The 113,600-nt window shown below is 69.7% G+C and carries 103 protein-coding genes (1 of these 103 only partly in view); 53 read left to right on the top strand and 50 right to left on the bottom strand.

Annotated elements, in window-relative coordinates; genetic code table 11:
- Together ACH49X_RS19015 and ACH49X_RS19010 are read right to left on the bottom strand one after the other, a co-directional pair.
- Positions 1-100 carry the 5' end (the start) of a hypothetical protein gene (locus ACH49X_RS19015; RefSeq protein WP_357208781.1) on the bottom strand. It extends 1,202 nt beyond the left edge of the window, so 100 of the gene's 1,302 nt are visible here — the first part of the coding sequence; the start codon lies at positions 98-100; its stop codon lies off the left edge, out of view.
- Between the two features lie 359 nt (positions 101-459).
- Positions 460-1,077 carry a TetR/AcrR family transcriptional regulator gene (locus tag ACH49X_RS19010; RefSeq protein ID WP_195079032.1) on the bottom strand — a complete coding sequence of 206 codons (618 nt, stop codon included), beginning with the start codon at positions 1,075-1,077 and terminating at the stop codon, positions 460-462.
- Positions 1,078-1,110: 33 nt separating this feature from the next.
- On the opposite strand from ACH49X_RS19010, the gene ACH49X_RS19005 reads away from it, so the two are divergent.
- The 4 genes from ACH49X_RS19005 to ACH49X_RS18990 all read left to right on the top strand — a co-directional run bounded on the left by ACH49X_RS19005 (position 1,111) and on the right by ACH49X_RS18990 (position 5,603).
- Complete coding sequence (locus ACH49X_RS19005) at positions 1,111-2,217, top strand: hypothetical protein (protein ID WP_357208780.1); 1,107 nt, start codon at positions 1,111-1,113, stop codon at positions 2,215-2,217.
- A gap of 702 nt (positions 2,218-2,919) precedes the next feature.
- Entirely contained in the window at positions 2,920-3,849 is a 930-nt protein-coding gene (locus tag ACH49X_RS19000) for a CorA family divalent cation transporter (protein WP_195079033.1), read from the top strand.
- Positions 3,850-3,989: 140 nt separating this feature from the next.
- Complete coding sequence (locus ACH49X_RS18995) at positions 3,990-4,358, top strand: nuclear transport factor 2 family protein (RefSeq protein ID WP_195079034.1); 369 nt, start codon at positions 3,990-3,992, stop codon at positions 4,356-4,358.
- Positions 4,359-4,700: 342 nt separating this feature from the next.
- Entirely contained in the window at positions 4,701-5,603 is a 903-nt protein-coding gene (locus ACH49X_RS18990) for a trypsin-like peptidase domain-containing protein (RefSeq protein ID WP_357103572.1), read from the top strand.
- A gap of 6 nt (positions 5,604-5,609) precedes the next feature.
- Here the strand turns inward: ACH49X_RS18990 and ACH49X_RS18985 are convergent, their stop codons facing one another.
- Positions 5,610-6,296: a TVP38/TMEM64 family protein gene (locus ACH49X_RS18985; RefSeq protein WP_195079035.1), complete on the bottom strand. Its 687-nt coding sequence runs from the start codon at positions 6,294-6,296 to the stop codon at positions 5,610-5,612.
- A gap of 180 nt (positions 6,297-6,476) precedes the next feature.
- Here ACH49X_RS18985 and ACH49X_RS18980 point away from each other — a divergent pair, with 180 nt between their 5' ends.
- The 3 genes from ACH49X_RS18980 to meaB are packed head-to-tail and all read left to right on the top strand — an operon-like array spanning position 6,477 to position 11,652.
- The gene (locus tag ACH49X_RS18980; protein ID WP_357208778.1) at positions 6,477-8,333 is read left to right on the top strand and encodes a methylmalonyl-CoA mutase family protein; all 1,857 of its coding nucleotides are present in this window, start codon (positions 6,477-6,479) and stop codon (positions 8,331-8,333) included.
- Positions 8,333-10,612: a methylmalonyl-CoA mutase gene (gene scpA / locus ACH49X_RS18975; RefSeq protein ID WP_195079037.1), complete on the top strand. Its 2,280-nt coding sequence runs from the start codon at positions 8,333-8,335 to the stop codon at positions 10,610-10,612. The genes ACH49X_RS18980 and scpA overlap by 1 nt, the downstream gene beginning before the upstream one ends.
- A complete protein-coding gene (gene meaB / locus ACH49X_RS18970; RefSeq protein ID WP_357103417.1) occupies positions 10,609-11,652 on the top strand; it encodes a methylmalonyl Co-A mutase-associated GTPase MeaB in 1,044 nt (347 codons plus the stop codon). The genes scpA and meaB overlap by 4 nt, the downstream gene beginning before the upstream one ends.
- A 140-nt stretch (positions 11,653-11,792) precedes the next feature.
- On the opposite strand, the gene ACH49X_RS18965 is transcribed toward meaB, so the two are convergent.
- The 3 genes from ACH49X_RS18965 to ACH49X_RS18955 form a co-directional block, all read right to left on the bottom strand.
- Positions 11,793-12,260 carry a tetratricopeptide repeat protein gene (locus ACH49X_RS18965; RefSeq protein ID WP_195079039.1) on the bottom strand — a complete coding sequence of 156 codons (468 nt, stop codon included), beginning with the start codon at positions 12,258-12,260 and terminating at the stop codon, positions 11,793-11,795.
- Between the two features lie 153 nt (positions 12,261-12,413).
- A complete protein-coding gene (locus ACH49X_RS18960) occupies positions 12,414-13,298 on the bottom strand; it encodes an amidohydrolase family protein (RefSeq protein ID WP_195079040.1) in 885 nt (294 codons plus the stop codon).
- Positions 13,295-14,347: a nucleoside hydrolase gene (locus ACH49X_RS18955; RefSeq protein WP_195079041.1), complete on the bottom strand. Its 1,053-nt coding sequence runs from the start codon at positions 14,345-14,347 to the stop codon at positions 13,295-13,297. The genes ACH49X_RS18960 and ACH49X_RS18955 overlap by 4 nt, the downstream gene beginning before the upstream one ends.
- A 117-nt stretch (positions 14,348-14,464) precedes the next feature.
- Here ACH49X_RS18955 and ACH49X_RS18950 point away from each other — a divergent pair, with 117 nt between their 5' ends.
- The gene (locus ACH49X_RS18950; protein ID WP_195079042.1) at positions 14,465-15,040 is read left to right on the top strand and encodes a TetR/AcrR family transcriptional regulator; all 576 of its coding nucleotides are present in this window, start codon (positions 14,465-14,467) and stop codon (positions 15,038-15,040) included.
- A gap of 46 nt (positions 15,041-15,086) precedes the next feature.
- Here ACH49X_RS18950 and ACH49X_RS18945 read toward each other — a convergent pair whose 3' ends face one another.
- Positions 15,087-16,427, bottom strand: coding sequence for a CoA transferase (locus ACH49X_RS18945; protein ID WP_195079043.1), 1,341 nt, complete (start codon positions 16,425-16,427; stop codon positions 15,087-15,089).
- Positions 16,428-16,993: 566 nt separating this feature from the next.
- Here ACH49X_RS18945 and ACH49X_RS18940 point away from each other — a divergent pair.
- Together ACH49X_RS18940 and ACH49X_RS18935 are read left to right on the top strand one after the other, a co-directional pair.
- Positions 16,994-17,536, top strand: a complete 543-nt coding sequence (locus ACH49X_RS18940; RefSeq protein WP_357208775.1) for a hypothetical protein — start codon at positions 16,994-16,996, stop codon at positions 17,534-17,536.
- 449 nt (positions 17,537-17,985) lie between these two features.
- Positions 17,986-18,744 carry a thioesterase II family protein gene (locus ACH49X_RS18935; RefSeq protein ID WP_195079045.1) on the top strand — a complete coding sequence of 253 codons (759 nt, stop codon included), beginning with the start codon at positions 17,986-17,988 and terminating at the stop codon, positions 18,742-18,744.
- 10 nt (positions 18,745-18,754) lie between these two features.
- On the opposite strand, the gene ACH49X_RS18930 is transcribed toward ACH49X_RS18935, so the two are convergent.
- The 3 genes from ACH49X_RS18930 to ACH49X_RS18920 all read right to left on the bottom strand — a co-directional run bounded on the left by ACH49X_RS18930 (position 18,755) and on the right by ACH49X_RS18920 (position 21,649).
- Positions 18,755-19,141, bottom strand: coding sequence for a DUF2784 domain-containing protein (locus tag ACH49X_RS18930; protein ID WP_195079046.1), 387 nt, complete (start codon positions 19,139-19,141; stop codon positions 18,755-18,757).
- A gap of 46 nt (positions 19,142-19,187) precedes the next feature.
- Positions 19,188-20,618 carry an SDR family NAD(P)-dependent oxidoreductase gene (locus tag ACH49X_RS18925; RefSeq protein WP_357208773.1) on the bottom strand — a complete coding sequence of 477 codons (1,431 nt, stop codon included), beginning with the start codon at positions 20,616-20,618 and terminating at the stop codon, positions 19,188-19,190.
- A gap of 98 nt (positions 20,619-20,716) precedes the next feature.
- Complete coding sequence (locus ACH49X_RS18920) at positions 20,717-21,649, bottom strand: alpha/beta fold hydrolase (RefSeq protein WP_195079048.1); 933 nt, start codon at positions 21,647-21,649, stop codon at positions 20,717-20,719.
- 340 nt (positions 21,650-21,989) lie between these two features.
- Between ACH49X_RS18920 and ACH49X_RS18915 the strand changes: the two genes are divergently transcribed.
- The 3 genes from ACH49X_RS18915 to ACH49X_RS18905 all read left to right on the top strand — a co-directional run bounded on the left by ACH49X_RS18915 (position 21,990) and on the right by ACH49X_RS18905 (position 24,995).
- Entirely contained in the window at positions 21,990-23,135 is a 1,146-nt protein-coding gene (locus tag ACH49X_RS18915; protein ID WP_195079049.1) for an acyl-CoA dehydrogenase family protein, read from the top strand.
- Positions 23,119-23,781: a TetR/AcrR family transcriptional regulator gene (locus tag ACH49X_RS18910; protein ID WP_195079050.1), complete on the top strand. Its 663-nt coding sequence runs from the start codon at positions 23,119-23,121 to the stop codon at positions 23,779-23,781. Before ACH49X_RS18915 ends, ACH49X_RS18910 begins: the two co-directional genes overlap by 17 nt.
- 461 nt (positions 23,782-24,242) lie before the next feature.
- Entirely contained in the window at positions 24,243-24,995 is a 753-nt protein-coding gene (locus tag ACH49X_RS18905; RefSeq protein WP_357103393.1) for a DUF4190 domain-containing protein, read from the top strand.
- A gap of 6 nt (positions 24,996-25,001) precedes the next feature.
- Here the strand turns inward: ACH49X_RS18905 and ligD are convergent, their stop codons facing one another.
- From ligD to ACH49X_RS18880, 5 genes are all read right to left on the bottom strand, one after another.
- Positions 25,002-26,003 carry a non-homologous end-joining DNA ligase gene (gene ligD, locus ACH49X_RS18900; protein ID WP_357208772.1) on the bottom strand — a complete coding sequence of 334 codons (1,002 nt, stop codon included), beginning with the start codon at positions 26,001-26,003 and terminating at the stop codon, positions 25,002-25,004.
- Complete coding sequence (locus tag ACH49X_RS18895; RefSeq protein WP_195079053.1) at positions 26,000-27,085, bottom strand: ATP-dependent DNA ligase; 1,086 nt, start codon at positions 27,083-27,085, stop codon at positions 26,000-26,002. The genes ligD and ACH49X_RS18895 overlap by 4 nt, the downstream gene beginning before the upstream one ends.
- A 120-nt stretch (positions 27,086-27,205) precedes the next feature.
- On the bottom strand, positions 27,206-27,607 hold the full coding sequence (locus tag ACH49X_RS18890; protein WP_357208823.1) for a cold shock domain-containing protein: 402 nt from the start codon (positions 27,605-27,607) through the stop codon (positions 27,206-27,208).
- Positions 27,608-27,639: 32 nt separating this feature from the next.
- Entirely contained in the window at positions 27,640-28,740 is a 1,101-nt protein-coding gene (locus ACH49X_RS18885; protein WP_357208771.1) for an SPFH domain-containing protein, read from the bottom strand.
- A 19-nt stretch (positions 28,741-28,759) separates the two neighbouring features.
- Positions 28,760-28,993 carry a hypothetical protein gene (locus ACH49X_RS18880; protein WP_357208769.1) on the bottom strand — a complete coding sequence of 78 codons (234 nt, stop codon included), beginning with the start codon at positions 28,991-28,993 and terminating at the stop codon, positions 28,760-28,762.
- Positions 28,994-29,114: 121 nt separating this feature from the next.
- Here ACH49X_RS18880 and ACH49X_RS18875 point away from each other — a divergent pair, with 121 nt between their 5' ends.
- The gene (locus ACH49X_RS18875) at positions 29,115-32,177 is read left to right on the top strand and encodes a tetratricopeptide repeat protein (RefSeq protein ID WP_195079055.1); all 3,063 of its coding nucleotides are present in this window, start codon (positions 29,115-29,117) and stop codon (positions 32,175-32,177) included.
- Here ACH49X_RS18875 and ACH49X_RS18870 read toward each other — a convergent pair.
- From ACH49X_RS18870 to ACH49X_RS18850, 5 genes are all read right to left on the bottom strand, one after another.
- The gene (locus ACH49X_RS18870) at positions 32,165-32,794 is read right to left on the bottom strand and encodes a TetR/AcrR family transcriptional regulator (RefSeq protein WP_357208767.1); all 630 of its coding nucleotides are present in this window, start codon (positions 32,792-32,794) and stop codon (positions 32,165-32,167) included. The two genes, ACH49X_RS18875 and ACH49X_RS18870, sit on opposite strands and share 13 nt — an antisense overlap.
- 115 nt (positions 32,795-32,909) lie before the next feature.
- Positions 32,910-34,235, bottom strand: coding sequence for a pyridoxal-phosphate dependent enzyme (locus ACH49X_RS18865; protein ID WP_357208765.1), 1,326 nt, complete (start codon positions 34,233-34,235; stop codon positions 32,910-32,912).
- Complete coding sequence (locus ACH49X_RS18860; RefSeq protein WP_357208763.1) at positions 34,235-35,731, bottom strand: decarboxylase; 1,497 nt, start codon at positions 35,729-35,731, stop codon at positions 34,235-34,237. Before ACH49X_RS18860 ends, ACH49X_RS18865 begins: the two co-directional genes overlap by 1 nt.
- Positions 35,728-37,014 carry a heavy-metal-associated domain-containing protein gene (locus ACH49X_RS18855; protein ID WP_195079059.1) on the bottom strand — a complete coding sequence of 429 codons (1,287 nt, stop codon included), beginning with the start codon at positions 37,012-37,014 and terminating at the stop codon, positions 35,728-35,730. The genes ACH49X_RS18860 and ACH49X_RS18855 overlap by 4 nt, the downstream gene beginning before the upstream one ends.
- Complete coding sequence (locus tag ACH49X_RS18850; RefSeq protein WP_357208761.1) at positions 37,011-38,276, bottom strand: aminotransferase class V-fold PLP-dependent enzyme; 1,266 nt, start codon at positions 38,274-38,276, stop codon at positions 37,011-37,013. The genes ACH49X_RS18855 and ACH49X_RS18850 overlap by 4 nt, the downstream gene beginning before the upstream one ends.
- A gap of 138 nt (positions 38,277-38,414) precedes the next feature.
- On the opposite strand from ACH49X_RS18850, the gene ACH49X_RS18845 reads away from it, so the two are divergent.
- Complete coding sequence (locus ACH49X_RS18845) at positions 38,415-38,846, top strand: pyridoxamine 5'-phosphate oxidase family protein (RefSeq protein WP_357208759.1); 432 nt, start codon at positions 38,415-38,417, stop codon at positions 38,844-38,846.
- Here ACH49X_RS18845 and ACH49X_RS18840 read toward each other — a convergent pair.
- The 4 genes from ACH49X_RS18840 to ACH49X_RS18825 all read right to left on the bottom strand — a co-directional run bounded on the left by ACH49X_RS18840 (position 38,843) and on the right by ACH49X_RS18825 (position 42,049).
- Positions 38,843-39,277 (bottom strand): CBS domain-containing protein, encoded by a 435-nt coding sequence (locus ACH49X_RS18840; protein WP_357103373.1) that lies wholly within the window; start codon positions 39,275-39,277, stop codon positions 38,843-38,845. The genes ACH49X_RS18845 and ACH49X_RS18840 overlap by 4 nt on opposite strands.
- A gap of 102 nt (positions 39,278-39,379) precedes the next feature.
- Complete coding sequence (locus tag ACH49X_RS18835) at positions 39,380-40,642, bottom strand: helix-turn-helix domain-containing protein (RefSeq protein ID WP_357103370.1); 1,263 nt, start codon at positions 40,640-40,642, stop codon at positions 39,380-39,382.
- 149 nt (positions 40,643-40,791) lie between these two features.
- The gene (locus ACH49X_RS18830; protein WP_195079064.1) at positions 40,792-41,028 is read right to left on the bottom strand and encodes a hypothetical protein; all 237 of its coding nucleotides are present in this window, start codon (positions 41,026-41,028) and stop codon (positions 40,792-40,794) included.
- A gap of 223 nt (positions 41,029-41,251) precedes the next feature.
- A complete protein-coding gene (locus ACH49X_RS18825) occupies positions 41,252-42,049 on the bottom strand; it encodes an SAM-dependent methyltransferase (protein ID WP_357103367.1) in 798 nt (265 codons plus the stop codon).
- A gap of 325 nt (positions 42,050-42,374) precedes the next feature.
- On the opposite strand from ACH49X_RS18825, the gene ACH49X_RS18820 reads away from it, so the two are divergent.
- The gene (locus ACH49X_RS18820) at positions 42,375-42,596 is read left to right on the top strand and encodes a DUF397 domain-containing protein (RefSeq protein WP_039797917.1); all 222 of its coding nucleotides are present in this window, start codon (positions 42,375-42,377) and stop codon (positions 42,594-42,596) included.
- 90 nt (positions 42,597-42,686) lie between these two features.
- Entirely contained in the window at positions 42,687-43,574 is an 888-nt protein-coding gene (locus ACH49X_RS18815; RefSeq protein ID WP_357208758.1) for a helix-turn-helix transcriptional regulator, read from the top strand.
- Between the two features lie 101 nt (positions 43,575-43,675).
- On the opposite strand, the gene ACH49X_RS18810 is transcribed toward ACH49X_RS18815, so the two are convergent.
- The 4 genes from ACH49X_RS18810 to ACH49X_RS18795 all read right to left on the bottom strand — a co-directional run bounded on the left by ACH49X_RS18810 (position 43,676) and on the right by ACH49X_RS18795 (position 45,777).
- On the bottom strand, positions 43,676-43,903 hold the full coding sequence (locus ACH49X_RS18810; protein ID WP_323124094.1) for a hypothetical protein: 228 nt from the start codon (positions 43,901-43,903) through the stop codon (positions 43,676-43,678).
- A 297-nt stretch (positions 43,904-44,200) separates the two neighbouring features.
- Positions 44,201-44,503: a putative quinol monooxygenase gene (locus tag ACH49X_RS18805; protein WP_043690427.1), complete on the bottom strand. Its 303-nt coding sequence runs from the start codon at positions 44,501-44,503 to the stop codon at positions 44,201-44,203.
- 64 nt (positions 44,504-44,567) lie between these two features.
- The gene (locus ACH49X_RS18800) at positions 44,568-45,227 is read right to left on the bottom strand and encodes an SDR family oxidoreductase (RefSeq protein ID WP_195079068.1); all 660 of its coding nucleotides are present in this window, start codon (positions 45,225-45,227) and stop codon (positions 44,568-44,570) included.
- A 34-nt stretch (positions 45,228-45,261) separates the two neighbouring features.
- Positions 45,262-45,777, bottom strand: a complete 516-nt coding sequence (locus ACH49X_RS18795; protein WP_323124093.1) for a DUF2599 domain-containing protein — start codon at positions 45,775-45,777, stop codon at positions 45,262-45,264.
- Positions 45,778-45,942: 165 nt separating this feature from the next.
- Between ACH49X_RS18795 and ACH49X_RS18790 the strand changes: the two genes are divergently transcribed.
- Entirely contained in the window at positions 45,943-47,052 is a 1,110-nt protein-coding gene (locus ACH49X_RS18790; RefSeq protein WP_357205873.1) for a lipase family protein, read from the top strand.
- Between the two features lie 10 nt (positions 47,053-47,062).
- Here the strand turns inward: ACH49X_RS18790 and ACH49X_RS18785 are convergent, their stop codons facing one another.
- Positions 47,063-47,305, bottom strand: coding sequence for a hypothetical protein (locus ACH49X_RS18785; RefSeq protein WP_357205871.1), 243 nt, complete (start codon positions 47,303-47,305; stop codon positions 47,063-47,065).
- Between the two features lie 343 nt (positions 47,306-47,648).
- On the opposite strand from ACH49X_RS18785, the gene ACH49X_RS18780 reads away from it, so the two are divergent.
- The 7 genes from ACH49X_RS18780 (at position 47,649) to ACH49X_RS18750 (ending at position 55,388) form a co-directional block, all read left to right on the top strand.
- Positions 47,649-48,824, top strand: coding sequence for a lipase family protein (locus tag ACH49X_RS18780; protein ID WP_195079070.1), 1,176 nt, complete (start codon positions 47,649-47,651; stop codon positions 48,822-48,824).
- A 234-nt stretch (positions 48,825-49,058) separates the two neighbouring features.
- Positions 49,059-50,432, top strand: a complete 1,374-nt coding sequence (locus tag ACH49X_RS18775) for a lipase family protein (protein ID WP_195079071.1) — start codon at positions 49,059-49,061, stop codon at positions 50,430-50,432.
- A gap of 175 nt (positions 50,433-50,607) precedes the next feature.
- Complete coding sequence (locus ACH49X_RS18770; protein ID WP_195079072.1) at positions 50,608-51,672, top strand: fused (3R)-hydroxyacyl-ACP dehydratase subunits HadA/HadB; 1,065 nt, start codon at positions 50,608-50,610, stop codon at positions 51,670-51,672.
- A 343-nt stretch (positions 51,673-52,015) separates the two neighbouring features.
- Positions 52,016-52,960 carry a helix-turn-helix transcriptional regulator gene (locus ACH49X_RS18765; RefSeq protein WP_323124091.1) on the top strand — a complete coding sequence of 315 codons (945 nt, stop codon included), beginning with the start codon at positions 52,016-52,018 and terminating at the stop codon, positions 52,958-52,960.
- Positions 52,961-53,061: 101 nt separating this feature from the next.
- Complete coding sequence (locus ACH49X_RS18760; RefSeq protein ID WP_195079073.1) at positions 53,062-54,012, top strand: helix-turn-helix transcriptional regulator; 951 nt, start codon at positions 53,062-53,064, stop codon at positions 54,010-54,012.
- 153 nt (positions 54,013-54,165) lie between these two features.
- On the top strand, positions 54,166-54,825 hold the full coding sequence (locus tag ACH49X_RS18755; protein ID WP_195079074.1) for a TetR/AcrR family transcriptional regulator: 660 nt from the start codon (positions 54,166-54,168) through the stop codon (positions 54,823-54,825).
- Positions 54,807-55,388: a hypothetical protein gene (locus ACH49X_RS18750; protein ID WP_195079075.1), complete on the top strand. Its 582-nt coding sequence runs from the start codon at positions 54,807-54,809 to the stop codon at positions 55,386-55,388. Before ACH49X_RS18755 ends, ACH49X_RS18750 begins: the two co-directional genes overlap by 19 nt.
- A 216-nt stretch (positions 55,389-55,604) precedes the next feature.
- Here ACH49X_RS18750 and ACH49X_RS18745 read toward each other — a convergent pair whose 3' ends face one another.
- Positions 55,605-57,155, bottom strand: a complete 1,551-nt coding sequence (locus ACH49X_RS18745; protein ID WP_195079076.1) for an acyl-CoA carboxylase subunit beta — start codon at positions 57,153-57,155, stop codon at positions 55,605-55,607.
- A gap of 566 nt (positions 57,156-57,721) precedes the next feature.
- Here ACH49X_RS18745 and ACH49X_RS18740 point away from each other — a divergent pair.
- The 4 genes from ACH49X_RS18740 to ACH49X_RS18725 are packed head-to-tail and all read left to right on the top strand — an operon-like array spanning position 57,722 to position 61,774.
- Positions 57,722-58,666 carry a transcriptional regulator gene (locus ACH49X_RS18740; protein WP_323124090.1) on the top strand — a complete coding sequence of 315 codons (945 nt, stop codon included), beginning with the start codon at positions 57,722-57,724 and terminating at the stop codon, positions 58,664-58,666.
- A gap of 57 nt (positions 58,667-58,723) precedes the next feature.
- Positions 58,724-59,674 (top strand): acyl-ACP desaturase, encoded by a 951-nt coding sequence (locus ACH49X_RS18735; RefSeq protein ID WP_195079078.1) that lies wholly within the window; start codon positions 58,724-58,726, stop codon positions 59,672-59,674.
- A gap of 8 nt (positions 59,675-59,682) precedes the next feature.
- Complete coding sequence (locus ACH49X_RS18730; protein ID WP_323124089.1) at positions 59,683-60,699, top strand: alpha/beta hydrolase family protein; 1,017 nt, start codon at positions 59,683-59,685, stop codon at positions 60,697-60,699.
- Between the two features lie 40 nt (positions 60,700-60,739).
- Positions 60,740-61,774: an LLM class flavin-dependent oxidoreductase gene (locus ACH49X_RS18725; RefSeq protein ID WP_195079080.1), complete on the top strand. Its 1,035-nt coding sequence runs from the start codon at positions 60,740-60,742 to the stop codon at positions 61,772-61,774.
- 21 nt (positions 61,775-61,795) lie between these two features.
- Here ACH49X_RS18725 and ACH49X_RS18720 read toward each other — a convergent pair whose 3' ends face one another.
- Together ACH49X_RS18720 and ACH49X_RS18715 are read right to left on the bottom strand one after the other, a co-directional pair.
- Positions 61,796-62,833, bottom strand: coding sequence for a fused (3R)-hydroxyacyl-ACP dehydratase subunits HadA/HadB (locus tag ACH49X_RS18720; RefSeq protein ID WP_195079081.1), 1,038 nt, complete (start codon positions 62,831-62,833; stop codon positions 61,796-61,798).
- Positions 62,834-62,874: 41 nt separating this feature from the next.
- Positions 62,875-63,480, bottom strand: coding sequence for a YdcF family protein (locus ACH49X_RS18715; RefSeq protein ID WP_323124088.1), 606 nt, complete (start codon positions 63,478-63,480; stop codon positions 62,875-62,877).
- 637 nt (positions 63,481-64,117) lie between these two features.
- On the opposite strand from ACH49X_RS18715, the gene ACH49X_RS18710 reads away from it, so the two are divergent.
- The 4 genes from ACH49X_RS18710 to ACH49X_RS18695 are packed head-to-tail and all read left to right on the top strand — an operon-like array spanning position 64,118 to position 68,242.
- Entirely contained in the window at positions 64,118-65,428 is a 1,311-nt protein-coding gene (locus ACH49X_RS18710) for an extracellular solute-binding protein (protein ID WP_195079082.1), read from the top strand.
- 3 nt (positions 65,429-65,431) lie between these two features.
- Positions 65,432-66,277: a sugar ABC transporter permease gene (locus ACH49X_RS18705; protein ID WP_323124087.1), complete on the top strand. Its 846-nt coding sequence runs from the start codon at positions 65,432-65,434 to the stop codon at positions 66,275-66,277.
- Positions 66,274-67,140: a carbohydrate ABC transporter permease gene (locus tag ACH49X_RS18700; RefSeq protein WP_195079083.1), complete on the top strand. Its 867-nt coding sequence runs from the start codon at positions 66,274-66,276 to the stop codon at positions 67,138-67,140. Before ACH49X_RS18705 ends, ACH49X_RS18700 begins: the two co-directional genes overlap by 4 nt.
- A gap of 13 nt (positions 67,141-67,153) precedes the next feature.
- Positions 67,154-68,242 carry an ABC transporter ATP-binding protein gene (locus ACH49X_RS18695; RefSeq protein ID WP_195079084.1) on the top strand — a complete coding sequence of 363 codons (1,089 nt, stop codon included), beginning with the start codon at positions 67,154-67,156 and terminating at the stop codon, positions 68,240-68,242.
- 67 nt (positions 68,243-68,309) lie between these two features.
- Here the strand turns inward: ACH49X_RS18695 and ACH49X_RS18690 are convergent, their stop codons facing one another.
- Together ACH49X_RS18690 and ACH49X_RS18685 are read right to left on the bottom strand one after the other, a co-directional pair.
- Complete coding sequence (locus ACH49X_RS18690; RefSeq protein WP_195079085.1) at positions 68,310-69,188, bottom strand: oxygenase MpaB family protein; 879 nt, start codon at positions 69,186-69,188, stop codon at positions 68,310-68,312.
- A gap of 40 nt (positions 69,189-69,228) precedes the next feature.
- A complete protein-coding gene (locus tag ACH49X_RS18685; protein WP_195079086.1) occupies positions 69,229-70,074 on the bottom strand; it encodes an oxygenase MpaB family protein in 846 nt (281 codons plus the stop codon).
- A 465-nt stretch (positions 70,075-70,539) separates the two neighbouring features.
- On the opposite strand from ACH49X_RS18685, the gene ACH49X_RS18680 reads away from it, so the two are divergent.
- The 4 genes from ACH49X_RS18680 (at position 70,540) to ACH49X_RS18665 (ending at position 75,883) form a co-directional block, all read left to right on the top strand.
- Positions 70,540-71,184, top strand: a complete 645-nt coding sequence (locus tag ACH49X_RS18680) for a dihydrofolate reductase family protein (RefSeq protein ID WP_195079087.1) — start codon at positions 70,540-70,542, stop codon at positions 71,182-71,184.
- A gap of 262 nt (positions 71,185-71,446) precedes the next feature.
- Positions 71,447-72,457 carry an alpha/beta hydrolase gene (locus ACH49X_RS18675; protein WP_397070414.1) on the top strand — a complete coding sequence of 337 codons (1,011 nt, stop codon included), beginning with the start codon at positions 71,447-71,449 and terminating at the stop codon, positions 72,455-72,457.
- A gap of 187 nt (positions 72,458-72,644) precedes the next feature.
- Positions 72,645-73,481: an aminoglycoside adenylyltransferase domain-containing protein gene (locus ACH49X_RS18670; protein ID WP_357205866.1), complete on the top strand. Its 837-nt coding sequence runs from the start codon at positions 72,645-72,647 to the stop codon at positions 73,479-73,481.
- Positions 73,482-73,849: 368 nt separating this feature from the next.
- On the top strand, positions 73,850-75,883 hold the full coding sequence (locus tag ACH49X_RS18665; RefSeq protein WP_397070336.1) for a TerD family protein: 2,034 nt from the start codon (positions 73,850-73,852) through the stop codon (positions 75,881-75,883).
- A 15-nt stretch (positions 75,884-75,898) separates the two neighbouring features.
- On the opposite strand, the gene ACH49X_RS18660 is transcribed toward ACH49X_RS18665, so the two are convergent.
- Positions 75,899-77,629, bottom strand: a complete 1,731-nt coding sequence (locus ACH49X_RS18660; RefSeq protein ID WP_357205860.1) for a DUF3556 domain-containing protein — start codon at positions 77,627-77,629, stop codon at positions 75,899-75,901.
- Between the two features lie 134 nt (positions 77,630-77,763).
- Between ACH49X_RS18660 and ACH49X_RS18655 the strand changes: the two genes are divergently transcribed.
- From ACH49X_RS18655 to ACH49X_RS18625, 7 genes are all read left to right on the top strand, one after another.
- On the top strand, positions 77,764-78,462 hold the full coding sequence (locus tag ACH49X_RS18655; protein ID WP_195079091.1) for a CoA pyrophosphatase: 699 nt from the start codon (positions 77,764-77,766) through the stop codon (positions 78,460-78,462).
- A 132-nt stretch (positions 78,463-78,594) separates the two neighbouring features.
- Positions 78,595-79,125, top strand: a complete 531-nt coding sequence (locus ACH49X_RS18650) for a biotin transporter BioY (protein WP_397070333.1) — start codon at positions 78,595-78,597, stop codon at positions 79,123-79,125.
- Positions 79,118-80,239 (top strand): class I adenylate-forming enzyme family protein, encoded by a 1,122-nt coding sequence (locus tag ACH49X_RS18645; RefSeq protein WP_195079093.1) that lies wholly within the window; start codon positions 79,118-79,120, stop codon positions 80,237-80,239. Before ACH49X_RS18650 ends, ACH49X_RS18645 begins: the two co-directional genes overlap by 8 nt.
- On the top strand, positions 80,236-81,363 hold the full coding sequence (locus tag ACH49X_RS18640) for an acetyl-CoA C-acyltransferase (protein WP_195079094.1): 1,128 nt from the start codon (positions 80,236-80,238) through the stop codon (positions 81,361-81,363). The genes ACH49X_RS18645 and ACH49X_RS18640 overlap by 4 nt, the downstream gene beginning before the upstream one ends.
- Positions 81,360-82,040: an energy-coupling factor ABC transporter ATP-binding protein gene (locus tag ACH49X_RS18635; protein ID WP_195079095.1), complete on the top strand. Its 681-nt coding sequence runs from the start codon at positions 81,360-81,362 to the stop codon at positions 82,038-82,040. Before ACH49X_RS18640 ends, ACH49X_RS18635 begins: the two co-directional genes overlap by 4 nt.
- Positions 82,037-82,639 carry an energy-coupling factor transporter transmembrane protein EcfT gene (locus ACH49X_RS18630; RefSeq protein ID WP_357103326.1) on the top strand — a complete coding sequence of 201 codons (603 nt, stop codon included), beginning with the start codon at positions 82,037-82,039 and terminating at the stop codon, positions 82,637-82,639. The genes ACH49X_RS18635 and ACH49X_RS18630 overlap by 4 nt, the downstream gene beginning before the upstream one ends.
- Positions 82,632-84,038 carry an AMP-binding protein gene (locus tag ACH49X_RS18625; protein ID WP_195079097.1) on the top strand — a complete coding sequence of 469 codons (1,407 nt, stop codon included), beginning with the start codon at positions 82,632-82,634 and terminating at the stop codon, positions 84,036-84,038. Before ACH49X_RS18630 ends, ACH49X_RS18625 begins: the two co-directional genes overlap by 8 nt.
- A 34-nt stretch (positions 84,039-84,072) precedes the next feature.
- On the opposite strand, the gene ACH49X_RS18620 is transcribed toward ACH49X_RS18625, so the two are convergent.
- The 3 genes from ACH49X_RS18620 to ACH49X_RS18610 all read right to left on the bottom strand — a co-directional run bounded on the left by ACH49X_RS18620 (position 84,073) and on the right by ACH49X_RS18610 (position 88,298).
- Complete coding sequence (locus ACH49X_RS18620) at positions 84,073-85,416, bottom strand: DUF5933 domain-containing protein (RefSeq protein ID WP_357103320.1); 1,344 nt, start codon at positions 85,414-85,416, stop codon at positions 84,073-84,075.
- Positions 85,417-85,565: 149 nt separating this feature from the next.
- Positions 85,566-86,933, bottom strand: coding sequence for an amidase family protein (locus tag ACH49X_RS18615; protein WP_357205852.1), 1,368 nt, complete (start codon positions 86,931-86,933; stop codon positions 85,566-85,568).
- A 144-nt stretch (positions 86,934-87,077) separates the two neighbouring features.
- Positions 87,078-88,298, bottom strand: coding sequence for a CdaR family transcriptional regulator (locus tag ACH49X_RS18610; RefSeq protein WP_067799311.1), 1,221 nt, complete (start codon positions 88,296-88,298; stop codon positions 87,078-87,080).
- 398 nt (positions 88,299-88,696) lie between these two features.
- On the opposite strand from ACH49X_RS18610, the gene ACH49X_RS18605 reads away from it, so the two are divergent.
- Together ACH49X_RS18605 and ACH49X_RS18600 are read left to right on the top strand one after the other, a co-directional pair.
- On the top strand, positions 88,697-89,173 hold the full coding sequence (locus tag ACH49X_RS18605; RefSeq protein WP_067799307.1) for an HAD-IIIC family phosphatase: 477 nt from the start codon (positions 88,697-88,699) through the stop codon (positions 89,171-89,173).
- Positions 89,174-89,327: 154 nt separating this feature from the next.
- The gene (locus ACH49X_RS18600) at positions 89,328-90,269 is read left to right on the top strand and encodes a helix-turn-helix domain-containing protein (RefSeq protein WP_195079099.1); all 942 of its coding nucleotides are present in this window, start codon (positions 89,328-89,330) and stop codon (positions 90,267-90,269) included.
- 17 nt (positions 90,270-90,286) lie between these two features.
- On the opposite strand, the gene ACH49X_RS18595 is transcribed toward ACH49X_RS18600, so the two are convergent.
- Entirely contained in the window at positions 90,287-91,162 is an 876-nt protein-coding gene (locus tag ACH49X_RS18595) for a sigma-70 family RNA polymerase sigma factor (RefSeq protein ID WP_357103313.1), read from the bottom strand.
- Between the two features lie 105 nt (positions 91,163-91,267).
- On the opposite strand from ACH49X_RS18595, the gene ACH49X_RS18590 reads away from it, so the two are divergent.
- On the top strand, positions 91,268-91,615 hold the full coding sequence (locus ACH49X_RS18590; protein ID WP_195079101.1) for a DoxX family protein: 348 nt from the start codon (positions 91,268-91,270) through the stop codon (positions 91,613-91,615).
- 356 nt (positions 91,616-91,971) lie between these two features.
- Here ACH49X_RS18590 and ACH49X_RS18585 read toward each other — a convergent pair whose 3' ends face one another.
- The 7 genes from ACH49X_RS18585 to ACH49X_RS18555 form a co-directional block, all read right to left on the bottom strand.
- Complete coding sequence (locus ACH49X_RS18585) at positions 91,972-93,558, bottom strand: GMC family oxidoreductase N-terminal domain-containing protein (protein WP_357103310.1); 1,587 nt, start codon at positions 93,556-93,558, stop codon at positions 91,972-91,974.
- 105 nt (positions 93,559-93,663) lie between these two features.
- On the bottom strand, positions 93,664-94,242 hold the full coding sequence (locus tag ACH49X_RS18580; protein ID WP_357205849.1) for a TetR family transcriptional regulator: 579 nt from the start codon (positions 94,240-94,242) through the stop codon (positions 93,664-93,666).
- A 33-nt stretch (positions 94,243-94,275) separates the two neighbouring features.
- Positions 94,276-95,745 (bottom strand): FAD-dependent oxidoreductase, encoded by a 1,470-nt coding sequence (locus ACH49X_RS18575; RefSeq protein WP_357205846.1) that lies wholly within the window; start codon positions 95,743-95,745, stop codon positions 94,276-94,278.
- A 14-nt stretch (positions 95,746-95,759) separates the two neighbouring features.
- On the bottom strand, positions 95,760-96,164 hold the full coding sequence (locus ACH49X_RS18570; protein ID WP_067799296.1) for a carboxymuconolactone decarboxylase family protein: 405 nt from the start codon (positions 96,162-96,164) through the stop codon (positions 95,760-95,762).
- Positions 96,161-97,039 (bottom strand): NAD(P)-dependent oxidoreductase, encoded by an 879-nt coding sequence (locus ACH49X_RS18565; protein WP_195079105.1) that lies wholly within the window; start codon positions 97,037-97,039, stop codon positions 96,161-96,163. Before ACH49X_RS18565 ends, ACH49X_RS18570 begins: the two co-directional genes overlap by 4 nt.
- Positions 97,036-97,788 carry an SDR family oxidoreductase gene (locus ACH49X_RS18560; RefSeq protein WP_195079106.1) on the bottom strand — a complete coding sequence of 251 codons (753 nt, stop codon included), beginning with the start codon at positions 97,786-97,788 and terminating at the stop codon, positions 97,036-97,038. Before ACH49X_RS18560 ends, ACH49X_RS18565 begins: the two co-directional genes overlap by 4 nt.
- Before the next feature lie 33 nt (positions 97,789-97,821).
- Positions 97,822-99,288 (bottom strand): aldehyde dehydrogenase, encoded by a 1,467-nt coding sequence (locus ACH49X_RS18555; protein ID WP_195079107.1) that lies wholly within the window; start codon positions 99,286-99,288, stop codon positions 97,822-97,824.
- Positions 99,289-99,586: 298 nt separating this feature from the next.
- On the opposite strand from ACH49X_RS18555, the gene ACH49X_RS18550 reads away from it, so the two are divergent.
- From ACH49X_RS18550 to ACH49X_RS18530, 5 genes are all read left to right on the top strand, one after another.
- Positions 99,587-100,789 (top strand): cytochrome P450, encoded by a 1,203-nt coding sequence (locus ACH49X_RS18550; protein ID WP_195079428.1) that lies wholly within the window; start codon positions 99,587-99,589, stop codon positions 100,787-100,789.
- Positions 100,789-101,595 carry an SDR family oxidoreductase gene (locus tag ACH49X_RS18545; RefSeq protein WP_195079108.1) on the top strand — a complete coding sequence of 269 codons (807 nt, stop codon included), beginning with the start codon at positions 100,789-100,791 and terminating at the stop codon, positions 101,593-101,595. Before ACH49X_RS18550 ends, ACH49X_RS18545 begins: the two co-directional genes overlap by 1 nt.
- Before the next feature lie 9 nt (positions 101,596-101,604).
- A complete protein-coding gene (locus ACH49X_RS18540; protein ID WP_195079109.1) occupies positions 101,605-101,802 on the top strand; it encodes a ferredoxin in 198 nt (65 codons plus the stop codon).
- Positions 101,803-101,940: 138 nt separating this feature from the next.
- Positions 101,941-103,533, top strand: coding sequence for a succinic semialdehyde dehydrogenase (locus ACH49X_RS18535; RefSeq protein WP_357205842.1), 1,593 nt, complete (start codon positions 101,941-101,943; stop codon positions 103,531-103,533).
- Between the two features lie 61 nt (positions 103,534-103,594).
- The gene (locus ACH49X_RS18530; RefSeq protein ID WP_357205839.1) at positions 103,595-104,080 is read left to right on the top strand and encodes a glutathione peroxidase; all 486 of its coding nucleotides are present in this window, start codon (positions 103,595-103,597) and stop codon (positions 104,078-104,080) included.
- A 70-nt stretch (positions 104,081-104,150) separates the two neighbouring features.
- On the opposite strand, the gene ACH49X_RS18525 is transcribed toward ACH49X_RS18530, so the two are convergent.
- From ACH49X_RS18525 to ACH49X_RS18515, 3 genes are all read right to left on the bottom strand, one after another.
- Positions 104,151-105,515 carry an NtaA/DmoA family FMN-dependent monooxygenase gene (locus tag ACH49X_RS18525; RefSeq protein WP_357103295.1) on the bottom strand — a complete coding sequence of 455 codons (1,365 nt, stop codon included), beginning with the start codon at positions 105,513-105,515 and terminating at the stop codon, positions 104,151-104,153.
- 19 nt (positions 105,516-105,534) lie between these two features.
- A complete protein-coding gene (locus tag ACH49X_RS18520; RefSeq protein WP_357205837.1) occupies positions 105,535-106,569 on the bottom strand; it encodes an LLM class flavin-dependent oxidoreductase in 1,035 nt (344 codons plus the stop codon).
- Positions 106,570-106,742: 173 nt separating this feature from the next.
- A complete protein-coding gene (locus tag ACH49X_RS18515; protein ID WP_357103289.1) occupies positions 106,743-108,191 on the bottom strand; it encodes an MFS transporter in 1,449 nt (482 codons plus the stop codon).
- A 225-nt stretch (positions 108,192-108,416) separates the two neighbouring features.
- On the opposite strand from ACH49X_RS18515, the gene car reads away from it, so the two are divergent.
- Positions 108,417-111,920, top strand: coding sequence for a carboxylic acid reductase (car, locus tag ACH49X_RS18510; RefSeq protein ID WP_357205834.1), 3,504 nt, complete (start codon positions 108,417-108,419; stop codon positions 111,918-111,920).
- A gap of 3 nt (positions 111,921-111,923) precedes the next feature.
- Here car and ACH49X_RS18505 read toward each other — a convergent pair whose 3' ends face one another.
- Positions 111,924-113,588 carry a sulfatase-like hydrolase/transferase gene (locus tag ACH49X_RS18505; protein ID WP_357205832.1) on the bottom strand — a complete coding sequence of 555 codons (1,665 nt, stop codon included), beginning with the start codon at positions 113,586-113,588 and terminating at the stop codon, positions 111,924-111,926.
- Positions 113,589-113,600 lie beyond the last annotated feature (12 nt).

Below are 113,600 nucleotides of genomic sequence, written 5' to 3'. Positions count from 1 at the left end.
GACGGTCGTAACGCCAGACCGCCTGTATCGCCAGGGTTCCCCCTAGCGCGGAGTGCCCACGGGCACTCACGCAATCGATATCGGTCAGGCGGTGGGTCACGCGAATCTCCCCTCGAGTACCGGACACCGGTGCGGGTCCGCATCGGTGTCGTCGCCGCCACAACTCGGCGCTACGACGATGAAGATCGTTCGAATATCCGGTTTCGAGCTGTTTCGGCCAACCACGAGCATCCGGGCTGGCAACGCCGTGGTCAACCCTACTGGCGGGTTCGGTGCGCGCGGTCGTGCGATGCGCCGCGAACGGTACCCGCCGGTTCGTTACCTGCGCGAATGAGAATCCGGCCCCGAGCTGTGCGCGAGCGGCGGCGGCGGTGTCCGGCGCGGCGAACCGGACGAATCGCCTCCACTTGAGCTGAACGGGCGACCACTTCGGCAACGGGTGGGCGGCCCGGGTGGTGGTCAGCCCGCGTCCGGGCCGCGACGGCGCACGAGCGGCAGGTAGACCTCGTCCACGATTTCCACGAGGACGTCGTCGGGAGCGGTGGGCGCGCCGCGGACGACGAACTCGTTGCGGAGCAGGACGAGAGCCACGGTCGCCACCCTCGGATGCAGTGCTTCCGGAGCGGCTTCGCCGCGTGCGATCGCGCGGCCGAGGATGGTGAGCCAAGGGGCCGCGGTCGCGTCGCCGGACTGGCCGGGAAGCTGTGCCAGCAGCTCCGCGGCGCCGCCGGCCGCCGCGATGAGTTCGCGCAGGATCGCGCCCGACGGCGAGCTCCAATGGCGGTTGACGCGGCGCAGCAGCTCGAGCGCGTCCTCGCGCAGGTTTCCGGTGTCGGGCGGCCGCATCGCCGTGGCCAGCTGCCCGTAGGCGGCGATGCCGAGCGTCAGGCGGTTGGGCCAGCGCCGGTAGATGGCGTTCTTGTTGGTTCCGGCTCGTGCCGCGACCTTGTCCATGGTCAGCGCGGCGTACCCGGATTCCAGCAGTTCGTCCGCCGCGGCCCGCAGGATCGCCTCTTCGAGGGCTGGTCCGCGCCTGCGCGTCTGTCCGGCGCCAGGCCGCCGCGCCGCATCCTCCACCGTGACCCCTTTCGCAATAGGTGCCGATCGTACTTGCCGACTGCGGGCTTGCCGGGATGCCCCGCGCGATTTAGGGTACTGTGCGTACCCTACTTTGAGGAAAGGACGGCTGCCATGCGCGCCAAGGGCATCAGCTATGAGACCGGTTTCGTCCGCGACGGACAGTCCTCCCGCGTCCGATTCGACCGCGAGATCGTGGCACGCGAGCTGCGGTTGATTCGCGACGAGCTGCACTGCAACGCGGTCAGGATCATCGGCGGCGATCCCGAACGACTGGAGATCGCTGCCGCGTGCGCCGCCGATCTCGGTCTCGAAGTATGGTTCTCGCCGTACCCTCTCGAGTCGAGCGTGGCCGACATGCTTACCCTGTTCGCCGACTGCGCCGAGCGGGCGGAGCGGATCCGCGCGCGTGGCGCCGAGGTCGTGTTCGTGACCGGCGCCGAACTGAGCTTGATGCACAAGGGGTTCTTCCCGGGCGACACCGTCGAAGAGCGCGTCCGGCTGCTGACCGCCGAGCCCGATGATCTCGGCGAGCTGGTCGCCGCAGTCGGTGCGCGGGTGAACGACTTCCTGGGCGAGGCCGTGTCGGTCGTTCGCGCGCGCTTCGGCGGCCCGATCACCTACGCGTCCATCCCGCTCGAACGCGTCGACTGGACGCCGTTCGACATCGTGTCGGTGGACCTGTACCGGACGGCCGAGACCGCAGGCCGGTTCGGCGAAGGCGTTCGCGCACTCGTCGCGCAGGGAAAGCCGCTGGCGATCACCGAGTTCGGCGCGGCGACCTTCGCGGGCGCCGGTGATCTCGGAGCGCGGGGGCTGGAGATCGTCGAGTACGACGACATCCGTGGGCCGGTCCGGTTGAACGGCGACTACGCCCGCGACGAGGACGGGCAGGGGCGGTATCTGCGCGAGCTACTGGAGATCTTCGACGCCGAGGGCGTCGACAGCGCGTTCGTGTTCGTCCTCGCGCTCTACGACCATGTCCACCGCCCCGACGGCGACCCGCGCGACGACCTGGACCTGGCCGGCTACGGCGTGGTCAAAGTGCTCGAAGACCGAGACGGCGAGACCTACCCCGGCGTTCCCTGGGAGCCCAAGGCCGCGTTCGGCGCACTCGCCGACTACTACCGGAGTCACTGAGAGCCCGGCGAGTGGCGGCCCTTTCCGCGCCGCCACTCGGCCTGCTCGCCGTCGCGGGTTGCCACCGCTGATCGGATGGCGGTATGGATGCGGCCCGCTCCTTCGCCCGCATCGGTTCCGAATATTCCTGTCGCGCGCTGTCGTCCGGCGTTTTCGTGCCCCGAGATTTCCGCCGGATGGCGCGCTGTCGAACACTTGCGCCATCGATTGACGTACCCCGATCGGCGGGTTTCTAATGATGGATGGCGCAATTCGTGCGCCGGTCGATCGACGAAGCGAGGTGAGCGGCAGATGCCGGATGACAGTATCGACATCGACAACCGCGCCGCCCTCGAGAAACGGGTCGCGCCGCCGCGTCGTTGATCCGTGTCCGCGATCGGCGAGCGGGCAACGGTGGCCCGGTCGGCCGATGCGGCGCGAACGCCACCCTTGTGTTACGACGCGTACGGACGGCAGGTCCGGGTTCGGCCGACACACGTAGTCCTTCGCCGCGGCGCGACGTTCATTTCGACGCTGCTCGCCCCCTGTGCGCGCGCCCTCTGCCCCGGAAGGGTGCGCCAGCCCCGCACGACAGTATGTATTGGAGCCCCCGCTATGGCCACACTGCCAGAGAAAGCCGAAACATCGCCTCGCCCACCAGGGCCGGACCGCGAGCCGACCGGCTACTGGCCGATCCGATCCTCTTCCGGGCAGCGGTAGGCGATGACGACCTTTCTCAGCGCTGTGACCGCCGATCACTTCGATACCGAAGTGCTCCAGCAGCATTGGATTCCGCTGGCCGCCGACGACGCCGACACGGCGGCTGTGCTCCGGGAACGGCTCGGCATAGACTTCACCGCCGCCCGCGACCAGGTGTGGGAGACCGACAACTTCCTCTATCTCCCCGTGGTCGCCGACTACCAGCGCGGCGAGGCCGTCGAACGGGCCACGATCGTCTTCGCCCTCGGCGGGGAGTTCCTGGTGACGCTGCAGCCGTCGGAGCATTTCGTCCCCTTCGACAAGGCGGTGGCGAAGATGCGCCGCAACCCGGAACTCGCCGGCTCCGCGCACGGCGTGATGTACGCGCTGCTGTGGGCGCTGAACGAGGCGTCCGAGCGGGTGCTCCACCATGCCGGCGCCGCGCTGGAGGCGACGCACGCCGAGATCGAGCGGGCGATCTCCGGCCACAACCGCAGCGATCTCGCGATCACCGACGTGCGCGGCACGCTGGCGCGGATGAACGCCACCGAGCGCATCGTCGCGCGCACTCGGCTTACGCAGCTGCAACTGGCTCGCGCCGCGCGCCACCTGCGGGCGGACGGTCCGTCCGGCCGCGGCGAGCTGAACGATGCCATCGGCGTTCTGCTCGCGGACATCGACGGGGTGGGGCAGCAGGCGAGCATCGAGTACGACAAGGCCCGCTATCAGCAGCAATCGGCGCTGGCCTGGCTGGATGCCCAACAGAACGAGATCGTCAAGAGGTTCGCCGTCGCCGCGGTCTTCCTGCCGCCCGCGCTGATCGCCACCTGCTATGGCGTGGATCTGATCGCCGAGTTGTCCTGGCAGACCGGACTTCTGCTCACCACGCTGCTGACCCTGGTGGCCGCGCTGATTCCCCTGGCCTACCTGAACCGAAAGGGCTTGCTGCGCTGAGTCGCCAGGCGATCGCGGGTGTCCGTCGATCATTACCTCGCGCGTAATCGACTCTGCGCTCCTAGCGAGGCAAGGTTGAGACAGCCGATCGGAAGACCGGTACGGCTGAGGAAAACCTTTACCGCACAGGAGGATTCATCATGACACGCTACGAGGAAGCGGTCGATCGGTACTTCGCCGCGTGGAACGCCACCGACGAGGACGCCAGGGCCGCGGCGGTGGCGGCGGCCTGGGCCGAGGACGGAAGCTACACCGATCCCCTCGCGGAGGTCAGCGGGCACGCCCAGTTGGCGGCGGCCATCGGTGGCGTGCAAGCGCAGTTCCCCGGCTTCGAGTTCCGCCGCCTCGGCGCGGTCGACGGCCACCACGACATCGCCCGTTTCTCCTGGGAACTGGTCTCCGCGGCCGACGGCAGCGCCCCGGTCGCAGGCTCGGACGTGATCACCCTGGGAGCCGACGGCCGGATCACGAGCGTGCACGGTTTTCTCGACCGGGTGCCGACGGCGTAGGCGCGCAGACCCGCGCCTGGCGGCGGTTCCCTTCGAGTCCGCGGGGCTGCGGAAACTCGGCACACCGGATCGGCATGCGGTGTGCAGCGGCTTGCCGGTGGCAGGTTCGCGCCCGCCGTCCCGGCGGATACGTGTCCCGAGACCGGTTCTGGCGGGTTCGGTGCGAAGCCCGGAATTCGCGAATCGCCGCCTGCGATCCGCCGCCCGGCGACACGCCCGGCTCACCCGTGGTCCGGTTGCGCCTGTGGCGAACACGGTGCGTCGTCCGCCGCCCGGGGGCATCCTGGACCCGGTAGTGCAATTCCGGCATACAGGGTGGTGGTCGGCGTGGACAACGCCGCGATGGATGCCTACTCCCGCACGGTGATCGCCGTGGCGGCCTCGGTGACGCCGCACGTGGCCAGCGTGCGGACCAGGCGGGGGAGCGGGTCGGCGGTGGTCTTCACCGACGACGGATTCCTGTTGACGAACGCGCACGTCGTCGGCGCGGCCCGCGAGGGAGAGGTGGTCTTCGCCGACGGGGTGGAGTCCCGGTTCCACGTCGTCGGGATCGATCCGCTGTCGGATCTGGCGGTGCTGCGCGCCCGCGGCGGCGCGCCCGGCGCGGTGCCCCTGGGGGATGCCGACCGGTTGGTGGTCGGCCAGCTGGTGGTGGCGGTCGGGAGTCCGCTCGGCCTGGCGGGCTCGGTGACCGCGGGCGTGGTGAGCGCGCTCGGACGCGCGGTTCCGGTGGCATCGCGCCGTGCCGGGCGGGTGATCGAGGACGTGATCCAGACCGACGCCGCGCTCAACCCCGGTAACTCCGGTGGCGCGCTGTCGGATTCGGCCGGCCGGGTGGTCGGCGTCAACACGGCGGTCGCGGGCATCGGGCTCGGCCTTGCCATCCCGATCAACGCGACGACCCGCCGGATCATCCGCACGCTGCACACCGAGGGGCGGGTCCGGCGCGCGTACCTCGGTCTGGTCGGCGTGCCCGCGCCGCTGCCGGAGCCGGTCGCCGAGCGCACCGGGCAGGCCGCCGGGGTGCGCATCATGGAGGTGGTCCGTGGCGGCCCCGCCGAGGAAGCCGGGCTGCGCCGCGGTGATCTGGTGCTGAGCGTGGCCCGGTCGCAGGTGCGCGACGCCCAGGGCATTCAGCGGCAGCTGTTCGCCGAGGCGATCGGTGTGCAACTGCCCGTCACCGTGCTGCGCAACGGGGCCATGGTGGACGTGATCGCCGTCCCGGTGGAATTGGTGGCGGACTGAGCGGACCTAATCGGCAGCGGGGACGGGCGCGGCGGTGTCGACCGCGGCGGGGGCCTGCGGCTTCCAGCGCGCGTCGACGAGCAAGCCCACCAGCCCCACCGCGAGGCAGACGCCGGACAGCGCGAGCATCGCCGGATGGGTGCTTCCGGTGAGCGCGTCGCCGAGGATGACGGTGCCGATCGTGCCGGGCAGCACACCCAGCACCGTGGCGATCAGATACGGCCAGAAGCGGATCGAGGACAAGCCGCAGCAGTAGTTGATCACCGAGAACGGCACGGCCGCGATGAGCCGCAGCGAGCCGACCGCCAGCCACCCCCGCCGGGCGAGACGTTCATCGATCGCGCGCACCGCGGGATGGGTGAGCCGGGCCGCGACCTGATTGCGGTCGAGCGCGCGAATGAGCAGGATCGCCAGGGCCGCGCTGACGGTCGTCGCGCCCACCGCCAGCGCGATGCCCAGCAGCGGCCCGAACAGCAGTCCCGCGCTGACGGTGAACACGGTGCGCGGGATCGGCGCCACCGTCACCAGCGCGTGGACCAGGAAGAACAGCAACGGGAAGACCGGCCCGACGGACGTCGCCCAGTCCTGCACCTGACGCGGCGACGGCAGGGGGACCAGCAGCGCGGCGCCGAACAGCGCCACCGCGCCGGTGATCAGCGCGACGATACGCGGGTCACGGATCAGCCTCGTCACGGCCGACAGGTTACCGGTTGGTAGTGGCGGGCAGGGTCAACCGGCCGGGAACACTGCCGCTAGCATCAGTGGAAGCGGGACGAATGCCCGTTAACCGAAGTAGTCGCTGAGCTGGGCGAATGTGAGGGTTCGGGCGCGCACTGGCGGTGCGCCCGTGGTGAGGAAGAGGAACAGCAAGCTATGCCGATTGCTTCTGATGCCGGGGCCGACCCGGTGCCCGAATACGGCGCATGGCGCAAGGGCGTTGCCGGGGTGCTGGCGAAGGCTCGCCGTGTCGAGGTGAGCGAACTTCCCGAGGAGCCCGAGCGACTGCTCGACGAGACGACCTATGACGGGCTCACCGTCGCGCCGCTCTACACCCGGCGGGATGAACTGCCGGAGCTGCCCCTGCCGGGCGCCTTCCCCTTCGTCCGCGGCCGGGACGCCACCCGCGACGTGCACCGGGGCTGGTTCGTCAGCGCGCGGTTCGCCCAGCGCGACGCCGCGGCGGCCAACCGCGAGATCCTGGCCGGACTGGAGAACGGGATCAGCGCGATCTGGCTCGGCGCGGGCGAGCGCGGCGTGCCGGTGGCGGATCTGCCGACCGCGTTGCGCGGCCTGCTCTTCGAACTCGCCCCGCTGACGCTGGACGCGGGCGACGAGGTCGCCGCCGCGGCGGCGCGGGTGTTCACCGCGCTGGACGGCTACACCGCGCCCGCGCGCGAGGACATCCGGGTCTCGCTCGGCGCCGCGCCGCTGACCAGCCGCTTCGCCGGTCTCGCCGACATCGGTCTCGCCGAGGCCGCCACGCTGGCCGGACAAGCGGCCCGGCGCAAGGAAACGGTACGCGCGATCACCGTGGACGGCACCGTCTTCCACGACGCGGGCGCCTCCGACGCGCAGGAGCTCGGCGCGGCCGTCGCCGCGGGCCTGGCCTACCTGCGGTCGATGACGGAGAGCCTGGACATCGCCGACGCGCTGGGACAACTCGAGTTCCGGTTCGCGGCCACCGACGACCAGTTCGCCACCATCGCGAAGTTCCGCGCCGCCAGGCAACTCTGGGCGCGGGTCGCCCAGGTCTGCGGCGCACCGGATTTCGGCGGCGCACCGCAGCACGCGGTCACCTCGGCCGCCATGATGAGTCAGCGCGATCCGTGGGTGAACATGCTGCGCACCACCCTCGCCGCGTTCGGAGCCGGCATCGGCGGCGCCGACACGGTGACCGTGCTGCCGTTCGACGTCGCGTTGCCGCCCGGTGAGCTCGGCGTCTCGCAGGCGTTCGCCGACCGCATGGCCCGCAACACCCAGCTGCTGCTGCTCGAGGAATCGCACCTCGGCCACGTGGCCGACCCCGGCGCGGGATCCTGGTACGTCGAAGACCTCACCGCCGCGCTGGCGGCGAAGGCATGGGAGTTCCTCCAGGAGATCGAGGCGGCGGGCGGCTACCTCGCCGCGCTGGATTCCGTTCTGCTCGCCGAGCGCGTCGCCGAGACGAAGGCCGCGCGCGACACCGACGTCGCGCACCGCAAGACCGCTGTCACCGGTGTGAACGAGTTCCCGAATCTGGCCGAGCAGCCGCTGTCGGAGGCGGCGCGGCAGGCCGGCCGGGTCGCTCGCTACGGCGCGGCGTTCGAGCAGTTGCGCAACCGTTCCGACGCCTACCTCGCCGAACACGGCGCGCGGCCGAAAGCGCTGCTGGTGCCGCTCGGTTCGGTGGCCGAGCACAACGTGCGGGTCACCTTCATCGCGAATCTGCTGGCTTCGGGCGGCATCGAGTCGATCAATCCAGGGCCGCTCACGGTGGAGGCGATCGCCGCGGCGGCCACCGAAGCGGGAGCGCCGATCGCGGTGCTGTGCGGCTCGGACAAGCGCTACGAATCCGAAGCCGGTGCGGCGGTGGAGCAACTGCGTGCCGCCGGCGTGCCCACCGTGCTGCTGGCCGGTGCGGCGAAGGCCGTCGCAGGCCTGGACGACGCGCAGCGCCCGGACGGATTCCTCGCCGCGCGCATCGACGCCGTCGCCGCGCTGTCCGGCCTGCTGGAGAAGGTGGGAGCCTGATGACTACTCGTGAGATCAAGCACGTGATCGGCAGTTTCGCCGACGTGCCGCTGGCCGAGGGCGCACCGGAGCCCGCCGCGGTCGACGCCGCGCAGGTGACGGAGTACGTGCGCGCCGCCGCCGCGGCCAACCGGTACGCCCCCGAGCAACTGGTGTGGTCGACGCCCGAAGGCATCGACGTGCCGCCGGTGTTCACCAAGGCCGACCGGGACGCGATCGCGGCCGAGGGGTATCCGCTCGACAGCGTGCCCGGCGTCGCGCCGTTCGTGCGCGGGCCGTACCCCACCATGTACGTCAACCAGCCGTGGACCATCCGCCAGTACGCGGGTTTCTCCACCGCCGCGGACTCCAACGCCTTCTACCGGCGCAACCTGCAGGCGGGCCAGAAGGGTCTGTCGGTCGCGTTCGACCTGGCCACGCACCGCGGCTACGACTCCGATCATCCGCGGGTGCAAGGTGACGTCGGCATGGCGGGCGTCGCCATCGACTCGATCCTGGACATGCGCCAGCTGTTCGACCACATCCCGCTGGACCAGGTCAGCGTCTCGATGACGATGAACGGCGCGGTGCTGCCGATCCTCGCGCTGTACGTCGTGGCCGCCGAGGAGCAGGGCGTCGCGCCCGAGCAGCTGGCCGGAACCATTCAGAACGACATTCTGAAGGAGTTCATGGTCCGCAACACCTACATCTACCCGCCGAAGCCATCGATGCGGATCATCTCCGACATCTTCGCCTACACCAGCGCGAAGATGCCGAAGTTCAACTCGATCTCCATCTCCGGCTACCACATCCAAGAGGCCGGCGCGACCGCCGACCTGGAGCTGGCCTACACCCTCGCCGACGGCGTCGAGTACATCCGGGCGGGCATCGACGCGGGCATGGAGGTCGACAAGTTCGCGCCGCGGCTGTCGTTCTTCTGGGCCATCGGCATGAACTTCTTCATGGAGGTCGCGAAGCTGCGCGCCGGGCGCCTGCTGTGGAGCGAGCTGGTGGCGAAGTTCGACCCGAAGAACACGAAATCGCTGTCGCTGCGCACCCATTCGCAGACCTCCGGCTGGTCGCTCACCGCGCAGGACGCCTACAACAACGTCGCGCGCACCTGCATCGAGGCGATGGCCGCCACCCAGGGCCACACCCAGTCGCTGCACACCAACGCGCTCGACGAGGCGCTGGCGCTGCCCACGGACTTCTCCGCCCGCATCGCCCGCAACACCCAGCTGCTGATCCAGCAGGAGTCCAACACCACCCGCCCGATCGACCCGTGGGGCGGCTCGTACTACGTCGAGTGGCTGACCCACCAGCTGGCCAACCGCGCCCGCGCGCACATCGCGGAGGTCGAGGCGCACGGCGGCATGGCGCAGGCGATCGGCGAGGGCATCCCGAAGCTGCGCATCGAGGAAGCCGCCGCGCGTACCCAGGCGCGCATCGACACCGGCCAGCAGCCGGTGATCGGCGTCAACAAGTACCAGGTCGAAGAGGACCAGCAGGTCGAGGTCCTCAAGGTCGAGAACTCGCGGGTGCGCGCCGAGCAGATCGAGAAGCTGCGGCGCCTGCGCGCCGAGCGCGATCCCGACGCGGTGCGGCGGGCGCTGGCCGAATTGACCCGCGCCGCGGCCTCTTCCGAGGGCGGCATGGCCAACAACCTGCTCGCGCTGGCCATCGACGCCGCGCGGGCCAAGGCCACCGTCGGGGAGATCTCCGATGCGCTGGAGCAGGTGTACGGCCGCCACCAGGCCGAAATCCGTACGCTTTCCGGTGTGTACCGCGACGAGGCAGGGAAGGTCACCAACATCACCAAGGCGAGCGAGCTGGTCGAGGAATTCGCCGAGGCCGAGGGCCGCAGGCCGCGCATCCTCGTCGCGAAGATGGGACAGGACGGCCACGACCGAGGCCAGAAGGTGATCGCCACGGCCTTCGCCGACCTCGGCTTCGACGTCGACGTGGGCCCGCTGTTCCAGACCCCGGAAGAGGTGGCGCAGCAGGCGGCCGACAACGACGTGCACGTCGTCGGTGTGTCGTCGCTGGCGGCCGGCCACCTCACGCTGGTGCCCGCCCTGCGGCAGGCGCTGGCCGATGTCGGGCGCCCCGACATCATGGTCATCGTCGGCGGCGTCATCCCGCCCGGTGACTTCGACGAGCTCTACCAGGCGGGCGCGGCGGCGATCTTCCCGCCCGGCACGGTGATCGCGGACGCGGCGATCGACCTGCTGAAGAAGCTCGGCGCCGAACTCGGTCACGAACTCGGCAGCGGCGCCGCGGATTCCGCCGCGACGGAATGAGCGAAGCGGGTTCCCCGGCGCGCGACACCCCGACCGGGGCCGCGCGCCGGGCGATCGACGTCGACGCCCTCGCCGCCGCGGTCCGCGCCAACGAGCGGGCCGCCTTGGCGCGGGCGATCACCTTGGTGGAATCCACCAGGGCCGATCACCGGGCGCTGGCGCAGCAGCTGCTGCTGAAGGTTTCGCCCGAGGCGGGCGCGGGCGGCGCGCCGTCCAACCGCGTCGGCATCACCGGCGTTCCCGGCGTCGGCAAGTCGACCTTCATCGACGCGCTCGGCATGTACCTGATCGAGCGGGGGCACCGGGTCGCGGTGCTCGCGGTCGATCCGTCCTCGACCAGGACCGGCGGCTCCATCCTCGGTGACAAGACCAGGATGGCGCGGCTGTCGGTGCAGCGCGACGCCTACATCCGGCCTTCCCCGACGGCCGGCACGCTGGGCGGCGTCGCGAAGGCGACGCGCGAGACCATCGTGCTGCTCGAGGCGGCGGGTTACGACGTGATCCTGGTGGAGACCGTCGGGGTGGGCCAGTCGGAGGTCACCGTCGCGAACATGGTCGACGTGTTCTGCTTCCTGACTCTGGCCAGGACCGGCGACCAGCTGCAAGGCATCAAGAAGGGCGTGCTCGAACTCGCCGACCTGGTCGCGGTGAACAAGGCCGACGGCAAGCACGAGGTCGAGGCCAGATCCGCGGCCCGGGAACTGGCGGGCGCGCTGCGCCTGATCCACCCGCACGACGCGCTGTGGCGGCCTCCGGTGCTCACCATGAGCGGATTGGAAGGCATCGGCCTGGACCGGTTCTGGGACACGGTGCTGGAACATCGCCGCGTGCTCACCGACGCCGGGGAGTTCGACGAGAAGCGTCGCCGCCAGCAAGTGGACTGGACCTGGACCATGGTGCACGACCAGCTGCTGCGAAGGCTCGCGGACAACCCGCAGGTGAAAGCCATTCGCGCGCAAGTGGAAAAGCAGGTCCGCGACGGCACCCTCACCGCCGCGCTCGCGGCCGAGGAACTGCTGAACGCCTTCGACGGCCGCTGACCCGCCAGGACGCCGATCCGGCGCGCCGCGACGACGGTCAGCGGCCGGCAGGCCAGTAGCTGGACGACGACCAGGATCGACTTCGAATCACGCCGATATTCGAACACACATTCCCGCGGTCGTGGTGTTCGCCTCTGCGGTCATCCGATGCCGGCTCGGCGCAGCTGTTCGGCCACCTGCTCCAGTCCGTCCCTGATCAGCTGTCCGTACTCGTCGTCGCCGAGCGCGCCGATCGTCTCCCGCGCACGCTGGAGGTGCTCACGAGCACGATCGAGATCGCCCAACTTGCGATAGCACTCACTCAGATTGAGGTGAAGCGAGGGACGCAGGCCGGCCACCGGAAGCGACACCCCCGCTTGTGCGACCCGCGCATCGGTGATGAGGTCGGCGGCCGCCAGCGCTCGCTGGTCCCAGATCAGCTCCTCGTGCACGTCGTCTTGCACGTCGGCCATCGCGTGCGCGAGCGTGCAACGCTGCAGGGGGTCCCCTTCCTCGCCGCCGATCTCGTCCCAGATCTCGGCGAACTGGCGACGAGCGGCCTCCCGCTCGCCGCTGTGGCTGAGCTGCACGGCCTGACCGATCCGGATGAGCGTCGGATCCGTGATCATTCGAGGCTTCCTTCCCTGCACCATCTTGCGACAGCGGCCGTATCGCAGCTTTGCGGCCGAATAGCGTTGGCCTCCAAGTAAATACGGTCAACCTAGCAGCGATGATCCGATTTCGGCTACCCAGGTGTGGCAACCCGAGCCGGTCGAAACCGGCTATGCGAGGCCGAACAGCGCCGCCCCGTTGTGGTGACAGACCCGCCGCAACCAGTCGTCACCCAGATCGAGCCGTTCGAGCGCCTCGATCGAATGACCATAGGAATGCGGGATGTTGGGGAAGTCGCTACCGAACAGGATGCGGTCGGCGAAGGCGCGCAGCCTGGCGCGCTCGTGCACCGGGAACGGGGCATCGGCCTCGGAGAAATCGGTCCACACCATCGTGGTGTCCAGCCGCACGTCGGCGTACGTCTCGGCCAGATCGAGGAATTCGGAGTACTCCGGCGTGCCCATGTGCGCGACGATCAGGCGCAGGCGCGGAAAACGCCGCAGCACGCCGGCGATCGGTTCCGGCCCGGTGTGCGTTCCCGGTGCGGGGCCGGAACCGCAATGGATGACGATCGGGACGCGCGCGTCCTCCAGCAGGCCCCACACCGGGTCCAGCAGCGGATCGCCCGGATGGTAGCCGCCGACTTGGACGTGTGCTTTGAAGACGCGGGCGCCGCGCTCGACGGCCTCCCGTACGTAGCTCGCCGCCCGCGGTTCGGGAAAGAACGTGGCGGTGTGCAGGCAATCGGGGGTGCGCGCCGCGAAATCGGCGGTCCATTCGTTCAACCACGCGGCCATGTCCGGCTTGTGGGGATACACGAGAGCGGTGAACGCGCGAACCCCGAAGTCCCGCAGCGTCTTCAAGCGAACCTGCTCGTCGGCGCGATAGGTGATCGGCCAGGTGCGGCCGATCAGCGGGCCCGCCGAGTCGAAGTACGCCCACACCTTCCGCAGGACCTGGTCCGGCATGAAATGCGTATGGACATCGATGATCCCGGGCAGCCCGAGCCGGTCGCGGAATCCGGACAGGTACGTCGTCTCGTCGGCGTCGCTCATCGGACCTCCTGCGTCGCGGGCGGATGCACCGTGCACGCGAGGTCGCCGACCCGCGCGATCAGTCGCTCGAAGAACAGCTCCTGGTCGGTGCCGATCACGATCTCGGCGTTGGGCTCCCGGCCCCACATGCCCGTCCAGTCGGCGACCGTGGTCGCGCGAGTGATGGTGCCCGCCAGTTCGACGTCCACCGTCGCCGGGCGGGTGCGGGCCAGCGCCGGGTCCAGCGCCACCGCGGCCGCGAACGGATCGTGCATATGGGCCACGTAGCCCAAGTCGTAGCCGTGGTGGAAGTCGAAGTAGAACCGCACGGCATCGGTGACGTACCGGACGATCGGATTGCTCGCCGATGAACGGGCCTCGGGCGGATCGGCAGGGGAGACGACCTCCACCGGGTAGCTCTTCGCGCGTTCGGCGAGGCGGACCAGATGCTCGGGCCGCATCTCGATGGTCTCGGTGATGTCGAGCGCGCACACGATCGGCCGACGCTGGGCGGGGGCCGCGGCGAAGGCGTCGAAGACCTCCTTGGCGGCCTCCGGGTCGACGTGCACGTTCCACTCGTTGGTCGGTGTCGTGTTGCCCGGGTGGTTGAACGCGCCGCCCATGATCACCAGGCGGTTCAGCAACAGCGGCAGCTCGGGTTCGATCCGCAAGGCGAGCGCGAGGTTGGTCAGCGGCCCGGTGCACAGGCCGACGATCTCGCCGGGATGCGCGCGCACCAGATCCGCCCACATCCGCGCGGCCGATCGCGGCGAAAGGCGGCGAGGCGACGGGGGAAGTTCGGCGTAGCCGATGCCCTGGGGTCCGTGCGTGTCCTCGGTGGTGCGCAGCGGGATCGCGAGCGGTTCGGCCGCGCCGAGCGCGACCTCGATGTCCGGCGCGTGACAGACGTCCAGCCAGGCCAGATTGTTCGCCGCCACCTGCGCCGCCGCGACGTTGCCCGCGGTGGCGGCGATCCCGGTGATCTCGGCCTCGGGGGAGCCGAGCAGGTACAGCAGCGCGAGCGAGTCGTCGATGCCGGTGTCGACGTCCAGGAGGATCTTCTGCCGCACGGCACGAGACTAGCGAGCGGGGGCGCCGGTGTGACGCCGAGGTGCCGATAGCTCGGTGATCGCAGGTGATAGGACATACGTCTAGTACGTATGTCTAAGACGTTGTAGCCTCGGTACATGGGAAATCGCGAGGATCTGCTGGCGGGAGCACGGAAAGTCATCATCGAGCGGGGCGTCGCCAAGGCGACCGCCCGCGACATCGCCTCGGCGGCCGGGGTGAGCCTGGCGGCGATCGGCTACCACTTCGGCTCCAAGGACCAGTTGATCACCGAGGCGCTGACCGACTCGCTCGGCACCGCGATCGGTGACAGCATGGAGCGGAAGATTCGCGAGGGCGGCGGCGCCGCGCCGCTGGCGGCGTTCGCCGCGCTGTGGAACGGCATGCCCGCGGTGTTCGCCGAGAACCACGACAGCATGCTGGCGAGCATGGAGAACCTGGTCCGCGTCGCCCGCTCGCCGCAGTTGCAGAAGTTCTTCGCGCAGAGCCTGCCGGGGGCCTACCGGGACATCGCGGACGCGCTCAGGCAGGCGCACCCGCGGCTGAGCGAGGACCAGGCCGAGGCGATCGCCGAGCTGTATTTCGTGCTCGTCCAAGGGCTCGGCGTGCTGCGGACCATCGCGCCGGAAGCGAACCTCCCGGACGGCGACCGCCTGGCACAGGCGGTCGCCGCACTGACCGGGGGCGAGGGCTAGCGGCCCGTTCGACGACGGAATCCCCGCGGCGCCCCGGCCGGACGGCTCAGTGCGCGGGCAGTGGCCAGGCCGGACGGTCCCCGCCGTAGGCGGGCGCGGGCCAGGCGTAGTCGGAGTATTCGGCGAGCACGGGCGGCGCGGTGAGGACCTGCCCGTGCCGTACCCCCAGCGCCGCGTTCGGCTGCGCGGCCCCGGGGTGACGCGGTGTGCGGTCCGGCGCGCCGAGCAGCCAGGACGCGGTGCGGGCCAGGGCCACGCGCACGTCCCGCCCGGCACCGTCCTGGCTACGGGCGACCAAGGCGTCGATCACACCGGCGGCGAGCAGATAACCCGACGCGTGGTCGAGCGCCTGCGCGGGCAGCGCGCCGGGTACGGAGGGCGCGCCCTCCAGGATCGAGATGCCGGACGCGGCCTGCACGATGCTGTCGAAGCCACGCCGCTCACCCCACGGACCGGATTCACCCCACGCGGACACCCGCCCGTGGATCAACCCGGCGCGGGCGGCTGCCCGTACCCCGGCGCGTTCCAGCGCGCCCGGCCGGTATCCGGTGATCAGCACATCGGCGGCGGCGATCAGGTCATCGATGCCGTCGGTGCGCAGATCGACCAATGTCGAGCGCTTGCCCTGACAGGTGTCGGCGAACTGCCAGGGGATCTCCGGCATCTGCGGCGGGTCGATCCGCAACACCTCCGCGCCGAGCAAGGCCAGCGCCCGCGTGGCGACCGGGCCCGCGATCACCCTGGTCAGATCGAGCACACGCAATCCACGCAGCGGCTGCAACGGTGTCGCGCCCGCGGGTAGCCCGGCCTCCCCGCGGTCGGCGCGCGGGTCGATCGCGACCAACGGGCCCGCCGCCGCTGCCTGTCCCTCCGGGCTCGCGGTCCACTCCTGCTCGGTGCGGACCCGGACGGCGATCGCGCCCTGCGCGGCGGCCAGGTTCTCCAGGTCGGAAGCCCGGATCATGGCCATCTGGGCGACGGCCAGGTCGACGGGTGCCGAGTCGGGCAGGCCGAGCGCGGCGAACAGCCGAGCCCGGTGATGGGGATAGTTGGCGTGCGTGCGGACCCATCCGTCGAAGGTCGGGAAGAAGCCGGAGAGCTCGGCGAACGGTGTCGGCACGCGGTCGCCGATGCGCAACAGCCGCTCGCTGGAGAAGGCCGCGGTGATGCGCTCCGGATCGATGCGATGCGCCACGTGCTCCAGACCGCGTGCGGCGCGCATGCGGTTGGCCGCGGCGGTGAGCGCCGCGACCGAACCGGCGGCGAGCGCCCACACCGGCAATGTCGCGGCGAGATTGCTACCCGGATCCGGCGCGGGGGAGATGCGCGAGGCGGTGACACCGATACCGGCCTCGTAGTCCTGGACGAGCCGTGCGTGCGTGTTCACTCGCTTCAGCCTAGTTGCCGTCGCGGCGAACTCGGGCGCCGTGGTCACCGCGACCACGGCCGGTGTGGACCTCGGTCGCCGTGCCGCGGCGTCGTTCTGTGGCGTCACCTGCGGTGATTCGTGTCGGAGCCCAGCGGGCCTCGCGCGCGGGCGCGAGGCGACTCGATCCGGCGGTGCGGTCGCCGCCAGGATGGCGCGCTCGTCCGGGTCTGGCCCGCCGGGTCGCTCGGACGGCGACCACCGATTCGCCCATGAACGCCGCCGAGGTAGCGGGTGGAATGCTGACGAGCGCGGGCGTCCGCGCGGATGCTTCCTGGTTCCCCGCGCTGGACCGGAATTCGACACTGATCGTGCGAAACAGTCTGTGCGAGCGCTTTTCTCGCCAGTGAGGATAGTGGCGGGCGCGGAACCGGAGGCTTCGGCCAAGATGTCCCCATGCTGCACCGCAGCACCTGGCGCGGTGACGCCGCGCCGATCCGACGACTCGCCCGTCACGTGCGGGCAGAGGGGCAGAACACGGCCGGTCGTGCCGCATCGCGGCGCGGCGGCCGTAGGTGAGGTCGACGATGACGAACGTCTACGCCGGAAGCGCGGAATACACGGTCCCGGCGATCAGGAAGAAGCCGGGTTCTGCCGCGCGGGAGCGGGTTCCGGTCTTCGGTATCGACCTGCGGCCGCGCGCGGCTCTGCTGCCCGACCGGGTTCGCACCGCGCCCATCACCCTCGACTACGAGCTGATGGCCGTGCAGGACGCGCAGAACGCCGGATACCTCCGGGAGATCCAGGACCTCGCCGCCGAGCGCGCGGCGCTCGGGACCGCCGGTCACGACCAGGCGACGCGATTGCGCGTGCGGCAGCTCGAGGCGGCGCTCGCCGCGGCGGCGACGGACGCGATCGCGGCGGGAGTCGCCGCGGACGACGTCGATCGCGCGCGGGAGTACGGCCGCGCCGGCGCCTACTGGGCCGACCACCCCGCGCACCGCTACCTCGGCCGGATCGCGCAGCTGACCGACGAAATAGATTCTCGCTCAGCGGAATTGGCCGACTGTCGGCAGCGGATCATCGAACTCGAACAGCGGCTCTCCCAAACCAGCCCCGGCGAACCCTGAGCCGTTCGGCACGCCTGGCGCCGTAGCAGCCTCCGCGAACAGTGCCCGCGTCGGTACAGAGATCCGCTGGCCTTCGTGCCTGAGCGGCCTCGGCGGCACGGATCATGCCGCGGATCCCATCGAGCCGGATGCCGCAGCGCCGCCAGTGCGGTTGTGTGCTCGGCCCGATCGGCCCCGGCGGGCATGCGCCGATCGATCCGCCGCCAGCGCCTTCGTCGCGGCGGTCGTCCTGACCGGTGACGCGGACGCGTTCCCCCCCCCGACCGAACCCGGGGATCACGACTTCGGCACCGCTGGGTCGGATTGTGATCGCGGCGCGCCGATCGCGGTCATACCCGGCCGCGGTGACCTCGGGTTCGTGGCGGCTTCGACCCGGTCCGGCAGCCGGGGCGACTACCGTGGTCTGGTCCGGCCGCGCGGCGGGACCGGCGACCGAAGGGAGATCGAACGTGGCAGGCGGCGACACCGGCTCGGAGTGGTTGCGGACCCTGCGCTCCGCCGCGAACGCGCGGCATCACCTGCTGTGCTTCCCGCCGGGCGGGGGCTCGGCCACGGCATACCGGGATCTGGCCCAGCGGTTCGGTGCCGGCGTCGAGGTCTCCGCGGTCCAGTACCCCGGGCGGCAGGACCGGTTGGGTGACAACCTGATCACCGACCTGATCACGCTGGCGGATCGGATCGCCCATGCGGTGCTCGCGCAGGACCGCAAGGAGCCGCTGTCGTTGTTCGGGCACAGCATGGGCGCGACCGTGGCCTTCGAGACCGCGCGCGAACTGGAGCGCGCCGGCCGGCCGGTGCACCACCTGTTCGTATCCGGCCGCCCCGCACCTGCATTCGAGGAGACGAAGCGGCTGCACCTGGCCTCCGACGACGCCCTCATCGACGACCTGGTGCTGCTGGCCTCCGATCCGGCTCCGCTGGAGATGCTGCGCGCCGAGCCGGGCCTCGCCGAACTCGTGCTGCCCGCCGTGCGCGCGGATTACCAGGCGGTCGAGACCTATCGCTATCAGCCGGGAGAGCCGCTGCGCGCCGATATCGCGGCGCTGGTCAGCACCGAGGACCCGACGATGCGGCCCGAACAGGCCGACGAATGGCGAGCGCACACCAGCGGCGGATTCGACCGCGCGACGTTCCCCGGCGGGCATTTCTATCTGGACGAGCACGGGGCGCAGGTGGCCGAATTCGTGGGCCGTCACCTCGGCGCCTGAGCACCCGTGGTCAGCGCGGTGCGTGCGCACCGGCCGGGGCGGCCCGTCGGCGCAGCGCCGAGACGTAGCCGAGCCAGGACGCCACCACCAGCGCCGCTACCGTCGCCCGCACCAGTCCGAGGGCGCTCTCGGGGTAGATCACGCCGGTGAGATAGTGGTCGATGAACCCGCTCGACGGCAGCCGCTGCTCCCCGGCGCGCTCGCGGGCCCAGTTCTCCAGATGCGTGAGGGGACAGTCGAAGCCGAACACGATCGTGCTGAAGCCCCAGCAGACCGCGAGCAGGTGCAGCCAGATCGTGCGCCCGAAGCGCCACGCGAGGAATCCGCCGACCACCACGTAGGCCACGAAAGCGAAATGCGTGACGGCGGTGGCGTCGGCCAACAGCCGGTACAGCACGCCTCCAGCGTAGCCTTCCCCGGCGCGGCGGAGCCCGTCTCGGCGGCTACCACGGGGAGGGCTGGTAGTCCTTGAGGAAGCAGCCGAACAGATCGGTGCCGTTCTCACCCTGCACGATGGGGTCGTAGACCCGCGCCGCACCGTCGACCAGGTCCAGCGGCGCGTGGAAACCCTCCTCGGCGAGGCGGAGCTTGGTGTAGTGCGGGCGCTCGTCGGTGATCCAGCCGGTGTCGACCGCGGTCATCAGGATGCCGTCCTGCTCGAACATCTCCCTGGCGCTGGTGCGGGTCAGCATGTTCAGCGCCGCCTTGGCCATATTGGTGTGCGGGTGTCCAGGGCCCTTGTACGCGCGGGAGAACTGCCCTTCCATGGCGGAGACGTTCACGACGTACTTCCGGCGCGCCGCGGCGGCGGCCATCGCCGGGCGCAGACGGGAGACCAGGATGAACGGCGCGACCGAATTGCACAGCTGCACTTCCAGCAGTTCGGTCGGATCCACTTCCGCGACGGTCTGCACCCAGCTGTTGGTGTGCGCGAGGTCGGGCACCAGGCCGCCCGCGTCGATCGCCACGCCGCGCGCGATCCGATCCGGCGTCGCCGACCCGGCGACCAAGGCCAGTTCGGCGACGTCGGCGGCGGTCAGCGCCGGGGTGAGCGAGGCGGTCAGCGCGGTGGGGTGCGCCTGCATGGTCTTGCCGAAGCTGACCACTTCCGGCAGCGCGCCCGCGGGCAGCGGTCCCGATTCGGCCTCGACCAGGGCGCTGTAGGCGCCGGGGGAGCGGCGCACCGTCTGCGCGGCGTTGTTGATCAGGATGTCCAGCGGGCCCTGGGCGGCGACGTCGTCGGCCAAGGCGACCACCTGGGCCGGATCGCGCAGATCGATGCCGACGATGCGCAACCGGTGCAACCAGTCGGCGCTGTCGTCCATCGCGGCGAAACGGCGGATGGCGTCGTTGGGGAAGCGAGTGGTGATGGTGGTGTGCGCGCCGTCGCGCAGCAATCGCAGCGCGATGTACATCCCGATCTTGGCGCGGCCGCCGGTGAGCAGGGCCCGCCGCCCGGTCAGATCGGTGCGGGCGTCGCGTTTGGCGTGGCTGCGCGCCGCGCACTCCGGGCACAGCTGGTGGTAGAAGGCGTCGACCCGGGTGTAGCGCTGCTTGCAGATGTAGCAGGGGCGCGGGCGGATCAAGGTGCCAGCGCTGGCTCCGTTCGTGCTCGAACTGATCGGGATGCCCGCCGTCTCGTCGTCGATCCGGTTCGGTGAGCCGGTCGCGGTCGCGGCGACCACCGCGCGATCGGCCGCCGACACCGCCGCGCGCGCATCGGAGCGGCGCCGCTGCTTGAGCTTTTTGAACATGTGCCCGACCGCTCGCTGCACCGCCACCGAGTCGGGGTGATCCTTCTCCAGCGCTCCGGCCTGCTCCAGGACCCGAAGACAGGTCGCGAGGTCCTCGGGATCAATCATGCTCTCGGCCATCGGGGGTGCGGACATCCTTCATCGAGCTGGGCAGACGACCGGCCCATTGTCGCAAACCCGCCCACCCGGTCAGCCACGCCCCGGCCGGTAGGCCCCGCTCAGTTGCTGCGCGGGGTGATCGCCGCGCGGTCGGCGCGCAGATCGTCGACGAAGTTGGCGATCGCCTCCGCGACCAGCAAGGGCTCGGTGATCGGCAGCCAGTGATCCGCCGGGACGGCGCGGCGCCACAGCTTGTCGACCCAGCGCGCGGAGGCGTCGTAGACGGCCGCAGGGACGAACGGATCGGTGGTGTCGACCAGCAGCTGAACCGGCACCGCGGTCCGCCGTACCCGCGGCGTGCCCAGGTGATGCAGCAGATTCGCCTGCGCGATGCGCGCGCCGGCGAGCAGATCGCCGCGCCAGGTGGGCGCGATCCGCGCGGGCAGCGGCGCGACTGCGCCGAGCCTGTCCACGAGCAGGGCGCGCACCCGGGGCGGGGTGAGCCTGCGGGCCATCGGACCGGGCCTCAGCGCCCAGCGCGCGCCGTGCAACCACCAGCCCGGGTCGCGGAGTTCGCGGGCCGCGTGGGGCGCCAGCGCGCGCAGCCACAGGCCGAGATGATCGAGATTCGGGCCCGCGATGGCGGTGAAGGAGGCGATGCGGGTCTTGGCCCGCTCGTCGCAGACCGCTTCCCACAGTTGCACCGCGCCCCAGCCGTGGCCGCACGCGTGCACCGGCCGGTGCGGGCTGGCGGCGTCGATCACCGCGAAGAAGTCCTCGGCCAGCGTGCCGAGGCGATACTGCGCCAGTGCTGCCGGAACGGCCGATTCGCCGTGGCCGCGCACGTCGTAGGTGATGACCCGGAAGCCGTCGGTCAGCAGGGCGGCGACCGTCGACCACACGCGATGGGTATCGGTCAGTCCGTGCACCAGCACCAAGGGCTCCCCGGCGGCATCACCCCATTCGAAGACGGCGAGTTCGGCCCCGTCGCGGTCGACCGTCCAGGCGCGGTCCGGCCGGGGCGTTTCGGTGGTGTCGAGCAGTTCGGTCATGTCCTTACCTCATTCGCTGCCGGCTACCGATCCGATGACACGTCGCCGTCGTGCCCAACGTCAGTAATTCCGATACGGACACTACGAAGGATTGACCCATGGAGGGAAAGGTGAAACGCCCGAATATGGCGCAGCTCACCACCGGTGACGCGGCACGGGCGGCGGTCTTCCCGGCCGGCCGTCGCACCGCCCGCCTCCGCTTCCGGCCGGGCCTGGTCAACCGGAGGGGCGAACGGCGGCGGCGACCGCGCACGCCACTTGTTGACAACTCGCCAATAGTTCGGGAATCTGGGGCGGAAACCGGCACGGGGCCGGACCGGAGCTAGCAAAGGATCGAGCGATGGCGCGCGCGGCGTGGAGTGACGACGAGGTCGAGGCGGTACGAGACCTGGCGAAGACCTTCTTCGAGAAGGAGGTCGTGCCCCATGAGGAGAAATTCGTCGCCCAGGGGCACCCTGATCGCGCGCTGTACAACCGGGCGGGTGAACTCGGCCTGCTGTGTCCGGCGATTCCCGCCGAATACGGTGGCGGCGGCGGCACCTTCGCGCACGAGGCCGCGATCATCGAGGAGCAGGCGCGCGCCGGGGACGGATCGATGGGCATCCCCGTGCACAGCTCGATCATCGCGCCGTACCTGTACGAGTTCGGCTCCGAAGAGCTCAAGCGGCGGGTGCTGCCCAAGGCCGCCAGCGGCGAGATCGTGCTGTCCATCGGCATGACCGAGCCGGGCACCGGATCGGACCTGCAGAACATCAAGACCCGCGCGGTACGCGAGGGCGACGAGTACGTCATCACCGGCTCGAAGATCTTCATCACCAACGGCTGGCTCTGCGACGGCATCATCATCGCCGCCAAGACCGACCCGGCCAAGGGAGCGGCCGGTGTCTCGCTGATCTTCGCCGAAGTCGGCGACGACACCCCCGGCTTCAAGCGCGGGCGCATCCTCAACAAGATCGGCGGCAAGGCCCAGGACACCGCCGAGTTGTTCTTCGACGGCCTGCGGGTGCCCGCGTCCAACCTGCTCGGCGCCGCCGAGGGCCAGGGCTTCTACCAGATGATGCAGATGCTCGCGCAGGAACGCCTGGTCACGGCGATCATCGCGGTCGCCATGATGGAGAAGGCGGTGCAGCTCACCGTCGACTACACCAAGGGCCGCGAAGCGTTCGGCAAACCGCTGTTCGCGATGCAGAACACCAAGTTCGAACTCGCCGAGTGCGCGACCATCGCCAAGGTCTCGCGCACCTTCCTCGACGACTGCATCGGCAAACACCTGCGCGGCGAACTCGATATTCCCAGCGCTGCCATGTCGAAGTACTGGCTGACCGATCAGCTCGGTATCGTGGTTGACCGCTGCCTGCAACTGTTCGGCGGCTACGGCTACATGACGGAGTATCCGATTTCCCAGCTCTACACCGGCGCCCGCGTCCTGCGCATCCTCGCGGGCAGCAACGAGGTGATGAAGGATCTCATTGCCCGGTCTCTCTGACACCAGGAGCGCGGCCGCGGACGGTGGCGCCGACCCGGCGCTACCGCGCCGCCGCAGGCTCGAACCCGACGAGCGGCGCGCGCAGATCCTCGCCTGTGCGATCGAGATGTTCGGCGAGCGCCCCTACGCGGCCGTCTCCACCGCCGAGCTGGCGCAGCGCGCCGGTGTGGCGCGCGGTCTGATCAACCACTATTTCGGCAACAAGCGCGATCTCTACCTCGCGGTGGTGCGGCGCATGGTGACGTTGCCCAAGCTCGACACCATGGTGGTGCCCACCGGCAGCTGGCGGGAGCGGGTCGACGCCAGTGTGCGCTGGCTGCTGGACACCATCGCCGAGCACGGCAGCACCTGGGTGAAGGTGACCAGCCACGAGGGCGTCGGCGACGATCCCGAAGTGCAGCAGATCCTCGACGCCGCCGACGACGCGGCGGCCGAGCGTCTGCTGCTGATGGTCGGCCTCGCCGATTCCGCGCACGACGCCGAACTGCGCGCGATGGTGCGCGCCTACGGCGGGCTGGTCAAGGTCGCGGGCCGGGAATGGATCACCCGCGGCACGCTCACCCGCGCGCAGGTGCACGAACTGCTGTGCGACATGTTGCTGACGCTGGTCACCGAATCGCTGCCCAAGGTCGACCGCAGGCAGTGAGCTCGCGCCGTCGGTGGCGAATCGGGCGCAGGGCGCGGTACGAGGTGATGTCCGGCGAACCGGGGCCGTCGCCGGTGATTCGCGGCGCCGCGCTCACCTGTCCCGGCGACGCAGAACCTTGGGGAGCCCTACTCGGCGCGGGAGGGACCGGCGTTTGTCTTCGAGCAAATCTTCGGCCCCAACGCGCCACCGCGGAGTAGCCCGCCCGGTCGACGTCGTCTTATCCGCCACGAATCTTCCTCGGAAGGCTGCGGTCAGGACGGTGGCCTGTCGACCAGCATGGTCCCCGGCTAATACATTCGCGCGAGTTGCGGCACCATGGTTATCACGGCCCGATCACAAGAATTGGACACTTCGAATCAACTTTTCGCCGTGCGCGCCCTATTCTGTGTCGGTATATCGGGGCGGGTCCGGGCAGTCCGAGGTTCCTGCGCGGTGTGTTGGTGTGGAGAGGGACCTGAATGACACGGGCAGAACGGCGTGATACTGATCGCTGGCCGCAGGCGCAGCCTGCGGATCGCTGGTCGGAGCCCGAGCCCGACGGCGGCTGGGACGACGAGGACGAGCGCTGGCCCGAGCAGCCGCCGAGCCGCCGCAGGACCGGGCGACTACGGGTGGAGATCCCGCCGATCGTCAATCCGTACGCGATCGTCGCGCTGGTGGCGGCGCTGCTGGGACTGTTCCCGGTCGCCATCGTGTTCGGCTTCATCGCCTTCAGCCATCCGCGCGGCCGGGTCATGGCGATGTTCGCGTTGCTGCTCGGCGTCGCCGAGATCACCGCGGTGGCCGGGTTCGTGCTGCTCAGCGGCAACTGGCTGCCGGACGTGATGAACCGCCGAGCCGTGGTCGCGCCGACGCCTGTCGCGTCGATTCCCACGACCGTCGAGCGGCCGGTGGCGACGACGACGGCGGCAGCCCCGAGCCCTGCCGTGACCACTCCCGCGACGCCCCAGGGACCGGTCACGAAAGGTTCGTCGTGCACCGAGGCGCAGCTGGGTCAGATCGGCAGCGCCGCCGACGGCGGCACCATGATCTGTCTCAGCACCTCCGGGGGCTACCAGTGGGCGGGCCCGCACGTCGTCGCGACCGCCGTGCAGCAGGCGGGTTCGAAGTGCGACGCCTCGGGCGCGAAGACCGGGCGCACCGCCGACGGCCGAGCCCTGGTGTGCGAGGTGAGCGGCCGCAGCGGCACCTGGGTGCTGTGGACCGAGTAACGCTCGCTATTCGGCCTTCCTGGCGCGGCTCGGCTGCACCCTGGGCGGCTCGTTGGGCATCTTCGGGTATTGCGGGGGCCACGGCGCGTCCATGAGACCGGCCGCCATATCCCGTTCGGACATCTCCAGCAGCGGCGCGATCGACTGGGGCGCGCGGTCGGCCCACGGGTCGCCCGACTCGGCGTAGCGGGGCGGGACGGTCGCGATGGTCAGCTCGTCGGGCACAACCGAATCCAGATCCGCCCAGCTGATCGGCGTCGAGACCTGCCCGCCGACCTTCGGCCGCACGCACCAGGCGCCGAAAACCGTTTTGTGCGGCGCGTTCTGATTGAAATCGATGAAGACCCGGTTGCCGCGTTCTTCCTTCCACCACTGCGCGGTGATGTCCTCCGGATACCGGCGCTCCAATTCGCGCGCCAGCGCCACCGCGGCGGCCCGCACCTGATAACCGTCCCATTTCGGTTCCAGCGCCGAATACAGATGCAAGCCGCGCGACCCCGAGGTCTTGATCCAGGATTCGATGCCGAGTTCGGCGAGTAGATCCCTGGTGCGGATCGCGGCGTGCCGCAGATCGGCGAAGGTGATCCCGGGCGAAGGATCGAGGTCGATGCGCAGTTCGTCGGAGATCTCCAGATTGTCGGCGCGGTTGGGCCAGACGTGGAACCCGAGGCACCCCTGGTTCACCGCCCACAGGATGTGGGCGAGATCGTGGGCGACGAGCGCGTCGCTGGTGGTGCCGTTCGGTGTGGACACCTCCACGGTGCGCAGCCAGTCCGGCGCGGATTTCGGCACCCGTTTCTGGAACCAGGATTTGCCCGACGCCCCGTCCGGATACCGCTCCAGCAGCAGTGGCCGTCCGCCCACCACGTTCAGGAACGGTTCGGCGACGGCCTGGTAATAGCGCACCAGATCGAGTTTCGTGTCGCCGCGCTCGGTGAAATAGACCTTGCCCGGATTACTGATCGTGACGGTGCGGCCGTCGGTCTCGATGTCGACGGACTCGGTCATCGCGCGGCGCTTTCGCCGAACAGCGTGCTCAATTCCGCGGGCGCGACCTCGTCCAGCTGCGCGTAGGTGCACGACTGCGGCGTCCGGTCGTTGCGGAAGCGCACCAGCCTGCCGCCGTGGCGCAGCCGTCCCGACTGCACGTGCTCGTAGCGCACTTCCGCGACCAGCTCCGGGCGCAGCGCCTCCCAGGACAGGTCCTTGCCACCGGTCCAGCGGCTGACGCCCCCGGGCATCTTGCCCTCCGCCGCCGCCTGCGCCGCGGCATCGGCCCAATCCCGCCAGGGATGGTCGGCGAGCGCGTTCTCCCGCAGCGGCGCCAGCTCCTCGACCAGCTCCTTGCGCCGGGCCGCGGTGAAACTGCTGGCCACGCCGACGTGGTGCAGGCGGCCCTCGTCGTCGAAGAGTCCGAGCAGCAGCGAGCCGACCCCGGCCCCGTCCTTGTGCCAGCGGAAACCCGCCACCACGCAGTCGGCGGTGCGCTCGTGCTTGACCTTCAGCATGACCCGCTTGTCCTGGAGATAGGCCAGGTCGTCGGATTTGACCATCACCCCGTCGAACCCCGCGCCCTCGAAACGGGTGAACCAGTCCTCGGCCACGTCGGGATCGTGGGTGAGCGGAGTCAGGTGCACGCGCGCGAGCGCGGTGTCCAGGATCGTCTCCAGCAGCCGCCTGCGTTCGACGAACGGCTCCCCGGTCAGATCCTTGTCGCCGAGGGCGAGCAGATCGAAGGCCACGAAACTGGCCGGCGTCTCCGCGGCCAGCTTGGCGACCCTGGAGGCGGCCGGATGCAGGCGATTCTGCAAAGTGTCGAAATCCAGCCCCTGCTCGGTGACCACCACGATCTCGCCGTCCACCACGCAGCGGTCGGGCAGCGCCTGCTTCAGCAACTCGGCGACCTCGGGAAAATACCTGGTCAGCGGCCGGTCGTTGCGCGAGCCGAGCTCCACTTCGCTGCCGTCGCGGAACACGATGCAACGGAAGCCGTCCCATTTGGGTTCGTAGCTCAGACCGGGCTCGCGGGGCACCGCGGACACGGATTTGGCCAGCATCGGCCGCACTGGTGGCAGCACCGGTAGATCCACGCGATCCTCCTCGGGGTCGATCCTCACCCATACCGACGGAGCGCACGGACCGAACTCATCGGTCTGCGGCCTCGACTCGATCGTAGGCGGCGGTCCCGACAGGTTCGTGGACTTCGCCGGTCAGTTCTCCAGCCAGCCGTGCTGGTCGGCGAACGCGGTGAGCCGGTCGCGGATGGTGAGGATCTCCCCCGCGGTGAGCGCGGGGCTGGCGTCCAGCAGCAGCTCGGTGATCAGGCGTTTGTGCTCGGCGACGGTGAGCTGGCCCGAACCCGGCTTGTCCTTGCCCTTGTGCCGCGCGGGAGGCGCCGACGACCCACCGACCACACTCAGATTCACCGCCTTGGGTCCGCGGTCGCCCTCGGTCACCTCGAACTCGAACACTCGCCCCTGCCGCAACTCGTCCTCGTCCAGGCCGATGTCGTTGACGTGGACGAATACGTCGGGTCCACCGTCCTCCGGCCGAATGAATCCGAATCCCCGAGAGCTGTCGAACGACACCAATTTCCCGATGGACACCAACACCCGCTCCTCGTCGCCGTCGCTACTGGGCAACTTTAACGCGCCTTTTCGCCGTCGTCGGAGGAAAGCGCCTTTTGCAACGAGTTGAATACGGTGAGTCCTTGACCGACCATTCCGTTCACCAGTTCGCTCACTCCGTCCGGTCCGTTCAGCACGGTGAGATTCGCGTTCGCCAACCCGTTCGAGGCCTGCCGCACGATTTCCGGAAGTTGTTCGATCAACAACTGATCCAGCGCGATCCGGTTGTTCGAGGCCGCCGCCTCGGCCTGGATGCGGGTGCGGTCGGCCTCCGCCTCGGCCAGGATGCGCACCCGATCCGCTTCCGCCTGAGCCGGTTTGACGACCTCGGCCTGCAACTGCTGCTCGCGCAGTTCGGCCTCCTTGCGCGCCTGCTCGGCCTGGGCGGTGAGCACCTCCTGCAGCGCCATCGCCTCGGCGAGCGGGCCCGCCTGCGCCGCCTCCGCGTTGGCCTTGTCGATGTCGCGCTGGTATTGCGCGCGCAGGATCGCGGTCTCGCGCTGATATTCCGCCTGCCTGCGCTGGGATTCCTGCTCGGCCTGCGCCGCCGCCTGCGCGGCCTGCGACTGCGCGATCTGCGCGTCGCGCTGGACGGCGGCATTGTGCGGCGCGGCGAGCGCGGCGATATAGCCGAGGTTGCCGTCGTCGATGGACTGGATCTGGAAGGAATCCACCCACAGGCCGATATTGCTCATCTCGACCTTCGACGCGACGAGCACTTCGTCGGCCAGTTTCTGGCGCTCCCGGATGATCTCCTCGACCGTCATCGAGCCGACGATCGAACGCAGGTGCCCGGAGAAGATGCGCCCGGTCAGCACCGACATCTCCCGCTCCTGCTCGGAGAGGAACCGTTGCGCGGCGTTCACGATGGACTGGGTGTCGTTGGCGACCTTGAACGCGATCACCGCGCGGACGTCGAGCTGGATCGCCTGCTTGGTGACGCAGCGCTCTTTGATCTCGGCTTCGAACATCGCCAGCGACAGATAGCGGACCTTGCGGAACAGCGGAACGACCCAGGCGCCGCGTCCGATGACTACTTTGAACGGCGCGTTGTCGCGGCTCTTGCCGCCGCTGACCAGCATCGCCTCGTCCGGGTCCGGCACGTGGTAACCCAGCACGTCTGTCTCCCTTGCTCTCTCAGGTTTCTGCCGCCGGGTCCGGGGTGAGCGGAATCCACGGGACGACGTCGACGACGCGCCCCGGGTGGACCGCGATGACCAGCACGGCCGCACCGGCCGGAATCGGCTCGGCGGACTGTGCGATGTACAGCTCGGTTCCCCCGCGAATCGCGACCAGGACCTCGCCCAGCGTCCCGGCACCTCGGATCGGCGATGTGAGCGTACCCGTCAAACCCACCACCGGGTCGGTCATCGCGTGATCTCCTTCTTCCGGTCACCGGACCGTCACCCTACGTCTCCCGCAGCGTCTTTCGGTACCGGACCGGCGCGACGGCGCGGCGTAACGGCCGCGGCGGCGCGGGTATGTTTCTTGCATGGGAGGTCGGCTGGCGCTGGTGGTGGGGTCGGAATGCGCGGCGCTGGGCGAACTGGGATTCACCGAGGAACTCGCCAACGGCCTGTACGGCAGTCTGACCGAAGCGGGCGGATGGCGGCCTGCGATCGATCTGGACGGCCCGGTGCTCAATCCCACTGCCGCGCAACTGTTCGAGGCCGTCGACGCGGCCTTCACGGCGGCGGCGCAGCGGCAGGCGACCCTGCTGCTCGGCTTCATCGGGCACGGTGTGGCGACGAGCGCGGAGGACTTCTACCTGCTCGGTCACGATTCGCCCGGTGATCCCAACTCGCACAACGCCTTCCACCTGACCCAGGAGATCCGTGAGCGGCTGGACCGGGCCGCGCTGGACGGGCTGGTGCTGCTCGTGGACGCCTGCGAGGCGGGTCAGGGTGTGCAAGGCGCCGCGCGCCGGTGGACCGATCTGCTGGCGCAGTCGGGCGGCCGGATGGAACTGCTGGTCGCCTCCGGCGACGGGCCCGCGTACTCCGGCTGCTTCACCAGGACCATGCTCGCCACCTTCGACCTGGGCCTGCCGCTGCGCGGGGAGAACCTGCTGCCCTCGGACCTGGTCGATCCGATCGCCGTGCAGTGCATCCACCAACAGCCGCAGCATCTGTCGTTCAGCTCCGGTGCGGTGTCCACGACGCAGGGCGTCGACCCCGGACTGTGGCTGGTGCCCAACACCGCGCGCCACCGCGACGCGGTGAGCGGGCGCTCCGCCGCCGGGTTCGTCGATCAGCTCACCCGGCGCCTGCTGCTGACGCCCGATGTGCGCGAGCGTCTCGACGCGATCGTCGACGCGGGCAGCCACCGCCTGCGCGCGGTGCTCGGCCCGGCGGGCGTGGGCAAGTCCACGCTGCTGGCGATGCTGATCCGGCCCAGCCTCGTCGACGGGCTCGCCGTCACCCCCGACTACATCACCGCCGCGGTGTTCCTGACGGTGAACAGTTCGGTGGAATCCGTGGCGGCGGAGCTGGCCGCGCAACTCGACGCGCGCCTGCCCGGCTTCCGGGAGGCGGCGCGCGCGGCCAGGGCGCACCGGCCCAGGGACGAGTTCGACATCTTCGACATCCTGGTCCGCCGCCCGTTGGCCCGCCTGTCCACGGCGGGGCGCCGGGTCACCCTGGTGTTCGACGGGCTGAATCAGCCGCAGGAGGGAACCAGGCGGTTGCTGGTGGCCGCGATCGCCGATCTGACCCGCCGCGAAGATCTCCGGCACGTGCGCGTGATCGTCGGCATCCGGCCCGGCACCGGCGTCGAGGACGATCCGGGGCTGGCGCACATGTACCGGATCGACGTCGCCGAACCGGCGGCCGACGACATCGCGGCCGTGGTGGACTCCGCGCGCGGCACGGCGCCGCTGGGCCCGGTGGACTGGATCGGCTGGATTCAGCGCTTGCTGGCGGAGACTCCCACGGACGCGAGCGGTTCGCGGGTGGTGGCAGGCGGCTGGCTGGTCGCGCGCATGCTGCTGGAGGTCGCTTCGGGGCTGACCGACGGCGCGGTCGCCTCCGGGATCGGCCTCGACCGGGTCATCGCGCTGCGGGTGGAGACGGCGTTACGCGGGCTCGATCCGGAAACCACCAGTGACACAGCGACTTTGCTCGGTGTGCTCGTCGCGGCGGGGGTGGGTCCGGTGCTGCCGCTGGAACTGCTGGACGCGGCGCTGTCCTCGCTCGGGGTCGACCTCAGCGCCGCCAGGGTCCGCGACATCGCCGTGAACCTCGGCACCTTGGTCACCCGCAGTCATCCCGGCACCGTTCGCGAGTCGCTCGGCGTGACCCACGGTGCGTTCCTGCCCGCGCTGCAGGCGGAATGCCGTCGCCTCGGCGTGCGCATCGCGGACGCGCACCGCGCCCTGGTCGCGGCGATCCAGGCCGACGACAGCGACCCGGCCGCCGACTACGCGCGCGGCGCGGCCGTACGGCACTGCCTGGCCTACGGCGATTCCGCCTTGGCCGTCGACTTCCTGGAGAAACTGGAGACCGGCAGATCGGCCGACGACCGCGATCTGTGGGCCGCCTGGGCGCCCGACTTCGCCGAGTCGCTGGGGCCCGACCATCCCGACACCTTCACCACGCGGGAACGGTGGGCCTATCACCGCGCCGAGAGCGGCGACCTGGTCGGCGCCGTCGCCGATTTCGAGCAACTGCTCGCCGACCGGCTGCGTGTGTGCGGCCCCGACGACCCGGCCACCCTGGACACCCGCGACAGGCTGGCCAGCTACCGCGCGCGCTGCGGTGACTACGCCGGCGCGGGCGAGGAGTTCGAGCAGCTGCTCACCGACCAGCTGCGCCTGCTGGGGCCCGACCATCCCGAAACCTTGCGCACCAGGAACAATCTGGCGTCCAATCGCGGCGATGTCGGCGATTTCGCCGGGGCGATCGCCCGGTTCCAGCAGTTGCGCGCCGACCGTGCCCGCGTGCTCGGCGCCGACCATCCGGACACCTTGCGCACCCGCAACAGCCTGGCGTACTGGCGGGCAGGCAGCGGCGATCTCGCGGGCGCGCGGGCGGAGTTCGAGCAGCTGGTGGCGGACTACCTGCGCGTGTTCGGCGCCGACCATCCCAACACGCTCGGCGCGCGCAACAACCTCGCGGCGTTCCGCGCGCGCAGCGGTGATCTGGCCGGGGCGGGCGCCGAGTTCACCCGCCTGCTCGACGATCGGCTACGGGTGCTCGGCCCCGACCATCCCGACACCTTGCTCACCCGCGGCAAACTGGCCGCATACCGCGCGGACAGCGGTGACCTCGCCGGCGCGATCACCGATCTGGAGAAACTGCTCGGCGACCGGCTGCGGGTGCTCGGCCCGGATCATCCGGACACCTTCGACACCCGCAACGAACTCGCGGGCTGCCGCGCCCAGCACGGCGACCTGACCCGCGCGGTCGCGGAACTGGAGGTGCTGCTGGTCGCGGAGCTGCGTGCCCTCGGCCCCAATCACGCCGCCACCATCCGGACGCAGAGCACCCTGGCGTACTGGCGAAACCGATCCGGGACCGACCGTCCGGACGCCATGCGGTGCGGTCAGCAACGGTAGAGCGAACGGTAGAGGGTGAGCATCGCGAGGCAGTGCTCGATGATCTGCTCCCTGGTGGCGCGCAGCGAACCGTTCAGCCACGCCGAGAACATGCCCGCGTTCCCGCTGGCCATGGTCACGGCCGCCAGCCTGCGCTTGACCGGGTCGTCGATGTGGGCGAACAGATGGTCCTGCATGATCCGGGTGAACACCGGCATCACCGCGAAGGTGGTCTGCCCGAGCCCGGTGCTGGAATACGGCTCGACCAGGAACAGCCGCGATTTGCGCGGGTCGGCGAGCACCTTGTCCACCAGGATCTCCGACAGCGCGCGGTCGCGGGACGGGTCGTCGGTGGCGGCGAAGGCCGTCATCGGTTCCAGGAATTCCTCGGCGACCTGACGGTAGAGCACGTCCAGCAACTCGTCGCGGCTGGCGAAGCTCTCGTAGAAATAGCGGTCGGTGAGATTGGCCTTGCGGCACACCGCCCGCATGGTGACCCCGCTGGCGCCGGACTCGCCGATCAGATCGAGCGCCGCCTCCAACAGCGCAGCCCGCCGCGTCTCCCTGCGCTCGGTGAGCGTCGTCCCACCCCAGATCCGTGGGCCCCCGTCGTCGTCTGCGTCCTGACCTGTCTGCACGGCCCAACGATAGTGCCTGCCGGCGTGCCCCGGCGCCGCGCTCACCCGCCCCGCCCTCCCGTGGCTCGCCGAACCGGATTCCGGCCGCGCGGCGGGCTCGCGCGCCCGTGGGTGATCAGCCGCGTTCCAGCGGCAACCCCGCGTCGCGCCAGCCGACCACGCCACCGGCCAAGCTGGCGGCGTCGTAGCCCGCGCGCCGGGCGCGCGCGGCGAACCGCACCGACAGCTCACCGACGGGGCAGACGAAGACGACGGGGCGTGAGCGCGGGAACGGGATGCCCTGGCCGAACATGTCGTCGAGCTGGTCGTCGCGGATGTTCAACGCGCCGGGCACGTGCCCGATCCGGTAAGCCATGGCGCCGCGGCTGTCCACGATGGTGGGGCGCCCGGTCCGGTCCAGCTCCGCCAGCTGCTCGGGCGAAAGGCGCGGCACCGCCGCCAGCTCACCGGCGGTGGGCTCCGCTTCGCGTTCGGCGCGGCCGAACCATTCCGGCCTGCGCTTCTTGAAGTACGACAGGTACGGCTCGAGCCGATCGCAGACGATGAACACCGCCACGACCGGATCCGCCGGATCGGTCGCCGACAGATCGAGCGCGCCGAGCGTCCGCAGCGCGGCCGCGTAGCTCGCGCCGCTGGTCGGCCCGGCCAGGACGCCGTAGCCGCGCGCCAGGCGCAGCGTCGCGTCCACGGCCTCGCCCGCCGCCACGGTGACGATCCGGTCGTAGAAATCCGGCTGGAACAGCCCGACATCCCACATCTCGCTCTCCGAGCGGATACCGGGAATGAAGTCCGACCGCTCCGAAACCGCCGCGACGGTGCGCAATTCGGGATGGTGCTTGCGCAGGTAGGTGGCGGTGCCCCTGGTGGAGCCGGTGGTGCCGAGCCCGCCGATCAGATAGTCGATCCTGGTGATGCCGTCGGCCGCCAGGTCCTCGTGGATCTCCCGCCCGGTGCCGTGGTGGTGGGCCTCGATGTTCTTCTCGTTGGTGTACTGCGACAGGTGCCGGTACGCGCCGGGCTGCTGGGCCATGGTCGCCTCGATCACCGAGTAGACGTCGTTCGGCGTGGTCGGGTCGGGGCACTCGGACAGACCGGGCAGTTCCACGATCTCGGTGCCCAACAGCTGCAGCAGGTCACGGACCTCGCCCACCTTGATCCGGTTGGTCACCGCGCGCAGGCCGATCCCGTACATCGCGCCGAGCACGCGCAGCGCTTTGGCGGTGTTCCCGCTGGACGCCTCGATGAGCGTGCGCCCCTCGGCGCGGATCTGCTCCAAGTCGTCACGGAGCATCGCCCAGGCCACCCGGTCCTTGACCGAACCGAACGGATTGTGCGACTCGAGTTTCGCGTAGAGCTCGACCTTCGCCAACCCGTGCACCGCTGGGTCGAGCCGCAGCAGCGGCGTGTTGCCGATGAGTTCGGTGATGTGGTCGTAGCGCATCAGGGAGCCTTCACGGATCGGACCGGGCCGGTCGCGGGCGGGGCGCTGTGCGGTGGCCGGGACGACTCGGCGGGGAAGCCGGGTTCGTAGTCGGCGTCGGGCACGACGCGGAACCCGCCCGGCCAACGGGTGACCGCGAGTTTCGGGGGCAGGGGGTGCATGGAGGCCGTCGCGGCCGACAGGTCCATGTGGTAGGCGGCGGTATTCGGGAACACCACCGCATCGCCCGGCTCGGGTCGTGCGGGCAGCCACACCTTGTGATTGGTGATCAGATCGCGTTCCAAGCACAGCCTTCCGGCGAAGAAGACGCCGACCGGCCCCGTCGCGCGGTCGCCCGCGCCTGCCCCGTGCAGGAGGATCGGATCGACCATGACCTCTTGATCGGCGGGCGTCACCGCATCACGGCTGAGGTCGACGTGCACCAGCACGCTGCCGTCGGCGACCTCCTTGACGAACTCGACCGTGGCCACGGTGATCCCCGCGTGGTCGACCAGAGCCTTGCCCGGCTCCAGCCACAGCTGGAGCAGGTTGTCACCCGCCACCTGCGCCACCGTGCGCCCGCCGTGCCGCTCCAGCGGAGCGTCGAGCAGGTCGGCGAGCATCCGGTCGGCGGGGACGGTGTTGGCGTACTTGTGGAACACCGGCGTGCCGTGCACCGCCCCGCCCGCGACGTGATAGCCGAACGTGTTGCTGCCCCAGGTCATCGGCTCCCCGCGGCCGAGCAGCGATTCGCGCAGTGCGAGCACGTAGGCGTCGAACCGTTCGGCGTCGGCGGTGAACACCTGCCGGAACCCGCCGCCGATGTCGAGCACCGAAGGGGCGAGTCCGCGCTCGTAGGCGCGCTCGATCAGGCGCAGGCAGGCGTCGATCGCCCGGACGCGCTCGCCGAGGTCGCCGGAGTCCAGGTGGAAAGCGAACCCGAGGAAAGCGACTCGCCCGCGCCGCGCCGACAACAGATCGAAGGCCCGCTCGACGTGCGCCTGCGGCATCCCGAACCGACTCACCTGCCCGGCGTCGAAACCGGAAACCCGCAGCAGCACAGGTATTTCCGCGTGCTCGGCGGCCAGTTCCTCGATGCGGCCCAGCTCCCAGAGGTTGTCCACGTTGATCGTGACCCCGCGGCTGACGAGATCGCGCAGGAAGGCTTCCCCCTTGGGCCCGGTGACCTCGATACGTGGCGGATCGAACCCGGCGGCGACGGCGCTGGTCAGTTCGTGCGGTGAGGCGACATCGATGGCGATGCCTTCGCGTTCGGCGGTGCGGACGAAGGCGCGCGACTGGTTCACCTTGTGCGCGTAGCAGACGCGGTGCCCGGGCAGGGTTCGTTCCAGCACGGTGCGCAGGCGCAGCAGATTCTCCGAATAGACCTGCGGGAACACCAGATGCGCTGGCGATCCGAATCTCTTCAGCGTCTCCGTCGCGAGGCCGGGAGTGTCGAGGAAGGCGCGGACGATCGGATGCAGCTTCGCGGGCAACGCCTGCGGCAATGGCGTCATACGGCGGCTTCCGACGGCTCGGCGGCCGACGCCCGCGGCACGTCGTCGGGGCGCTGCGAAACCGGGTTGTAGCCGCCGTCCCGGATCGCCTCGAACGCGCGGGCGCGATTGCGCGGACTGCGGAACTCGGCCACCACCCGCTTGCTGTCCAGATCGATCTCGGCCACGCGGATGTCCATCGACTCCAGCACTCCTCCGATCGTGCGAACGCAGTGCTTGCAGGTCATATCGGGCACGTAGAACACCTGGTCCTCGGCGGTGGCGGCGCGGTCGGCGGTGGCCTCGTCGAGTTCGGCGCTCACCTCGGTGGCCGCGCAGCGGTCGGCGATCTCGATGAACGTCGCGACGAATCGGTCCACCAGCGGCGGGAGGACGCTGGAATGCCCGCCGTCGAGCTGATGCGGCATGGCCGCCAGGCAGGCCGGATGACTGCCCTCCGGCAACAAGGCGTACTGGCGGGAGATCAGGTCGAGGTCGTCGTGATACTTGGCGATCGCCTCGGCCGTCGTGAGACCTTCCACCGTGGTGGCGCGTTCCATCACGGCACGCGCGTCGGCGATCGTGGCATCCTTCATCGCGCGCAGGGTCGCCACCGTCTCCGCCGAATAGCGAACGGTGCCGTCGGGCTGCGCGACGAGCGTCACCGGGATCATGCCCCTGCGGTAGGTGGAGGCCTGCAATTCCCAGAACCAGCGCGTGGCCACCGCGGCGAAGATCCCGGAAACGCGCAGCCCCTCGGCGAATTCGGCGGCATCGCGGTAGGGGGTCTGCGCCGCAAGCAGCGCGTGCTGGGCCAGTACGCGCCCGGCGGCCTCGATGCCGACCCGGAAGATGTCGCGCGGATCGTGGTCGGTGGTCGTGCCCGCCAGCACGGCGTGGTCGTCCGTGCCGAGCGCCGCGACCCGCGCGGCGAACTCGGCGTCATCGTCCAGTTGGCGCCACAGCGCCAGCACGGTCTCGCGCATCGCGATCGGCACCGCAGGGCCGAGGCCGTCGGCGCGGAAGTGCCCGGTATTCGGGATGCCTGCGCTGTCGGTCCACGCGATCCGATGGGTCGCGCTGGTCACCTGGTCCGCGCGGCACGGCCGCATGAACCGTTCCAGATACAGCCGCTGGGAGTAGGTGAGATGGCTGCCCTGCTCCAGACCCAATGGCGTACAGGTGAATTCGAATCGCCGATGTCGGGGGGCCGGAGCCGGTTCTGCGCACAACCCTGCCTGCGCGAGTCCGGCCAGAACCCTGGACGCGGCCTTCCGGTCGTAGCGGGGGATGTCGTTGCTCACGTGACCTCCTCGGCGATGGTTCGCACGCACGCGACGAATCGGTCGATCTCGTCGGGCGTGTTGTAGATGTGCGTGCTGACCCGCACCGAGCCCGCGCCGTCGGTGTCGGCGGGGACGCAGTGCGCGCCGGTGCGCACCAGGAAGCCGAACTCGCTCAGGACGAACCCCGCGTCCGCGGCCGAGATCCCCTCCAGGGTGAAGGAGACGATGCCGTAGCCGACCTCGCAGGTCGCGTGCGCCGGGCCGGGCAGGAACTCCAGGCCGGGAACCGGTCGCAGCCCCTCGATCAGGCGCAGGGTCAGGGCGCGGTTGTGCGCGGCGACGACGTCGAGGCCGATCGATTCCAGCACCTCCAGCGCACTGCCCAGGGCGAGGATGCCCGGGATGTCGGGTGTGCCGCCTTCCAGCAGCGCCGGCATCGCACCCGGCCGCAGGCCGTCCGGTTCCAGCGTCACACCGGAATTTCCGCCGGGCAGGAACGGCGCCAATCGGTCGTGCACGCGCCGGTGGCAGTACAGGATCCCGGTGCCGGGCGCGCCGAACATCTTGTGCGCGGCGAAGATCGCGAAATCCGCGCCGAGGGCGGTGACGTCGACCGGAAGATGGCCCCCGCTCTGCGAGCAGTCGAAGCACAGCAGGATGGCCGGATCGATCCGGTCGCGCAATTCCTCCAGCGTGCTGAGGCCGCCGAAGACATGATGCAGATGCCCGGTGGTGATCAGCCGGGTGCGCGGGGTGATCTTGGCGAGGATGTCGTCGGTGTCCGCCTCACCGGCGGCGGTCACCCGGTAGGGGATGAGGTGGATGCGGCGTCCGAACCGGGCGAGCAGCCCGCGCAGGTGCTGCCACGGATACACGTTGGAGGCGTGATCGCCCGCGTTGTAGAGGATCTCGTCGCCGTCGGCGAGCGCCGTCAGGCCCCACGACAGCGCGACGGCGTTGACCGCGGCGGTGGCGCCCGCGGTGAAGACCACCTCATCCGGATGCTCGGCGCCGATGAACGCGGCGGCCCGTTCGCGGACGCCGGCGATGCGCGCCGTCAGACCGGTGGCCCAGGGGTAGGTGCCGCGGCCGGCGTTGGCGGTGCCGTTGCTGTGGTAGCGCTGGATGGTCTCGATCACCGGCAGCGGCTTCTGTGTGGTGGCGGCGCTGTCCAAGTAGACCTCGGTTGCGCCGGCGAGCGCCGGGAACAGCGACCGCACCGCGGCTGGCGCGAATGCCGGCGTTTCCGGCGGCCGTGCGGCCTCCGCCGTTCGCGTCACCGGCGATCTCGGGGCGGGGGACCGCAACGTGACGCTCCCTTCACACCGGTAACTCGGACGTCACCCACGATACGCAATTCCGGTACGCACTTCGAAGCTTTGTCGCGGACAACGGCTTTCACGACTAGCCTGGAACGTATGCCTCTGACCCTGCAAGAGCGTCAAGAGTTCCTCGCGCAGCCGCATGTCGCGGCGTTCTCGGTGGCCGCGGGCGCCGGTCGCGGCCCGCTCGCCGTCCCGATCTGGTACCAGTACAGCCCGGGTGGCGAGGCCTGGATCCTGACCGGCCCGCAGTCGCAGAAGATGCGCTACCTCCGGGAGGCCGGACGGTTCGGTCTGATGGTGCAGCAGGTCGAACCCACGGTCCGGTACGTGAGCGTGGAAGGCCCGGTCACCCGGACCACTCCGATGACCGACGAGATGCACCGCGAAATGGTCGCGCGGTATCTACCGCCCGAATCGGTCGACGCATACCTGAAGGCGGCCGAGGCCTACGGCGAGCAGGTCGCGGTCTTCCTGCGCCCCGAGCGCTGGCTCTCGGCCGACCTGGGGAACGTCAGCGAGCTCTAGTACCTGCCCTGCAGGTACTCCACGAGGTGCTCGCGTTCGTCCGCCAGTTCCGAGATCGCGCTCTTGACCACGTCGCCGATGCTGACGATGCCGACCAGCCTGCCCTCGTGCACCACCGGCAGGTGCCGGATGCGGTGGTCGGTCATGATGCGCCGCAGGCCGTCGACCCGGTCGTCGGGCGCGCAGGTGCGCACCACCGAGGTCATGATCGCCGACACCGGCGTGTCCAGCAGCTCCGCGCCCCACGCGTGCAGACTGCGCACCACGTCGCGCTCGGAGACGATGCCCGCGATCGCGTTGCCGTCGGGGGAGACGACGACCGCGCCGATGTTCCGCTCGGCCAGGGTGGCCAGCAGTGCGCGTACCGTCGTACCGGGCGCGACCGTGGCGACGTCGCTACCCTTCCTGCGCAGGATCTCCGAAATTCGCATATTTCACCATCCAGACGTCGCGGCACTACCAGGATCGCAAGTTCACCGCCCGGTGACCAGCACGAATCCGTTACAGGCGACGATCGGGTCACGGTGCGGACGTCACAGGCGGCGGGCGACGCTGCGATCCAGATCCCGGGCCAGCAGGGCGATCGCCGCCTGGGAGATGCCCGCCGAGGTGGCCAGGTCGATCGAGGTGAGCTGGGCGATGCGACGCAGGCGGTAGTCGACGGTGTTCGGGTGCACGTAGAGCTGGCGCGCGGTGAGCTGCCGGTTCATGTCGTTGCCGAGATAGGCGCGCATGGTGTCGAACAGCTCGGGATGGGCGTCGAGCGGGTCGAGGATGGTCGCGATCCGCCGGGTGGCCGGGCCGCTGCGGGTGAGCTGGTATTCCACCGCCAGATCCGACATCTGGTAGAGGCCGGGCGGCCGGACGCCGACGCGCACCAGATTGAGCAGCTCGTGTGCCTGATCCGCCGACTCGGGGATCCGATCGGTGTCGGTCGGGACGACGGTCGCGGTGAGCGGGACCTCGGCGGCGGCGGCCAGCAGCTCGAGCGTCGCCGCCGTGAGGACGGTCTCGACCTCGTCGTCCAAGGGAATGAGCAGCGTGCCGCCCTTGGCGCTGAGCAGCGCGAGCGCGCGTGAGGCGAAAACGGTGGCCAGCTCGGACTGCAGCCTGCGCAGCTTGCGGCGCGCGGCGACGTTCCCGTCGACCCGCGGATCGCGCTCGTCCGCGTGCTCCGGAATCGACAGGGCCACAACCTGATACGACTCCGCGATCGGAATGCCCGTCTGCCGGGCCAGGGCCGAGCTGCCGCGACCGCTCAGCAGCGCGGAGGCGAGCGTCTGCGCCGCGGTCTGGTGCTCCTTGGCGACCAGGTGCTGTTCGTCGACGTAGGCGTCCGACACCGCCGCGCTGATCGCCTCGAGCAGTTCCAGCAGCAGATCGGCGGCGACCAGCACCTCGTCGACGTCGTCGGCCTCGGCGGGCGCGGTGACCAGACCGAAGGCGATGCGCAATCCTTCGTGGTAGGCGCGCAGGATGGTGCTCAGCGGCACGCCCTCCCGCGCCCAGCGGGCGGCGGCCGCGCGCACCGGGCCCAACTGCTGCTCGTCCGGCACGGTGCGCCGGTCGAACATCTCGGCGGCGAGATTCAGGCAGCTGCGGGTGAGTTTCGTGACGTCTCCGCGCAATTGCTCGCCGGGTAACGTGCGGCAGGGGGCCATGACGTTCTCGAAATAGCCGACCATGTGCGAGGCCACGCTCTCGGTGTTCTGCAAAGGCACCGAAGCCGGCTGTCCACCGATTTCCAGCACCGGGTCGGACGAGTCGGCGGACAGATCCAACGCGGAGTAGGTCATGACGAATTCGCTCCCCAAATGCCACGCCGGGCGTGCGAGAAATCGCGCCCAGGTCGATCGATCACTATACGAAAGGGGCGAATGGACCGGGAGTGATCTGTGAGATCGCTTGGGAACGCGGCGCGCTCCGTAGTGACGCGAATGCCGGACTATTCGTCGTCCAGCCCGGCTGACAGGTACGCGGCGGCCGCCAGCCACTGCCTGCACTGCGGGCCGTGGACCTCGTGGGCGTAGAGAATGTCGCGGGCCTGCCGGTAGGTGAGGCCGCGGGGCTCCACACTGCAATCGGCCATGGCCGGCTCGGGCGCGGAGTACTGACGCAAGTGATCGGCGCCCGCGCCATCGATGACGGCAACCAGGGGGGAAGTTCGGAATGGCTCCATCATTCGACTACCCCTCGCGTCCGGCGTGCGGCGGGGAGGCCGGCGTACTGGTGGCGCAGGCTCGAACTCCCTGCGTACCTCCCCGATTTCGGGTTCGAGTCTATTCCCCCGTCGCTTGCAAATGCAAGTACATCTGCACGATCGGGCGGAGAAAAAGCGGACGGCGGTCGCCGGTGCGAGACCGGCGACCGCCGCTGTGCCGCTTGCGGTTTGGTGTTCAGGGGCCTTACGGCTTGCGCGCGACCGCGCCGTAGGCGGAGATCGGCCGTGACTCGCCCACCTCCGTGTCGCCCGCGCGCCACTGCGTGATGGACACGAAGCCCGGGTCGACCAGCTCCAGACCGTCGAAGACGGCCTTGATCTGAGCCTGCGGACGGGGGACGTAAGGAGTGCCACCGGTGCCGGTGTAGTTCTCGCACAGAGTGACATACGCCTTGCTGTCGTCGGTGCCGTCCCACATCACCAGGTAGCTGCCCGACGGAACGGAATCCAGCACGGTGTGCACGATGCGCAGCAGGTCGTCGTAGGTCTTGGCGTGGCCGAGCACGCCCATGAACATCACGGCGATGGGCTCGTTGAAGTTCAGGACGTGTTTGGCGTCGGCGATGATCAGCTCGGGATCGTGGTAGTCGGCGTCGATGTAGGTGGTGACGCCCTCCGGCGTGGTGGAGGTGAGCAGCGCCCGCGCGTGGGTGAGCACGAGCGGATCGTTGTCCACGTACACGATCCTGGACTCGGGCGCGACGCTCTGGGCGACCTCGTGGGTGTTCTGCATGGTGGGCAGGCCGGTCCCGATGTCGAGGAACTGGCGGATGCCGACTTCGCCCGCGAGGTAGCGCACGGCGCGGATGAGGAACTGGCGCGACTGCACCGCCATGGTGGTGATGTCCGGATCCACCTCGATCCCGGCGTCGCCTGCGATGCGGTCGATTTCGTAATAGTCCTTGCCGCCCATCCAGTAGTTCCAGATCCGCGCGGAGTGGGGGATGTCGGTTCGGATGAGCGGGCTGTGGTCTTCGGGCATGGGGTTGTACTCCTAGGCGAAACGGGTCGGCGACGCTGCCGTGCGGGTGGGCGCGTGGGGTCGTCGCGAATGACTGGTACATCCGATGTGCACTGTGACAGTACAAGATTCACGCGCGTCCAGCGGGCTGGATCGGGGAGCTGATCTCGATGTTTCCGGGTCGAGGCGACCGCGTTTCACATCTGGCTCCTGGTGGTCCCGGCCAGCGGACGCACAGAGGGCGAACTTCGTGCTATCGTCCGGTGTCGGTGCAGATGCAAGAACGTTTGAACGTGCATCTGCACGAACCGAATCGCCTGACTGCGGTAACGGAGGAGTGGGGAAGATGTCGGATACATCCACCAACGAGATCATCGGAACTTGGCGCAAGAGTTCCTTCAGCAATCCGAGCGGCAACTGCGTCGAAGTGGCCGAAACGGCCAACGGCCAGGTGGCAGTGCGTAACTCGCGTGACCCCGAAGGTGGGGTCTTGATCTATACGCGTCCGGAGATCGATGCGTTCGTCCGCGGCGCGAAGGCCGGGGAGTTCGACTATTTGACTAGCTGAGCGGTAACATTGGCGGTCGGTGCGGTGTGTTTCGCGACAGGTGGTTGTGACACACTGTGGGCAACCCCCGGAGTATCGGAGACGAACTCGATGATCGCTGAACCCGATGACGATGGTCATGTGCAATCCGTTGTCGCGGAACGTGGTCCGACCGTGCTACGCATCGCATTGGGCGGCCAGTTGCGCAAGCTCCGGGAGAAGAAGGGCATCACCAGGGAAGCCGCGGGTGATGCGATCCGGGGATCGCACGCCAAGATCAGTCGTCTCGAGTTGGGCCGTACCGGCTTCAAGGAACGCGACATCCGTGACCTGCTGACCCTCTACGGCGTCCACGACGCCGCGGAGCGCGAATCGTTCCTCGAGCTGGCCAGGCAGGCCAACGAGCCCGGCTGGTGGCATCGCTACAGCGACTTGCTGCCGCAGTGGTTCGGCACCTACCTCGGTCTGGAACAGGCCGCGAGCAAGATCCGCACCTACGAGTCGCATCTTGTTCCCGGGTTGCTGCAAACGCCCGAATACGCCAGGGCGGTGGTGGCGCTCGGTTACGAGGACGCGGACACCGATCGGCGGGTCGCGGTGCGTCAGCGCAGGCAGGAAATCCTGTTCCGCGCGGATCCGCCGGTGGTGTGGGCGGTGCTCGACGAAGCCGCGTTGGTGCGGCCGGTCGGTGGTCGCCAGGTGCATCGCGAGCAGATGCTGCACCTGGTCCGCCTGGCGAAGCTGCCCAACGTGACGATCCAGGTGCTGCCGTTCACCGCGGGTGAGCACGCCGCGGCGGGCAGTTCCTTCAGTATCCTGCGTTTCGCCGAGGCGGAACTGCCGGACATCGTGTATCTCGAACAGTTGACCAGCGCGTTGTATCTCGAGCGGCGGCAAGACCTGGCGCTGTACCTCTCGGTGATGGACCGGCTCAGCGTCCAGGCCTTGCAGCCGGACAAGTCGATCGCGATCATGGAGAAGTATGCCGAGGGGCACTGAGCCCACCCGGCCGAAGACCCGATAAGCGAGCGGCCCCCTCCGAATTCGGAGGGGGCCGCTCGCTTGTTTCGTGCTCCGCCGGGCTCGGACGGCGCAACGGTCTACTGCTTGATGAAGCTGGAGGCGATTCGCCAGAACGTCGCAGGCTGCAGTGCCTCGAGATCCCAGTCGTCGGCCATCGCGTGCGCGGTGGTGACGATCCGGTCGATATCGAAATCGTGCCGAGTTGCCGCCCCGGTGGATTCGACGGCATCGATGACGTATGCCACGGCGGTTTCTCGGGAAAAAGTGGTATCGGTGTGGCCGCTGTGGGCCGGTAATGTGCTCATATGTCTACCGTTCGCTGGCTGGTCGGCCAGTGCGGTGTCGGCTGATCCGAACCGACCGCCGGTAAGTGGTTGTTCCATTCGAACGCCCCTGTTTGTCTGGCGGCGGCAAACCCACGGCGGCTTCGGCCTTCGGCTCGCCCACGCGGCCTCCCCTGATGGTCCCCTGTAAAGCGTTGCGGGACCGAGTTTATGCCGCCGTACCTTTCAAATGCAAGCACATCTGCACGATCGATTGCACGTGCGCAGTGGGTATTTCGCGGCCGGAAGTTTGCGGAAACGGTGCCGGATCCGGAAATTTCAGTCGCGGCCGAATAGGACGTCCGTGCTGTAATCGATCTGTGTACCCGGCTCGACGAATTGGTCGGCCGCGGCCCGCCAGGCGAGGAAATGTTCGGTGAAACGGTGCGCCTCTGCCGCCTCGTCGTCGGTGTAGAGCTGGTAGAGAAAGAATCGGTGCGGATCCACCCGATCTGCGCAGATGTCGAAGCGCAGACAGCCGGGCTCGGTCCGGACGGAGGCGTCGGCGCTGCGGGATATGGCCGCGAGGAACTCGGCGCGGGAACCGGGGCGGATCTTCATCGAGACGATTCGGCTGAACACGGTTGTTCTCCCATCGTGACCGTTGCGGTCGATCGGCAAGGGCGGTGGCAGGGTGCGCCACAGCTCAGTCGGTCAGCTGTGCAATTGCCTGGCTAATCGGAGTGTCACCCGAGACGAGTTCGAGCGTCAGCCCGAAGGTGTGCGCGGCGGGCAACAGCCCGGCCAGAACGGCCGCCACGTCCGCGCGCGGGACCTCGCTGCGCCCGACCGGTGGCGGCGCCAGCGTCACCCGTCCGGTGCCGGGGGAGTCGGTCAGGCGGCCGGGGCGCAGGATGGTCCAGTCCAGATCCCTTGCGCGCAGATCCTCTTCGGCCTTGGTCTTCGCGTCGATGTACGCCGCCCACACCTCATCGGTCCCCGGCGCGGGTGCCCGGCCCGCGCCCATCGAGGAGATCTGCAGGAAACGGCGTACCCCGGTGCGCTCGGCGGTCTCGGCGAGCCGGACGGAGCCGCCCAGGTCGACGGTGTATTTCCGGTCCACGCCGCTGCCCTGCCCGGCGCCGGCGGCGAAAATCGCCGCGTCGCATCCTTTGACGACGTCGACCACCTCGTCGGCGCCCGCCTTCTCCAGGTCGCACAGCACCGGCTCCGCACCGGTGGCGCGCACCTCTGCGGTGTGGCCGGGGTTGCGGATGAGGGCGGCGACCTCGTGGCCGTTCGCGGTGAGCACGGGTGCCAGCAGCAGTGCGATCTTTCCGTGCCCCCCTGCGATGACGACGCGCATGGATGGCTCCTTCCGGTCGGGGCGGCGCCCGCGCTCAGCGCTCGGGGCCGCCGGGATTACAGCGCGCTTCGACGGTGGCCTGATAGCCCACCGCCGGGCGCCACGGTTCCAGGTTCCAGCTCGGCTTGTCCGGCTGAACCAGCCGAGCCCACGCCCAGTGGCAGATGAACTGATCGCGCATGCCGGGTGCCTCCGCGTCCGCCGACTCGGCCACGATCTCCTGCCATGCCCGTTCGTCCGAGCCGGGGAAGGTGGTCCGCCGCCCGGCCTGCGTCGGGAAGACGAGCAGCCGGGGACCGTCGATGGTCTCGGTCCACGCGACGCGATCGATCAGCGGCTGTCCCGCGTAGGGGTCGACGGACGGCAGGGCGGCCAGGGGCGATGCGGAGGTGGTCGTCGCGGTCGTCGTGCGGACGGTCGTGGTCGTGGCCGCGGCCGAAGGATCGGACGAGTCGGCGCCGCAGGCGGCCGTCAGGGATATCAGGCCCGTCGCGAGCAGCGCGGTGGCGCGACGCCGGGTGACGACGCGATACGGGTACCGCTGCGCCACGGTCGAACCTCCTGTGTTCTCCTCGGCACCGGTTTCCGGCGTGCTCAACCGAGCCTAGCGAGCCGGCGCGGTCCCGGCGAGGGTCCCCGGCCGGGCCACCGATTGTGGTGGCTTGCCGGTGCGGTCGCGGCTGGGCATAGTCGGTCGGTGCGGTGTGGACGATTCATGGCGGGGGCGGCGGGCGTCGTGGTCTCGATGACGATCGCGGTGGCCGGGGCCGCGGACGCCGGGGTGGGTGAGGCGCCCGGCACCGTGACGGACCTGGTGGAACTGGCGGGGCGGCTGCGCGTGGCGGGGGCGGCGACCGCCGAACGGCTGACGTATTGGTCGCGTGGCCCGCGCGGGCCGATGCTGAGCACCGGGGTGCTGTATCTGCCCGAAGGCGATCCGCCGCAAGGGGGTTGGCCGATCATCGCCTACGCGCACGGCACCTCGGGCATCGCCGACCAGTGCGCGTTCACGCTGCAACCCCGCGACTACTACCTGTCGTCGGTGTACCCGGATCTGCTGCGCGCGGGCTACGCGGTGGTGATCTCCGACTACGTCGGACTGGGGACCCCCGGCGTGCATCCCTATCTGGACGGCCCGGCCCAGGCCCGAAGCATCGTCGACGGCGTACGTGCCGCACGGGCGGTCGCCCCCTCGCTCGGCACACACTGGGCGGTGTTCGGTCAGTCGCAGGGCGGGCACGCGGCGCTGTTCACCGCCCGGTTCGCTCCCGGCGACGCGCCGGACCTCGAGCTGCGCGGCGCGGCCGCGACCGGCGCGCCGTCGAATCTGGAGGCGGTGTTCCCGTTGGCCGGTCCCTGGCTGCCGCGCCTGCCGCTGCAGAAGACGACGACCTACTTCGGCATGCTGCTGGCCGGATTGCGCGCCAGTGCGCCCGAGCTGGACATCGACAGCTATCTGACCCCGGTGGGCCACGACGTCCTGCGGATCGTGGAAGCGGACTGCGCCGTCGAGGCGGACGCGCAGGTGTCCGGGATCGGCATCGGGGCCATGCTGGCACGGCCGTTGGACGATCCCGCGCTGCTGGCCGCGGTGCGCGCGATGTTGCGGGTGCCGACGAGCGGCTACGCCGTGCCGCTGTATCTCGGTCAAGGGCTGTCGGATCTGGAGGTGCCCGCGCCGCTGACCCTCGAGCTGGTCGCCGAACTGCGCTCCGCGGGCACCGATCTGCGGGTGGGCTGGTATCCCGGCGATCATCTGGGTGCGGCGCGCGAGGCGTTCCCCGATGCGCTCGCCTTCCTGCGCGGGGTGCTCGACCGGCCCTGATCCCGCTCGCTCAGCGCCAGAGCGATCGGCACGGTAGTCTGCGCAGGCCGGGGCGGACCTGGCCGTCGACGGTGACGGTGAGCCCGGCGTGCGCGGCGGCCGAGGTGAACTCCCCCGCCTCGGTCCTGGTGGCCGCGTACTCCAGGACCAGCGCGTCCTCGGGGGTCGGCCCGTCGAAGTAGACGGTGATCCGCTGGGTCGGCGGATCCCGGGTGTCGTCGCGGTCGGCGAGTCCGCGCACAGTGCCGTCCATGCCACCGTCTCCTTCCCGCCGGCGCGGCAGCCGCGCCGGTAGGACTGACGGTAGAGCCACGCCACTGCTGAGAACATGTTGCAAGTTATCGGCTGGAAATGTCACAGAACGGACGTGGCGTCGTGGGGTACAGTCACCAGCCGGGGCGCACCGCGAGCACAGGCCCGGCGACCCAATGTTGTGAATTGTCAACATGATCGCGCCGGGTGGTGTTCCGCGCGGGTCCCGTTGCGAGGATGAGCACAGTGTCGGATGATTCAGGAGGCACACGTCGATGAGTCAGGGCCCACGTTCGTTGGGTAGGGGAGTGCGGCGAAGACGTCTCGCACGTGCGATCGGAGCGATGGCCGCGGGCTTGGTGCTGGTCGCGAGCCTGGCCGGCGCCGCGACCGGCGCGCCGCTGTATCCCGATCCCGATCCGGATCCCTTCTATTCGACCCCCGCGGACATCGCCGACCGCAAGCCCGGCGACGTGCTCGCGACCAGGGTGATGCCGCCGCTGGCGATCTTCCCGGAGACCACGGTGACCGTGATCCGGTTCCGGTCGACGAGCTCGGAGGGCAAACCGATCGCGGCGACCACCACGGTGCTGACGCCGAAGGCGCACCGTCCCGACGGCCCGCTGCTGTCGTTCCAGCACATCATCAACGGGCTCGGCTCGGAGTGCTCGGTCTCCCGGGTGCTCTACACCGGTGATCCCAACCTGGTCGTGCGGGAAGCGCCGGGCTGGAACGTGCTGCTGGCGCGCGGCTGGAGCGTGGCGCTGCCCGACCACCTCGGCCCGAATTTCGCCTACGGCGCCGCGAAGCTCGGCGGGCAGATCACGCTCGACGGCATCCGCGCCGTGAAGCAGGTCGCCGAACTCGGTGTGCAGCGCAGCCCGGTGGCGATGGTCGGATACTCCGGCGGCGGGATGGCCACCGCGTGGGCGGCGGCCCTGCAGCCGAGGTACGCGCCGGAACTCGACATCGCGGGCGCGGCCATGGGCGGCGTGCCGATGAATCTGGTGAAGATGCTCGAGGGGCTGGGGCTCAACCCGCATCCGGTGTTCGGTCTGGCGTTCGCCGCCGGGTTCGGGCTGGAACGCGAGTACCCGACCCGGTTCCCGCTCAGCGACCAGCTGAACGAACGGGGTCTGGCCGCTCGCGCGCAGATCGCCAACAGCTGCACCAACGACATCCTCTCCACCGGAGCGGGCCGCGGCGCGCTGGACTTCGCCAAGACGACCTCGATGATCAACGACAACACCGCCCGCGCCGTGGTCGAGGAGAACAGCCTGGAACTCTACGACGGCGTGCCGAAGACGCCGGTGTTCGAATGGCATTCGCCGATCGACGGCCTGATCCCGATCGACGCGGTGGTCAACACCGACAAGCGGTGGTGCGCGGCGGGCGCCAGAGTGCAGACCGAGGAGATCCCCGTTCCGGACCATTTGACCGCGGCGGTGCTGGGCATTCCCGCGGCACTGAACTGGCTGGACGCCCGATTCCGAGGGGAGCCGGCGCCGAGCAATTGCTGAGCGACGATACGCGCACGGCCGAGCCGGGACCCACTCGCGGAAAAGGGGTCCCGGCCCGGTTGTTGCGATATGGATACGCGACAACACAACTCGGATGCTTTACTGCGTCCAGTCCTGGGCGTTGACGTAGCCTGACGTCCTGGCTCCCGGTCTGACAGGGGACATTTCGGGGGTCGAGGCCAGTGCGCCCGGGTGCCAGACGACGTTGCCGTTTCGCACCCGAGGGCGTGTGCCATGAAGATTTCGCGTGCCATTGCTGTGGCATTGCTCGCCGCCGGCTCAGTCCTGGCCGTCCCCGCCGCCGCGGAGCCTCCGCCCGCCCCGCCGCCCGGCGGATTGCTGCCCGCGCTGCAACAACTCATCGATCAGGTGATCCCGCCGCCGCCGATCGCGCCGCTGCCCGAGCCGATTTCGCCTACGCACGAGGCGACTACGCTGTCGCCGTCGCTGGCGGCGCTGCGCTCGGCCGCGATGCCATCGGCCGTCGGCGATCCGATGTTCGACCTACGCCCCGAGAATCTCGGCGAATGGGCCGAGGGGCAGGTCATCGAGGTCCGCGACGTGCGCGCCACGGCGGCGCCGTTGCTGCTGTTGCCGATCCAGCGTGCGCTGCTGGTGAAGTACCGCACGACCGACGCGCACGGCGCGCCGTCGTACGCCACGGCGACGCTGATCGTGCCCGCCGCACCGTGGCCGGGGCCGGGTCAGCGGCCGGTGGTGGTGAACAACCTGCCCATCGACGCCCTCGGCCGCGGCTGCACGCCGGGATACACCCTCGCGCACGGGCTCAACCCCGACACCAGCAGCACCGACTTCCTGCCGCCCACGACGCATCTGGCGGCGCTGCGCGGCTACGCCGTGCTGATCCCGGACCACGAGGGCCCGTCGATGGCCTACGCCGAACCCATCGTGGCCGGGCACGCCGTGCTCGACTCGATCAGGGCGGTGCGCGGACTGTTCCCGGACGAGTTCGGCGCCGCGAAGTTCGCTCTGGCGGGGTACTCCGGCGGTGCGATCGCGACCCACGGCGCGGTGAAGCTGATCGACGGCTACGCACCGGAATTGGCCGGTGTGATCGTCGGCGCCGCGCTGGGCGGCGTACCGGCCGACTTCGAGATCCTGGCCCGCAGCATGAACGGCAACCTCGCCTCGGCGATATTCATGGGCGCGGTGTTCGGCATCGGGCGCGAGCGGCCGGAGATCCTGGCCCGGATGAACAACCTCGCCCAGTGGGTGGCCACCTCGCCGGTGAAGAACATGTGCGGCAGCAGCTATGGAGCGATCGGTGTGCTGATGCTGCCCATCGACATCGCCGCGAACTTCCCCGATCCTCTCCACTCGGCGCTGGCCACGGACATCTATCGGGTGACCAAGATGGCCGGCATGCGGTCGGCCACTCCGCTCTACGTCTACAACGGCGAGCAGGAGTTCTGGATCCCCGCCGAGGGCGCGCGCAATCTCTATTCGGAGCAGTGCCGCCTCGGCGTGCCCGCGGTCTACCGCAGTGTGCTCGGTGAGCACATCATCGCGGGTGCGCTCGGTTATCCGGAGGCCATGATGTGGCTGGACGACAGGCTGCGGGGCGTGCCTGCGCCGGACGAGTGCTGACCGTCGCACGGCACCAGGTGGTGCGGTAACGCGGAGTGCCCGCTTTCGCGATCAAACCGTGTCCCCTTCGGTCCGTATGCCCAGAGCTGGCGAGTGCGCGCCGCGGCATCGTCGCGGTCTTCGGTACGGTGGGCCGGGCCGTGCGGGGGTGACGGCGCATTCCCGAGAGAGGCACATGAACGACATCACGACCACCGCGTCCGAACAAGCCAAGGCACTGGTGGGGCGCCACTACCGCCTGACCGACCCGTACGAGGTGGGCCGCGAGAAGATCCGGGAGTTCGCGCGAGCGTTGCGGGACGGCCACCCCGCCCATCGGCACGAAGACGCCGCGGCGGAGCTCGGCTTCGACGGGCTCGTCGCGCCGCTGACGTTCTCCTCGATCGTCCTCATGCTGATGCAGCGCAAGATGTTCGAGTCCGTGCTCAGCGGCTACGACCTCGGCCAGGTGCTGCAGACGGAGCAGTCGATCCGGGTGCACCGCCCGATCGTCGCGGGCGACGAGGTGCGGTGCGATTCCTACATCGAGTCGTTCCGGCAGTTCGGTGACAAGGATTTCATGGTCACCAGGAACGTGCTGAGCAACCAGCACAAGGAAGTGTTGCAGACCGCGCACACCACCGCGGTGGCGCAGACCGGGGTCGAGCTGGCCGCCGATCTGCGCGCCGCGGTCGACGGCGTGATCATGACCGGGCAGTCGGCCACCGACCGCGCGGACGCGGCGGCCGGGCGCGAGGCCGGTGACGACGGCGGACTGGTCGAGGTCTTCGACGAGGTGGTGGCAGCGGATTCGGCCGACGAGCCGCGCACGCCGCGAACCGTCCCCGCGTTCGAGGACCTGTCCGTCGGCATGGAACTCGCCGCGCGCACGGTGCCGCTGTCGCGGGGGGACCTGGTGAATTACGCCGGTGTGTCCGGCGATTCGAATCCGATCCACTTCAGCGACGTGGTCGCGCGCAGCGCCGGGCTGCCCGACGTGGTCTCGCACGGACTGCTGACCATGGGTCTCGGCGCCGGGTATCTCACTTCGTGGCTCGGTGATCCGGCCGCCGTCACCCGGTACGGCGTGCGGTTCGCCGGGTTCGCCCCGGTAGCGGCGACCAAAGCGAGCGCGATCGAATTCCGCGGTCGGGTCAAGGAATTGGATCCGCGGCGCCGTGCCGCCACCATCGCGTTGACCGCGACCTGCGGGGACCGCAAGCTCTTCGGTCGCGCGACGGCGGACGTCGTGCTGCGCTGAACCGAGCATCCGGTCCGCCGCCACCGGCGGGCCGGAACCACGGGCATCGCGCCGGTGCACGGGCACGCGGCAGGATGCTTCGGACGCAACGTATTTCGTTCCCGCGCTTTTTCCCGCCACGCGGGCTGCCCGGCGGGTGGCCCTTCGGTGGCTCGTAGGAACCGATGGTCGGGCACGCGAACAGACGCGGGACCACCGCGGCTCGTGACCGTCCAGCGGATCCGCGGGAACGAGCGCCCACCGAGTCTGGATGACCTTGCGAATGTGCTTACACCTGCGCATACGCCTCGGTGCGCCCGGTTCGGTGCTGGAGTGCGGGCACCGAGCATGGGAGACTCTGTGCATGCGTGCTTCGGTAGTGCGGCCTCAGAACGAATCCATCGGGCGTGGAACAACTCCCGCCGTCGAGGGCGGTCCGACCGCCTTACGGATGATCCTCGGCGCGCGGATGCGGCGGCTGCGGGAGGCGTGCGGCATCTCGCTCGAGGAAGCGGGCGAGGCGATCCGCGGCTCGCATTCGAAGATCAGTCGCTTGGAATTGGGACGGACCGGTTTCCGGGAGCGCGACCTGGTGGACCTGCTCGCGCTGTACGGCGTCACCGACGAGCGCGAGTGCGCGGAGTTCAAGCGGCTGGCCGAGCAGGCGAACACCTCGGGCTGGTGGCAGAGCGACACCGACTGGCTGCCGAAGTGGTTCGACACCTATCTCGGGCTCGAGCACGCCGCCCAGCTGATCCGCTGCTACGAGCCGAGGGTCGTCCCGGAGCTGCTGCAGACCCCCGAGTACGCCCGCGCGCTGTTCGTGCTCGCGCATCCGCACGAGGACGAGGAGGCGATCGAACGGCGGGTGGCCCTGCGTATGCGCCGTCAGGAGATCCTGACCAGGCCGGACCCGCCCCAGATGTGGCTGATCGTCGAGGAGGCGGCGCTGCGGCGCAGGATCGGCGGATCGCAGGTGTGGCTGGCCCAGCTCGATCACCTGCTGCGGGTCGCGGACGCGCCGAACATCACCGTGCAGGTGCTCGCCGATCACGTGGGCGGTCCCGCGGTGTCCGACGGCGCGTTCACCATGCTGCGCTTCGCCGAGTCCGATCTGCCGGACATCGTGTACCTCCAGCAGCTCACCGGCGCGCTGTACCTGGACAAGGACGCCGATCTCGCGGCCTACCGCGCGGTGGCGAACCTGCTGTCGGTGCATGCCGCGCCCCCCGAGTACACCCGCGATCTCATCGCGGCCTTGCGCGAGCGGGAGCCGCAGATCGTCGAGCTGCCGTCGGGTTCCGCCTGATCGGCTGGACCCGGCGGCCGATCCGTGCGCCTGCGGATGCGCGGCGCTACAGGGACTTTCGGCCGTAGATAACGCCAGGGTCACCATGGCAGACTCGGGGCATGCGTCCTTCGAACGTACGACAGGCGGCCGATGCGGCGGGGCTCGGCGCCCAGCCGGTGTCCGGAGGCGGGCCAACGGTCCTGCGGATGGTCCTCGGCGGACGGCTGCGTCGCCTGCGCGAGGCCAAGAACATCACCCGCGAGGCGGCGGGTGAGGCCATTCGCGGGTCGCATTCGAAGATCAGCCGGCTGGAGCTCGGGCGCACCGGCTGCCGGGAACGCGATCTGGTCGACCTGCTCGACCTCTACGAGGTGACCGACCCGGCGGAACGGGATCGGTACCTGGAACTGGCCAGGCAGGCCAACGCGTCGGGCTGGTGGGCGCGGGACAACGACTGGCTGCCGAAGTGGTTCGACACCTATCTGGGGTTGGAACAGGCGGCACGCCTGATCCGCTGCTATGAACCCAGGGCGGTCCCCGAACTGCTGCAGACCCCGGAGTACGCCCGCGCGCTGCTGACGCTGTCGCATCCGGGCGAGCCGCAGGACGCGATCGAACGCCGGGTCGCGCTGCGCATGCGCAGGCAGGAGATCCTCGCCGGTGCGCACCCGCCGCAGGTGTGGATGCTCATCGAGGAGGCCGCGCTGCGCCGCAGGATCGGCGGCTCGACCGTCTGGCGCGCCCAACTCGACCGCCTGCTGCACGCGGCGGCACAGCCGAACATCACCATCCAGATCCTGGCCGATCATGTCGGCGGCCCGGCGCTCACCGACGGCGCGTTCACCGTCCTGCGCTTCGCCGAGTCCGATCTGCCGGACATCGTGTACCTCCAGCAGCTGACCAGCGCGCTGTATCTGGACAAGATCGCCGACCTGGACGTGTACTACGCGGTGCTGAACCAGCTTTCGCTGCTGGCCCCGTCACCGGAGCACTCCCGTCGGATGCTCGAGATCTTGCGCGACGGCGTTGCGCCGACGGTCGACGAACCCGTGGACAAACGGAGAAACTGACCGGCCGCAGGCCGCACCCCGCCGCCCGCTCCGGCCCGGCATCCCAGGCGATTCAGCGCGCCCGAATGGGGCATTTTCTCCTGCGAGGTGATGCGCATGCAGGGGAAGAGCAAAGTATTGTCCCATTGGGACAATAGGGGTATGCTCGAGTGCATGAGCGACGACGGTGTCGGTCTGGACGGCCGTCGGCTGCGCACTCGGCGCAGCCGCGAGGCGCTGTCGCGCGCGGCGTTCGACCTGCTCACCGAGCGGGGCCTCGACGCGGTGGCCGTCGAGGACATCGCGCTGCGGGCCGGGGTCACCCGGCGCACGTTCAGCAGGCACTTCGCCTCCATCGAAGAGGCGATCCTCGGTGATGTCGACCAAGACGTGCATCTGTTCAACGAAGCCCTGTGCCGTCGTCCCCTTGCCGAGCCGCCCCTGGTCGCCTATCGCGGCGCCGTCCACGACTGGCTCGCCACCGAGTACGGCGGAGCCCGCGCGTCGCTGCTCGCCCGCCGCTGGGCGCTGTTCCAGCGCTTCGAGGACGAACCCGAACTGTTCGCCGGCTACCAGCGCATCCGCATCGAAGGGCAACGCGAATCGGTCCGCATCATCGCCGCGCGGCTGGGGGTGGATCCGCAGACCGATCCGCGTCCGGCCGTCGCGGTCGGCGCCGGTGCGGGCATGCTGCTCGCGGCGCTGCAGAGCTGGGCGGCAGGCCCGGATCCGATGGGACTGCCCGGCCTCGTCGAGGAGTTCTTCGACACCCTCGTCACCCTCACCGCCGAAATCCGCAACGAGGAGTCACCGTCATGTCTACCGGGTCGGTGAACATGTACCGCCGCACGTGCCGACGCGTCGGCTTGGATCGCAACCCCCTGCGTCGCGGCGAAGACCGTGTGCAGACGGGGGTGGCGGTGCTGCTGGCCCTGGTGTTCCTGATCGTCGTGCCCATACTGGCGGTGACGGTCGGCGGCCGGGTGTACCGCGTCGAGACCGCAGCGGTGCAAGCCGAGACGGCACGGCTGCACCGCGTCGACGCCACCGTGATCGAAACGGGGAAGGCGCCGCTGTACGCGCCGGTGGTGCCCGCGCGCGTGTCCTGGAAGGACGCCGACGGCGTGGACCACACGGGCGACTACCAGTCGACCACGGTGGTCGAGCCGGGTTCCACCGTGCCGATCTGGCTGAACGAACGCGGCGCGATCGTCGAGCCGCCGTCGTCGACCCAGCCCGCCAGCAAGGCGGTGATGCTGACCGCCGGTGCGGTGCTCGGCGTTTCGATCCTGCTCGTGGGCTGCTACCTGCTGCTGCGCCGCGGACTCGATCGGCGGCGGCTGCGCCGCTGGGAGACCGAGTGGATGACGGCCGATCTCACCTGGGGGCACGGCTGAGCCGTGGTGCGGCGTGCCCGCCGGGCGAGGGTAGGGAACAGGCGCAGCGGGCACGTCGCGTGCCGGACCGCGACGCGGCGAACGACGCTGGTCCGGCACTGTCCTGAGATTAAGGCATCGGCGCACCGGACGGCCCGATTCGCCGCGGATCGCCGGAGATCCCACCACATGGATCCGGTTACGTTGTGACACAACATAACCGGATCCATGTGCCGCCTAGACCGGGAAGAGGCTGTGCTTGCGCGGGTTGGGCTCGGCGCTCGCCTCTTTGTCCCGCAGCAGGCGCAACGCGCGGCGGATCTCGAGCCTGGTGCGCGATGGTTCGATCACCGCGTCGATGTAACCGCGCTCGGCGGCGATCCACGGGGTGGCCACCGTGGTGTTGTACTGCTCGATCATGGCGTCGCGCACCGCGGCACGGTGCTGCGGGTCCACCTGCGCGAGCTGCCGCTTGCCGACGATGCTCACCGCGCTCTCCGCGCCCATGACGGCGATACGCGCGGTGGGCCAGGCCAAGCTGACGTCGGCGCCGAGTTGCTTGCAGCCCATCACGGCGTAGCCGCCGCCGTAGGCCTTGCGGACCACGACGGTCACGATCGGCACGGTCGCCTCGATCACCGCGCGGAAGAACCGCCCGCCGCGCTTGATCACCCCGCTGCGCTCCTCCTCCACACCGGGCAGCACGCCGGGAGTGTCCACGACGAAGATCAGCGGCAACCCGAACACGTTGCACAGTCGGATGAAATGCGTCGCCTTGTCCGAGCATTTGGCGTCGATCGCGCCGCCGAGCACCAGCGGCTGGTTCGCGATCACCCCGACGCTGCGTCCGTCCACCCTGGCGAAGCCGGTGATCAGGTTCTGCGCCGTGGCCGCGCTGATCTCGTGGAAGTCGCCGTCGTCGAATAGGCGCAGCAAGATCTCGTGCATGTCGTAGCCCTGCCGGTCGGCATCGGGAACGATCGAGTCCAGCTCCAGATCGTGCGGCGTGACCTGCGGCTCCAGCCCGGGATTGACGACAGGGCCCGGCTCCAGGCAACTCGTCGGCAGATAGCTCAGATACTTCCTCGCCCAGTCGAAGGCGTCACGCTCGGTGGCGGCGACGTGGTGGACGGTGCCGGTGGCGGCCTGCGCCTGCGCGCCGCCGAGTTCCTCCATGCTCACCTCCTCGCCGGTGACCTCCTTGATCACCTCGGGGCCGGTGACGAACATGTACGACGTCTCGGTCGCGATCAGGATGTCGGTGTTCACCGGTGCGTAGACCGACCCGGCCGCGCATTTGCCCAGCATGATCGACACTTGCGGCACGAAGCCCGACAGCCGTTCCTGGCGGCGGCTCATCAGCGCGTACCAGGCCAGCGAGGTGACCGCGTCCTGGATACGGGCGCCGCCGGAGTCGTTGATCGCGACGACCGGGCAGGCGTTGCGGGTGGCGAAATCCAGTGCCGCGGCGACTTTGCGCCCGAACATCTCGCCGACCGAGCCGCCGAAGACGGTCTGATCGTGCGCGATCACCACGACCGGCCTGCCGTCGATCCGGCCGCGACCGGTGACCACGCCGTCGCCGTACATGGCCCCCGGTGTGCCCGGCTGGCGCACCAGCGCCCCGATCTCCACGAAGCTCCCCGGGTCGAGCAGCGCGCGCACCCGCTCGCGCGCGCTGGGAATGCCCTTGGCCTTGCGCTTGGCGATGCCGTTCTCGCCCGCGGGTTCCTCGGCCAGCTCCAGGATCCCCCGCAGCTCGTCCAGCTTTTCGCGCGTACCGCTCATATGTCTTGTCGCCCTTCGAAACTCGTCGCGACGCCGTACGGCAGCGCGGCGCTCGATGCTATCGGCGGCGCGTGCTGCTGCACAGCGATTCGGGAGAACTCTCGGAACAGCTCACAGGTTTGCCTCTCGATCCAACGGTTCATAGCACGCGAGGACGCGGGCCGGTGCGACGACACGGACTGTGCGACGTCCCAATCGTGGCCGTGAGTGTCGATGAACCGTCCTCAGAGCGCGGGCGGGGACTACTCACGGCGGCGCCCCCGGATCTAGGGTGATCTCGACGCAGCGCCGGAAATGCGCGGACGGCGCTGCGTCACATCCTCCGGAATGCGGTGGGTCCGCGGCGGCGCGTGCCGGGACCCGAAAAGCGCGGTGCCGCAGCGGTTCCGTTCGTGCCCGACGAGGCCCCGCGAATTACCATCGAAAAACTTGTGATTGCGCCCAACGGGTCGGGCGGCCGCTGATGACTTACCCGATTCGGCGGCACATATCTCGATTCCATCACGATCCGACGCTAACCTTCGGGAGGCATGATGGGCAGGCAGCCGAGAACGAGTACCGAGACGTTGACATCGAAACTCGTCGCACACCTGGCCGGGCGTTCCGGCCGCGACGCGTCCGGCGACGTCGCGACGACCGCGCGGAATTGTCTCGCGGCCGCCGTCGAACTGATGGCTCCCCGTCCGGCGCCCGCCACCGCCCGGCCGCCGGAGATCGCGGGTTTCGCCTCGCGCTGGGCGCGGGAGGGCATCGCACTGGAAACGGTGCTGGCCGCGTATCACGACGAAATTCGCAGCGGATTGGAATTCCTCGCCGACGAGGCCGCCGACGAGCACAGCGATCATTTCCTCGCGGGTGCGCGACTGGCGGTCCACGTGCTGGAGATGGTGACCGTGGCGGCGTCCACCGCCTATGTCGACGAGCACCGGGCGGTCGCGCGAGAACATCAGACCGCGGCTCAGACGCTGGTCTCCGCGCTGCTCGGCGGGCACGCGGTGGGCGAACTCGCCAGGGCGACCGGCATTCCGATCGCGCGGTCGTATCAGGTCGTCGCGCTCGGCATTCCGGCGCACCCGGACGAGCGAAGACCCGTCACGGGCACGGACGCGGCCCGGCGCAAGCTGCGCCGGGTGCAGGCCGCACTGGCCGATCCGCTCGGCTCACGGGCGCTTTCGGTGCTGTCCGCCGCGGGCGGCACGGTGCTGGTTCCGCTCGACGACGTGCCCGCCCGTACCGGAACCTTCGCCATGACCGACGACGTGCTCGCCATCGTCGGCGAGGCCGCCGAGGTCCCGCTGACCGCGGCGGTGGCCACCGGCCGCACCGCGCGCATCCCGGAACTGGCCGGCCGCGCACACGATCTGCTGGACCGGCTGCGGGCCGCGGGCAGGCCGCCGGGACTGTATCGGGTGGCCGACGCCGGCGAAACCCCTGGTTGTGAACTGCCCCAGCCCGGCCATATGGCCATCGTCACCGCGCCCAACGATCGCGTGATCGGTCGTTCCGCCTGATATTTCGCCGGTATCGTCGACTGTGCCCTGATCTCTGGGGTGAGCAAAGGAGTTCGAGTGACCACCGCGTTGTCCGATCGCGATATTCTGCGCGAGCTGGAACCCACCGCAGAACGCCTGCTCAATGATCATCTGCGCAAGGCGAAGTCCTGGAATCCGCACGATTACGTACCGTGGGACGACGGGCGCAATTTCGCCGCTCTCGGCGGAATTGATTGGGAGCCGGGCCAGTCCACGCTTTCCGAGGTCGCGCAGACCGCGATGATCACGAATCTGCTCACCGAGGACAATCTGCCGTCGTATCACCGGGAGATCTCGGACTCGTTCTCACTGGACGGCGTATGGGGTACCTGGGTGGGCCGGTGGACCGCGGAGGAGAACCGCCACGCCATCGTGATGCGCGACTATCTGGTGGTGACCCGCGCGGTCGATCCGGTGCTGCTGGAGCAGGCCCGGATGGCGCACATGACCACCGGCTTCGCCACACCCCACACAGAGCAGCAATTCCTCCACTCGGTGGCGTACGTCACATTGCAGGAGCTGGCGACCAGGATCAGCCACCGCAACACCGGAACGGCCTGCGAAGAACCGATCGCCGAGCGTATGCTGCAGCGTGTTGCCGCCGACGAGAACCTGCACATGATCTTCTACCGGAACATCAGCGCCGCGGCCATCGACCTGGTGCCGAACGAAGCGCTGCGCGCCATCACCACCGTGGTCACCCGCTTCCAGATGCCGGGGCTGGGCCAGCCGAACTTCCGGCGCAACGCGGTGCTGCTGGCCAAGCACGGCATCTACGACCTGCCCCAGCATCTCCACGTGGTTTTGCGTCCGGTGCTGCGCGCGTGGCGCGTGTTCGAACGCGACGATCTGACCGGCGACGGCGAACGCGCCCGCGAGGAGCTGCACGCCTACCTCGAAGACCTGGAGATGCGGGCGCGGCGGTTCGAGGAGCAGCGCGAACGCGCCGCGGTCAGACAAGCGGAACGGGCCGCCGCGGCCGGATGAGTCCCCGTGTGCCGATCACCGCGGTGGCGATGGCCCTCATCGCCACCGTCGCCGCTGCGCCCGTGCTCGCCGATCCGGCGCCGCGGACCCCGCCGCCCGCCGTCGACCCGGCCATGACCCGCACCGGGCTGCTGTCGATCGAGGACATGGGCGGGGGACACGAACGGCTGTCGATCGCCTCTGCGGCGATGCGCCGCGTCATCACCGTCGACATCCTGCGCGGCGGCGGCGAGGCGCCGCGCCCGGTGCTGTACCTGCTCGACGGTGTCGACGGCGATCCGACGTCGGCCTGGCTGACCAAGGGCGGAGCCGCCGAGTTCTTCGCCGGCAAACCGGTGGACGTCGTGCTTCCCGGCGGCGGCACCGGCAGCATGTACAGCGACTGGGTCCGGCAGGACGCCGCGCTGGGACTCAACCGCTGGGAGACCTTCCTCACCACCGAGCTGCCGCCCATCGTCGAGTCGCTGCTGCGCACCGACGGGCGCCGCGCCATCGCGGGGGTGTCGATGGGCGCGCAGGCGGCGATGATGCTCGCCCAGCGTCATCCGGGCTGGTACCGGGCCGTCGCCGGGATGAGCGGGTGCTACTCGACCGCCGATCCGCTCGGTCACGCGGTGACCACCATCACGGTCGCCTCGCGCGGCGGCAACGTGAACAATCTCTGGGGGCCGCCCAGCTCACCGGAATGGGCCGCGCACGACAGCCTGCTGCACGCGGAGAATCTGCGCGGCACCGCCATCTACCTCTCGGCGGCCACCGGGCTGCCGACCGGAGCCGATCTGGTGTCGGTGGCGAACTCCCCCTCGGTCGCCGACGCTCTGCAAACCGCGGGCGGCGGTGCGGCGTTGGAGGCGGGCGCGCGGGCCTGCACCGAGCGGTTCGCCGGCCGGCTGTCCGAGCTCGGCATCCCCGCCACCCTGGAATACACCGCGCAGGGCATGCACACCTGGCCGGACTTCCAGGAGCAGCTGCCGAAGGCGTGGCGGGTGCTGGCGCAGGCGCTGGGGCTGCCGACGCCGTCGTGAACCGGCGGAATCAGCGCGGCGCGGTCGCGTTGACATCGGTATGACCTCGGCGCTGTCTTCTGTCCGGTTCTCCGTCCTCGATCGCTCGCGCGTCCGCCGCGGTCAGAGCCATCCGGCCGCGTTGCGGGAGACCGTCGAGTTCGCCCGGCTCGCCGAGCAGTGGGGATATCACCGCTTTTGGGTGTCCGAGCACCACAGTGTGCCCGGCGTGGCCGGCTCCGCGCCGACCGTGCTCGCGGCCGCCGCCGCGGCGGCGACCTCCCGGATCCGGATCGGTACCGGCGGTGTGATGCTGCCCAACCACCAGCCGCTGGTGGTCGCCGAGCAGTTCGGGGTGCTGGAATCGCTCTACCCGGGGCGCATCGACATGGGTTTGGGCCGCTCGGTCGGCTTCACCGACGGCGTGCGGCGGGCGCTCGGGCACGACAAACGCGACGCGGAGGATTTCGACGCCCAGCTCGCCGAACTGCTGGCGTACTTCACCGAGGGCAGGCACGGCGTGCACGCGTGGCCCGCGGAGGGACTGCGCGTCCCGGCTTTCCTGCTGGCGACCGGGTCCGGCGCCGAGCGCGCCGCCCGCTTCGGACTGCCGCTGGTCATCGCCGCGGTCGGCGGCGAGGATCGCATGGCGGAGGCCATCGAGCGCTATCGCGCCCAGTTCCGTCCCGGTGCGGTGGCCGCGGCTGCCTACGTGGTGGTGTCCGCGTCGATCGTCGTCGCCGACACCACCGCCGAGGCGCACCGGCTGCTGTTGCCGGAAGCGTGGTCGGCCGTGTACGCACGCACCCGGGGCGAGTTCCCGCCGCTGCTGCCGCCGGCGGACATCGAGGCGCGCACCATGACCGACCGGGAGCGCCGGATCTTCGACGAGGGTTTGCGCGGCCATCTGTACGGCACCGAGGACGAGGTCGCCGACCGACTGGAGCGGCTGGTGCGCCGGACGGGCGCCGACGAGGTCCTCGTGCACACCAGCACGTACGACCGCGCCGCCCGGTTGGAATCGCACCGCAGGCTGGCGCTGCTCACCGGCTTGCCGCAGGCGGGTGCCCGCGGTCGGGCCGATACGGCGGCCTGATCGGGCCCGCGCGTCACCGCCTTACGGGAAGCGCACCTCGGCGGCGGCATAGCCGAACAGTCTGCGTCCTTCGGCGCGCGCGTCGACCGCGACGGTCGCCCGCCGCTTGCGCGGGTCGAGCGAGGTGACCCGGCCGCGGAAGTGGATCACGCCTGTGCCCAAGGCAGGTATGCGCAGGTAGTGCGTGTTGTGCGCGAACTGCGCCCGGAAACGGGTGAGCGTCGCGGGGTCGCCGAGCCAGGAACTCAGGAACGAGGTCGCCAGACCCAGCTTGAGCATGCCGGGGGCGACCACGGTCGGCAGGCCGCTGGCGACCGCGACCCGCTCGTCGAACAGCACCGGATTGGCTTCGCCGGTCACCCCGGCGTAGTTGACCAGGTCGCCCCGCGACAGGCGCATGGTGCGCACGGGCAGTTCGTCGCCGATCGACAGGTCGGCGAAATCGATACGCGGACGCGGGATCCGGCGCAGGGGCGTCGGCGCGAGGTGATCGGCCGCGGCCGGGACGACGGCGCTGCCCCGGGCCGGTGCGTCCGGGCGCTGATGGCGCATGGCTACTCTGCGCACGGCGTCGGCCAACCCCGGATCGCGCCCGCCGACCCGGGCGAGCAAGGCGCTGGAGCCGGTCTGCACCACGATGCCGTGCTGGTCGATCAGCACGCTCTTGATCGCGAGAACGTCGTAGTCGCCGAAGTGGCGGAAGGATTCGAAATAGATGTCGCAGGTCAGCCGGTCGCCCGCGACCAGCGGCCTGCCGAAGTCGAAAACCTGGTCGGCGTGCAATATCCGGGTCGGGTCGTAACCGGTGATCAGCGTGTCCAGGATTTCGCGGTGCACTCTGGTGAGGATTATCGAGCTGAATGTGGCGGGCGCGATGAGTCCGGGGAAGCCGAGTTCGGCCGCGGCGTCCTCGCTGCGATGCGCGGGATGGGAATCTTGGACCGCGCGAGCGAATTCCCGGATCTTCTCCCGTTCCACCTCGTAGCGGAGAGTGGAACGATAACGATGGTCGACGAGTGACCTGGCCTGCTCGGCCGGATTCGCCGCGGTGTCGTTCATGGTTGCTCCTGTATTGCGAAGAGGTCGGCGGCGGGGTCGCGTCAGAAGAGCGGCCCGAACCGCCAGGCCAGGGGAGGCACCTGCTCGGGAGTGACGGTGCCGACGACGTCCACCCCCGCGTCGTGGAAGGTGCCCACCGCGCGGTCGAGGTGGTCGGCCGAGGTGATCACCACGGCGTCGCGTGCGCCGATCGCGCGCATGATCGTCGCCGAGCGTTCGGCGTTCTGCGCGGTCGTGCCCGCCTCCGGTTCGAGATGGACGCGCGCCGCCGGCATGCCGTGAGCGATCAGCCAGTCGGCCATCGCCCGCGCCTCGGTGACACCGTTGCGGGCGTTGCCGCCGGTCACGATGATCGGCGAGACGGGAGCCAGCAGGGCCTGCACGTATCCGGCGTGCAGGCGCTCGACCAGTTCCTGGCGCATGCCGCCGTCGGGCAGCAGTCCGTAGCCGAGCACGACGATGGCGGTCACCGGTCCGCGCGGTATCGGCATGGGCGCGGGGATCGGCGCCTGCGTGGCGGTGGTCGCGGGTCCCGCCTCGGCGGAGCCGGTGCCCTGCGCCGCGGCGGAAGGAAGATGGGTCAGCGCGGCGGCGACGGCGACCGCGCCGAGCACGATGCGAGCAACGGGAATCGCGATGGCGGACACGGAATCTCCAAACGGTTAGCCACCGGTTGGCCACCGGCGGCTGGGGTGCAGCGTCCTCCATGATGCGGCCGCAAAACGTTGCGGAACCGTGATCACCTGGTGATCTGGACAATTCACCGTTTTCCAGCCGATCGCTTGTGCCGGACGACCCTTCGCCGAATTCGGGAATTGCCTGCTTCCGCATTTGCTTTGTGCCGTTTCCCTAGTCGCGGCGGAAGTGTTCGTGAGGTCTCCAGACGCTCGGTGCGCGTGGTCGGCCGCGTGCGCCGGTTCTAGCGTTGGCCGGGCATCGGTGCCGTCGGCCAGCGCAGGCCGTCGATCATCGCTGTTCACCGAATGACGTGTTTCCGCCGGGCGGCGTGGCTCGTGCCCTGACTTCGCCGCGCCCGCTCGACGGAAGCGCCGACCGCCACGCGTTACGCCCGCCGGACGGGATCCCTCAACCCGCCTCTGTCCGGCGCGCACGTCCCCGGCGCGCGGCGGTGAGCCCACCGAGCGGATCCTCGCACCCTCCGCTCGGTGGGCATCGGGGAGTGCTGCGGACCGTCGCGGGCATATTGACAATATCTCTCAGCGCACCTATGTTGACCGACCTGACCGAAGTCGGAAACACCTTGTGCCCGAACAGGAGCCATGCATGCTGGTGTCCGGTTTGACGCGCAGATCCTTCTTGCGCGCGGCGGGCTCCGGCGCGGCGGCCCTGTCCGCAGCGGCCTGCACCGGCTTCGCGACCAGCGGCAACGGCGGCATGATCTTCCTGTCCACCCAGTTCCGTCCCGCCGACGAGGCTGAGCGGTTCCGCACCCTGCTGGCCGCCGCCGCACCCGGCGTCGGTTACGTGACCATCGAGGAGAGTCCGTTCGCAGGCCAGGTGCGCAGCCAGGTCGACGCGGGCGCCACCAGGATCGGTCTGCTCGGCGGTCTGCACGGCGACATCGCGCCACTCGCCGACGGCTACCTGGAAGACCTCACCGGATTGCTCGCCGACCTCGGCGGACGCGGCTGGCAGGCGGACTACCTCGACCTCGCGAAGGTCGGCACCGATCGCACGTGGTACATCCCCTGGGCCACAGCCAGTTACGTGCTCGCCGCGCATACGGACGCGCTCGCGCACCTGCCGTCCGGAGTCGACGCCGCCTCGCTGACCTACGACCAGTTCCTCGACTGGGCCGTCGCCGCGCGGCGCGCCAACGGCAATCGCCCCGTGCTCGGGCTGCCCGCGGGGCCGAAGGGCCTGCTGCACCGGTTCGTCCAGGGCTTCCTGCTGCCCTCGTTCACCGGCGGCCAGATCACCACCTTTCGCTCGAGGGAGGCCGTGACGGCGTGGCAGTACCTGCGGGAGCTGTGGGCCAACTGCGCACCGTCGAGCACGAATGCCGACTTCATGCAGGAACCGCTCGACAGCGGGGAAGTACGGATGGCATGGGACCACGTCGTGCGCCTGGTTCACGCGCCCGAGCGCGACCCGCGCGACTGGCGGATGCTTCCTGCGCCCCGGGGCGCACATGGTCTCGGCTACATGGCCGTGATCGCCGGGCTCGCCATCCCCAAGGGCAGCACGGATCCCGAACTCGCGCAGCGGACGATCAGCACGCTCACCCGCCCGGAAACCCAATTGCGGCTGCTGCGTTCCAACGGTTTCTTCCCGGCGGTGGACACGGCGATCCCCGCCGACCTGCCCCCGGCCATCCAGCTCGAGGCCGACGCGGTGCGCAGGCAGCAGGAGGCGCCCGGCGCCGTTCTCTCGCTGCCGCCGGTGGGTCTCGGCCAGCGGGAAGGTGAGGTGAGCAAGGTCTTCAAGGACAGCTTCCGCTCGATCGTGCTCGACGGGGCCGACATCCGCTCCACGCTGGATCAGCAGGCCCGGGTCCTGCAAGGCATCCTCGACGAGCTGAAAGTGCCGTGCTGGGCTCCCGACCCGGCCGCCGACCTCTGCCGGGTGGGGTGAGCAGTGCTGTCGCGACTACGTTCCCCGTGGCTCCTGCTGCTGCCGTCGATCGTCCTGCTGCTGGCCCTGTTCGGCTGGCCGCTCGTGCAGGCGGTGCTCGAAGCGTTCCGCGGCGGCGGCGGATTCACCCTCGCCAACTGGGAACGGCTGTTCGACGATCCATACGTGCTCACCGCCCTGCGCAACACCCTTCTGTTGATCGTGATCGTGGTGCCGGTCCAGCTCGTGCTCGCCGTCGGCATGGCGCTGCTCATACAGGCCCGGCCGCGGTTCGCCGGCGGCCACTTCTATCTGTGGTGCCTGCCGCTGGCGATCTCCGAACTGGCCGCGGGCCTGGTGTGGCTGGCCGTTTTCGACAATCGCGGCTACCTGAATTCGCTGCTGGTCGGCATCGGGCTGTCCGACGACGGGGTGCAGTGGCTCAGCTATCGCAACGCGGGCACCATGCTGCTGGCCGTGGTGGTCGCCGAGGTCTGGCGCGCCACGTCGCTGGTGTTCGTCATCGTGGTGGCGGGCGTGCAGATGATCCCGCGCGACTACGACGAGGCCGCGCAGGTGTTCGGAGCCGGCCTCTGGCAACGGCTGCGGCACGTGACGCTGCCGCTGCTCGGGCCGAGCCTGCAAGTGGCGCTGATCCTGCGAACCATCCTCGCGTTGCAGGCCTTCGCCGTGGCACAGGCGTTGACCGGCCGGGACTTCCCGCTGCTGGTCGGCGAGACCTACGAGTGGTACGCGAATCTGCAGAACCCGGCGGTGGCCAGCGCCGTCTCGCTGATCGTGCTGGCGATCTCGCTGGGCACCGCCGTGTTCTACCTGCGGGCGGTCCGGCAGCCGGAGCAGGCCCGATGACCTCCGACAGCGCCGCGCGGCGCGCACTGCCGCCGATCGACCGCGCACCACTGCGCAGGCGTCGCAGGCGCGCGGTGTGGGTGCAGCTGGCCTGCACGGCGGTGAGCCTGTTCATGGCGCTGCCGATCGTGCTCATCGGACTCGCAGCGGTGTCCTCCCGCGCGGCGCTCACCGAGTTCCCGAAGCCGCTGATTCCCAGCGAGTTCTCCACCGAGACCCTGGTCTCGTTCTTCCGGGCCACGGGAACCGCGGGCGCGCTGGGCAATTCGGTGCTCGTCGGCCTCTACACGGTGTTCTGGTCGCTGGTCATCGGGGCGCCTGCGGGCTACGCGCTGGCGCGGCACGCCTTTCGCGGCAAGGACACCTATCAGGTCTTCGTCCTCTTCGTGCGCGCGCTGCCGATCGTGGTCCTCTCGGTGCCGCTGGCCACGGTGTTCCTGCGGCTCGATGTGTATGACACGGTGTTCGCGGTGACCCTGGTGCACACCACGCTCGCGTTGCCGACCACCGTACTCATCACGGCGAGCATCTTCGTCGCGGTGCCCCCGGATCTGGAGGAGGCGGCCCAGGTCTTCGGGTGCACGCGGTGGCAGGCCGCGCGCCGGGTCGTGGTGCCGCTGGCGCTGCCGGGGCTGGCCGCGTCATCGATCTTCACCTTCGTCCTGTCCTGGAACGAGATCCTCGGCGCGACGATCGTGACGCTCGGGCACCGCACGCTGCCCGCGCAGGTGCTCACGGCGCTGGACGAGGCGTCGACCGCCTACCGTTTCGCGGGCGGCTTCGCACTGATCATCCCGGCGCTGGCGTTCATCTTCGTGATGCGGCGCTACCTGGTGAACATGTGGGGGACGACGCTCAGATGACAGGGGTTCGCTGATGGCCGAGGTGCTGGTCCGCGATCTGGTCAAGACCTATCCCGGCGGCACGGCCCGTGCCACCGACGAGGTCTCGCTGGAAATCGCCGACGGCGAGTTCATGGTGCTGCTCGGGCCGTCCGGCTGCGGCAAGACGACCTTGCTGCGCATGATCGCGGGGCTGGAGCTGCCGGACTCGGGGCAGATCGTGATCGGCGGCAAGGACGTCACCTACCTCGAACCACGGCGGCGCAACCTGTCGATGGTGTTCCAGTCCTACGCGGTGTTCCCGAACAAGAAGGTCGCCGACAACATCGGCTTCGGCCTGCGCGTGCACGGCGTGCCCGCCGACGAGATCCGGCGCAAGGTCGCCTGGGCCGCCGAACTGCTGCAGCTGACCCCGTACCTGGACCGCTACCCGGCGCGGCTGTCGGGCGGGCAACGGCAGCGTGTCGCGGTGGCGCGGGCGATCGTGATGGACGCCGATGTGCTGCTCATGGACGAGCCGTTGTCCAACCTCGACGCTCTACTGCGGCTGTCGTTCCGGGCCGAGCTGAAAAGACTGGTCGCGGAGCTGGGCACCACGACCATCTACGTCACCCACGACCAGGTCGAGGCCCTGTCGCTGGGCAACCGCGTCGCCGTGCTGCGGGACGGGGCGGTCGTCCAGTGCGGCCCGCCGACCGAGGTCTACGACGACCCGGCGACGGAATTCGTCGGCGGGTTCCTCGGCAGCCCGCCGATGAACTTCCTCACCGGCCCGGTCGCCGCGACCGAGGCCGGGCCGCGCTTCGATCTGGGCGGCCAGTCGCTCGCCGTTCCGGCGGCGCTGTCGTCGTTCGCGGGCGGCACGCTCCGGCTCGGCATCCGTCCCGAGGCCATCGTGGTGCGCGAAGGCCCCGCGGAGGCGACAATGCGCGGCGAACTCGAAGTGCTCGAGCCGCTCGGCTCATCGACCCTGCTCACCCTCCGCGTCGGCGGGCAGACCGTGAAAGTCCAGGCGCCGCCGGGCTTCCGCGCCGCCGAGGGCGACACGACCGATCTGTACCTGCCGCCCGAGGCGTGCCGCTGGTATGACCCGGAGACCGCAATGCTCTTGCGATACAGGTGATCCGATCACCGGGGCCGCTACGGCGCCATGCTGGTGCGCACGGCGACCTCGCATATTCCGCCGAGGGCTATACGACGGTGGCTCCGGTGACGTAGCGCAGCCGCATATCCCAGACCGCGGCGCGCATGCTCAGTCGCATGACGGCCCGCGGAGTGAGCCGGTCGAGCACCCGTAGCAGGCGCTGCCAGCGATCGAATCGTTCTTGCTCGACGGCGGTCCAGGTGCAGCCCAGCTTGTCGCGCAGCTGTGCCGGGAGGTAGCCGACGGTCATGAACAGATTCCAGTCGCCGAACAGCGCTTGGAACGGGGCGGGGAGGAAGTCGAGACGGGCGATGCCGATGAGGAAATCGCGCATCCGGTCGTCGAATTCGAGCCGATCGAGTCGGTTGTTCCGATACTGCTGGAAGGCCGCGCGATCAGCGGGCCACATCTCGCGCGGCACTTGCAGGGTGGTCGCGAAGACGGCCGCGGCGCGATGCACGGCGTCGGGATCGTGGTAGGTGCGGCCACCGCGCAGCCGGCGGGTGTCTTCGAAGACCGCGCTCATGCAGGCCGCGACCCACAGTTGCAGGTGGGGATCGAACGCGCTGTAGCGTACCGGGCTTCGCGACGACGACCGCACCTGAACATGCGCGTCGTTGACCGCCTCACGATAGATGCGACGGTCCTGGGCATTGCCCGCGACAGCCACCGCGATGTAGGTCATTGTGGTGCGACCGCGCTTGATCGGGTGCTTGTGGAGGTTGCCGCTGTCGACTTTGCTCTCCATCACCCCGTAGGCGACGCCGGCGTCGGCGAGCTGCATCACGACATTGGCCGCCCCGTAGGCCGGTGACAACCATGCCGAGATCTCGTCGGCGAGAAACAGTGTGTCGAGCGAGTCGGTTTCGCGTCGTCTCGCTCGCGTGGTCGCGGGTGCGGCTTCCCGGGCCGCGGGCTGGCTCATGATTTCGTCCTTCTCCGGCTTCTTCGACGGGACAACGATGTCAGGGGAGCACGGCGGTGCGGTGGGCGACCGGATGGCGGATCTTGTCCGGCAACAGCCGATCCAGCATCCGCACCGTGGTGACGGCGCGGTCGAATCGCTTCGCGCGCGCGGGTGACCACGCCAATCCCAGCCGGTCCCGCAACTCGGGCGGCATCATGCCCGCGGTGGTCAATCGGAGCAGTGCCGCCAGCGGAACGGCGAACCCGTTCCACACCGTTTGCGGCAGAGGCAGCCGCGGCGGCACCGGCATCGGCTTGCGGTCGAGTTCCAGCAGCAGATCGGTGGCGGCATTGCGTTCGAGGACGTCCGCGACCGTGCGCCGGTAGTACGCCCAGAATTCCGCGCGCGTGCGCGGGACGACCCGGTCGGGGATGCGCAGAACTCCGGCGAGGTCCTGCCATTCCCGGAACAACGCCTCCTCGCGGTCGGTGTCGACATGTCCGTCGAACACTCGGCGGACCTCCGCCGGGCCCGCGTAGCCGGTGGCATGCACCCACAGATAGGCGTCGGCGTTGAGCGCGTGGTAGCGGCGTCCGTGCGCGTCGGTGCCTGCGATGTCGCGGTGGACCTCGCGCAGCCGCAGCCCCTCGGCGAGCGCGGCCTCCGACCCGTGGAATCCGTTGATCCGCCGCACCGAGGCGAAGGTGCGGGTGATGCGCGCCCACCGATCGCTGAGGAACTCGGAATGATCGATGACGCCCGCGCCCACCACCGGGTGCGCCACCTCCAGCAGCAGCACGGCCCGGCTCGCCAGCACGGTGCGCCAGTCCACGCCCCATCGCCAGGTCGCCGAACCCGGGCCCACAGGGCGGAGCGCGGACGTCGTCACTGGTTCCTGTTTCATCGTCGACATTCTCAGCCGTCTCTTTCGCTGCCGAGTGAGGTCGGAAGACCCGAAAAAAATACCGTCCCGTCATCCGGGTGGGCGATGTCCGCCCCATCCAAATGATAGAGAGATGTTCTGATTCTATCATTCCGTGCTGCGCTTGCCCAGTGTCGGGGACCGAAGGCGTCTCTGGGCTTTCGTCCAAGACATGTGTTGCGCTGAGTCGGCGGAGACGTCGCTGTAATCGTGGCGTGCTGCCGAATCCGTGCGTTGATAGGTAAAAGCCACCTCTCTATCGGTGAGGCGATGAAATCTGCGTCTGGTCGCCGACTGCGCCCTCGTTCGCGCGCCGAGGAACTTCATCGCCGGATTGATCCGACTCCGCCCCGTCCGGAGTCGGAATGTCGTGCCCAACTGCTTGCGACCCGAGATCGGTATGGGTAGATTCCAACCGATTGCAAATTGCAATCAGAAAGGGTTTCGATGTCACAACAGGTGCGCGTGCAGAACTTCAACATCTACAGCGACGGATACGGCGCCGGGGAAGGGCAGACCTTGGAGCGGCCCTTCGGTCACGCGGATCCGAGCGCGCTGTTCGCTTGGTGCGGCGCCACCGCGCACTGGCCCAATCGGACCGACCCCGGCGGGACCTACGGCCTCGACGACTACTTCACGCGCGACTTCCGCAACAACATCGGAGCGGAGATCATGGGCCGCAACAAGTTCGGCCCCCAGCGCGGGCCGTGGGACAACCACGACTGGCAGGGGTGGTGGGGCGACGAGCCGCCGTTCCATACACCCGTGTTCGTCCTCACCCACCACCCCCGGCCATCGTTCACCCTGGGCGAAACCACGTTCCATTTCCTCGACGCGTCTCCACAGGAGGCGTTGGCACAGGCCTTCGAGGCCGCCGACGGCAAGGATGTGCGCATCGGTGGTGGAGTTCGCACCGTCCGCGAGTTCCTCGACGCGGACCTGATCGACCAGATGCACATCGCCGTCGCCCCGGTCGAACTCGGTCGTGGGGAAAGACTGTGGGCCACCCCGGACGAACTGACCGACCGCTTCCATCTGGAACGGGTCCCCAGCCCCAGCGGGGTGGTACACCACTTGTTCTGGCGACGCTGACAGCGGCGCGGTCTCGCCTCTTGTGTCGCACCCTCAGAGGCGATCCAGCCGATTCGTGAGGTGTCCAGATCTGTCGAACGGGGAAGCTGCGCCGCTTTCCCCGGTTCTAGCGTTGGCGGAACTCATGTGCGTCGAGCAGCTGCATCGGCGCCGGGTGGACGAACGCGACGGTGGAGGAAACCAAACGATGAGACGACGTTCGGACTTCGACGCCGGATGGACTGCCGGACCTGTCGAGGATTCCGCGAGAGTGCGAATCGGAATGGTCTGCCGCTCCATGGTGCACGCGCTCGTTGTTCTGGCGGCGGTGTTCGCGGTGACCGCGGGTACGGTCACGACGGCATCGCCCGCGCGGGCCGATGCCGCGTCGATCACCGGTTCGTGGGCGGAGGACGAGCGCACGGTGCAGGTGCGGGTGCATTCCGCGGCGATGGGGCAGGACATCATGGTGAAGGTGCTGCGCCCGGCTGATCGTTCGGTTCCGCGGCCGACGTTGTATCTGTTGAACGGGGGCGGCGGGGGTCAGGACAGCGCGACCTGGCAGAAGAACACCGATGTGCTGCGGTTCCTCGCCGACAAGGACGTCAACGTCGTGCAGCCGGTGGGCGGGCGCTGGAGTTATTACACCGATTGGCGCGCGCCCGATCCGAAACTGGGTGTGTACAAGTGGAAGACGTTCCTCACCGAGGAACTGCCGCCGCTGATCGACGCCGAGTTCGGCACCACCGGGGTGAACGCCATCGCCGGCCTGTCCACCTCCGGTACCTCGGTGCTGCAACTGCCCATCGCCAAACCGGGCTTGTACCGGGCGGTCGCGGCTTACAGCGGTTGCGCGCAGGTCAGCGACCCGATCGGGCGCGAGTTCGTGAAACTCGCGGTGGAGAGCTGGGGCGGGGGCGACACCGAGAACATGTACGGCCCGCCCGACGACCCGATGTGGGCGGCCAATGATCCGTACCTGCACGCCGACCAGTTACGCGGCATACGCCTGTTCCTGTCCACCGGAACCGGCGTTCCCGGAATGTACGACGTCTACAACGGCTCGCATATGCAACCCGGCCCCCGTGGCTACCTCAACCAATTGGTGCTAGGGGGCGTGATCGAGGCCGCGGTGAACTGGTGCACGCACAACATGCGCGATCGCCTCGACTCCCTCGGCATCCCCGCCACCTATGATTTCCAGCCCACCGGGACTCATTCCTGGGGCTATTGGCAGGAAGCGCTGAAGAATTCCTGGCCCGTACTGGCCGACGGGCTGGGCCTGCCGCACTGAGGCCGTCGGGCGCCGCGGCTTGATCAGAAGTGGTTCGCATCGTGCCGGAGGATCCCGAGTTCCGAGCATGGCTGCCACCTGATCGACCTCGGCGGGTCCGGGCGGCCCGAGTCGGCGCCGGCGGACAGCTCCGGTGATTCCTGCGACTTCCGGCCCGGGACCCGGCCTCGGCGGGATACTGGCCCGCATGACCCACGTCCTGGTGGATCCCCACGTCCTTCCAGCCGAGTTGCGTCCGTACCTCGATGCTCTCGCGCTGCGCGCTCGCACCGTCTGCGGATCTCATCTGGTGAGTGTCTTCGCGGTGGGATCGGTCGCGCTCGCCGACTATCGGCACGGGCGCAGCGATGTCGATGTGGTGATCGTCGTCGCCGCGTCGCTGCCTGCGCGGAGCTTGCATGACCTGGCCGAATCGCTCGCGCATCCGGCGCTGTCCTGCCCGGCGGCCGGGCTGGAGCTCGTGGTCTACGACGCGGATTTCGTCGCAGCGCCATCCAGAGCGGCCGGTTATCTCATGGACCTGAACACCGGTCCGATGCTGCCGAACCGCGTCAGTTTCGATCCGTCCGATTCGGCAGCGTTCTGGTACGTCATCGACCGCTCCATCGCATACCAGACCGCGTGTCTCCTGTACGGCGCTCCCGTGCGGCAGATCATGGCGGCACCGTCGCGGCGCGACGTTCATGCCGCGCTCCTGGGCTCGGTTCGCGAACACGCCGGGGGAGAGGGCCATCTGGGCGACAACCGGGTGCTGAACGGCTGCCGAGCGGTAGCGTTCTGCCGCACGGGCCGCTGGCTGGCCAAACGCCGAGCCGCGCAGATGATCGCGGCCTCGGAGCCAGAGTTCGCCCCCCTCATCGAAACAGCCCTGCGCAGCTTCCAGCGCCCACGCTCGGCAGCACTCCCACTGCCCGCCACCGACGTTCGAACCTTCCTGGCTTGGGTGGAGAACCGCGTCGACGAAGCCGCGACCCAGGCAGCGCTCGGCGATGGTGTGGAAACCAACAGCGGCACAGACGAATAGCGTCATTCTCGCGCGGTAGGCCAACGGTCTCGACCTGTCTCCGCTATGGAACCGCGCCGACGGGAAGCCCAGCCTTAACATGTAAGTTTGTCGATATGCGCATCCAACTATGAAATTCCCTACAAAGCGCGCAGTCGGATCCGCATAACCGAAGCAAGGAGGAGGAGCCGGGCGTCGGCTCCAGCGGGGGCCACGCCGCAGCCCGCACCGCGGTCCCTTCGCGGAGTGTGTAACAGCGGAATCGCTCACCCCGAATAGCAGTGCGTCGCAGCCAGGTTGCCTGCGATGCATTGGGGGCCGGGATCTGAACCGGCTGACGCGGATTTCCTGTCACCGCGCGTTCCGGATTGTAGAAGGGTGGAGCCTTGATGTCGTCGATTCTGGCCAAAGGGCAGAACGTCTCGCTGCCGGACGATGTGGTTCGCATCGATGTCGTGCTCGGGTGGACCGAGACGGAGATCGAAGTCGACGCGTCCGCATTATTGCTGCGTGCGGACGGAAAGGTCGGCTCGGACAACGATTTCGTCTTCTACAACCAGCCGGAATCGCCCGACGGATCGGTGCGCTTCTTGGGAACGAGCGCGACCGAGGAAGGAGCGCAGGCCCGGATCGCGATCGACTTGTCCACGGTTGCGGACACGGTGCACACCGTGGCGCTTGCGGGCAGCGTCGGCAGCGGCACCTTCGGGCAGCTCGGCAAACTCGCGTTCCGGGTCGTGGACGGCGCGGGACAATCGCTCGCCGAGTACGTCACCGCCGATGCCACCAGTGAGTCGGCGTTCGTGTTCGGCGAGGTGTACCGCCGTGGTGGGGTGTGGAAGGTCCGGGCCGTGGGCCAGGGATGGGAATCCGGGCTGGCCGGGCTGGCGATGGACTTCGGCGTGGACGTGGACGACGATACCGAGCCGGATCCGGTCGACCGGCCGCTCGGTGACGTCCTCGCGCAGGAACCCCAGCGGACCGTGCCTGCGGACGTGAGCCCAGCCGGTGCCGCCACGCCGGAGAAGATCACCCGAACGGATGCTCCGGCAACGCCTGCCAAGGGCGTGCGGACCGCCAAGCGGGTCGCGAAAAGGGCGAGGCCGATGGAGTTCGAGCTCGCCGAACACGAGGGATGGCAACCGGCCCGGCTGTTCTCGGTGTTCGGCGTCGGCGCAGGAGAAGAGCAGGAACGGCGTGCCACGTCGGCGCTGATCGCCACCATGCAGGCCGTGCGTCCGTTCGCGCGGGCCTTGTGCGCCAGGATGGGCGCTCCCGCGGGCGCCTTCGAGGGGTACGTCGAGGTGCAGTACCAGCGGGGAGAGTCGACCGTCATTCCGGACGCGGTGCTCAAAGTCGTCCGGGGCAGCCGGCTGTGGACGGGTTTGCTGGAGGTGAAGACGGGCAACGGCAAGCTGAGGCGCGAACAGCTCGAGAGCTACCTCGAAGTGGCGCGCAAGAACAAGTACGACGTGGTGGTCAGCTTGTCGAACGACGTGCCCGCCGGGCCGGGCGAGCTTCCCGTCCAGGTCGATCGCCGCAAACTCGCGAAGGTGGCGCTGCGGCATCTGTCGTGGGCGGAGGTGATGCACGAAGCGCGGATGCTGCTGTCACACGGTGGCATCGAGGACGATCTGCAGAACTGGATACTGAGCGAGTTCCTGCGGTACCTCGGCCATCCTCGGTCCGGGGCGCACGAGTTCGTCGACATGGGCCGCCACTGGGTTGCCGTCCGCGACGCGGTGGTGGCAGGCACCCTCCGGGCCGGCGACCAGAAGGTCCTCACCGTCGCGGACGCCTGGATGTCGCTGTCGCGGCATCTCGCGCTGCGGCTGACCGCGGAGCTCGGTGTCGGCGTGAAGCATGTGCTGCCCCGCCGGCACCGAGCGGATCCGGCCGCACGCAACGCGGCCGTCGCGGAGCGATTGGCGGGCGAGGGTAGCTTCGAGGCGGTCTTGCGGATTCCGGACACCGTGGGCGATCTGACGGTGGTCGCCGATGTGCGCACCAACAGGATTCGCTGCCGTACCACGCTGGACGCGCCGAGTGAGGGCACCGCAGGCCGGCGGCTGGCATGGTTGCTCAGGCAACTCGTGGACGCTCCGGGTGACGTGCGGGTCGAAGCGGTGTTCTCGGTGCGGGGCAACGAAGCGTGTGAGCACCTCGACACCGTGCGAGAGAATCCGAAGGCACTGACCGACGGCCGGTCAGGGGAAATCGTGTCCTTCTCGCTGGAACAGTCTTTTCCGATGGGCAACAGGCGATCCGGCTCCGGGACCGCCGCGACGTTCATCGCCAGTGTGACAGCGGCGACGGATGCGTTCTACGGATCGGTCGTGCAGCCGTTGCGGGGGTGGGTGCCGCCGGCGCCGAAACAACCGGAACCGGCCGAGACCGGCGTCATGACGTCGGTGGATGCCTGAGCCGCTGCTGTCGGATCACTGCTCCGTGCTGTAGTGCACGCGCACCGGCACGTCGTCGGCCCACGGCTGGCGGGTCACCATGTCGGCGACATGTACCTCGCCCCGTTCGAACTCGCCGGTGGCGGCGTCGACGAGGCGGTATTGCTGGGTCTTCCGGTGGATCGGCTGGGCGTCGAGGAGCACGACGCGCACTTGGCCGGGTTCGAAGTGGCAACGGCGGTGCAGCGCGGCGATGAGTTGTTCGTTGTGCAGGTGGCCGTCGCCGAAGTTCCAGCCGATGGCGGTGCTGCAGATCCGCTCACCGTCGGTGATGGTGTACTCGTCTTCGCGGCCGGGCGGCATGGCGCGGTGCACGAGCGTGAACAAGGCGCGGCCGTGGGTGTTCATGGCCCGGAAGGCGTACCCGAGAAACATCGGGATCTGCGCCCGGTCCTTGCCGTAGAACCGCTCCAGCTGGGCTTGCGGCATGCTGGCTATCGCGACGACGCCGTTGCCGATCTTCTCCGCGGCCGAGGGTTTGACGCACCACATGGTGGTGTCCCAGTTGCCCGCGTAGTACCGCATGCCCGGCAGGAAGGAGATCTTGCGGGGGAAGAGGTTTCCGGCGATCACGATGCTCGCGAGCACGACGAACAGCACCGCCACCGGCACGGGCTCGCGCAGGCTGTCCAGACCGAGATCGGCGTGCGCGACGAACAACGCGACGACGCCGAAGATCATGAAGACGTTCCACTCCAGCGGGACGCCCATGGGAATGGCGGTGAGGATCGCCAGGTGGAAGCACACCATCACGATCGCCGCGATCGTCGTCGGCCAACCCCCGTGGGAGAAGAACAACACCAACGGAACGCACATCTCGACGACCGTGCCGCCGTGGGCGAAAAGGCGGGACAACCGCCCGGGGCGCAGATCGTCGGGAAAGCGTTCGAAGAACGCGCGTTTGAGCGGCTTGGGCCGGAACACCGGGCTGTTGGACATCATCGTGGACACCACGAAAGGGAAATGCTTGTTGAGTTTCGAGGTGGCCGCCCCCATCCAGATCACGACGAAGACGACCTTCGCCGCGACGATCGAATCGGCTCCGGGGAGAAGGAAGGCGACTGTGAGGGTGGCGTAGACCTCGCCCCGCGCGGCCAGGAAGATCACTTTGTCGCGTAGTCCGAGTACCGCGAGCAGCGCGAGGACCACCAGCACCTGCCAGTGCGGCAACAAACCCACGGTGGTGCCCAGTTCCGGTATCGGGCCGGTTCCATCGGACAGCAACGCGACCGCTGTCATCGCCAGCAGTGCCGCGTACAGCGCGACGTCCACCGGCGTGCGGTTGTCGCCCTTGGTGAGCGGTATCCGTCCGGGCCACGGTGGCAGGCGAATGGTGTTGGGGCGCAACCAGTACAGGATCGAGCCGAACGGCGGGAAGTACCGGTTGTTGAGCGGTCCGAATCCGCAGCCGAGCCCCACCACCTCGAACAGCAGCGTGTAGAGCACGATCTTCTGGAAGACGATCGGCTCCGACCACCAGGCGCCGATGTCGGTGAATCCGTCGATGCCGTCGGTGGTCAGCACGATGAGCCAGCCACCGAGGGCGTAGAGGCAGATCTTGGCGACGTAGAACAGGTGCAGCGCCGCCGGTGTGCCGAAGCCGACCTCGGCCCAGTGCCGGGCCATGGGACGGATGCGCTCGGCCCGCGTGCCCTTGCTCCACTCCGCCATGTCGACCACCGGCAGGTCGGGCTCGAGAAATCCCATCAAGCACGCTCCGATCGCGAACGCCCGGGGCGCATCCGGGCCCCGGAGGTTCCCGATACGGTGACAGGTGAGACAGTTGCTGTCAACGACTTCCTTTGTCGCGCTCGTCCGCGGGGTCGGGCAGGATCGAAGTCATGGAGTCGACCTCGAAAACGCCGCTACCCAGGAGCATCGACGAATTCCGCGTGCTCGCGCAGGCTCGCTTGGCCGCGTTCCCGCGCGTCGAGGTCGCCGATCTGCCCGGTGTGCGCCGCGCGGCGGTGGTGCTCTGCGTGGTGGAGGAGTCCGACGGACCGCTGTCGGTGATCGTCATCAAGCGGGCCTACCGTGGACGCAACGCCGGACAGTGGGGTCTGCCCGGTGGCCGTTTGGAGGAGGGCGAGAGCGCCGAACAAGCCGCCTTACGGGAACTGCGCGAGGAACTGGGCCTGGACGCGACTCCCGATGACCTGCTCGGCGCGCTCGACGACTTCCCGGCGGCATCCGGTTTCACGATCACGCCCCTTGTTCTGGCGCTGACCGGCGCGACGCGGCTACAGCCGGATCCGGACGAGGTCTACTCGGCGCACCTGGTCGATCTGGCCCGGGTCGCCGCAGAGGACACCCCGCGCTGGGTCCGCGCCGAGGACGCGGTGCGGCAAGCGGAATTGCGCGACGACACCGCGCCCGCGGGCGAAGCGGGTCTGCTGCAGATGCGGCTCGGCCCGAAGATGACCATTCACGCACCGACCGGCGCGCTGCTGTGGCAATTCCGCGAAGTCGTCCTGCTCGGCACGGACCCGTCGGCGGCCAGAGTCGCCCACTTCGCGCAGCCGCAGTGGACCCACCGGTAGCACTGCGACGCTCGGTGCGCGCCGCTCTGGCCGGTTTGCTACCTTGAACGTCGTTCAAGTTCTAGGCGGAGGGTTGTCGTGGAGGGTGTCGAGAACTCTCGGGAGCCGAGAGTCGGTGTTTCCGCGCGGGACATGGCGCAGATCGCCGTCTTCGCGGCGCTGATCGCGGCGCTCGGCCTGCCCGGCGCCATCACGGTCGGGTTCAGCGGCGTGCCGATCACGGTGCAGACCCTCGGCGTGATCCTGGCCGGTGCGGTGCTCGGAGCGCGTAAGGGCACGGCCGCGGTGCTGGTGTTCCTGGCGCTCACGATGCTCGGCCTGCCGTTGCTGTCCGGCGGGCGTACCGGTCTGACCGCGCTGGCAGGCCCCAGTGCCGGCTATCTGATCGGCTGGATTCCCGCGGCGTTGTTCATCGGACTGGGCACGGCCCGCATCCTGCCGAAATACCCGGTCGTGCTCGGTCTGCTGATCAACGCCGTCGGCGGCCTGCTGGTCATCTATCTCTTCGGCACCGCGGGCCTGCTGCTGCGCACCGATCTCGGCGTGCGGGCCGCTGTCACCGCCAATTTCGCGTTCATCCCCGGCGACCTGCTCAAAGTCGTCGTCGCGACCGTGGTGGCCAAAGGGGTGCATCGCGCGTATCCCGGTGTGATCCGTGCGTAGTCCCGAACTCGGCGGAGCGGGCGACGCGCCTGCCGTCGACTTCGGCGGCCGCCGCTTCACCTACCGGGAACTCGACCGTGCGATCGAGCGCTGGATCGCCCGCGACCCGGACGCGGCGGTCTACGACGCGTCGGACCTCCCCGTTGCGGACGCGCTGATCTGTGTCTGCGCAGCTGCCCGCCGCGGCATCCCGGTCTTCGTCGAGAATCCCGCCGCGCGACCGCACCGTGCCGATCTTCCGCCGGCGGCGTTCCTGCTGGTGGCGACGTCGGGCTCGACCGGACACCCGCGGCCGCTGGCGCGGACGGCCGCCTCCTGGTACGACAGTTTCCCCGCGTTCACCCGGATCACCGGCGTCCGACCGGACGACCGCGTCTTGCTCACCGGACCGCTGCACGCCACCATGCATCTGTTCGGTGCGCTGCACGCGCTGTGGCGCGGCGCGTGCGTCACCGATGACCGGGCGCGGGCCACGGTGGTGCACGCGGTTCCCGCGGTACTGCGTGACGTGGTGGCCGGCTGCCCGCGCCTGCGCACCGCGATCGTCGCGGGCATCGCGCTCGACGACGGTGCGCTGGCGACGGCCGGTCACCTGCAGGTCGTCGAGTACTACGGCTCCTCGGAGGTCTCGCTGGTGGCGGCGCGGCGTGTTCCCGAGCCGATGCGGCTGCTCGACGGGGTCGAGGCCGAGGTGCGCGACGGACTGCTCTACGTCCGCACGCCCTACCGGGTCCTCGGCGCGCCGGACTGGTTCGGCGTCGGCGACCTCGCCGAGCTGGGTGACGACCGTGAGCTGACCGTGCTGGGCAGGGGTGACTGCGCGATCAACGTCGGCGGCACCGTGGTGGTCGCCGAGGAGGTGGAGCGGGTCCTGGAATCGCTCGACGGCATCGCCGCGGTGGCGGTGATCGGCTCGCCGCATGCGGTGTTCGGTGAAACCGTCACGGCCGCGGTGCAATTGGACGGCCGAGCCGGGCTCGACGAGGTGCGGTCGCGAGCGCGTCGCGTTCTGGCGAAAGAGGCGATGCCCCGCCGGTGGGTGCCGCTGCCCGCACTGCCGCGCACCGCCGCGGGGAAGGTGGCCAGGGGCGAGCTGAAAGACTTGCTGGCATGAGCCCGGTCCCCGTTCTGGTAGCGCCGCGCCGCACGCCGATCGGCAACGCAGGCCACGGATTGTCCGACCTGACCATCACCGACCTGGCCGCTCCCGTGCTGCGCGACGTGCTGGCGTCCGTGCGCGCGGCCGGCATCGACGCCGAAGTCGACGACGTGGTGCTCGGCAACTGCCTCGGCCCCGGCGGTAATCCCGCCCGGGTCGCCGCCCTGCGCGCGGGGTTGGGTGCGCAGGTTCCCGGCGTCACCGTCGACCGGCAGTGCGGTTCCGGCCTCGACGCGGTGATGCAGGCGGCCTTGCGGGTGCGCAGCGGCGCGGAGGAACTCATCCTGGCCGGCGGGGTCGAATCGGCCAGCACCGCCCCGTGGCGTTTCTGGCCGCCCGTGGCGGACGCCGAGCCGGTGCGCTACACCCGCGCCCCCTTCGCGCCACCGGGATTCCCCGATCCCGACATGGGCGTGGCCGCCGACGATCTCGCCCGAGCGCGCGGCATCAGCCGGGAACGGCAGGACGCCTACGCGGCCCGCTCCCACGCACTCGCCGCGGCGGCCGATTTCTCCGCGGAGATCGTGCCGGTCGGCGGCGTGCACCGCGACGAACGCATTCGAGCGGGCATGACCACCGCCCGGCTCGCGCGCCTGCGCCCCAGCTTCGGTGCCGACGGCACCGCCACCGCGGGCAATTCCTGCGGCATCTCCGACGGGGCTGCGGCCATGGCGGTGACCACCGAGGCGATGGCGGCCGGGCTGCCCGCCTTGCGGATCCTCGGCTGCGCGGTGGCCGGATCCGACCCGGCGCTACCGGGTCTCGGTCCGGTACCCGCGATCCGGAAACTGTTGCGGCGCACCGGCTTCGGCGTGGCGGACCTCGGTGTCGTCGAGATCACCGAAGCGTTCGCGTCGGTGGTTCTCGCGGTGGCCGACGAGCTCGGCCTCGACGAGTCCACGATCTGCCCGCAGGGCGGCGCCATCGCGATGGGACATCCGTGGGGTGCGTCCGGGGCCATCCTGCTGGTGCGCCTGGCGAGTCGGATGCTGTGCGCGGACGGCCCGGCGCTCGGACTGGCGGCCTGCGCCATCGGCGGCGGGCAGGGGATCGCCGTGCTGGTGGAGCGAGTGTCGTGAGCGAGATCGTCTTCGACTCGGTGAGTCACCGCTTCGGTGAGCGGAAGGTGTTGCGCGAGATAGATCTGCGGATCACCGAGCGCCGCGTGGGCGTCATCGGATCCAACGGCTCCGGCAAATCGACGCTGGCGCGCATGATCAACGGCTTGCTGGCGCCGAGTTCCGGCACGGTCACGGTGGACGGCGTCGACGCCGCCCGCAAGGGCGCGCAGGTGCGCAGGAAGGTGGGGTTCGTCTTCACCGACCCCGACACCCAGATCGTGATGCCGACGGTGGCCGAGGATCTCGCGTTCTCGCTGCGGCGGTCGGGGCTGCGCAAGCAGGAGATCGCGGCGCGGGTCCAGGAGGTCCTGGAGCGTTTCGGGCTGGCGGGCCACGCCGAGCACCCGGCACATCTGTTGTCCGGCGGCCAGAAACAGTTGCTCGCCATCGGCGCGGTCCTGATCCGGCGGCCGGAGGTGATCGTCGCCGACGAGCCGACCACCCTGCTGGATCTGCGGAACGCGAGGGTCGTCGCCGAGGCGCTGGACGCGGTGGATCAGCAGGTGATCGTCGTGACGCATCAGCTGTCGCTGCTGGAGAGCTTCGAACGGGTCATCGTGATCGACGACGGGGCGGTGGTGTTCGACGGAACGCCCGGCGACGCCGTCACGGCATACCGGGCGTCGGTCGAATGATCGGCCTCTACCTCGCGGGCGATTCCCCGCTGCACCGGATACCCGCCGGGGTGAAACTGGCGCTGCTGCTGGTGTCGATCGTGGCGACCGCGGTGTTCGTGCGCACGCCGGCACAGGTGCTGGCCGTCGGGGTGGTGGTGGCTGGACTGTTCGCGGTGGCCGGGATCCCGTGGCGGGTCGCGGTGGCCCAGCTGCGTCCGCTGGTGTGGATGCTGGTGTTCATCGCCGTGTTCCAGGTGCTGATCACCTCGCCCGCGCGTGCCGCGGTGGTGTGCGGCGTGCTGGTGGTGTCGGTGGCGCTGGCGGCGCTGTTCACCCTCACCACCCGGGTGACCGACATGCTCGACGCGGTCACCCGGTGGCTCGGTCCGCTGCGCCGGGTGGGTGTCGATCCCGAGCGGATCGGCCTGCTGCTGGCGCTGGCCATCCGGTGTGTCCCGTTGCTGGCGGGGATCGTGCGCGACGTCGCCGAGGCCAGGCGCGCCCGCGGGCTGCAATGGTCGATGACGGCGCTGGTCACGCCGGTGCTGGTGCGCGCGCTGCGCACGGCCGACGCGATGGGCGACGCCCTCGCCGCGCGAGGAGTGGACGATGACTGAACTGCTCGCCGCGCGGATCGCGCGGCGGGCCGCGGCGAATCCCACGGCTGTCGCGGTCATCTCGAAACGCGAGCGGGTCGATTACGAGCGGTTCTGGTCGAAGGTCCTGCGCACCGCCGCGGGACTGGAGGGCATGCATCGGGTAGCGGTGCTTCCCACGTCCGATGTCGAATCCCTGGTGGCGGTGACCGCGGCGATGCACGCCGGGGTGAGTGTGGTCCTGCTGCATCGGCATCTGCTGCCCGATCAGCTGAGCCGGGTGCTCGCGCTGGCCGGGCCGGGCGCCGTCGTGGCCGCGCCGCACCAGCACCGCCGGTTGCGGCGGCTGGGTTTCGACGGCGTGGTGCGGACCGCCGCCGCACTGGAATCCGAGGGCGCGGTGGCCGGGGCGCACCCGGGCGCGGAACTGTTGGTGGGGATCACCTCCGGCACCACCGGCGAGCCGAAGCTGTTCGTGCGCGATCAGCTGTCGTGGGCCGCCACGCTGGATCGTTCCGACCACACGTTCGACATCGGTGCGGGTGACCGGGTTTCGGTGCCCGGCGTGCTGGACCACACGCATTTCCTCTACGGCGCGCTGCACGCCTTGACCCGCGGCGCGACGGTCGATCTGCGACCTGTTACCGACGCGCTGACCGCCGGTGCGACGCAGTTGTATTCGGTGCCGACGATCGCGTGGGACGTGGTACGGGCGGGAATCGGCCCGGTCGGCGGCGTGCGGGAAGTGCTGTCCTCGGCGGCCCGGTGGCCACGCGCGGGGCGGCAGGCGTTGCGTGAAGTCCTGCCGAACGCCTCGCTCGTGCACTTCTACGGTGCCTCCGAACTGAGCTTCGTGTCCTTCGATCGCGGGCTCGGCAGCGCCGACGAGAAATCGGCGGGCGAACTGTTCCGCGGTGTCGAGGCCAGCATCCGCGACGGCCTGGTGTACGTGCGCAGCGACATGCTGTTCGACGGCTACCTCACCGCGGACGGCGTGGCGGGCGGTCCCATCGACGGCTGGATGACGGTCGGCGACCGGGGCGAGGTCATCGGCGACCGCCTGCGACTTTTCGGCCGGGACAGCGAGATGCTGATCCGGGCGGGTCTCAACGTCGAACCGGCCGCCGTCGAAGCGGCGCTCACGGCGATACCGGGTGTCGCCGAAGCCGCCTGCGTCGGCGTGCCCGACCCGCGCATGGGGGAGGCGCCAGCGGCGGCGATCGTGGTCGGCGCCGGCGCACCGGCCGCCGACGAGATCTGGCGGCGGCTGCGCGCGACCTTGCCGAGTCCGAGTATGCCGGTGCGGGTGCTGGTCGTGGACCGGCTGCCGCGCACGCCGCGGGGCAAACTCGATCGCGCGGCGCTGGCCTCGACGCTGGCCGCGCACCACGGTGGCGATCATCCCGAGGCCGATCGCTGACCAGGGCGGGCCGATGATCGGCGCGGCGGTTGATTCACCCCCGGGCCGACTCGCTCGATTCCGCCGCCGAGGACGCACCGAACCACGTGGCGTAGAACAGGATCGACAACGCACCGAGCGCGCCGAGGATCACGATCCCGAACGGGATCGGGTGCGTCGCCATCGGCACGGCGAGGAAGCGGATGCACAGCAGCACCCCGGCGCAGACGGCGACACCCATGGCCACGAGTCGCGCGCGCCCACGGTCCCAGCCCCGATCCGGATCGCGCAGCGCGGATTCCACCGTCAGGCACAATGCCGCGCCGACGACCAGATCGACGCCATAATGCGCGCCGAGCCCGAGCGTCGCGACGAGTGTGCACACCAGCCAGAACGCCCCGCCCCAGCGCAACCACAGCGGGCCGCGCCTGGAGTGGATGAACAGCGACAGCGCCCAGGCGGTGTGCAGCGACGGCATGCAGTTGCGCGGGGTGATGCCGTCGAAGCGCAGCGCATCGATCGAGGACGGCACCGCGGGTACGACATCCGGCCAGACGTCGGCGATCTGGAAGCCGAGCCCCTGCGGTCCGTAGGCGAGCACCGGACCCACCACAGGGAAGGCCACGTACCAGATGGGTCCGACCACGCCGAGGGTCAGGAAGGTGCGCACCAGGTAGTGCCGTGGCCAGCCGCCGGTCGTCACGTCGCGCAACTGCCAGGCCGCGACCAGCACGGCCGCCAGCGGAAGCTCGAAATACACCCAGCGCACCACGCCCGTCGCCACCGGTCCTGCCACCTCGAGCGCGTGGCCGACCAGCCACGACGGGCTGGCGAGGGCGCGGTCGGCGGCCTGCACGTATGGATCGAGGACCAGCGGGCAGGCCCACGCGGTGATGTCCAGCCAGATCTCGCTGATCTTCGTCGCCGCTACCAGCAGCGCGCCGAAGGCGATGGTGCGCAACGCCGTGTGGCGGCGCTGCCCGTCCCACCGCACGAACGCGACCACCGCCAGTGCGGTGAGCACGATGGTCGGACCGTTGCCGACGGTGAACGGACGTCCTTCGACCGCCCTGATCACGACGAACAGCAGGTCCACGGCGACGGCCGCGGCGACGGCGCCGACGCGAGCGCGCGCCGTGATCCCGACCAGGGCCAGCAGGAACCCCGCCCACGGTGTGGTCGCCGACTTCGGCGTTCCGGCATAGTCACGCGCCAGGCTGGTCAGCGGTCCCAGCGCACCGATGTGCGCGGCCATGACTTCACCGCCGACGAGTGCGAGCGCGATGACCGCGACACCGCACCACACGACCACCGGCCGGAACCGACGCTCGCGGAGCTCTTCGATACCCACTCGCTCGCCCGGTGGGGTCAAGCTCCCCTGCACGTCGTTCACAAGCACCGGGACATCGTAAACGCGACATTAACGGCATATGGACGGGGAGATCCCCTGCGGGCCGCGCGATGCCGACTCGTTCGATCCGGTTGGCGTGGATGTCGAGTCCGTCGTCCACGCGGCAACGCCGACCGCAGCCGTTGGGTAGCGACCAGCTACGGTGTCGTCGCGTCACCCAGCGGGGCGTGGCGCGGCCACGGACGAATCCGCTCCAGTTGCGCGGCGACCGCAAGCAACGTCGTTTCGCCGCCGGGCGCCGCGGCGAACTGCACACCGATGGGCAGTCCGATGTCCGACAGCCCGGCGGGAACGGATATCGCCGGGTAGCGAACCGTGTTGAACGGCGGCGTGAACGGGATGAAGCGCGGCACGTCGAGCAGGGTGCGCAGAAAGCCTTTTCCGGCGAAGGCCCCGACCGGCACCGGCGGGGTAGCCAGGGTGGGGGTGAGCAGCAGGTCGTGTTCGGTGAACCACGCGGCGAATCGTTCGGACTGCCGTGCCGGGGGAGCGTCGGGCACGCGGCGCACCCGGCCGATCACCCGTCCTGCCCGGGCTACCTTGCGGGTCAGTGGTTCCAGCAGGTCGGCGCTGAGGTCGGTGGTGTCCTCGGCGACGCCGGCGAAGTAGCGGGCGAGGAAGCCGAGCGCGTCCTGCGGCCGCCACGGCGGCGCCACCTCGGTGACGGTGTGCCCCGCAGCGCGCAGCGCTTCGGCCGTCGCCAGCACGGTCGCGCGCACCTGCGGGTCGACGGACGCGCCGAGCACCGGTGGCTCGGTGGTCATGCCGATCCGCAGGGGCCGCTCGGGTGCGGCGGGTGCCGGATACCGCTCGCCGGTGAGCACACCGAGGAGCAAGGCCGCGTCGGACACCGTGGTGGCCAGTGGTCCGAACGTCGATATGCCGAGCCAGTTGGAGCCGAGTTCGGGCGGGCGCGCGATCACGCCGTCCCCGGGCTTGAGGCCGACGAGCCCGCAGCACGACGACGGGATGCGGATCGAGCCGCCGCCATCGGAACCGATTGCCAGCGCGGCCATCCCGGCGGCGACCGCCGCGGCGCCGCCACCGGTGGAACCGCCCGGCGTGTGCGTGAGGCGCCACGGGTTGCGGGTGATGCCGTGCGCGGCGCTCTCGGTGACCGGCCACTGGCACAGCTCGGGCACATTGGTCTTGCCGATCAGCAGCGCGCCCGCGGCGCGCAACCTGCGGACCAGCTCGGTGTCGGACTCGGCCGCGGTCTGCCGCGCCGCGCGTGACCCGTGGCCGGTCACGCACCCGGCGAGGTCGAGATTGTCCTTCACCGCCACCGGAACTCCGGCCAGCGGGAGGTCGGCGAGATCGCCCCGGGTGGCCAGCGCGCGGGCTTCGCGGCGGACCTGCTCGTGGCGCACGATCCGGAAGGCGTTGATCCGCGCGTCCAGCGCCGCGATGCGCGCCAAGTGCTCCTCGGCCACCTCGAGCGGGGACACCGTCCGGCTGCGCACCCCCGCCGCGATCTCCCCGGCCGACGCGCCTGCCCATGTCATCGCAACCTCCTCGGTACCTCCGGTCGCGACGATCGGGGCTGTGCCGACACCGGCCTTCGGAACTGGTGGCTCACGGTAATCGCCGAGGCGTGACGCCACAACGATCAGCGTGTTGCCGCTCGAGGGGAGCGCTGCGGCGGGGGATCAGGTGGTGCGATACGTGCGGGCGACCAGTGCCGAGCGCAGGTACCACAGGCCCGACGGCTGGGACGGGTCGAATCCGGTGAGCTGACCGATCCGCTTGAGCCGGTAGTCGACGGTGTTGGTGTGCACGTGCAGCACGCGTGCCGTGCGCTGCCGGTTGAGATTGTTGGCGATGTGCCGTTGCAGCGTCTCCAGCAGTTCCGGGTGCGCGTCCAGCGGATCCAGCAGCGAGCCGAGGTACTCGCGGCCGGGCCCCGGTCTGGTCAGCTGGTATTCCAGTGCCAGCTCGTCGAACCGGTAGAGCCCGGCCACCGCCTCCAATCGCTGCACCATGTCCAGCAGTTCGTGCGCCTGATCGGCGGCGGTGGGAATCTTCTCGGGAGTGGCCTCCACCATGGTCGCGGTGACGCCCACCTGCGCGGCGTGCGACAGCTGGGTGACCAGGGCGTCGAGCTGCTCGTTGTCCAGATGCCCGGACGGGATGAGCACCGTGCCGCCGTCCACGCTCAGCAGCGACAGCGCGGCCTCGCCGCAGCGCGTGGCCAGCTCGGCCTGCACCCTGCGCAGTTTCCTGCGGGCGACGACCTTGCCGTCCACCATCGGGTTGCGTTCTTCGCGGTGCGGCGGGATCGCCACGGCCAGAACGGCATACGACGGCGCGATGGCGATGCCGCATTCGCGCGCCATGGTCGAGGTGCTGTGCCCGCCGAGCAGCGCGGAGGTCAGCGTGTGCACGGCGGTGTGGTGCTCGCTGACCACCGCGCGCAGTTCGCGGACGTAGGCCATGGAGACGGCCGAGTTGATCATGTCGAGCATCTCCACGACCATCTTGGCGCCGTCGACGAGGTCGTCGTAGTCCTTCATGGTCGCGTCGGACACCACCAGTTCCAGGCCCATCTTGAAGCCTTCGTGGATCGAGTGGTGGATGGTGTCGATGGGCACCCCCTCGCGCGCCCATCCCGCGGCGGCGTCGCCGAGGCGCTGGAGTTTCTCCGGGAGGTCCTTGCCGTCGAGCATGCTCACTGCCAGCTCCAGGCAGACCCGGGTGATGGTGGTGACGTCGCCCGCGATCGCGTCACCCGGTAGCGTTCCGCACGGGATGACATTCTCGACGAAGTGGCCGACCATCTGACGCGATAGCCCGCGCACGTCCTTCAGCGGCGACGACATCGGCTTTCCCGACAGGGTCAGACTCGGCCGGGCCGAACTGTCGACGGACATTGGCGACTCCCTTCCGCCCACGATTGCTGTGCAGCGCATTCACACTAATCGGTCGATCTGCTCTGCGGACCCGATCGACGGGTTCTGTGAGAGCAGGTGAGACGGTTCGACGGGGAGTTGTTATCGGTCACAGCAGCTGGACAGGCGACCGATTTTCCATGGCGGACGGCCGGCTTCGAGCACGGGACCCCGGGCTCGGCGCCGTATGCCGGGGGGCGGCGGGTTCGGTCGTTGCCGCGAGTCGCGGCCGACATGCCGGTAGGATCACCCGCGCCGGTCATGGCCATGCAACCAGGGTCTTGTCCGGCACGTGTCGTGTCCTGGATGGTGTGCAGTGCCCATCCGCCGCGCACGCCACGGCGGAAAGGCAGTGATGACGCAACGATAGGGGCAGGGCGATGACACCGGCTCTGAGATGTCTTGTCTGGGAACTGGACAACACCTTGTGGGACGGAGTCGTGTGCGACGCGACCGTCGGTGCGTTGCGGCCCGCCGCGCTGCGCACCCTGCGCGTGCTCAGTGAACGGGGCATCTGGCATGCCGTGGCCAGCCGCGGCGAACGCGAGTGGACCCTGGACAAGCTGTACCGCTACGGCGTCTACGAGATGTTCTCGGCCGTCGAGATCGGATGGGGACCCAAATCCTCCGCGATCCTGCGGATCGCGCGCACGCTCGGTCTCGGCTTGGACGCCGTCGGTTTCATCGATCACGAGCCGGTGGAGCGCGCCGAGGTGGCCCGTGCGCTGCCCGTCGTGCGATGTTATGCCGCCAGAAACGCCGACGTCCTGCCGGTGCTGCCCGAATTCCGCCCCGTGCTGCGCACCGGGCCCGCTCCCACGCCGCCGCTCGGATTCGCCCGGGTGCCCGCGCGCTGAGCGACCGCGTAATGTACACGGGGGCAAGATGTTCCGGCTTGTGGGCCACGTGTCGCGGCGAGAACTTCCCAGTGACGCGAGGACCGTCGACGAGCCGTATCGTGGTGATGGGCAGTACGGTATCGGGTGGATTCGGCGGCGATAGGTTGTCACCATGAAGTGCTACGGCGTGACCGCCAACGATGCCCCATCGTGGACCGCGATCGCCAACAGCTTCGTTCCGATGGACTACCGGTACGGCGATCCGGAACGGTGGTATTCGGGCCTGACGGTTCAGGAGTCGGCCGCCTACCGATTGCTGCGCTGGGAGCAGCGCGGGACCAGTACCTCCTACCGCACCCGGACGAACATCCGGCACGGTCCGTGCGACGACTTCTACTGGGTGGTCATCCCCGAACAGGGCGTGTACTCGGTGCGCTATCGCGGCGAGGAGACGAAGGCGAGTCCGCACCAGGCCGCGGTGACCGCCCTCGACGACCTGTGCCAGATCCACATCCCGCTGTTGTCCGCCTACGCGATCCAGCTGCCGAGAGCCGAACTCGACCATCGGGCGGGACCGCTCGCCGAGCGCGGCATGACGATCGACTTGAACTCCGGACTCGGCCGCATCACCCAGGCGATGATCCGCAGCACCCACACCGAGCAGGCGAACCTGTCCGATCACGAGTTCAACGCCGTTTGTGACCGGATCGCCGAATTGCTGAGCCTGATCTCGCTCGGCGAAACCCATCCGCAGCGTAGTCATCACGCTCAGGTCGTCGCGCAGATCCGGCAGTACGTGCGAGCGAACGTCGGCCGCAGCGACGTGCGCCTGCCCGCGGTGGCGCACGCGCTGGGCTGGTCACCGCGACAGTTGCGCTCGGTGTTGCATCAGGCCGGCACCACCTACCGCGACGTGCGGCGGGAGGAGGCCCTGCGCGCCGCGCGCGATCTGCTGGAGGATCCCGCGCAGTCCGATCCCATCCGCGAGCTGGCGATCCGCGCCGGATTCACCCCGGCGTGGTTCTCCGCGGCGTTCAAGGCCCGTTTCGGCGAGACGCCGCGCGAATTCCGGCGGCGCAGAGCGGCGGAGCGCGCCGAGCAGCCGGTGCCGTGAAACGATCGGGGTCGAAATCACCGGTGCAGCAGGCTGATCGGGAGCTCGCGTAGCCGGGACGGATCGGCGATCACCCGGTATCCGGCCACCCGGTCGCCGCGCACCGTGACGGTGAGCGCCAGCAGCAGCCTGCCGTGCGGAGCGACGACGATACCTGCGTGACCGTCCACCAGCGCGAGCGCCGCCACCTGCGAGCGCCGCCGCAGCAACACGGTCTCCGCGGCCACCGAGGCCGCACCGCGCACGGTCGTGGCCACTCCGGCCGGGAGCGCGGCGGCGTCGGCCGTGCGGACCACGTCGGGCGCGAGGACTGTCAGCAGCCCGTCGAGGTCCCCGCCGCGCGCCGCGCGCAGAAACGCCTCGACGACATGTCGCTGTGCGGTGCGTTCCGGGTCGGCCGTGACGTCCACGCCCCGCACGCGCTGCCGGGCGCGACTGGCCAGCTTCTTGGTGGTCGGCGTGGTGCGGCCGACGATCGGCGCGATCTCGTCGAACGGCACCGCGAACAGGTCGTGCAGGACGAACGCGACCCGCTCGTCGGGTCCGAGCCGGTCCAGCACCACCAGCAGCGCCCGGCCTACGGACTCGATCAGGACCGCTTCACCCTCCGGTTCGTTCTCCTCGGCGCCCCTGTCGAGCGACGGGTGGTCCAGCGGTTCCTCGCGCCGCGCCGCCCTGGCGCGCAGCATGTCCAGGCAGATCCGGGACACGACGGTGGTGAGCCAGCCCGGGAGGTTGCGCACGTCATCGACGTCGTGACGGGCCAGCCGCAGCCAGGTCTCCTGCACCGCGTCGTCGGCCTCGCTCGGTGAACCGAGCATGCGGTAGGCGACCGCGTGCAGGTGGCCGCGCTGGGCTTCGAAATCCCCTGCCAAGCCGTCTTCGGTGGGCATCGGTCACCTTTCCGCTCCGCGGTCCGTCATCGAGATGACGGATCGGACAGCTCATCGGTGACCGGCGTCCGGACCGGGCGCGGCACCTGAGGAAAGGGTATTGCCATGGACATCGCCTATGTCGTCGCCACGGTGCTCGCCGCCGCGGCCGCCTTGCTCGCGGCGGGGATCGATGTGCTTCGCGCCGAGTGGGTGCGGGCGAATATGCGCGCCTACGGAGTGCCGGAATCGTGGCTGACACCGTTGGCTGTGGTCAAGGCGATCGGTGGGGCCGGCCTGCTGACCGGTCTGGCGATTCCACCGATCGGCGTGGCCGCGGCGGCCGGGCTGGTTCTCTACTTCGTCGGCGCGGTGCTGACCGTGCTGCGGGCGCGGCGCTACACGCATATCGGGTATCCGCTGCCGTATCTCCTGCTGGCCGCCGCCTCGCTGGGACTGTTCGTCGCGTCGTAGGCGCGCTCCCGGGCCGCACGAGGCGCCGCAGCGGGCGCGGTGGGCGGCGCCGCCGACCCGGTTCACGCCTGGTCGCCCCGGCCGGACTCGCCCCTTGCCTCGCCTGCCGGCGCCGCACGGTGATTCGCCGCGGCGGCGGGCGCGGCACGCGACGGCACCGGTTCATCCTTGGTTGCCCGGCCGGTGCTCGGCGTGGACCGCGACAGGGTCGACCGCGTCGAGCGGCGCGGAACCCGCCGCTACACCGGCCTCTGACGTCGCGCGAACGCTCGAACGGTTCGCCCGGCGGTATCGGCACGCGAGTCGGCGCAGCGGGGCGAGCATTCCGGCGCGCCGCGCAAGGGACGGGATTCGTCCTACCCGGCGAGGATGAACTTGGCCGCCTGTTCGCCGATGAACACCGCAGGCGCGTGCGTGTGCCCGCGGATGATGAGCGGCATCACCGAGGCGTCGGCCACCCGGAGTCCTTGTACGCCACGCACTTCCAGTCGAGGTGTCACGACGCTGGCGGCGTCGGTGCCCATCCGGCAGGTGCCGACCGGGTGGTAGAGCGTGTGCGCGTAGGAGTTGAGCGTCAGCTCGAGCACGGCTTCCGGTTCCGCAGGCGCCTGCGGCGGATAGATCAGCGGGCCGAGGACCGCTTTCATCGACGGTTCGGTGGCGATGGCGGCGCACACGCGCAGCCCGGCCATGATGGCGGCGCGGTCCGCGCCCGCGGCGTCGGACAGATAGCGCGGATCGATCAGAGGCTTGGCGGACGGGTCCGCGCCGGACAGAGCGATCCGTCCGCGGCTCTGTGGGCGCAGCAGCACCGTCGCCAGGATGACGCCGTGTTCGGTCGGGTCCTGGAGTCCTTCGTAATAGAACGGCGCGGGCGCGAAGATCAGCTCCAAGTCGGGGAACTCCAGATCCGCCCTGCTGCGGATGAATCCGTACGCCTCGCCGACGTTGGAGGTGAGCATGCCGCGATGCCGGATCAGGTAGTCCAGCAGTTGGCGTGGCTTCTCCGCGCCGAACAGCGAATCCCCCGCGACGCCGTAGCCGATGCCCGCGACGAGATGGTCCTGCAGGTTCGCGCCCACCTCCGGTGCGTGGTGGCGCACCTCGATGCCGTGGCGGGCCAGTTCGTCCCGGTCGCCGATGCCGGAGAGCATGAGCAGTTGCGGGCTGTTGATCGCGCCGCCGCACAGCACGACCTCGCGCCGCGCGGTCACCGTGTGGGTGGCGCCGCCGTGACGGTATTCCACTCCGATGGCGCGGGTGCCGTCGAACAGCACCCGGGTGGCCAGCGCTTCGCTGCGCACCGTGAGATTCGGACGACGCAGCGCGGGCCGCAGATAGGCGTCGGCGGTGCTCCAGCGGCGACCCGCGCGCTGGGTGACCATGGTCTCGGTGAACCCGTCCGGCTGCGGCCGGTTGGGCGGCTCGACCTGGTAACCCGCCTCCTGCACCGCGGCCAGATAGGCGGCGGTGAGGCCGCGCGGGCTGCGCTGACGGGAGATGTGCAGCGGACCTTCGGTGCCTTCGTCGGGATACTGGGCGTTCTCCACGCGTTCGATGCGCCGGAACTGCTCGACCGCCGCGGCGAAGCCCCATTCCGCACCCGCCAGCAGCGCCCATTCGTCGTAGTCGGCGCGGAAGCCGCGCACCCACATCATGGCGTTCATCGACGACGAACCGCCGAACATCTTGCCACGCGGCCAGTAGATCTCGCGGTTCTTCAACTCCGGCTGGGGCTGGGTGAGGTAGTCCCAGTCCACCTCGGAGCGGAACAGCTTCGCGAACCCGGCGGGTATGTGCGCGAACTTGTTCTTGTCCGGCGGGCCCGCTTCCAGCAGCGCCACCGTGGTGCCCGGATCGGCGCTGAGCCGATTGGCCACCACCGCGCCCGCCGATCCCGAGCCGACGACGACGTAGTCCGCGGAAAGCTCACCAGGTTGCACTTTTCCCACTCCGATCTGCACCGACTACGGAAAAGATACGAGCAAGGACGCGCCTCGCGGCCCGGTTTCGGGTAACCGGCTCGAACTCGTCCGGCATTGTCCCCGCTACCGCAGGATCAACAGCGCGGAAGCCTCGATCCGGTCGGCGATCTGGGAGTAGGACCCATAGCCCATGCCCGCGCGCACCAGCGCGCCCGCGTAGAGCAGTTCCAGCGACTCGACCACGTCCGGATCCGGGTCCGGACCCAGAGCGCGGATTATGCGCTTGCGGATCTCGGCGCCGATGCGCCCGCGCAGATGCTCCACGTCGGGGTCGCGGCCGAGCAGCGCGCTGGTGACCGCGCCCGACAGCTCCTGTTCGTCGGCCACCAGCATCGCGATGTTGCGCAGTTCGGCGACCACCCGCACGGTCGGGTCGGGATCCTCGCTGACCGGCGACGGCGAGGCGACCAGCCGCCGCCAGAAGATCTCCGCGACCAGATGCTCCTTGGAGGAGAAGTAGGTGTACGCCGTGGCCGTCCCGACCCCGGCAGCCGCGGCGACCATCCGGATGGTCATGCCGGCGAACCCTTCCCGCGCGAGCACTTCCACCGCCGCGCGGGTCAGCTTGTCGACGGTGTCGGCCTGTTTGCCGGAGAGCCTGCGGCGGGTCGCCTCGAGGATGACGGAATCGGGTTCGGACATGTGTCTGGATCCTACTAGGCGGATTGGAACGGTTCAGTTCTTGGCCGCCGCGATGCCGGCCCTGCGCCCGTAGAAGCTGCCGTCGCCCAGCGACGCGCCGCTGACGTAACCGCCCGCGCACAGACCCGAGGTGCAGCGGCCCGCCGCGAAAAGCCCCTGGATCGGCTCCCCGGAGACGTGCAGCACCCGGGAATCGAGGTCGGTGCGCAGGCCGCCGAGGGTGAAACCGGCCGTGAAGCCGCGCATGTCGAACGCGGCCACCGGTCCGCGCAGCGGGCGCACCCACTCCGGCTTCTTGCCCAGCAGCGGATCCGCGCCGTCGGCGGCGTGCAGGTTGTAGCAGTCCACGGTGGCCTGCAACGCCTGGCCGGGCAGACCCATCTCGGCTTCCAGCTCGGCGATCGTCTCCGCCACCCAGGTCGGGGGCTGGCGGAAGAACGGGGTGGAGGTCTCGGTGGTCAGCGCTTCCTCGTAGGACGCCTCGTCGATCACCAGGTAGGCCTGGTTGTCCTGCTGGATCAGCGTCGCCTGGCCGATCCGGCCGGGATAGGTGTCCTCCGGGATGTAGCGCTGGCCGCGCCCGTTGACCAGGATGCCGCGCGCCAGCACCTGCGGATCCCCGAAGAAGGCCACCTCGGTCGCGTCCATGTGCGCCAGTTCCGCGCCGAGCGCCTGCGCCAGCCGGATGCCGATGCCGTCGTGCTCCTCGATCGCCGCGGCGGGCCTGCCGATCAGGCGCGGAGCGTAGCCTTCGATCATCTCCTTCTGGTAGGCGAAGCTGCCGGTGGCCAGCACGACGCCGCGTTCGGCGCGCACGGCGACCTGCTTGCCGTAGCGACGGGCGAGCACGCCGACCACGCGATCGTCGTCGTCGACGATCAGCCGCGCGATCCGCATGTCGTACTCCGCGCGGACGCCGAGCGCTTCGGCGGTGTCGGCGAGCGGCTTCATGAGCATGTAGCCGCCGCCCTTCTCCCCGGTGCGCTTGTCGGCCATCTGCGGAACATGGCCGCGCGGAGCGGGTCTCGCGATCGTATTGAAGGGAGCGGCGTTCTCGCCGCCGGAGTACATCAGCCCCTCGTCGTGCGGCGGCTCCCATCCCGGTTCGCCCCAGAACGCCTCGCGGAACGGCACGCCGCAGGACACCAGCCAGGTGAAGTGCTCGACGCTGCCGCGGCAGTAGTCGGCGATCTTCGCCTTGTCCACGCCAGGACCCAGCGCCGCGAGCAGGAAGGTCTCCATGTTCTCCGGGGTGTCCTCGAAACCGAGCGCTTGTTGCAGCGGTGTGCCGCCGCCTAGGTAGATGAATCCGCCGGCCAGGGCGGCGGCGCCTCCCCAGCCGCCGGTGCGCTCGAGGACCAGCACGTCCGCGCCGGCGCGGGCGGCCTCGATGGCGGCGCTGACGCCCGCGATGCCGTATCCGGCGATGACGACGTCGGCGCGCAGGTCCCAGTGCTCGACTCGGCTCGCGCGCAGGGGGCGGATGGTGGTGGCGTCGGACATGATCAACGGATCCTTCACTGTTCGGCGGGCGCGGACTGCGCGCGGGCGGCCTTCTTCTGCTGCGCCACGATCGTGCCCACCAGGATGTCGAGTTTGGTGCCGTTCGGCCATCCCACGTAGTGACACAGGAACACCGCGATCTCGTGCAGCTGGTCTTCGGTGAGTTCGCCGTTGCGCAGCGCGGCCCCGATCTGGATGCCCGCGGTGTCGATCGCGCCCTGCGCGGCCAGCGCGCCGAGCAGCAGCAGCCTGCGGTCGCGGATGGTGAGGCCCGGCCGCGACCAGATGTCGGCGAAGAGGTGGTCGGCGGTGACGGCGAAGTGCGCGCCGGGATACTCCTGGAACTCCGTGCCGTAGACCTCGGCCATCTTGGCCAGTCCGCGCTGCCGCACGGAGTCGCCGGAACCGTTGTCGCTCATGAGGATTGCCTTTCCGATGCGAGGGTGCCCGGCCCGACGCCGAGTCCGGGGCCGAGCCGGTCGAGTGCGAGTGCGGCCAGCGGCAGCGCGGCGCCGAGCCGTTCGCCCAGCTCCAGGGCGAGACCCAGATCCTTTTCCCCGAGGTCGCGCACGTGCCGCAGGATCGGCAACCAGAAGTCGCCGTCCTGGATCGGGGCGGTGGTGTCGCGCAGCATGATGGCGCCGGGCCCTCCGGTGACCGCGTCGGAGTGCCGCACCACTTTGCCGAGCGCGGTGAGGTCGAGACCGGCCGCCTCGGCCAGCCGCTGCGCCTCGGTGGCCGCGGTGAAGGAGACGAAGTGCAACAGGTTGCGCGCCAGCTTCATCCGGGTGCCCGCGCCGACCGGCCCCGCGTGCACGATCAGGTCGGCGAAGCAGCCGAACGGTTCGCGCACCTGCTCGAACGCCGCCGCGCTTCCGCCGACCATGACCGCGAGCGCGCCGCGGGTCGCGCCGGGGGCGCCGCCGCTGATCGGCGCGTCCACCAGTTCGATGCCGCGCTCGCCGCAGACCGCGCCCAGTTCTTCGGCGGTGCGGTCGCTGATCGTGGAGTGCACGGCGACCACGGTGCCCGGCGCGGCGGTCCGCAGCAGGCCCTCCGGTCCGGTGATCACCTCGCGCACCTGGGCGTCGTTCACCACGGTGATCGAGATGACGGTGGCTTTCCTGGCCAGTTCGGCGGCGGAGGAGACGGCGTCGGCTCCGGCGGCGAGGAACGGCTCGACCGCTTCGGGCCGCATATCGCACACCGTCAGCCCGCCCGGCCATTCCAGCAGCCGCTCGGCCATCGGCGCGCCCATGTTGCCGAGGCCGAGGAATCCGATGCGGGCGCTCATGATCGCACGATCTGTCCGCCGTCGACGTTGAAGATCTGCCCGGTGACCCAGCTCGCCTCGTCCGACAGCAGATACAGGCAGGCGCCGACGAGGTCCTGCGGGGTGCCCATCCGCTTGAGCGGCAGGCGTTTGACGATGTCGTCGACGATCACCTCCGGGGTGACCGACTTGGTGGCGTCGGTGTCGATCGGGCCCGGCGCGATGGCGTTGACCCGGATGTTCGACCCGCCGAGTTCGAAGGCCAGTTGCTGGGTCAGGCCGTTGATCCCGGTTTTGGCCAGCCCGTAGAAGCTGGAGTACAGCCACGCGGCGGTGGAGGACTGGTTGACGATGGATCCGCTGCGGCGCTCGGACATGTGCGGCCACACCGCGCGGGTCATGACGAGCGCGCCGTCCATGTTCACGCTCATGAACTTCTTGTAGTAATCCCACGGCACGGTCAGCAGCAGGTTCATCTTCATCTCGCCGTAGATGGCGGCATTGTTGACCAGGTGGTCGATGCCGCCGAACTCGGCGACGGTGAAATCGGCCAGCGCGGAGGCGGATTCGGGATCGGACACGTCGACCTGCCCGAACACCGCGGTGCCGCCGTCGGCGACGATCTTCTCGACCACCGCCGCGCCGCCTTCGGCGTTCTTGTCGGCGACGACGACGTTCGCGCCCTCGGCGGCCAGCGCCTGCGCGTAGGCGGCGCCGATGCCCTGCGCGGCGCCGGTGACGATGGCGGATCTTCCCGTGAAACGGGCCATGGAGTTCAGCTCCTCTGTGTTGTCCCGCGGCGGTCAGGCCGCGGTGGCGATGACTTTCGTCTCGAGGTACTCCTCGAAACCGGCGATGCCCATTTCACGGCCGAGGCCGGATTGCTTGTAACCGCCGAACGGGACGTCGGCGGAGTACCAGATGCCGCCGTTGACGCTCAGCGTTCCGGTGCGCACGCCTTCGGTGACGCGCCGGATGCGCTCGGGGTCGCTACCCCACACCGAGCCGGACAGGCCGTAGGGGGAGTCGTTGGCGATGCGGACGGCGTCCTCGTCGCCGTCGTGCGGGATGATCACCAGCACCGGACCGAAGATCTCCTCGCGGGCGACGGTCGAGCTGTTGGGCACGTCCGCGATCAACGTCGGCTGGACGAAGAATCCGCGCTCGCGGGCCGGCCGGCCGCCGCCGACCACGATCCGCCCGCCTTCGGCGCGCGCGATGTCGATATAGCGTTCCACTCTGGCGCGCTGACGTTCGGAGATCAGTGGCCCGCAGACCGTGCGGGGGTCGGCCGGGTCGCCCGGCTTCATCCCGCCGAGCGTGGCGGCCGCCGCCTGCACCGCCTGCTCGTAGGCGGCGCGTGGCACCAGCAGCCGGGTGGACAGCGCGCATCCCTGTCCGGCGTGCACGCACACCGAGAACGCCGCCACCGAGCAGGCCGCCGCGATGTCGGCGTCGTCGAGCACGATGAACGCCGATTTGCCACCCAGTTCGAGGAACGCCTTCTTCAGCGTCGCCGCGGCGCCGGTCATGACGGCGCGGCCGGTGGCGGTGGACCCGGTGAAGCTGATCATGTCGACGCGCGGGTCGGCGGTGAGCCGGGCGCCGAGCGTATGGTCGGCGGAGGTCACGATGTTCACCACGCCGGCGGGGATGTCGGTCTCCTCGGCGATGATCGCACCGACCGCCGCCGCGCACCACGGGGTGTCGGGAGCGGGTTTGAGCACGACGGTGTTCCCCGCGGCAAGGGCGGGGCCGAGTTTGGCGAAGTTGATCTGGTGCGGGAAGTTCCAGGGCGTGATCGCCCCGACCACGCCGATCGGCTCCCTGCGCAGTATCCGGCGGGTTTTGATGCCCATCGGCTCGGCCAGGCCGAGATCGGTTTCCCAGGCGTAGGTTTCGGGCAGCCCTGCCGCGTAGCCGAGGTCGGCGACCGGGCCTTCCAGCTGTGGGCCGCTCGTGAGCATCCGCGGCGCGCCGACCTCGGCGATCGTGATCTCGCGCAGTTCGTCGACGTGGTTTTCCAACGCGGTGCGCAACTGCGCGAGGCAGTGGGCGCGGAAGGCGTGATCGCGCGACCAGTCCGTCTCGTCGAACGCGGTGCGCGCGGCGTCGACGGCCGCGTCGAGATCGGCCGCGTTCGCGTCGGCGGCGAGGCCGAGGACCTCCTCGGTCGCCGGGTTCACCGTCGCGAAGACGCCGTCGGCGCCCTCGACCAGCTTGCCGCCGATCAGCAGGCGGGATCCGTCGGGCGGCAGAAGGCTGCTCATGGCTGACTCCGATACTGTCTGGACACGTGTACGGAATATAGTCTCGCGAAGTGATCGGTGGCAATAACAGGTTCTAACTCTGCCACCCTTGCCGTGAATGCGGAGCGCGATGGCTCGGCTCGCGTCGGCGCTCTCCGTCAGGATGGTCCGAGTCGGAGAGGTAGAACTGCCGTCGGGCGATTGTGGCGATCCGGCATTCGGTGGTAGTGTCCAGACACATGTCCAGCTATCTGTCTTTGCTCGGGTCGCCAGGCGGCGCCGCGTGGCGGAACGTGTTATCGGTTCGGGAGTGCGGGCGATGACGGCCGCGGTGGAGCCGCTGGTGTTCGATCCCTACGACTACTCCTTCCACGAGGATCCGTATCCGACCTATCGGCGGCTGCGGGAAGAAGCGCCGCTGTATCACAACCCGGATCTGGGGTTCTGGGCGTTGTCGCGGCATCCGGATGTGGTGGGGGCGTTCCGCGACAGCGTGCGGCTGTCGAGCGCCAACGGAGTGTCACTGGATCCGGCCGCGTGGGGGCCGCACGCGCACAGAACCATGTCGTTTCTGGCGATGGACGACCCGCGCCACATGCGGATGCGGCGATTGGTGTTCAAGGGATTCACGCCCAAACGCGTCGCGGAGATGGAAGACCGGATCCGGGAGCTGACGCTGTCGTATCTGGAACCCGCGTTGGCCGGCGCCGACTTCGACTGGATCGACGAGGTCGCGGGCAAGTTGCCGATGGACGTGATCTCCGAGTTGATGGGGGTCCCGGCCGAGGACCGGGTGGAGATCCGCCGATTGGCCGATCTGGTGGTCCATCGTGAGGACGGAGTGCTCGACATCCCGATGGCCGCCGTCGAGGCGTCGATCGAACTGCTCGGCTACTACACCGAGATGGTGGCCGAGCGCAGGCGCGCCCCGAAACAGGATCTGACCTCCGCCTTGCTCGACGCCGAGATCGGCGGTGACACGCTCAGCGACGAGGAGATCATCGGTTTCCTGTTCCTGATGGTCGTGGCCGGCAACGAGACCACCACCAAATTGCTCGGCAATGCCCTGTATTGGGGTGCGCGCAACCCGGCGGAGTACGCGAAGGTCGTCGCGGACGGGGACCTGGTCACCGACTGGGTGGAAGAGACCTTGCGCTACGACACCTCCAGCCAGATGATCGCCCGCACCGCGACCGAAGACCTGGCGTATCACGGCGGCGTGATTCCGGCGGGGGCGAAGGTGCTGTTGCTGATCGGTTCGGCCAACCGCGATCCGGCGGTGTTCGACGACGGCGACAGCTTCCGCATCGATCGTGCCGACAAGTCCGGGTTGGCCAGTTTCGGTGCGGGCGTGCATTTCTGCCTGGGTGCGCACCTGGCCCGTCTGGAGGCGACCGTCGCACTCACCGAATTCAGCTCGCGAGTGCGGTCCTACGACGTCCTGGAATCCGGGATCGCGCGCGTGCACTCGTCCAACGTGCGTGGCTTCGCACACCTACCCATCACCGTGGAGACCCGATAATGCCGAGATTCGCCCCCCATCCCGAGCGCAGGCCCGCGCTCGTCTCCGGCGCCTCCTCCGGGATCGGCGCGGCCACCGCCGTCGCCCTGGCCGAACTCGGCCATCCGGTGGCGCTCGGCGCGCGCCGCGTCGAGCAGTGCGCCGAACTGGCGGACAAGATCCGGGCCGACGGCGGCGAAGCGTTCGCCCACCGCCTCGATGTCACCGAGCCGGACTCGGTCGAGGAATTCGTGCGCGCCGCAGAGGACGCGCTCGGTCCCACCGAGATCCTGGTCTCCAGTGCGGGCGATATCGAGTTCGGGCAGGCACACGCGATGGATCCGGAGCGATTCGCCCGCCAGGTGCAGGTTCATCTCGTCGGCGCGCAGCGTCTCGTGCACCGGGTGCTGCCCGGCATGCTGCGCAGGCAGCGCGGCGACGTCGTGCTGATCAGTTCGGACTGTGCCTCCGAACCGCGTCCGCGCACGGGCGCCTACAGCGCCGCCAAGGCGGGGCTGGAAGCGATGGCCGCGCAGATGCGCATGGAACTCGAGGGCAGCGGCGTGCGCCTGTCGCAGGTCCGGCCCGGCCCCACCTTGACCGGCATGGGCATGGACTCCACGCCCGAAGTCGTCGGCCCGGTGCTGGAGGACTGGAAGGCGTGGGGGTTCGCCCGGCATCCGTACATGTTGCGCGCGAGCGACTTGGCCGCGGCGGTGGTCGCGGTGGTGTCCACGCCGCGCGGCTCGCACTTGGTGCTGGTCGAGGTGCAGCCCGAGGCGCCGATCCGGCCCCTGCCGGACGGCGTTGGACCGAACGAGCGATAAGGAGCCGTCATGCGAGTTCTGGCCGATCTGGATCTGTGTCAGGGCCATGCGGTGTGCCAGGACGAGGCGCCGGAGGCGTTCCACGTCCCCAAACGCGGCAAGGTCGAGATCCTGGACGCCGCCGCGCAGCCGCAGGCGCGGGATGAGGTGGAGCGCGCGGTGCGCTACTGCCCGACCCGAGCGTTGTCGATCGTCGCCGACGAGTGAGCGGAATTCGTCCCGGCGGTCCGTAGGCACGGCGAGCCGGGGCGAATACGATGAAGGCAAAACCGGAACGTGTTCTAATTCAGTCCCGCGGCCCGGCCCGGCACCTGCGGCGATGCCCGACGTCATGGAGAAGATCCGATGAGCACAACACACACAGGCAAGGCGGAGAGCGCCCTGCCCGCCAGGATCACCGGTGAACTGCTCGCCCGGCTGACCGGCCTGGTCGCCGCCGACGGTGACGCGGCCGTGTACGAGATGACCGAGGTCTACACCGGCGCGCCCGTCGGCGCGCTTCCGCAGTCCTCCCCGCAAGACGTGCTCACCGCGTGCGCCGCCGCCCGCGCGGCCCAAGCGGAGTGGGCCGCGCTGCCGCTGCGGCAACGGCTGCGGGTGTTCGAACGGCTGCACGAGCTGATCCTCGGCGAAGTGGAGACCATCGCCGATCTCATCCAGATCGGGTGCGGCAAGACCCGGCGCATGGCCGTCGAGGAATCGTGCGACGTGCCCATGGTGATCAGCCATTACCTCAAGACCGCGCGGCGGGTGCTGCGCCCGAAGCGGCGCGGCGGCGCGATGCCGCTGATCACCTCATCGATCGAGCAGCACCGGCCCAAAGGGCTCGTCGCGGTGATCGCGCCGTGGAACTTCCCGTTCGCCATCGCACTGTCCGACGCCATGCCCGCGCTGATGGCGGGCAACGGCGTCGTGCTCAAGCCGGACAACAAGACCGCGCTGTGCGTGCTGTTCGGCGTCGAGCTGCTGCACCGCGCCGGGCTGCCCCGCGGCTTGGTCCAGGTGGTATGCGGTGAAGGACCCGACATCGGTCCGACCCTGATCGACAACGTCGACTTCGTCATGTTCACCGGGTCCACCGCCACCGGCCGTATCGTCGGCGAGCAGGCCGGCCGCAACCTCATCGGATGCAGTTTGGAACTGGGCGGCAAGAACCCGATGATCGTGCTCGCCGACGCGAACCTCGACGAGGTGATTCCCGGCGCGGTGTTCGCCGCGTTCGCCAACTCCGGGCAGGCGTGCATGCACATCGAGCGGATCTACGTGCACCGCGCCGTCCACGACGAGTTCCTGCGCCGGTTGGTCGCCGCGGCGGCGGAATTGAACGGAAAGATCGGCGGAACCTACGACTACACGCCGGAATTCGGTTCGCTGGTCTCCCCGCAGCACCTGGAGCGGGTCGCCGCCCATGTCGAGGACGCGCGGGCCAAAGGCGCCACCGTGCACGTCGGCGGGCAGGCGCGCCCCGATGTCGGTCCTGCGTTCTACGAGGCCACCGTGCTGACCGGGGTGACTCCCGAGATGACCCACGCGACGCTGGAGACCTTCGGCCCGGTGGTCACCGTGTACCCCTTCGACGACGAGCGGGAAGCGGTGCGCCTGGCCAACGCCACCGACTACGGATTGAACGCCAGCGTGTGGACGAAGGACCTGGCGCACGGCGAGCGGATCGCCGCGCAGCTGCAAGCGGGCAATATCAACATCAACGACGGTTTCGTGGCGACCTACGCCGCCAAGGGCACGCCGTCGGGTGGCGTGAAGCAGTCCGGCGTCGGCACCCGGCACGGCGACCAGGGCCTGTTGAAGTACACCGACACGGTGAACGTCGGCGTGTTGAAGAAGCAGGTGCTCGCCGCCCGCGCCGGTCAGCCCTATGACAAGCAGCTGAAGATGACCTTGATGTCGCTGCGGCTGATGCGCCGGACCAGGTTGCGCTGAGCGTGAGCCGATGCGCCCGCGGCGGTCCGAAATGTCGCTGATCCGGTAGCGTGCGGTACCTATGAGCCTTCGAGAAGTTCCGCTTCGCACCTTGTCCGGGGAACCGACGACCTTGGCCGAGTTGGTCGGCGACCGCGCCGTCCTGCTGGTCAACGTGGCGTCGAAATGCGGTCTGACGCCGCAGTACTCCGGCTTGGTCGAACTGCACGAGTCCTTCGGTCCGCGCGGTTTCAGCGTGGTCGGCGTGCCGTGCAACCAGTTCATGGGCCAGGAGCCGGGCACCGCGGAGGAGATCCAGCAGTTCTGTTCCACCACCTACGGCGTCGACTTCCCCTTGCTGGAGAAGACCGACGTCAACGGCGAGCAGCGCCACGCGCTCTACCAGCGCCTGGCCGACACCCCCGACGCCGAGGGCAGCGCGGGCGACATCCAATGGAACTTCGAGAAGTTCCTCATCGACCGCGACGGCAAGGTGGCGGGCCGCTTCCGCCCTCGCACCACCCCCGACGCGCCGGAACTGATCGCCGCCATCGAATCCGTCCTCTGACCCCACGAGTGGCACACCACCGCGGCGAAACGCGAGCAGAGCGCTCGCTGGTGTGCCACTCGCGACGCGGTCAGGAGCGGCGGGTGAGGGGCTCGCGGAGGCCGAGGTGGGAGCGGAGGGTGGTTCCGGTGTATTCGGTGCGGTAGACGCCGCGCTCTTGGAGTTCGGGGACGAGCCAGTCCACGATTTCGTCGAGGCCGGTCGGCACCAGGTAGGGGGAGATGTTGAAGCCGTCGGTCGCGCCGTGGCGGACCCAGCGGGCCAATTCGTCGGCGACCTGGGCGGGGGTGCCCGCGAAACCGGAGCGTTCGGTGGAGGCGATGACGACTTCGCGCAGGGAGAGGTTCTGCGCTTCGGCCCTGGCACGCCATTCGCGGGCGATGGCGACCGGGTCCTGGCCGGAACGCGGCGCGCCCCGGGTCTCCGAGATCGGGCGTGGCTCGGGGTCGTCGGCGGGCAGCGGGCCGTCGGGGTCGAGATCGGACAGGTCGCGGCCCCAGATCTGGCCGGCCAGCGACAGCGCGGTCGCGCCGGTGTATTGGCCGTTCTTCACCCAGCGCACCTTTTCCTCGACCTCGGATTCCTTCTCGGCGAGGATGATCTGCGTGCCGGGCAGGATCCGGATGTCGTCCTCGGGGCGGCCCGCCGCACGCAGGCGCGCGCGGATGTCGTTCGCGAAGGCCAGCGCGTCGTCGAAATGCGTTCCGTGCCTGGAGAAGATGACATCGGCGTGCGCCGCCGCGAAATCGCGGCCCGCCGGTGAATCGCCCGCCTGGAAGATCACCGGATGGCCTTGGGCGCTGCGGGGCAGCGTGGGCGTGATCGTCACGTCGAAGTGCGGGCCGGTGCGCACGACCGGATGGATCGCCTCGGCGCGCGCCCACGACGGGCTCTGCTGCGAGGTCGCGATCGCGCCGTCGTCCCAGGCGTCCCAGATTGCGCGCACCGCGGCGACGAACTCCGCGGCGCGCTCGTAGCGCAACGCGTGGTCGAGGAATCCGCCGCGCCGGAAGTTCGCGCCGGTCCACGCGTTGTCCGTGGTGACCGCGTTCCAGCCGGCCCGGCCGCCGGACAGCAGATCAAGTCCGCCGAGTTTGCGCGCCAGATCGGCTGGCTCGTTGTAGGTGGTGTTCTGGGTGGCCACCAGGCCGATGCGCTCGGTGATGCCCGCCAGCGCGGCCAGCTGGGTGATCGCGTCGGGGCGGCCCGCGATGTCCAGTTCCAGGATGGCGCCGTCCTGCTCGCGCAGGCGCAGGCCCTCGCCGAGGAAGAACGCGTCGAACAGGCCGCGCTCGGCGGTCTGCGCGACTCGGCGGAAGGTCTCGAAGTCGATCTGCGAGCCGCTGGAGGGGTCGGACCAGATCGTGGTGTGGTTCACGCCCTGGAAGAAGACGCCGAAGTGGACCTGGGCGTCGGGACGCGGGAAGTCGGTCACGGAAACGATCTCCTGACGATCAGCGGGTAGTCGCGTAGCGGTTGGCGGGTCGGTGCAGGCCGAGGTTGGCGCGCAGGGTCGAACCGGGAATCGGGCGGTGCGCGACGCCGGTGCGCAACAGCGCGGGGACGACCTCGCGCGCGAGCACGGGCAGATCCTCGTCGATCACGGCGAGGTGCAGCCGCACTCCGTCCAGGTGCGCGCTGAGTTCGGTCAGCAGATCGGTCAATTCCCCGGCCGAGCCGGAGAACGCCAGGCGGCCCGGCGAACCGGAGGATTCGCCGAATCGCTGCGCGGCGCGCGTGCCCGGAATATCCAAGGTCACTTCGACTTCGGCGAAGGCCAGGGCGTCCCCGCCGGAGCCACCCGCCACGGCCGCCGCGACGGAATCGGCGGCGACGAGCCGGACGTCGACCTCGCCTTCGGCGCCGAACACCACGGGCTGACCCTGGGGCGGCCGCGGCACGATCGCGGGTCCCTTCACCGAGAAGGTCTCGCCCTGGAAGTCGATGTAGTGCAGCTTGTTCCGGTCCAGGAAGCGGCCGCCGGCGTAGTCGCGGATCACCGCGTCGTCTTCCCACGAGTCCCACAGGCGACGGGCCACCTCGATCGAATCGCGTTGCTCGCGAGCCAGATCCGCGTCTTCCGACACCGGCCGGCGTCCCCAGGCGGCGGCGGCGCGTGGATCGGCGGCGCGTTCGGCGATCCAGCCGGCCCGCCCTCGCGAGGCGTAGTCCAGCGACGCCACCTGCGATGCCGTGTGGAACGGTTCGGCGTAGGTGGTGGCCACGGTGGGAACCAGGCCGATCGTGCTGGTCGTCGCCGCGACGAAGGCCGCTCGCGTCACCGCGTCGATGCGGCCGGGAATCTCGCGCTCCGGCAGGATCGAGTCGGCGAACGTGGCCAGGGTGAACCCGGCGTTCTCCGCGGCGGCCACCCGCCTGCGCACGGTCTGCGGGCTGAGCAGGCGGTCCGGCGCGTGTGCCGCCCGCCGCCACGCTTCGGGGCGGAACCCCTCCCCGTCCAGTTCTACACCGAGCGCGAAAACGCCCATCCCGCACCTTCTTTCATCCCGCGAACCAGGACGCGACGATCGGTGGCCCGAGCCGGGCACGATCCGGCTCGGGCCACCCGCGGCGCACCCGTTGCGAGCATGCGCGCGGCGGGCGGTCGATGGCGATGGTTTGCGTCGCGATGATTCGAAGGTTGTCGAACCGAGGGCAGGGCCTACCGCGCCGCGCGGGCCGCGAAAGCCGCCGCGAGCAGGACCGTGACCCCTTCGGCGACCGCCGTGCCGCCGAGCGCGTGTGCCGCACTGCTCACCGTGCTGCCCGCCAGACCCAGGAACAGCGATCCGAAACCGGCGATTCCGATCACGATGCCGAGTTGCACGTTGGTCACCAGAATGCCGCTCGCGTCGGCCGCCAGGCTCACCGGCACCTTGGCCAGCGTGCGGGTCATGAGCGGACTGAAGGCGATGCCGTTGCCCGCGCCGCACAGGCCGAGCAGGATCAGGGCGAGCGGTCCCACCTCGGCGCCGTCGCGCAGCAGCGCGCCGAGGGCGACCATGCTCACCGCCCCGAGTACCAGGCCGAGCGGGATCATGGCCGGGTGGAACCGGGCCGGGACGCGTTCCCAGTTCAGGCTGGCGACGGCGAAGGTGACGCCGAGCGGGACGAACAGCAGGCCCGCGTGCAAGGCGCTGTAGCCGAGCGTGCTCTGCAGGTGGATCGCCATGACGAACATCCAGCCGCCGAAGGTCGCCATGATCACGAACAGCGCGACCGCGGCGAGCACCAAGCCGGGCGCGGTCAGCACCGGCCGTGCGAACAGGGGTTCACCGCCGCGGTTGGCGACGACTCGTTCGATCGCGACGAACAAGGCGAAGCCCAGCACACTGGCGGCCAGGGCGATCCAGGACCACAACGGCCAGTCCAGCTCGCGCCCCAGCACCAGCGGCAGCACCAGCAGCAGCACCGACGCGGTGAGCGCGGCCAGCCCCGGAAGGTCGAGCTTGCGCTCGAGCCGCTGGGCCGCCGAAGGCAGGATGCGCGGCGCCGCCGCGAGCAGCGCGACACCGATCGGCACGTTCACCAGGAACACGCCGCGCCAGCTGCTGCCGAACAGGTCGGCGTTGACGATCAGCCCGCCTAGGACCTGGCCTGCGACCATGCCGCCGGAGATGATGGCCGAGTACACGCTCAGCGCCCGCGCGCGGGCGGCGCCGGTGAAGGTGCGCTGGATGAGCGTCATGATCTGCGGCACCATGGCCGCCGCGCCGACGCCCTGGGCGAACCGGAAGGCGATCAGCGAGGTCTCGTTCCAGGCCAGACCGCAGGCCAGCGAGGCGAGGGTGAACAGCGCCAGTCCGGCGATGAACGCGCGGCGCTGGGTGAACCGGTCACCCAGCCGGGCGCCGGTGACCAGCAGGACGGCGTAGGCGATGACGTATCCGGCGACGATGAGCTGCAGTGCCGCGCCGCTGGTGTGCAGCGAAGCGCGGATGGAGGGAATGGCGACGTTGACGATGGAGGAATCGAGCACCGCCATGAACTGGCCGGTGAGGATGACGGCGAGGACGGCGAACGAACGGCGCGCTCCCAGCGCGGCCGGTGCGGACGCAGCCGCGGCGGGCGTCGTTGCCGCCGCCGCACCCGGCGATATGGTCTGTGTCATGCACTGAGCATGGGGTGCGCCGGGCACCGGTAACAGGAGCCCGTTGACACTGGTACCGGCAGCACCAGTCTGAGCGTGCGGCACAACGGAGTACCGGGTACTTTTCGGACATTCCTGGCATCGTGTCCAATATCACAGACCTGCGCGACGGCTATCACCTGCCCGAAGTACTTAGTCGAGCTAACGTGTTCATGAAAGCGCGTTCAAGGACCAAAGGAGGTCGTCGTGGCGCCCGAAACACGCGGGGAGCGGCTCAAGCGCCGTATCTCCCGGCTGTATGCCGAAAACGACGACATCCGCAACGCCATACCGCGGGCGGAGGTCGCCGCGAGGATTCGCGAGCCCGGAGCCGGACTCGCCCAGATCGTCGAGACGGTCATGGTCGGCTACGCCGACCGGCCCGCCCTCGGCCGGCGCGCGACCGAACTGCGCACCGACGAGACCGGCCGCACCACCGCGACCCTGCTGCCGCGGTTCGACACCATCACCTACGGCGAGCTGTGGGAGCGCGTGCGCGCGGTGGCCGCCGCGTGGCACGGTGACGCCGGCACACCGCTGCGGGCCGGCGACTTCGTGGGCATCCTGGGCTTCACCAGCAGTGACTACACCACCCTCGACCTGGCCTGCATCCACCTCGGCCTGGTCGCGGTCCCCATGCAATCCAGCGCCCCGGTCGCCCAGCTCGCCGCGATCGCGGCGGAGACCGAGCCGCGGGTGCTCGCGGCGACGCCGGAGCTGCTCGACGCCGCGGTGACGTGCGCGCTGTCGGACTCCGGGCCGCAACGGCTGGTCGTCTTCGACTACCACCCCGGAGACGACGACCAGCGCGCGGCCTTCGACGCGGCTCGCGCGCGGCTGGCCGCGGCGGGCAGCCCGGTGCGCGTCGAATCGCTCGACGAGGTGCTGGCGCGCGGCCGGTCGCTGCCCCCTGCGCCGCTGTTCGTCGCGGAGCCGGGTACGGACCCGCTGGCTTTGCTGATCTACACCTCGGGAAGCACCGGCACGCCGAAAGGCGCGATGTACGGCCAGCGGCTGGTCGCCAGGGGATGGGCGAACCGGCCCGAGGTCGCCGCGATCAACTTCAACTACATGCCGATGAGCCATGTGGCCGGGCGCGGATCGCTGACCGGCGTGCTGGCGCGCGGCGGCACCGCCTACTTCGCGGCCGAGAGCGACATGTCGACGCTGTTCGAGGACATCGCGCTGGCCCGCCCGACCGAGCTGTTCTTCGTTCCGCGGGTGTGCGACATGATCTTCCAGCGCTTCCGCAGCGAAGTCGACCGGCGCGACGGGCCCGGCGTGGACCGGGCCGCGCTGGAAACGCAGGTGAAAACCGAACTGCGCGAACATTTCCTGGGCGGTCGCCTGGTCACCGCGATCTGCGGGAGCGCTCCGGTGTCGGCGGAGATGAAATCGTTCATCGAGTCGGTGCTGGATCTGGAGCTGCACGACGGCTACGGGTCCACCGAAGCGGGCGGTGTGGTCGTCATCGACGAACGGGTGCAGCGGCCGCCGGTGCTCGACTACAAGCTCGTCGACGTCCCCGAGCTCGGCTACTTCCGGACCGACAAACCGCATCCGCGCGGCGAGCTGCTGTTGAAGAGCACCACCTTGATCTCCGGCTACTACAAGCGGCCCGAGATCACGGCCGAGGTCTTCGACTCCGACGGCTTCTACAAGACCGGTGACATCGTCGCCGAACTCGCCCCGGATCGCCTGGTCTACGTCGATCGGCGCAACAACGTGCTGAAACTGTCCCAGGGCGAATTCGTCGCGGTTTCGCGCCTGGAGTCGGTCTACGCGACCAGTCCGCTGATCCGGCAGATCTTCGTCTACGGCAGCAGCGAACGCGCCTACCTGCTCGCCGTGATCGTGCCCACCGAGGACGTGCTGGCCTGGGGTGACCCCGAGAAGATGAAGACCGCGCTGAGCGAGTCGCTGCGACAGCTCGCCAAGGACGCCGAACTGCAGTCCTACGAGATCCCGCGCGAATTCCTCATCGAGCCGGAGCCGTTCACCACCGGCAACGGGTTGCTCAGCGGCATCGGAAAGCTGCTGCGCCCCAAGCTGAAAGAACGCTACGAGCCGCGTTTGCAGGAACTGTACGCCGAGCTGGCGGCCGGGCAGGCGAACGAACTGCTCGACCTGCGCCGCACCGCGGACGATCTGCCCGTGCTGGAGACGGTGAGCCGCGCGGCGAAGGCCGTACTCGGCTGCGCGGACACCGATCTGCGTCCCGACGCCCACTTCGGCGATCTCGGCGGTGACTCGCTCTCGGCGCTGTCGCTGTCGAACCTGCTGCACGAGATCTTCGAGATCGAGGTGCCGGTGTCGGTGGTGATCAGCCCGGCCAACGGCCTGCGCGAGGTGGCCGGATACATCGAGGCCGAGCGCGCTTCCGGCACGCGGGGCGCCACATACGCCGCGGTGCACGGCGCCGGAACCCAGGTCCGCGCCGCCGATCTGACGTTGGACAAGTTCCTCGACGCCCGCACGATCGCCGAGGCGCCGACCCTGCCGCGTCCCGCCGCGACCGCGCGCACGGTGCTGCTGACCGGCGCGAACGGCTACCTCGGCCGTTTCCTGTGCCTGGAGTGGCTGCGGCGGATGCATGACAGCGCGGGCACCCTGATCTGCCTGGTCCGGGGTTCGGACGCGGCCGCAGCGCGCAAGCGACTCGAGGGCGCCTTCGACTCCGGGGATCCCGCTCTGCTCCAGGAGTTCCAGGAGCTGGCCGCCGCGCATCTGGAGGTGATCCCCGGCGATATCGGTGAGCCGAACCTCGGCCTCGACGACCGGACGTGGCAGCGTCTGGCCGACCGGGTCGACGTGATCGTGCATCCCGCCGCGCTGGTCAACCACGTGCTGCCGTACCGGCAGCTGTGGGGCCCCAACGTGGTCGGCACCGCCGAGCTGATCCGTCTGGCCCTGACCACGCGGCTCAAGCCCTTCACCTATCTGTCCACCGTCGCCGTGGCCACGCAGATCGACCCGGCCGTCTTCGCCGAGGACGGCGACATCCGCGAGATCAGCGCGGTGCGCGCGGTGGACGACAGCTACGCCAACGGCTACGGCAACAGCAAGTGGGCGGGCGAGGTGCTGCTGCGCGAGGCCAACGACCTGTGCGGCCTGCCGGTCGCGGTGTTCCGCTCGGACATGATCCTCGCCGACCGGCGCTACGCCGGTCAGCTCAACGTGCCGGACATCTTCACCCGGTTGCTGCTGAGCCTGCTGCTGACCGGGATCGCCCCGTTCTCCTTCTACCGCACCGACGCCGACGGCAACCGCGGGCGCGCCCACTACGACGGACTGCCCGCCGATTTCACCGCCGAGGCGATCACCACGCTCGGCGCGGCGACCGGGACGGGTTTCCACAGTTACGACGTGCTCAACCCGCACGACGACGGCCGCTCGCTCGACGAGTTCGTCGACTGGCTGATCGACGCGGGCCATCGCATCGAGCGGATCGCCGACTACGACGAGTGGGTCACCCGATTCGAGACGGCGCTGCGGGCGCTACCGGACGGACAGCGTCAGGCGTCGGTGCTGCCGTTGCTGCACGCCTATCGGCGACCGGCCCCGGCCGTTCGCGGCTCGGCTCTGCCCGCGGAGAAATTCCGGGCCGCCGTCCGAGCCGCGAAAATCGGCGCCGATCATGATATTCCGCAGATCTCGCGGGAGCTCATCGAGAAATACGTCGCCGACCTGCGGGTGCGGGGCTTGCTGTAGGAGCTAGGACGGCCTCGGCACGGCATCCAGCAGGGCGTTGCCGATCCGTTCGGCTTGGACCAGCACGTTCGTCTGCGCCGAGATGTAGTCGCCGATGCCTTCGTCCTGGGCGGCCCGCAGATACGGCGGCAACGGCTGCTGGATCTCGGTGCGGATGACGTTGTCCAGCAGCGATTCCATCTCGCCGCGCAGCGGATTCCCGGTCGCGGCCTGGTTGTCGAGTTCGAGCCTGCCGCCGTCGGTGCTGTAGTCGTAGAGTTCGAATTCCTGTCCGGCCGCGGGGTCGATCTGGATGCGGCCGTGCACCCAATGGGAATAGGAGGCGAACTTCGCCTCCGGGGTGCGCACCATCGCGACGTGGCCCGGGGCGTCCTGGTTGAACAGCATCGCCGCTTCCTCGATCGAAGCCTCGTCGGTGGTGTGGGCGACCCACGGCCTGCCCGCGGCCGCCGGGTTACGGCAGAGTGCGGCGATATCCAGACGCCCGCTGAGATGTTCGTAGCGCCCGTCGCCGCGCCACTGGTCGCCACCGGTGCCGATGGTGAGCAGCAGGGGAGTGAAATCGACACTGGAGGTCAACTGGTCTCTGGTGCTCGTCCCGTTCACCGGGCTCAGGTAGCCGCGCGGGTCGTGGACGTAGAGCGGGACGCGCAGCGCCTCGTCGTAGGCGGCGCCGCCTTTGCCGTGCAGACCGTGGGAGCCCGCGTAATCGCCGTGGTCTGAGGTGAAGACGACGACGGTGTTGGCGGCCACGTCGGGACGCGACTGCAAGGTGTCGAGCACGCGGCCGATCTGGATGTCGACCTGCTGCTGCGCCCACAGATACAGGTTGCGCATCTCGATCCAGGACTGCACGGCCTCCGGCGTTCCGTAGGGCGCCGCCCCGAACGCCACCGCCGAGACCTCGACCAGCGCCATCTGCAGGCGGGGTTTGCGCGACAGTTGTTCGAGCGACTCGAAGTTGGGCGGCAGATCGTTCATCCAGCGCGGGATGTCGGCGTTGAACTGGTCGCGCCGGGTCCAGCGCGGCCACCACTGGATGTCGTGCGGGTTGACCAGCGACACCGTCGTGCACCATGGCGCGCTGCCGGAATCGTTGTGGAACCAGTCGGCGAATTGGTCGACGATCTTCGGATCCGCCTGCAGCCCTTGACCCGGCGCGCCGTTCGGCGAGGGATAGGTGCCGCCGTGGAAACCGTAGGCCTCCAGCGCCCCCGGGGTGCGGTCCGGGTAGCTGCCGAGATGCCATTTGCCCCAGTACGTGGTGTCGTAACCGTGGTCGCGCAGTATGGAGCCCCAGGTCGGGAACAGGGGCGACAGCGTCGACTCCGACACGACCATGACCCCGGTCTGCTGGGCGTAGAGGCCGGTCAGCAGGCAACCGCGAGCAGGCGTGCAATCGTTGGCCGCGGTGTGGTGATTCTCGAACGACACACTGCCCCGGCGGATCCGTGCGATATTCGGCAGGACGGTGTCCAGCGTCTGCTGATCGGGAAACCACACGGGTGTGCGCATCTCGTCCACGATGATGACCAGGATGTTCGGCTTGTCCGGGTCGGTGTCCGCTCGGGCCTTGCCCGGCGCGGCGACGGTCGAGACGGCAGCCGCGGCCGTGGCCGAAGTGGCGGCACTGGTCAGAAATCCCCTGCGAGTGAACGAGCTCGGCAATGTTCCTCCACG

The organism is Nocardia sp. NPDC019323 (assembly GCF_044389845.1).
GTDB classification, from domain to species: Bacteria; Actinomycetota; Actinomycetes; order Mycobacteriales; family Mycobacteriaceae; genus Nocardia; species Nocardia implantans.
The sequence above is the reverse complement of the archived record's forward strand: the minus strand, read 5'-3'. Positions and strand labels throughout refer to the sequence as shown.

Coding starts and splice junctions, on each gene's coding strand:
- ACH49X_RS18565 (WP_195079105.1), bottom strand. CDS start 97,039: ATGAGCGCCCGCATCGGATTCCTCGGCCTCGGCAACATGGGCGCGCCG.
- ACH49X_RS18545 (WP_195079108.1), top strand. CDS start 100,789: ATGCCGAGATTCGCCCCCCATCCCGAGCGCAGGCCCGCGCTCGTCTCC.
- scpA (WP_195079037.1), top strand. CDS start 8,333: ATGACTACTCGTGAGATCAAGCACGTGATCGGCAGTTTCGCCGACGTG.
- ACH49X_RS18520 (WP_357205837.1), bottom strand. CDS start 106,569: ATGGGCGTTTTCGCGCTCGGTGTAGAACTGGACGGGGAGGGGTTCCGC.
- ligD (WP_357208772.1), bottom strand. CDS start 26,003: ATGACCGAGTCCGTCGACATCGAGACCGACGGCCGCACCGTCACGATC.
- ACH49X_RS18540 (WP_195079109.1), top strand. CDS start 101,605: ATGCGAGTTCTGGCCGATCTGGATCTGTGTCAGGGCCATGCGGTGTGC.
- ACH49X_RS18665 (WP_397070336.1), top strand. CDS start 73,850: ATGTCGTCGATTCTGGCCAAAGGGCAGAACGTCTCGCTGCCGGACGAT.
- ACH49X_RS18755 (WP_195079074.1), top strand. CDS start 54,166: ATGAGCGACGACGGTGTCGGTCTGGACGGCCGTCGGCTGCGCACTCGG.
- ACH49X_RS18840 (WP_357103373.1), bottom strand. CDS start 39,277: ATGCGAATTTCGGAGATCCTGCGCAGGAAGGGTAGCGACGTCGCCACG.
- ACH49X_RS18940 (WP_357208775.1), top strand. CDS start 16,994: ATGACGAACGTCTACGCCGGAAGCGCGGAATACACGGTCCCGGCGATC.
- ACH49X_RS18790 (WP_357205873.1), top strand. CDS start 45,943: ATGGCGGGGGCGGCGGGCGTCGTGGTCTCGATGACGATCGCGGTGGCC.
- ACH49X_RS18820 (WP_039797917.1), top strand. CDS start 42,375: ATGTCGGATACATCCACCAACGAGATCATCGGAACTTGGCGCAAGAGT.
- ACH49X_RS18550 (WP_195079428.1), top strand. CDS start 99,587: ATGACGGCCGCGGTGGAGCCGCTGGTGTTCGATCCCTACGACTACTCC.
- ACH49X_RS18575 (WP_357205846.1), bottom strand. CDS start 95,745: ATGTCCGACGCCACCACCATCCGCCCCCTGCGCGCGAGCCGAGTCGAG.
- ACH49X_RS18825 (WP_357103367.1), bottom strand. CDS start 42,049: ATGCCCGAAGACCACAGCCCGCTCATCCGAACCGACATCCCCCACTCC.
- ACH49X_RS18760 (WP_195079073.1), top strand. CDS start 53,062: ATGCGTCCTTCGAACGTACGACAGGCGGCCGATGCGGCGGGGCTCGGC.
- ACH49X_RS18610 (WP_067799311.1), bottom strand. CDS start 88,298: ATGTCCGTCGACAGTTCGGCCCGGCCGAGTCTGACCCTGTCGGGAAAG.
- ACH49X_RS18875 (WP_195079055.1), top strand. CDS start 29,115: ATGGGAGGTCGGCTGGCGCTGGTGGTGGGGTCGGAATGCGCGGCGCTG.
- ACH49X_RS18655 (WP_195079091.1), top strand. CDS start 77,764: ATGGAGTCGACCTCGAAAACGCCGCTACCCAGGAGCATCGACGAATTC.
- ACH49X_RS18835 (WP_357103370.1), bottom strand. CDS start 40,642: ATGACCTACTCCGCGTTGGATCTGTCCGCCGACTCGTCCGACCCGGTG.
- ACH49X_RS18675 (WP_397070414.1), top strand. CDS start 71,447: ATGGTCTGCCGCTCCATGGTGCACGCGCTCGTTGTTCTGGCGGCGGTG.
- ACH49X_RS18695 (WP_195079084.1), top strand. CDS start 67,154: ATGGCCGAGGTGCTGGTCCGCGATCTGGTCAAGACCTATCCCGGCGGC.
- ACH49X_RS18560 (WP_195079106.1), bottom strand. CDS start 97,788: ATGGCCCGTTTCACGGGAAGATCCGCCATCGTCACCGGCGCCGCGCAG.
- ACH49X_RS18745 (WP_195079076.1), bottom strand. CDS start 57,155: ATGAGCGGTACGCGCGAAAAGCTGGACGAGCTGCGGGGGATCCTGGAG.
- ACH49X_RS18920 (WP_195079048.1), bottom strand. CDS start 21,649: ATGACCGAACTGCTCGACACCACCGAAACGCCCCGGCCGGACCGCGCC.
- ACH49X_RS18650 (WP_397070333.1), top strand. CDS start 78,595: ATGGCGCAGATCGCCGTCTTCGCGGCGCTGATCGCGGCGCTCGGCCTG.
- ACH49X_RS18800 (WP_195079068.1), bottom strand. CDS start 45,227: ATGCGCGTCGTCATCGCAGGGGGGCACGGAAAGATCGCACTGCTGCTG.
- ACH49X_RS18925 (WP_357208773.1), bottom strand. CDS start 20,618: ATGGCCGAGAGCATGATTGATCCCGAGGACCTCGCGACCTGTCTTCGG.
- ACH49X_RS18660 (WP_357205860.1), bottom strand. CDS start 77,629: ATGGGATTTCTCGAGCCCGACCTGCCGGTGGTCGACATGGCGGAGTGG.
- ACH49X_RS19000 (WP_195079033.1), top strand. CDS start 2,920: ATGACGACCTTTCTCAGCGCTGTGACCGCCGATCACTTCGATACCGAA.
- ACH49X_RS18780 (WP_195079070.1), top strand. CDS start 47,649: ATGGCCGCGGGCTTGGTGCTGGTCGCGAGCCTGGCCGGCGCCGCGACC.
- ACH49X_RS18905 (WP_357103393.1), top strand. CDS start 24,243: ATGACACGGGCAGAACGGCGTGATACTGATCGCTGGCCGCAGGCGCAG.
- ACH49X_RS18770 (WP_195079072.1), top strand. CDS start 50,608: ATGAACGACATCACGACCACCGCGTCCGAACAAGCCAAGGCACTGGTG.
- ACH49X_RS18815 (WP_357208758.1), top strand. CDS start 42,687: ATGATCGCTGAACCCGATGACGATGGTCATGTGCAATCCGTTGTCGCG.
- ACH49X_RS18915 (WP_195079049.1), top strand. CDS start 21,990: ATGGCGCGCGCGGCGTGGAGTGACGACGAGGTCGAGGCGGTACGAGAC.
- ACH49X_RS18515 (WP_357103289.1), bottom strand. CDS start 108,191: ATGACACAGACCATATCGCCGGGTGCGGCGGCGGCAACGACGCCCGCC.
- ACH49X_RS18535 (WP_357205842.1), top strand. CDS start 101,941: ATGAGCACAACACACACAGGCAAGGCGGAGAGCGCCCTGCCCGCCAGG.
- ACH49X_RS18775 (WP_195079071.1), top strand. CDS start 49,059: ATGAAGATTTCGCGTGCCATTGCTGTGGCATTGCTCGCCGCCGGCTCA.
- ACH49X_RS18865 (WP_357208765.1), bottom strand. CDS start 34,235: ATGCGCTACGACCACATCACCGAACTCATCGGCAACACGCCGCTGCTG.
- ACH49X_RS18950 (WP_195079042.1), top strand. CDS start 14,465: ATGGGAAATCGCGAGGATCTGCTGGCGGGAGCACGGAAAGTCATCATC.
- ACH49X_RS18685 (WP_195079086.1), bottom strand. CDS start 70,074: ATGAAACAGGAACCAGTGACGACGTCCGCGCTCCGCCCTGTGGGCCCG.
- meaB (WP_357103417.1), top strand. CDS start 10,609: ATGAGCGAAGCGGGTTCCCCGGCGCGCGACACCCCGACCGGGGCCGCG.
- ACH49X_RS18965 (WP_195079039.1), bottom strand. CDS start 12,260: ATGATCACGGATCCGACGCTCATCCGGATCGGTCAGGCCGTGCAGCTC.
- ACH49X_RS18830 (WP_195079064.1), bottom strand. CDS start 41,028: ATGATGGAGCCATTCCGAACTTCCCCCCTGGTTGCCGTCATCGATGGC.
- ACH49X_RS18845 (WP_357208759.1), top strand. CDS start 38,415: ATGCCTCTGACCCTGCAAGAGCGTCAAGAGTTCCTCGCGCAGCCGCAT.
- ACH49X_RS18980 (WP_357208778.1), top strand. CDS start 6,477: ATGCCGATTGCTTCTGATGCCGGGGCCGACCCGGTGCCCGAATACGGC.
- ACH49X_RS18580 (WP_357205849.1), bottom strand. CDS start 94,242: ATGTCCGAACCCGATTCCGTCATCCTCGAGGCGACCCGCCGCAGGCTC.
- ACH49X_RS18595 (WP_357103313.1), bottom strand. CDS start 91,162: ATGCCCACCGAAGACGGCTTGGCAGGGGATTTCGAAGCCCAGCGCGGC.
- ACH49X_RS18690 (WP_195079085.1), bottom strand. CDS start 69,188: ATGAGCCAGCCCGCGGCCCGGGAAGCCGCACCCGCGACCACGCGAGCG.
- ACH49X_RS18530 (WP_357205839.1), top strand. CDS start 103,595: ATGAGCCTTCGAGAAGTTCCGCTTCGCACCTTGTCCGGGGAACCGACG.
- ACH49X_RS18570 (WP_067799296.1), bottom strand. CDS start 96,164: ATGAGCGACAACGGTTCCGGCGACTCCGTGCGGCAGCGCGGACTGGCC.
- ACH49X_RS18615 (WP_357205852.1), bottom strand. CDS start 86,933: ATGACATGGGCAGGCGCGTCGGCCGGGGAGATCGCGGCGGGGGTGCGC.
- ACH49X_RS18785 (WP_357205871.1), bottom strand. CDS start 47,305: ATGGACGGCACTGTGCGCGGACTCGCCGACCGCGACGACACCCGGGAT.
- ACH49X_RS18810 (WP_323124094.1), bottom strand. CDS start 43,903: ATGAGCACATTACCGGCCCACAGCGGCCACACCGATACCACTTTTTCC.
- ACH49X_RS18960 (WP_195079040.1), bottom strand. CDS start 13,298: ATGAGCGACGCCGACGAGACGACGTACCTGTCCGGATTCCGCGACCGG.
- ACH49X_RS18880 (WP_357208769.1), bottom strand. CDS start 28,993: ATGACCGACCCGGTGGTGGGTTTGACGGGTACGCTCACATCGCCGATC.
- ACH49X_RS18605 (WP_067799307.1), top strand. CDS start 88,697: ATGACACCGGCTCTGAGATGTCTTGTCTGGGAACTGGACAACACCTTG.
- ACH49X_RS18710 (WP_195079082.1), top strand. CDS start 64,118: ATGCTGGTGTCCGGTTTGACGCGCAGATCCTTCTTGCGCGCGGCGGGC.
- ACH49X_RS18860 (WP_357208763.1), bottom strand. CDS start 35,731: ATGACGCCATTGCCGCAGGCGTTGCCCGCGAAGCTGCATCCGATCGTC.
- ACH49X_RS18990 (WP_357103572.1), top strand. CDS start 4,701: ATGGATGCCTACTCCCGCACGGTGATCGCCGTGGCGGCCTCGGTGACG.
- ACH49X_RS18640 (WP_195079094.1), top strand. CDS start 80,236: ATGAGCCCGGTCCCCGTTCTGGTAGCGCCGCGCCGCACGCCGATCGGC.
- ACH49X_RS18670 (WP_357205866.1), top strand. CDS start 72,645: ATGACCCACGTCCTGGTGGATCCCCACGTCCTTCCAGCCGAGTTGCGT.
- ACH49X_RS18765 (WP_323124091.1), top strand. CDS start 52,016: ATGCGTGCTTCGGTAGTGCGGCCTCAGAACGAATCCATCGGGCGTGGA.
- ACH49X_RS18625 (WP_195079097.1), top strand. CDS start 82,632: ATGACTGAACTGCTCGCCGCGCGGATCGCGCGGCGGGCCGCGGCGAAT.
- ACH49X_RS18720 (WP_195079081.1), bottom strand. CDS start 62,833: ATGAACGACACCGCGGCGAATCCGGCCGAGCAGGCCAGGTCACTCGTC.
- ACH49X_RS18600 (WP_195079099.1), top strand. CDS start 89,328: ATGAAGTGCTACGGCGTGACCGCCAACGATGCCCCATCGTGGACCGCG.
- ACH49X_RS18995 (WP_195079034.1), top strand. CDS start 3,990: ATGACACGCTACGAGGAAGCGGTCGATCGGTACTTCGCCGCGTGGAAC.
- ACH49X_RS18630 (WP_357103326.1), top strand. CDS start 82,037: ATGATCGGCCTCTACCTCGCGGGCGATTCCCCGCTGCACCGGATACCC.
- ACH49X_RS18750 (WP_195079075.1), top strand. CDS start 54,807: ATGTCTACCGGGTCGGTGAACATGTACCGCCGCACGTGCCGACGCGTC.
- ACH49X_RS18725 (WP_195079080.1), top strand. CDS start 60,740: ATGACCTCGGCGCTGTCTTCTGTCCGGTTCTCCGTCCTCGATCGCTCG.
- ACH49X_RS18555 (WP_195079107.1), bottom strand. CDS start 99,288: ATGAGCAGCCTTCTGCCGCCCGACGGATCCCGCCTGCTGATCGGCGGC.
- ACH49X_RS18680 (WP_195079087.1), top strand. CDS start 70,540: ATGTCACAACAGGTGCGCGTGCAGAACTTCAACATCTACAGCGACGGA.
- ACH49X_RS18700 (WP_195079083.1), top strand. CDS start 66,274: ATGACCTCCGACAGCGCCGCGCGGCGCGCACTGCCGCCGATCGACCGC.
- ACH49X_RS18590 (WP_195079101.1), top strand. CDS start 91,268: ATGGACATCGCCTATGTCGTCGCCACGGTGCTCGCCGCCGCGGCCGCC.